Annotated in this window: 71 protein-coding genes (1 of these 71 running past the window's edge); 15 read left to right on the top strand and 56 right to left on the bottom strand. The window is 44.9% G+C overall.

The features are described 5' to 3' along the window. Positions 1-594 precede the first annotated feature (594 nt). From AB4114_RS07265 to AB4114_RS07250, 4 genes are all read right to left on the bottom strand, one after another. Positions 595-852, bottom strand: a complete 258-nt coding sequence (locus AB4114_RS07265; protein ID WP_441987831.1) for a hypothetical protein — start codon at positions 850-852, stop codon at positions 595-597. 301 nt (positions 853-1,153) lie between these two features. Further along, positions 1,154-2,731 carry a phosphoenolpyruvate carboxykinase (ATP) gene (gene pckA, locus AB4114_RS07260; protein ID WP_441987830.1) on the bottom strand — a complete coding sequence of 526 codons (1,578 nt, stop codon included), beginning with the start codon at positions 2,729-2,731 and terminating at the stop codon, positions 1,154-1,156. A gap of 84 nt (positions 2,732-2,815) precedes the next feature. After that, a complete protein-coding gene (gene aspA / locus AB4114_RS07255) occupies positions 2,816-4,240 on the bottom strand; it encodes an aspartate ammonia-lyase (RefSeq protein WP_441987829.1) in 1,425 nt (474 codons plus the stop codon). Positions 4,241-4,264: 24 nt separating this feature from the next. Next, a complete protein-coding gene (locus AB4114_RS07250) occupies positions 4,265-5,530 on the bottom strand; it encodes a cation:dicarboxylate symporter family transporter (RefSeq protein ID WP_441987828.1) in 1,266 nt (421 codons plus the stop codon). Between the two features lie 264 nt (positions 5,531-5,794). Here AB4114_RS07250 and AB4114_RS07245 point away from each other — a divergent pair, with 264 nt between their 5' ends. From AB4114_RS07245 to AB4114_RS07225, 5 genes are all read left to right on the top strand, one after another. Continuing rightward, positions 5,795-7,066 carry an ATP-binding protein gene (locus tag AB4114_RS07245; protein ID WP_441987827.1) on the top strand — a complete coding sequence of 424 codons (1,272 nt, stop codon included), beginning with the start codon at positions 5,795-5,797 and terminating at the stop codon, positions 7,064-7,066. Between the two features lie 4 nt (positions 7,067-7,070). Continuing rightward, positions 7,071-7,994, top strand: a complete 924-nt coding sequence (locus AB4114_RS07240) for a response regulator (protein ID WP_441987826.1) — start codon at positions 7,071-7,073, stop codon at positions 7,992-7,994. A 684-nt stretch (positions 7,995-8,678) separates the two neighbouring features. Continuing rightward, the gene (locus AB4114_RS07235; protein ID WP_441987850.1) at positions 8,679-9,710 is read left to right on the top strand and encodes a methionine ABC transporter ATP-binding protein; all 1,032 of its coding nucleotides are present in this window, start codon (positions 8,679-8,681) and stop codon (positions 9,708-9,710) included. Next, positions 9,701-10,363: a methionine ABC transporter permease gene (locus tag AB4114_RS07230; RefSeq protein ID WP_441987825.1), complete on the top strand. Its 663-nt coding sequence runs from the start codon at positions 9,701-9,703 to the stop codon at positions 10,361-10,363. The genes AB4114_RS07235 and AB4114_RS07230 overlap by 10 nt, the downstream gene beginning before the upstream one ends. A gap of 28 nt (positions 10,364-10,391) precedes the next feature. Next, positions 10,392-11,240, top strand: coding sequence for a MetQ/NlpA family ABC transporter substrate-binding protein (locus AB4114_RS07225; RefSeq protein ID WP_441987824.1), 849 nt, complete (start codon positions 10,392-10,394; stop codon positions 11,238-11,240). A 259-nt stretch (positions 11,241-11,499) separates the two neighbouring features. Here the strand turns inward: AB4114_RS07225 and AB4114_RS07220 are convergent, their stop codons facing one another. The 9 genes from AB4114_RS07220 to AB4114_RS07180 all read right to left on the bottom strand — a co-directional run bounded on the left by AB4114_RS07220 (position 11,500) and on the right by AB4114_RS07180 (position 17,773). Next, on the bottom strand, positions 11,500-12,045 hold the full coding sequence (locus AB4114_RS07220) for a nucleotidyltransferase domain-containing protein (RefSeq protein WP_441987823.1): 546 nt from the start codon (positions 12,043-12,045) through the stop codon (positions 11,500-11,502). An 83-nt stretch (positions 12,046-12,128) separates the two neighbouring features. After that, positions 12,129-12,359 carry a hypothetical protein gene (locus AB4114_RS07215; RefSeq protein WP_441987822.1) on the bottom strand — a complete coding sequence of 77 codons (231 nt, stop codon included), beginning with the start codon at positions 12,357-12,359 and terminating at the stop codon, positions 12,129-12,131. Positions 12,360-12,557: 198 nt separating this feature from the next. After that, positions 12,558-13,361: a hypothetical protein gene (locus AB4114_RS07210; RefSeq protein WP_441987821.1), complete on the bottom strand. Its 804-nt coding sequence runs from the start codon at positions 13,359-13,361 to the stop codon at positions 12,558-12,560. Between the two features lie 164 nt (positions 13,362-13,525). After that, positions 13,526-14,011 (bottom strand): hypothetical protein, encoded by a 486-nt coding sequence (locus AB4114_RS07205; RefSeq protein ID WP_441987820.1) that lies wholly within the window; start codon positions 14,009-14,011, stop codon positions 13,526-13,528. 148 nt (positions 14,012-14,159) lie between these two features. After that, entirely contained in the window at positions 14,160-15,017 is an 858-nt protein-coding gene (locus tag AB4114_RS07200) for an AraC family transcriptional regulator (protein ID WP_441987819.1), read from the bottom strand. Between the two features lie 437 nt (positions 15,018-15,454). Then, positions 15,455-15,553: a YjcZ family sporulation protein gene (locus AB4114_RS07195; RefSeq protein ID WP_441987818.1), complete on the bottom strand. Its 99-nt coding sequence runs from the start codon at positions 15,551-15,553 to the stop codon at positions 15,455-15,457. A gap of 166 nt (positions 15,554-15,719) precedes the next feature. Next, positions 15,720-15,824: a YjcZ family sporulation protein gene (locus AB4114_RS07190; protein WP_441987817.1), complete on the bottom strand. Its 105-nt coding sequence runs from the start codon at positions 15,822-15,824 to the stop codon at positions 15,720-15,722. Positions 15,825-16,042: 218 nt separating this feature from the next. After that, the gene (locus AB4114_RS07185) at positions 16,043-17,143 is read right to left on the bottom strand and encodes a WD40/YVTN/BNR-like repeat-containing protein (protein ID WP_441987816.1); all 1,101 of its coding nucleotides are present in this window, start codon (positions 17,141-17,143) and stop codon (positions 16,043-16,045) included. A 201-nt stretch (positions 17,144-17,344) separates the two neighbouring features. Then, positions 17,345-17,773 carry a MarR family winged helix-turn-helix transcriptional regulator gene (locus AB4114_RS07180; RefSeq protein ID WP_057313981.1) on the bottom strand — a complete coding sequence of 143 codons (429 nt, stop codon included), beginning with the start codon at positions 17,771-17,773 and terminating at the stop codon, positions 17,345-17,347. A gap of 158 nt (positions 17,774-17,931) precedes the next feature. Here AB4114_RS07180 and AB4114_RS07175 point away from each other — a divergent pair, with 158 nt between their 5' ends. Beyond that, positions 17,932-19,242 (top strand): amidohydrolase family protein, encoded by a 1,311-nt coding sequence (locus AB4114_RS07175; RefSeq protein ID WP_441987815.1) that lies wholly within the window; start codon positions 17,932-17,934, stop codon positions 19,240-19,242. Positions 19,243-19,560: 318 nt separating this feature from the next. On the opposite strand, the gene AB4114_RS07170 is transcribed toward AB4114_RS07175, so the two are convergent. The 5 genes from AB4114_RS07170 to AB4114_RS07150 all read right to left on the bottom strand — a co-directional run bounded on the left by AB4114_RS07170 (position 19,561) and on the right by AB4114_RS07150 (position 26,343). Next, positions 19,561-21,081: a peptidoglycan-binding domain-containing protein gene (locus AB4114_RS07170; protein WP_441987814.1), complete on the bottom strand. Its 1,521-nt coding sequence runs from the start codon at positions 21,079-21,081 to the stop codon at positions 19,561-19,563. Between the two features lie 525 nt (positions 21,082-21,606). After that, positions 21,607-22,302 carry a DUF421 domain-containing protein gene (locus AB4114_RS07165; RefSeq protein ID WP_441987813.1) on the bottom strand — a complete coding sequence of 232 codons (696 nt, stop codon included), beginning with the start codon at positions 22,300-22,302 and terminating at the stop codon, positions 21,607-21,609. A 452-nt stretch (positions 22,303-22,754) separates the two neighbouring features. Then, positions 22,755-24,296, bottom strand: a complete 1,542-nt coding sequence (locus tag AB4114_RS07160; RefSeq protein ID WP_441987812.1) for an AMP-binding protein — start codon at positions 24,294-24,296, stop codon at positions 22,755-22,757. After that, on the bottom strand, positions 24,283-25,140 hold the full coding sequence (locus AB4114_RS07155; protein ID WP_441987811.1) for an SDR family NAD(P)-dependent oxidoreductase: 858 nt from the start codon (positions 25,138-25,140) through the stop codon (positions 24,283-24,285). Before AB4114_RS07155 ends, AB4114_RS07160 begins: the two co-directional genes overlap by 14 nt. Before the next feature lie 321 nt (positions 25,141-25,461). After that, the gene (locus AB4114_RS07150) at positions 25,462-26,343 is read right to left on the bottom strand and encodes a metallophosphoesterase (protein ID WP_441987810.1); all 882 of its coding nucleotides are present in this window, start codon (positions 26,341-26,343) and stop codon (positions 25,462-25,464) included. A 155-nt stretch (positions 26,344-26,498) separates the two neighbouring features. Between AB4114_RS07150 and AB4114_RS07145 the strand changes: the two genes are divergently transcribed. Then, positions 26,499-28,847: a beta-propeller domain-containing protein gene (locus AB4114_RS07145; RefSeq protein WP_441987809.1), complete on the top strand. Its 2,349-nt coding sequence runs from the start codon at positions 26,499-26,501 to the stop codon at positions 28,845-28,847. Positions 28,848-28,909: 62 nt separating this feature from the next. On the opposite strand, the gene AB4114_RS07140 is transcribed toward AB4114_RS07145, so the two are convergent. The 9 genes from AB4114_RS07140 to AB4114_RS07100 form a co-directional block, all read right to left on the bottom strand. After that, positions 28,910-29,566, bottom strand: coding sequence for a hypothetical protein (locus AB4114_RS07140; RefSeq protein WP_441987808.1), 657 nt, complete (start codon positions 29,564-29,566; stop codon positions 28,910-28,912). Positions 29,567-29,568: 2 nt separating this feature from the next. Next, positions 29,569-30,843: an FAD-binding protein gene (locus tag AB4114_RS07135; RefSeq protein WP_441987807.1), complete on the bottom strand. Its 1,275-nt coding sequence runs from the start codon at positions 30,841-30,843 to the stop codon at positions 29,569-29,571. A 167-nt stretch (positions 30,844-31,010) separates the two neighbouring features. Continuing rightward, positions 31,011-31,820, bottom strand: a complete 810-nt coding sequence (locus tag AB4114_RS07130) for a transporter substrate-binding domain-containing protein (RefSeq protein ID WP_441987806.1) — start codon at positions 31,818-31,820, stop codon at positions 31,011-31,013. 149 nt (positions 31,821-31,969) lie between these two features. Further along, positions 31,970-33,244, bottom strand: coding sequence for a family 16 glycosylhydrolase (locus AB4114_RS07125; RefSeq protein ID WP_441987805.1), 1,275 nt, complete (start codon positions 33,242-33,244; stop codon positions 31,970-31,972). Between the two features lie 889 nt (positions 33,245-34,133). Beyond that, positions 34,134-35,840 carry a cache domain-containing sensor histidine kinase gene (locus AB4114_RS07120; protein WP_441987804.1) on the bottom strand — a complete coding sequence of 569 codons (1,707 nt, stop codon included), beginning with the start codon at positions 35,838-35,840 and terminating at the stop codon, positions 34,134-34,136. After that, complete coding sequence (locus AB4114_RS07115; protein ID WP_441987803.1) at positions 35,837-36,661, bottom strand: response regulator transcription factor; 825 nt, start codon at positions 36,659-36,661, stop codon at positions 35,837-35,839. The genes AB4114_RS07120 and AB4114_RS07115 overlap by 4 nt, the downstream gene beginning before the upstream one ends. Positions 36,662-36,744: 83 nt before the next feature. Then, positions 36,745-37,590, bottom strand: a complete 846-nt coding sequence (locus tag AB4114_RS07110; protein ID WP_441987802.1) for a carbohydrate ABC transporter permease — start codon at positions 37,588-37,590, stop codon at positions 36,745-36,747. After that, the gene (locus AB4114_RS07105; protein ID WP_441987801.1) at positions 37,587-38,546 is read right to left on the bottom strand and encodes a carbohydrate ABC transporter permease; all 960 of its coding nucleotides are present in this window, start codon (positions 38,544-38,546) and stop codon (positions 37,587-37,589) included. The genes AB4114_RS07110 and AB4114_RS07105 overlap by 4 nt, the downstream gene beginning before the upstream one ends. A gap of 19 nt (positions 38,547-38,565) precedes the next feature. Next, entirely contained in the window at positions 38,566-39,846 is a 1,281-nt protein-coding gene (locus tag AB4114_RS07100) for an ABC transporter substrate-binding protein (RefSeq protein ID WP_441987800.1), read from the bottom strand. A gap of 195 nt (positions 39,847-40,041) precedes the next feature. Here AB4114_RS07100 and AB4114_RS07095 point away from each other — a divergent pair, with 195 nt between their 5' ends. Next, positions 40,042-40,905 (top strand): EcsC family protein, encoded by an 864-nt coding sequence (locus tag AB4114_RS07095; protein WP_441987799.1) that lies wholly within the window; start codon positions 40,042-40,044, stop codon positions 40,903-40,905. Between the two features lie 148 nt (positions 40,906-41,053). Here AB4114_RS07095 and AB4114_RS07090 read toward each other — a convergent pair whose 3' ends face one another. Genes AB4114_RS07090 through AB4114_RS07080 form a run of 3 tightly spaced genes read right to left on the bottom strand, consistent with a single transcriptional unit; the run spans position 41,054 to position 43,562 of the window. After that, positions 41,054-41,953, bottom strand: a complete 900-nt coding sequence (locus AB4114_RS07090) for an MFS transporter (protein WP_441987798.1) — start codon at positions 41,951-41,953, stop codon at positions 41,054-41,056. Then, entirely contained in the window at positions 41,865-42,281 is a 417-nt protein-coding gene (locus tag AB4114_RS07085; protein WP_441987797.1) for a hypothetical protein, read from the bottom strand. The genes AB4114_RS07090 and AB4114_RS07085 overlap by 89 nt, the downstream gene beginning before the upstream one ends. Positions 42,282-42,302: 21 nt before the next feature. Next, the gene (locus AB4114_RS07080; protein ID WP_441987796.1) at positions 42,303-43,562 is read right to left on the bottom strand and encodes an MFS transporter; all 1,260 of its coding nucleotides are present in this window, start codon (positions 43,560-43,562) and stop codon (positions 42,303-42,305) included. Between the two features lie 276 nt (positions 43,563-43,838). On the opposite strand from AB4114_RS07080, the gene AB4114_RS07075 reads away from it, so the two are divergent. Further along, a complete protein-coding gene (locus AB4114_RS07075; protein WP_441987795.1) occupies positions 43,839-44,318 on the top strand; it encodes a hypothetical protein in 480 nt (159 codons plus the stop codon). Between the two features lie 272 nt (positions 44,319-44,590). Here AB4114_RS07075 and AB4114_RS07070 read toward each other — a convergent pair whose 3' ends face one another. From AB4114_RS07070 to AB4114_RS07010, 13 genes are all read right to left on the bottom strand, one after another. Next, complete coding sequence (locus AB4114_RS07070) at positions 44,591-46,045, bottom strand: LamG domain-containing protein (RefSeq protein ID WP_441987794.1); 1,455 nt, start codon at positions 46,043-46,045, stop codon at positions 44,591-44,593. Between the two features lie 170 nt (positions 46,046-46,215). Further along, on the bottom strand, positions 46,216-48,816 hold the full coding sequence (locus tag AB4114_RS07065; protein WP_441987793.1) for a glycosyl hydrolase-related protein: 2,601 nt from the start codon (positions 48,814-48,816) through the stop codon (positions 46,216-46,218). Continuing rightward, entirely contained in the window at positions 48,813-49,565 is a 753-nt protein-coding gene (locus tag AB4114_RS07060; protein WP_441987792.1) for a glycerophosphodiester phosphodiesterase, read from the bottom strand. The genes AB4114_RS07065 and AB4114_RS07060 overlap by 4 nt, the downstream gene beginning before the upstream one ends. Before the next feature lie 36 nt (positions 49,566-49,601). Then, positions 49,602-50,372: an MgtC/SapB family protein gene (locus tag AB4114_RS07055; protein WP_441987791.1), complete on the bottom strand. Its 771-nt coding sequence runs from the start codon at positions 50,370-50,372 to the stop codon at positions 49,602-49,604. A gap of 89 nt (positions 50,373-50,461) precedes the next feature. Then, on the bottom strand, positions 50,462-51,181 hold the full coding sequence (locus AB4114_RS07050) for a ThuA domain-containing protein (protein ID WP_441987790.1): 720 nt from the start codon (positions 51,179-51,181) through the stop codon (positions 50,462-50,464). Then, entirely contained in the window at positions 51,178-52,275 is a 1,098-nt protein-coding gene (locus tag AB4114_RS07045) for a Gfo/Idh/MocA family protein (protein WP_441987789.1), read from the bottom strand. Before AB4114_RS07045 ends, AB4114_RS07050 begins: the two co-directional genes overlap by 4 nt. Positions 52,276-52,285: 10 nt before the next feature. Next, entirely contained in the window at positions 52,286-53,335 is a 1,050-nt protein-coding gene (locus AB4114_RS07040; protein ID WP_441987788.1) for a LacI family DNA-binding transcriptional regulator, read from the bottom strand. Positions 53,336-53,369: 34 nt separating this feature from the next. After that, the gene (locus AB4114_RS07035; RefSeq protein ID WP_441987787.1) at positions 53,370-53,939 is read right to left on the bottom strand and encodes an HAD family hydrolase; all 570 of its coding nucleotides are present in this window, start codon (positions 53,937-53,939) and stop codon (positions 53,370-53,372) included. Then, entirely contained in the window at positions 53,932-54,951 is a 1,020-nt protein-coding gene (locus AB4114_RS07030) for an ABC transporter ATP-binding protein (RefSeq protein ID WP_441987786.1), read from the bottom strand. Before AB4114_RS07030 ends, AB4114_RS07035 begins: the two co-directional genes overlap by 8 nt. Beyond that, entirely contained in the window at positions 54,944-55,999 is a 1,056-nt protein-coding gene (locus tag AB4114_RS07025; protein ID WP_441987785.1) for an ABC transporter ATP-binding protein, read from the bottom strand. Before AB4114_RS07025 ends, AB4114_RS07030 begins: the two co-directional genes overlap by 8 nt. A 23-nt stretch (positions 56,000-56,022) precedes the next feature. Next, on the bottom strand, positions 56,023-57,168 hold the full coding sequence (locus tag AB4114_RS07020; protein ID WP_441987784.1) for an ABC transporter permease: 1,146 nt from the start codon (positions 57,166-57,168) through the stop codon (positions 56,023-56,025). Between the two features lie 3 nt (positions 57,169-57,171). Next, entirely contained in the window at positions 57,172-58,170 is a 999-nt protein-coding gene (locus AB4114_RS07015; RefSeq protein ID WP_441987783.1) for an ABC transporter permease, read from the bottom strand. A 90-nt stretch (positions 58,171-58,260) separates the two neighbouring features. After that, on the bottom strand, positions 58,261-60,222 hold the full coding sequence (locus AB4114_RS07010) for an ABC transporter substrate-binding protein (RefSeq protein WP_441987782.1): 1,962 nt from the start codon (positions 60,220-60,222) through the stop codon (positions 58,261-58,263). A 426-nt stretch (positions 60,223-60,648) separates the two neighbouring features. Here AB4114_RS07010 and AB4114_RS07005 point away from each other — a divergent pair, with 426 nt between their 5' ends. Next, positions 60,649-61,242, top strand: coding sequence for a TetR/AcrR family transcriptional regulator (locus tag AB4114_RS07005; RefSeq protein ID WP_441987781.1), 594 nt, complete (start codon positions 60,649-60,651; stop codon positions 61,240-61,242). 68 nt (positions 61,243-61,310) lie between these two features. On the opposite strand, the gene AB4114_RS07000 is transcribed toward AB4114_RS07005, so the two are convergent. Together AB4114_RS07000 and AB4114_RS06995 are read right to left on the bottom strand one after the other, a co-directional pair. Continuing rightward, on the bottom strand, positions 61,311-61,955 hold the full coding sequence (locus AB4114_RS07000) for a DUF2306 domain-containing protein (protein ID WP_441987780.1): 645 nt from the start codon (positions 61,953-61,955) through the stop codon (positions 61,311-61,313). Between the two features lie 1,185 nt (positions 61,956-63,140). Further along, a complete protein-coding gene (locus tag AB4114_RS06995) occupies positions 63,141-63,983 on the bottom strand; it encodes an RMD1 family protein (protein ID WP_441987779.1) in 843 nt (280 codons plus the stop codon). Between the two features lie 198 nt (positions 63,984-64,181). Here AB4114_RS06995 and AB4114_RS06990 point away from each other — a divergent pair, with 198 nt between their 5' ends. Next, complete coding sequence (locus AB4114_RS06990) at positions 64,182-64,472, top strand: hypothetical protein (RefSeq protein ID WP_441987778.1); 291 nt, start codon at positions 64,182-64,184, stop codon at positions 64,470-64,472. Positions 64,473-64,494: 22 nt separating this feature from the next. Here the strand turns inward: AB4114_RS06990 and AB4114_RS06985 are convergent, their stop codons facing one another. From AB4114_RS06985 to AB4114_RS06970, 4 genes are all read right to left on the bottom strand, one after another. Continuing rightward, entirely contained in the window at positions 64,495-64,674 is a 180-nt protein-coding gene (locus tag AB4114_RS06985) for an aspartyl-phosphate phosphatase Spo0E family protein (protein WP_056622930.1), read from the bottom strand. A 181-nt stretch (positions 64,675-64,855) separates the two neighbouring features. Then, positions 64,856-65,770, bottom strand: a complete 915-nt coding sequence (locus AB4114_RS06980) for an AraC family transcriptional regulator (protein WP_441987777.1) — start codon at positions 65,768-65,770, stop codon at positions 64,856-64,858. A gap of 43 nt (positions 65,771-65,813) precedes the next feature. Beyond that, positions 65,814-68,519, bottom strand: a complete 2,706-nt coding sequence (locus tag AB4114_RS06975) for a family 78 glycoside hydrolase catalytic domain (protein ID WP_441987776.1) — start codon at positions 68,517-68,519, stop codon at positions 65,814-65,816. A 258-nt stretch (positions 68,520-68,777) separates the two neighbouring features. Then, positions 68,778-69,734 (bottom strand): alpha-L-rhamnosidase-related protein, encoded by a 957-nt coding sequence (locus AB4114_RS06970; protein WP_441987775.1) that lies wholly within the window; start codon positions 69,732-69,734, stop codon positions 68,778-68,780. 407 nt (positions 69,735-70,141) lie between these two features. On the opposite strand from AB4114_RS06970, the gene AB4114_RS06965 reads away from it, so the two are divergent. Further along, entirely contained in the window at positions 70,142-72,244 is a 2,103-nt protein-coding gene (locus AB4114_RS06965) for an acyltransferase family protein (RefSeq protein WP_441987774.1), read from the top strand. Positions 72,245-72,279: 35 nt separating this feature from the next. Here the strand turns inward: AB4114_RS06965 and AB4114_RS06960 are convergent, their stop codons facing one another. From AB4114_RS06960 to AB4114_RS06945, 4 genes are all read right to left on the bottom strand, one after another. Further along, a complete protein-coding gene (locus tag AB4114_RS06960) occupies positions 72,280-74,571 on the bottom strand; it encodes a helix-turn-helix domain-containing protein (protein WP_441987773.1) in 2,292 nt (763 codons plus the stop codon). A 30-nt stretch (positions 74,572-74,601) separates the two neighbouring features. Continuing rightward, positions 74,602-75,477: a carbohydrate ABC transporter permease gene (locus AB4114_RS06955; RefSeq protein ID WP_441987849.1), complete on the bottom strand. Its 876-nt coding sequence runs from the start codon at positions 75,475-75,477 to the stop codon at positions 74,602-74,604. Positions 75,478-75,504: 27 nt separating this feature from the next. After that, on the bottom strand, positions 75,505-76,398 hold the full coding sequence (locus tag AB4114_RS06950; protein WP_441987848.1) for an ABC transporter permease: 894 nt from the start codon (positions 76,396-76,398) through the stop codon (positions 75,505-75,507). A gap of 106 nt (positions 76,399-76,504) precedes the next feature. Next, the gene (locus AB4114_RS06945; protein ID WP_441987772.1) at positions 76,505-78,136 is read right to left on the bottom strand and encodes an extracellular solute-binding protein; all 1,632 of its coding nucleotides are present in this window, start codon (positions 78,134-78,136) and stop codon (positions 76,505-76,507) included. Between the two features lie 247 nt (positions 78,137-78,383). Between AB4114_RS06945 and AB4114_RS06940 the strand changes: the two genes are divergently transcribed. Continuing rightward, positions 78,384-79,847: a sulfatase family protein gene (locus tag AB4114_RS06940; protein ID WP_441987771.1), complete on the top strand. Its 1,464-nt coding sequence runs from the start codon at positions 78,384-78,386 to the stop codon at positions 79,845-79,847. A 46-nt stretch (positions 79,848-79,893) separates the two neighbouring features. On the opposite strand, the gene AB4114_RS06935 is transcribed toward AB4114_RS06940, so the two are convergent. Beyond that, a complete protein-coding gene (locus AB4114_RS06935; protein ID WP_441987770.1) occupies positions 79,894-80,730 on the bottom strand; it encodes a helix-turn-helix domain-containing protein in 837 nt (278 codons plus the stop codon). 151 nt (positions 80,731-80,881) lie between these two features. Here AB4114_RS06935 and AB4114_RS06930 point away from each other — a divergent pair, with 151 nt between their 5' ends. Next, entirely contained in the window at positions 80,882-82,012 is a 1,131-nt protein-coding gene (locus AB4114_RS06930; protein ID WP_441987769.1) for a glycoside hydrolase family 88/105 protein, read from the top strand. Between the two features lie 420 nt (positions 82,013-82,432). Continuing rightward, positions 82,433-84,586, top strand: a complete 2,154-nt coding sequence (locus AB4114_RS06925; RefSeq protein ID WP_441987768.1) for a 5'-nucleotidase C-terminal domain-containing protein — start codon at positions 82,433-82,435, stop codon at positions 84,584-84,586. 87 nt (positions 84,587-84,673) lie between these two features. Here AB4114_RS06925 and AB4114_RS06920 read toward each other — a convergent pair whose 3' ends face one another. Together AB4114_RS06920 and AB4114_RS06915 are read right to left on the bottom strand one after the other, a co-directional pair. Next, entirely contained in the window at positions 84,674-85,468 is a 795-nt protein-coding gene (locus tag AB4114_RS06920) for an ABC transporter permease subunit (protein WP_441987767.1), read from the bottom strand. Between the two features lie 26 nt (positions 85,469-85,494). Further along, positions 85,495-86,082, bottom strand: the 3' portion of a protein-coding gene (locus AB4114_RS06915; RefSeq protein WP_441987766.1) for an ABC transporter permease subunit. Its footprint extends 210 nt past the window's final position; the window shows 588 of its 798 coding nt (coding positions 211-798); its start codon lies off the right edge, out of view; it ends in the stop codon at positions 85,495-85,497.

Genomic DNA, 86,082 nt, shown 5'->3' with positions numbered 1-86,082 from the left:
GATTTTGTCCGTTAGATTGTTTAAACTTCATAAGTAAGAGCGCCTCCTTGATGGTATTGGGTTACGAACCCGTCGACAAATCCATCATACCGAGGCGCTCCTTTTTTGACAAAGGCCATTTCTTAGCCTTAACAGGAATGTTTAACATTCCTGTAGGTGTTAGTAGATTGAACTTGCAGAAAAAAGGACGCCTCGCTAGGATGAGTATGTACTGGGTTGCAGGCCTCAGAACTCACCTCTGGAGGCGTTATTATGAAGTCTAATCCAATTAATTCCCATAATCAACGTGTAGAACGAATCTCCACTACCACTCTGGTCATAGGCATCGACATTGCCAAGGAGAAGCATGCTGCATAAGCCATTAATTTTCGAGGTATTGTCCTCACCAAGCGCCCAATTCTATTTTCGAATGAATCAAGTGCGTCATTAAAAATGGGAAATAAGGGTGCAAGCTCATCGCGGCTCTCCTCATCTAATAATAATGCAAGTATTTAGTGGGAGCACATATGCGACTTGAAAAGACATCAATAATATAAGTGAAATTAAAAAACTTGGTACCAAATCGGCAACCAAGCTTGTGCATTTTTTATTTCATTAAATTTTAGAGAGCACAACAGAAGTAATCATTCCAGCAACAGGAATCCATAAGAGATATGATTTTAAAAGTTTTACTAACCGGCTGTGCTGTGCATTTACCATTTTTTTATGGTCGTGATTCATTTGTAAGTCGGTTGCTGCACCTGTCGCATTCCAAGTGTTGAAATAGTTACTCCCAGAGGAAAATAGCAGGACGGTAATTACCAAAAAAATTAATGAACCCATAAATAAATAATCCGAAGTTTGTTGTAGCATATCTTATCACCCTCCTCTTCGATGTTCTAATTTAATTATACAACAATAATAAATTCCATTCTATTATTTTACTTTTTTGGAATGAATTTCGTTAGTTATTTTAGTAACGATTGAATTAAACTGCCCGATAGTTGAGTAATGGCAATCGATTCATTGGCCAACAAAAATCTGTCGGGAATGAGATCAAGTTCTTGTCATTTGCTCGTGACTAGCACTTGATCCCATAAATAAAATAAACGGCTACGCCGTCCTCTAAGGACAGCGTAGCCGTTTATGGAGAAATTTAGCTGTTTTGAGTCAGTTACCTCCATTTAGATAGAAACTTTGGACCAGCTCTACTAATATCTTTTTCGATATCGGAAAATTTCTCGAAATTGCGAGTGAACCGTTCAGCCAAATCCAAAGCGGCCTTCTCATACGCCTCTTGATCCTCCCAAGTATGACGGGGAACAAGAACTTTGCTTGGAACCCCTTCTACGAAATCGGGACAGAGCACACCAAAGATCGGATCAGCAGTAAACATCGCTTGCTCGATACTTCCATTCAAAGCAGCAGTTATCATCGCACGAGTGAAAGTTAAATTCATCCGATTACCTACACCATAGGGACCTCCAGACCATCCCGTGTTAACCAAATATACTTTAACTTGGTGATTCTCGATTTTATCTCCCAATAGCCTTGCGTACACAGTTGGATGGAGCGGAAGAAAAGGCGCCCCAAAGCAAGTGGAAAATGTCGCCTCCGGTTCCGTTACTCCTCTTTCGGTACCTGCTAGCTTCGACGTATACCCTGACAAAAAGTGATACATCGCCTGTTCCTTCGTTAGTTTGGAAATAGGAGGCAGCACCCCGAAAGCATCAGCTGTTAAGAAAATAATGACGTTCGGATGACCCGCCTTCCCTGGGATGACTGCACCAGGAATGACCTCGATTGGATAAGCGGCACGCGTATTTTCGGTTATCTGAGTATCGTTATAATCTGCCCTGCCTGTCCCTGGGTCCAGTACGACATTTTCTAAAACCGTACCATAACGAATAGCCTGCCAAATTTGCGGTTCCTTTTCTTCGGATAGGTTGGCACACTTGGCATAGCATCCGCCTTCGAAGTTATAGACCCCTTGATCGGTCCAGCCATGCTCATCGTCCCCAATCAACCGGCGGTTTGGATCGGCAGAAAGCGTCGTTTTCCCTGTACCGGATAACCCAAAGAATAAAGCCACATCGCCTTTCTCGCCCACATTTGCTGAACAATGCATCGGAAGAACGCCGCGGAAAGGGAGCAAATAATTCAAAACGCTAAAAATCGATTTTTTCATCTCTCCCGCATACTTGGTCCCTCCTATGAGAACCAATTTCTTTTCAAAGGAAAGGCAGATAAATGTTTCAGAATGCGTACCGTCTACCTCTGGATCAGCTTTTAGGCCTGGCAGTGCGATCACGGTGAACTCCGCATGATGGGTAAGCAGTTCTTCCTCTGTCGGACGAACAAAAAGCTGCCGGACAAATAAATTATGCCAAGCATATTCATTCACGATGCGAATGGGTAATTGATTCTCTGAATCCGCCCCGGCATAGCCGTCGAATACGAACAAATCCTTATCTGCCATATAGTCTTGCGCTCTTTGGTAGAGCCGCTCGAACTGAAACTGTGAGATAGGTTGATTCACAGCCCCCCAATCTATGTGATCCATGACAGAAGGCTCCTCCACAATGAACTTGTCTTTGGGAGAACGTCCGGTATATTTCCCTGTGTAAACTTGCAAGGCTCCTGTGGAAGCAAGAACCCCTTCCTTCCGTTCCAATGCTGTTTCGACTAGCTCGGATACGGACAAATTATTAGATGTTATACCTATTTTCAACTGCGGCAGCTTGTCATCCATATTTATCAATTCCCTTCGTTGTGTTATCCAATCATTGCGGCTATAGGCCTAGAGTGGTTAGTTCTTTATCGATTTCATATCCTTTTAGTTCTTGCCCAATAACTCCGTTCCTGCGATACCCGGGTTCGTCATTTCATAAGGATCAAGAATGATTTGGAGCTCTTCTTCCGTTAAGACATTATATAGGAGGCATAGCTCTCGAACCGGACGGCCGGTCAGAATCGCTTCACGCGCGATCCTTGCTACGACTTCATAGCCCAGATGCGGGTTGAGCGCGGTAATGACCCCAACACTTTTCTCCACATACTCTTTGCAGCGCTCTACGTTTGCTTCGATTTCTTCCAAACAATGTACACGGAAAACTTTGAAGGCTTGATTCATCATACTGAGCGATTGAAGCAAATTGAACACGAGAACAGGCTCCATCACATTAAGCTCGAGCTGCCCCGCTTCAGAAGCAAGACAAATCGTATGGTCATTCCCGATGACCTGGAACGCTACCTGATTGACGACCTCAGCCATGACTGGATTGACCTTGCCTGGCATGATGGACGAACCAGGTTGCCTTGCAGGCAGATTCAGCTCCCCGAGCCCAGCACGCGGTCCGGAGGCGAGTAATCGTAAGTCGTTGGCAATCTTAGACATGTTGATCATGCAAACTTTCAATGCGGCTGACACCTCGGTATAGGCATCTGTATTTTGAGTTGCGTCCACTAGGTGATCTGCATTAGTAAGGGGCAGCCCGCTGAGTTCAGCGAGCAATTCCACAACCCGCTTAATGTAGCGGGGATCGGCATTCAGGCCGGTTCCGACGGCTGTTGCACCCATGTTGACTTCATATAGATGGCCGCGAGTTTGTTTTATTCGCTTAATATCTCGTTCGAGGACTCTGCTGTAGGCCTCAAATTCCTGTCCGAGTCGGATCGGCACGCCATCTTGGAGATGTGTCCGCCCCATTTTGATAACCCCGTCGAATTGTACGGCTTTTTTACGAAATGCTGTGAGCATCTCCTCCATCGTCACTAGCAGCTTTTCAATCAAAGAAAGTGTTGCAATATGAATCGCCGTCGGGAAAGCATCGTTGGTCGATTGGGCCATATTCACATGCGAATTGGGACTAACTTTGAAATAATCGCCTTTGATTCCCCCGAGAATCTCGATAGCCCGGTTGGCGATGACCTCATTGGTGTTCATGTTGATAGACGTTCCTGCTCCGCCTTGTATCGGATCGACAATAAATTGATCATGCCATTTACCGTCCATAATTTCCTGTGCCGCTTGCACAACCGCTTGCCCAATCTGTGGATTCAACTGCCTAATTTCCATGTTTGCTGCAGCGGCCGCATGTTTAACGGTTGCCATCGCAACTATCAATTCTTCATGTATGCGGTAGCCTGTAATCGGAAAATTTTCTACTGCACGCAATGTTTGAATGCCGTAATAGGCGCTGAGCGGAACTTCTTTAGATCCAAGAAAGTCTTTTTCTACTCTTTGCTGGGCTGTTGTCATTGTCGTTTCCCCCTTGTTATTTTCTTACGCAGCCTTTTTGACGGACTCTAAATAGTTCTTGCCTTTGTTCTTGTCGTACTGGCCTTCCCATTTAGCCATGACCACCGCGGCCATTGAATTACCAATGACATTGACTACTGTCCGGGCCATATCMAGAATACGATCGATACCTGCGATAAAAGCAAGACCTTCAAGCGGAATCCCAACAGATCCGAGTGTGGCAAGGAGGACGACGAACGAAGCGCCTGGCACACCAGCAATTCCCTTTGAAGTGAGCATCAAGACAAGCATCAACATGATTTGAGAGCTAATCGACATATGGATCCCATACATTTGTGCAATAAATAATGCCGCTATCGCTTGATATAATGTGGACCCGTCCAAATTAAACGAATATCCAATCGGGATAACAAATGATGTAATTGCTTTCGGTACGCCGAAATTCTCCATTTTTTCCATCATCTTAGGAAGTGCCGTTTCGGAGCTTGCTGTAGAGTAAGCCAGAATGAGTTCATCTTTTAATATGCGAATAATTGCAATAAGACTGGTACCGCAAAGCTTAGCAATTAAACCAAGCACGAGAACTACAAACAGGATCATGCCGATATACACGGCAAACACTAATTTCCCCAGTGGAATCAAAGAGCCGACACCGAATTTGGATACGGTTACACCAATCAAACCAAAAACACCGATTGGCGCAAATTTCATAATTTGGTTCGTCACCCAGAACATCGCTTCGGCAACACCCTGGAAAAAAGATAACACCGGTTTTCCTTTATCGCCAATCGCGGCAACGCCCAAACCAAACAATACAGAGAAGAAAATAATGGCCAGCATATCTCCGGCTACTAATGATTCGAAGATGTTTTTCGGAACGACATTGACAAATGTGTCAGCGAAGCTGTGACTAGTCACCTGTTTGGTCGCTTCAACATATTTCGTAATATCTGACTTAGCTAGACCAGCCATATTGATTCCGGCTCCAGGGTGAAAGATATTCGCTATGACCAAGCCGAAAATAATAGCAACCGTCGTCACGATTTCAAAATAAAGAAGCGTTTTCCCACCAATTCTTCCAAGCTTTTTAATATCTCCCACTCCCGCTACTCCGAMAATTAGAGAAGAAACGACGATAGGTACGACAATCATTTTAATCAAACGAATGAAAATATCTCCCGCGGGTTTCAAATAACTTTCAATGCTCGGGTTACCATAGAAAATGGCCCCGACAATAATCCCTAATAGAAGGCCAAGCAAGATTTGAAAAGCCAAACCAAATTTTTTCATAATTACTCCCCTTTTCCGAAAAATGTAAAGCGCTTTCTTTTATTCGTAAATTTATAATGTCTTGAATGAGTTTATTGTACGGGGAACCTACAGCAAACTATATAAATCTACATGTTGAGCAAAAATTCTTTGGTCCATCCTTTATCGAATTATTCATCTTGTTTTTGGAATAATGAAAAGAGGGAGTATCTACACCATGGAGGAATAATACAAATGATGTCGAAAATCTGTTAAGTTGTGAAGAAAGGAGACTGAAAAACCGCTTTGAAAGAAAAATGGCTTCTTGTAACACTGATGGTTATTTCGGTTCCGATCATGGGCGAATTGAATTTTTACCCGTTCCATACTGATTTTCGGGTAAGTTTGGGGACCCCCGCCTTTTTTCTATTCCTACTCTGGCTCCGTTCTCCCTCACCGCTTATCTCCGGATTACTTGTCGGCAGTTCGGTTACAATCTTTCGCATGGGACTTATGTTGGCAATGGAACCACATTGGAACTGGGGAGCTGCTTTTCAGCATCATTATCCGGTATTCTTTTACTATTTGACCTATGCTATTACCTTCGCGGCAGTTCGAATGAATCGTCGTCATAACCGACCACTTCTGGTTGGAGCACTTGGGGTGGCGTGTGAACTCGCCGCGACGTCGGTGGAACTTTTGCTGCGTTATTCGGCAACAGAACAACCGACCACCTTCGCAACCTGGAATCAAATTATTCTCATAGCTTTTTTCCGGAGTTTTTTCGTTCTCGGTTTTTTCAATTTGGTTAAATTGAGACAGTCGAAAGCGGCCGAAGAACAGAAACGTAAAGAAAACGAGAAGATGCTCATGGTTATAACTGAGCTTTACGAGGAAACCATTCAATTGAAGAAAACGATGCACAACGCAGAAAATATCGCCCGTGACAGCTACGAGCTGTATCAATTGTTACAAGATGCGCAGCATGTTTTTCCTGAAGATCTAGCTCAGAAAGCTCTCCGGATCGCCGGTGAAGTTCATGAAATCAAAAAGGACAATCAACGGATATATGCAGGTCTATCCAGTCTGATATCGCACGATAGCGAATATATGCCGATGGAAGAACTGGCCGATATCGTCCTGCGCTCCAATCAGAAATATGCCCAGTCACTTGGCAAAAAGATCGATTTCACAATGCAATCCGAGGGTATCTTTCCTTTGTGCCATGTGTACACCACTTTGTCTTTGTTCAATAACTTGGTTGCCAATGCCGTTGAAGCGTTGGAGGAACAGGGTATTATCCGAATAGGGGTTAAACGTAACAAGGACGTGATCGTTTTCCGTGTCGCAGATAATGGTCCGGGAATAAAGCCAAAGTATCGGGAGAAAATCTTTATGCCCGGCTTTACTACCAAATTCGATAAGGCAGGCAATCCCTCGACGGGTATCGGTTTAGTATATGTGAAGCAGGAAACAGAGCGTTTACTTGGAAACGTCCAAATTCAAGACAACAGCGAGGGCGCAGGCACTGTTTTCACCATCATATTGCCGATTAGCCAAATAGGAAAGGAAGTGTAGCGCAATGCGTTATTTTATTATCGATGACGATCCGGCTATCCGTTCCATGCTTGAACAAATTATCGAAGATGAGGATTTAGGAAGTATTGTAGGCGAAGCTCCTGACGGGGCTGATGTTGATAATACTTTGCTCGAACTCAAGCAAGTAGATATCGTGCTTATTGATTTACTTATGCCCGTTCGCGATGGCATTGAGACCGTTCGTAAGCTATCCGGCGGCTTCGAAGGGAAAATCATTATGATTTCTCAAATAGAGTCGAAAGAAATGATAGTCAAGGCATATGCCTGCGGAATTGAATATTATATCACTAAGCCTTTAAACCGTTTGGAAGTTATCGCCGTTATTCGCAAGGTTTCTGATTTGCTTCGCATGCACCAATCCCTTCGAAATATCCAAAAATCGCTCAGTGCTGTCGGCTTTAGTGGCGCATTAACGGGGAAAGAGCCGTCTTCTAACGATAAGAACATCACAACATGCGGTAACTACATGTTATCTGACCTAGGACTTATTGGAGAAGCAGGCAGCAAAGACTTGCTGGAAATGCTCGATTATTTGTACCGTTATGAGTCTAATCATCCACAGGAGCAGGGCTTTCCTCAGCTTCATGACATCTACCATCAAATCGCCTTGAAAAAACTAGGCCACTCCGCTTCCAACACCGACTTGAAAAAAGAGATCAAAGCGGCCGAACAACGGGTGAGGCGAGCGGTAAACCAAGCACTAACCCACTTAGCATCCCTAGGATTAATTGATTATTCGAATCCTAAGTTCGAGCAGTACTCTACAAAGTTTTTTGACTTGAGTGATATCCGCAAAAAAATGAGAGCACTAGAAAATGAGGAATCTCCAGCGCTCAGTTTGATCCGGCAGAACACAAAAAAGTTTATTCAGGTCCTTTATTTAGAATCAAGAAAATTAATGAGCTGATGAAATTGGACGCCAAAGGGTCAGAATGGAGAACTCAGCAATCGCGGTGCGAGCCCAATTGATAGACAGGATACCCTCCACTTCCCGGCAGGGTACCCTTTTCAAACCAATTATACCTTTTGTTCTTCCTTCGCCGCCTCGTTACCCACATCGTTTTGTTTCGTTGCCATGCATATTCTCCCCGAAGTCCCACGCTCGATATATCCACCTTGATTGAACTCAGTATCTGGTTTGGTAGACAGCGGATCCCCAGCTCATGCAAGGATTGCCTTGAAGTGAAAGAACATCTTATACATGAGCACATCCCCTGAAAAGAATTTGATCCTAGTATGATTGATCTCAATGTTGTCTAGTCTTCCTTTAAATGGGTTGAAGCACATTGTGCAACAGCCGAATAAAAAGATAATAAAAAAACATGCAGCATTTTCTCCATTAGGAGATCGCTGCATGTTTCTGTTGCCTTTTATCCTTGAGTATCCATCTAATTTTTTATCGATGATTTCAATTTTGTCAATTTCCGGATCATGTCCCCTTCATCTCCTTTTCTTGTCTATTTTATAAAGTAGTGAACATTTGTCTTCCATATTTTAGACGTTGTATCCTCTTGCAATTTCTTATAAAATGATCTACCGTTGGTCAAAATATAAAATCACCAATATTTGCATGGAATAGGGGGTATTCATCCTGATTCATATCGAAAATTTACAAAAAGTATATGAGGATATTCCGGGACGTATACCGGCCATCCAGCGGATCCAATTACATATCGATCGCGGAGAAATATTCGGCATTATCGGACATTCCGGTGCAGGGAAGAGTACATTGCTGCGTTGTGTAAATCTACTGGAAAGACCATCCTCTGGCAGCATTCGTATAGATGGTGAAGAAATGACAAAGTTGGATTCTCGCCAGCTGCAAACGAAACGACGCAAAATCGGGATGATATTCCAACATTTCAATCTCCTCTCTTCATCGACCGTTGCTGAAAATATTGCCTTTCCTCTGAAATTGGCTGGGATAGGGCAAGTAGCGATTCAGTCCCGAATTATTGAGCTTCTCGATTTAGTCGGTTTGCAGGAACACTCACATAAGTATCCAAGCCAGCTCTCAGGTGGACAGAAGCAGCGTGTCGGCATTGCAAGAGCCTTGGCCAATCAACCGGATATTCTACTCTGTGATGAAGCGACATCAGCGCTCGATCCTCAGACAACGAATGCCATTCTTGCACTGCTGCTTGATATCAATCGAAAGCTTGGTATCACGATTCTTCTCATCACACATGAGATGCAGGTTATTCGTGCGATCTGCGACCGTGTTGCTGTTATGGAGAAAGGTTTGATCGTAGAAACCGGGAAAGTGCTTGATGTATTCCTGAAGCCTAAGCATGCAGTTACGAAGGAGTTCGTAGGACAAGTTTCGGATTTCGCACAACATTCAGATCAGGATCAGATGGAGAGTCAGGGAGAAAAGCACGGAACGGTAATCCGGATTACCTACATCGGTGCCAAAACATACGAGCCTATCTTATTCGAAACTGTCAAGTCGACGAATGTTTCCTTTGCCATCCTTCAGGGTACTATTTCTTCCATGAAAAGTGTCCCTTATGGTCAATTGGTTGTGGAATTGACAGGCGGACACCAAGAAGAAATCGATTCAGTAATTGCCAAACTTGAGCAAGAAGGAATCGACGTGGAGGTGCTCAACGCATGGATATGACCTGGAACATTAACTGGTCCGAAATTACGAAAGCAACTGGCGATACACTCGTAATGCTCGGATGGTCGCTCTTATTCACAGTTATCATCGGTATGGCACTGGGCATCATATTATTTCTTACCTCCAAAGGGCAGCTACTGGAAAATCTGCCGCTTTATGGAGTGCTCTCGCTGATCGTAAACATTCTTCGTTCTGTTCCTTTCGTGATTCTGATGATTTCGGTTTTTCCGATCACAAAGGCCATCGTGCATACAACCATCGGCGTGCAGGGCGCGATCCCGCCTCTCGTTATCGCAGCCGCGCCGTTTCTCGCGCGGCTGGTTGAAACCGCGCTGCGCGAGATCGACAGCGGCGTCATTGAAGCCGCGCAGTCCATGGGCGCTACGCCGTGGCAAATCGTCTGGCGCGTCCTGATGCCGGAAGCGCGCCCGGGTCTGATTTCAGCCGTTACCGTGACGGCTGTTGCCCTGCTCTCCTACTCGGCCATGTCAGGTGTCGTAGGTGGCGGCGGGCTTGGGGATCTCTCACTTCGCTACGGCTACATGCGGTTCCGTACCGATATCATGATCGTGACCGTCGTCATTCTCGTTCTATTCGTTCAGCTCCTGCAAATGATAGGAGACCGTTTGGTAGCCAAATTTAACCGCAAATAAAACACATTAATATGGAGGTAATTTTATCATGAAGAAACTTTCATTATCTTTAATGGCTCTATTCGTTGTGCTTGCACTTGCAGCATGCGGACAGAAAGCCACTGAAACGCCTGCAAGTTCAGCCCCAGCGGCATCTACTGCTCCAGCGGCTGCAAAAGAAGTTACACTTAAAGTCGGTGCATCTTCAGTCCCTCATGCCGAAATTTTGAATAGTGTGAAAGAGAAATTGAAAGCACAAGGCGTTAATCTTGAAGTTATTGAGTTCAACGATTATGTTCAACCAAACGTACAAGTGTTTGAAAAACAATTGGACGCTAACTTTTTCCAACATCAGCCTTACCTAGATCAATATAACCTTGATAAAAAGCAAAACCTCGTGAAAGTAGTTGGCGTGCACATCGAACCGTTCGGCGCTTACTCCCAAAAGGTGAAGTCAGCAACAGAATTGAAAGATGGCGCTTCAGTCGCTATTCCTAACGATCCTTCTAATGCCGGCCGTGCGCTTTCACTGATGGAGAAAAACGGGTTGATTAAACTGAAGGACGGCGTTGGCATCAAAGGTACGGTTAAAGATATCGTAGAAAACAAAATGAAAATTCAGATCAAAGAATTAGACCCTGCGATGCTGCCACGTACAATCGGTGAGTTTGATTTGGCTCTGATCAATACGAACTACGCACTTCAAGCGAATCTAAATCCGGCGAAAGATGCTTTATTCATCGAGGACAAAAATTCACCTTACGTGAACATCGTCGTTTCCCGTCCTGACAATAAGGATTCCGAAGCGATGCAAAAGCTTACTAAGGAATTGAACTCCGCTGACACGAAAAAATTCATTGAAGATAAATACAAAGGCGCAATCGTGCCTGCGTTCTAAGCAACCTTTCGATCCAAATATAAAGCTGTTCCTTATGGTCTTAAAAGCCTAAGGAACAGCTTTTTTTGTTAGTTTTTTATGCTTAAAGAATGTTTTTTGACCAAGGATTTTATGAAAGAGAAAGTAGTCGCTGCCACGTGGCAGCGACTCTGCTATTAAACTATAGTTTTCCTTAGCGTAATCCTGACCTGTCATCTTTGGTACGGTTCACCGCAAATGTATCTAAACACAAAGTACAAATTGACCATAAGATAAACTGTCAATTTAACTCTGCTATTATTCGATGCAATATCTTTTTGCTATCTTCGTCTTTTGGTCTAGGCTTCCTACCAATTTGTTCGTATACCTCTTTTTCTTCCAAAAGTTGTCTTGGGCTTAAGACAAGAGCCGTTATGCCCTTCAACATAAGACTTTGTAGTAACAAGGAATCAGAACGCCATACCCACTCGGGTAAGCCATTCATAATAAGACTTCCATCATTGGTACTGGTTATATAGCCAAAAGTAATGTCTACGTCATCCTTACGGAAATCGGACTGCCTACCACGAAACTGCTCATTCACAGGTGTCTGTTCAAAGCCAGCTTCGGCAAGAGCCTGTTCTAACTGCTCTCGGTTCTGTATCCATGTTATCAAGTCTATATCGTCATGTGGACGGGTGACCTTACCAAGTAAAAAATCGATTGCCCACCCGCCACGTAACCAGAACTTACATTCGATCGATGCACATATTGCACTGATTTCGTTTAACACCTGTAATTGTGACTCTGTTTGAGTTCCGAAATGTGGATTTATCAGGTCGCTCACAAAAACACCTCGATTTTAATTGGCAGGGATTTCATAATTTACGAACATCACAAAATAACCATTTTTGTAAACAGATGCTTCTGTTATTGCCTTCTTATTTTAAGAAGTGAAAAAACTGATAAGACAAGTCCAATAACTAAAAACCATATCCATCCATCGTAAGAAATCATTAGAGCAAGTTCCCATGTGTTTGATGGTCCTGAATTGGGTCCATCGCTGTATGGAAATGCAAAGACAGACGGTAATGCTCCCATAACAATCAGAGCCGTTCCAATAATAAAAAAGAAAAAGTATGAAAATCTTCTCATAACCATCTCCAATACCCTCCAAACTAATGTTTACCGCAAAAACGCATCCCATCATTTAGTTCTAGAAATAAGACGAAGGGAACGAGTGAAAAGTTTCCATTTTATAACTTTTCTGCTATCCTGCCCGATAGTTGAACAGGCTACCGATAAATTCGGTAGCCTGTTGTCATGGAGCTATAGTGTCCCGTTAGTTGAGTGAATGAGTCACGCATTGTCTCCTTCGTGAATCATCAGAGATTTAAGCCCAATTTTATTTAAGTAGACCAACCGTAATTCAATTTCATCCTTCACCTGGCTAGAAACCTTCAACTCATGCACGTCGAGTGAATGGGGTAAACCTCGAATAAACAGCAACAATTCCTGTATCGGCAATCTTAGAGTATCTACAATCGATTGACCTTGTATCGTTGTAGCTATTAATTCAGGTGCCATCTTGCTTCCGTTACATCCGGCGCATTGGACTTGCTTGGAGAAGAAACGGATCACCCTAAGGTTCCCCTTACTCTTCGTTCCCGCATCTCGCATATATCGCAAATCGGCAACGCATCCGCGGTAGAAACTTGTCGCTTGTTTCTTTTTGTAAACATAGGAAACAGGGTCATTCTTGTAACCGTAAAGTAAAATATCCATAAATCGCCTATCCTGCTCGGCAAGCGGCTTTTCATAGTCAATCCCGATCATCTTGGCCAATGCTTTGATTTTGAACACCGGCGCACAAATCGTACCTGCCCAAAGAAGCACGGCACCATGTTTTAGGGATAGTTCGGATGCGATCATTCGGGCGGGATCAATATCAATCACGGTTTCGGTTCCATTACATGAAGTACAAATCCCGTATGGACTGTTCGCGGAAAAATTCTGAGAAGTCCATGACCCACTGCTGTCTCTACACTTCCCAATCAGTGCATAAAGCAATCTAAGATATTCCGACACAGCTGTTATTGTACCGACTAGGCTGCCTGCTCTTTTTTCGTTAAACTTTTCTTGGGGGAGTAATAGACTTTCCAAATTTATAACCCCTTCCGTTATGCATCTAAGATAAATACAATAGGTAATAATTTCCCAAAAAATTAAAGAAAACCTTTTTTGATATCCTGTCAGTTAGCGGAGAAGGCCGCCGATCATTGCTGTCGGCAGCCTTCTCCTGATGTTTATTGAGCTATCGTCTTCCGTTAGTGTAACTCAATCGTCTTATATTCCTTCCAATCTGAGAGGAAACAAAGAAATTTATTGCTTATATCTAACATGCCATGATGAGTTCTCCAAGATCCTCCACCATTAAAAAGATCAATTAACGGTTTGAATAGATCATTAAATTGAATTGCAATTGGATCTCCTTCATCTGCTAATGAACTCCAAATAACATGATTCACGCATAACGCTTGAGTTACTCCATTTGGTGCTTTAATGAGATTGGGACATAACTCAAAAACCTTATCATAATCAATCTTACTTTCCTTATTGATCAATTTAACTGGATCGATATATGGGTATTTTGATTCCACCGAAAGAAAATCAAGAAAAAGAGACAATCGCTTGAAAAACTCCTTGACAAAAAAAACGTCTATTTTACACTCTTCTTCGGTTCTTTCATGATTATTCATCCAATTAATGGTGTTTATATTTTCAATTGCTTGATTTAAGAAAAGACTCTTCATTTTACTCTTCTCCTCTTTTTTGCAATCGATTTTTAGTAATTGAATAGAAATCTTACTCAATACATTCGCTATCAATAAGTTATTACCTTTTTTTGTAACTATTCTGCCCGTTTGTTGAATGAACAGGGCTATTTAAATTTTTCAGACATTATTTTATTGCAATGTACAGATCTATCTCCGACTCCTCATTGTCACCACCTAAAAAACGCTCACTGTATAATTCAAAACTATCCTTTTCATCAAGCTCGTAGCCTGACTTTGGCAGCCATGTTGTGTAAATATAATCAAACACATTACCCATCGTCTGAAGTTTGCCTTTATGGGTAACTACAACATAGATGGCGGCGGATACAGTCTTAGCGACCATTCCTTCAGGTATTTCCTCAATGCAGTGGACAGGAACACAAGCCCAATAATTAGACCACTCATCAACATAATTGTCACTGTACTCACTAATCCCGTACGTATCGTGCACGTTCGAACGGTGTTTCACCTCATGAATCCGTTCTAGAAATTGTGCCCATAACCCTGGTATTTTGTTTTCTGACATTCTTGTTTCCACTTTCATCCCAACCACTTTAAAAGCTGCCTTTTCAACGATTCTGATCTCCATCGGCATACCTCCATATAGATGTTTAAGCCTTTCTGCAGAGATAATTGGTTCCTCTTTATTCTGAAGCCGTTTGCCTACTTTTCTGTACCCACCCGGATTTACGTCGAACATTTTTCGAAACGCACGTGAAAAAGAAGCCTGAGATTCGAACTGATACTTTACCGCTACATCGAGAATGGAATACTTTGTCCTTAACAAATCATAAGAAGCTTGCGTAAGCCTGCGTCTCCTTACGTATTCTGCTAACGATTGACCGACCCATGTCTGGAAAATCCGATGAAAATGATACTGCGAAAAACCTGCCACTTCTGCTGCCTCTGCTAACGTAATCTCATCAGTCAACTTATTCTCCAAATAGGCGACTACTTGCCGGATCTGAGTAAAATAATCCATTAAATGTTTTCCTTTCTCGTATATCCCTGATATATCTAAGCAGATTATATACAAAAATCAATCGCATTTTTTGATTTTTTTTGCGAAAAATTCAGTTACCAAAAACTATCCCTTCAACTAAAAAAGGGTCCTCTGACTGCGTGGCAGCCGATGATCCCTTTCAACTACAGTTCACCGTTAGCGTAACAAACTTGTGTTCCAGAAATCGCTTGCAGTTAGTGTACACAGCTGATTGTTGGAAGGAGCAATTGAAATGGGTATCGAAGTGGCGGTATAGACCTAGTGCGGAATCATTCACTTGACCATATATTGATATTGCCAACCCACTCAACAACTCATTCATCACCCTCGGTTAAACAACGAGAAAAAAACGGTCTGTATTCGCATCTATTTCGCGATAAGACCGTTTTTGTTTTTTTGTGATGTTGGTTAAGGCATTACCATACAAAAGCTGATGTGATGATAACCAAAAGAATAAAAAGAACCAAGACAAATGCGCTTGTACGATGATGATGAAAACCGTCTACTCCACTCATGTTTACTCATTCCCCTCAAGTGAATTTTCATTACGGTATAATCATACGCTCGGTACATAGTTTTTGATTGGACATACGTCACCCTCATTTAAACAACGAGAAAAAAACGGTCTGTAATCGCATCTATTTCGTGAAAAGACCGTTTGTGTATTTTTGTGATGTTGATTTAAATTGCAAAAGTCATTAAGATAATTACCAAAAGAACATAAAGAACCAAAACAGCTGCTGCGCTGCTACCTCCACCATAACCTGCACAACTTGCACCACTCATATTTACTCATTCCCCTCAAGTAAATTTTCATTACGGTATAATCATACGCTCGGTACATAGTGATTGATTGGACATATGCCAGGGACGGTTTTTTGTTTAGGAAAGCGGAGGTATTCGTGGAACAATTACTATCGTTCGCCGTTAGCGCAACAAAGCGAGCCAGGTTGCCACGGCTTCCTGCTCGCTTTGTTTACGGTATTGATCCTAAAAGTAAGTGTTTATTTTTTAACCCAAGTTTCCCCGCCATCTTTCGTTATAAATTCAAATACATCCTTATTTGTATCGCTGACAAACTCGATTTTCAACGTTCCCGATTGAGCGTTATTTATATCAAATACTGGAGCATAGGTATTTCCATATTTATATCCTTTCGGTATCGGGATATTTTGGAGTAACCATGTCTTTCCCCCATCTTTCGTGCGATATAGAGGGACCATTGCTGTATCTTGGTGATAGGTAGCTGAAATCCATCCATCGGTCGGTGAGCGAAAGGAGATTCCCGTAACATATCCATCGATAACTAGAGAAACTTCATTAATCAAAATCCATGTCTTACCGTTGTCACTCGACTCATATAACGACTTATTCATGAGTCCTAAGGCTGGGTCCGAAGTTAATAAGATCCAGCTTGGTGATGAACTGGATAGAAGCGAAGTATACACATTTCCAGCTTGGATTTGCTTCTCCCAATCTTGCTTGAACGGTAATGCTACAGCGTCGCTCCATGTTTTTCCTTTATCTGAACTGCTTTTCACGACTATGCCGTCTGTGGAATTATAAAGCGATACTTGCTCGGACTGATTTGAGTAGGTGCCAATGTGTTGCATCGAATCCGAGGCAGCAACTTTAGATATTGTAGACAGTGGTGTAGGAGTTGCATTAGCTTTGTTAGAGCCTGGGGATTGAGCTGCTTCCTCTAAGGAATAAAATTGATGAAGCCCCTTTTCAGTGCGTCCTCCCGCCAAGTAAATATCATTAGTTTTACCCGCGCTAAATATAACATAATCATTATCTGCATCGCCCATCGTAAATGTCCCTTTTTCGCACTTGATGTACGCTAGTTTCATTGGTCCTTCATCGGCTTTGGCGTTATTCGATAGAAGATATGTTTTCCCCGCCAGAGTTAGTTGTTTCGGAGCAATATCGCATGATGATGAAGTCCCTACCACGATAGGTTCTGTTGCGGGAGTATTTGTCGTTGGCGACTGTGGTTGGGTTATATTTAGCGATTGCTGTTGGACGTTATCTTTAAAACATGCCGATAGCCCAACAAGAACAACACAAACCAAAGCACCTAAAATAAACTTTTTCAAACTCATTCATCACTCTCCTTTAATACCAACCCTGATACACTTGTTGTATATTTAGACGTTTTAATACCTAAGAAAGGTTTCATTTTCCATGCACGCTAATGACAAAAGGAGCAGCTGCCACGGCAATCTGCTCCTGGGTTCGTTTGTAGTAACGTTACACGTTAGTTCAATTAAGTACCCAATCTATCGGGTAGATTCCAAGCGCGATTATAAGCGTTCATTAATTTTAATCAACAATTCCTTTAAGATTTGTTTCTCCTCTTCAGAAAGGACTTGAACGATTTCGTCCTCCACTTTTTGAAAGGATTCATTAAAGTCCTCGATCAATTCAACGGCCTTTGGCAAAACATAAATATTTTTTTGTCGTTCATTATTGACTGGGATTTTCCGCTCGATGAATCCTCTTTGCTCAAGACCTTGAAGCATACCTGTGATACTAGCCCCGCGTAGATGAAACCGATCAGCAAGATCCCTCTGAATTAATTCAGTTTCTTGGTTCTCGTAGATATAGCCAATTATTTTTCCTTGTTGAGCGTTTAACCCTAGCTCTTTTATGCTCTCGTCCGCTTTTTTCTTTAACTTAAGGCCAATAACCTGAAACAAATCCAGATAAGGCGTATTCTTGTGAGGCTTCATGAACGTTCCTCCTCGTATTATTAGAAAACTAACTGTTAGTAAGTAAACTATACAAACATCGAGCTTTCATGTCAATTAAATATTAGTTTATTGACAGTTAGTTTCCTAACAGTTATACTTCGAATTGTTTCTAGGCTTATCCAAGGAGGAATAACAATATGAAGAATGTAGTCCAAAGCTCATCTGCAGAAAAAATTACTGCTATTACGAATGTGCGTATTTTCGATGGAGAAAAAGTAATAGAATCAAGGAGTATTGTCATCAATGGGGAAACCATTGTTGCAGTAGGTGGAGACATTCCGGCGAATGCAACAATCATCGATGCTAAGGATGCAACATTACTGCCCGGCTTAATTGATGCGCATGTTCATACTTCCATCGGTGGATTACGGGATGCATTAAACTTCGGTGTGACGACAGAACTCGAAATGAACGGTGACTTTACAGAAAGAGGACGTGCGATCCAACTGAAAAATACGGAAGATATCGCTGATGTCCGTTCTGCAGGTACGGCAGTCACCGCTCCTGGTGGTCACCCGGATGAATTGCTGCCAGATGGGGATGAGATTCCAGAATTCGTATTAAAGGAATTGGAGAAGTTATCGAAGGAAGACCGGGAAGCTATGCTAGCCGCTTACGCCCACGATCACGAGGAAGTGCCGCAAGTAACAACGGTGGAAGAAGCGATTAAACATGTACATACCCAGGTGGAGAATGGAGCCGACTATGTAAAAATTATGATTGAAGAAGGAACTGTCATGGGCGCTCCTGGACTGCCTGTTTTAAGCGACGAAATTCTAAAAGCAGCGGTGGAAGAAGCCCATAAGTTCGATAAAGTCGTCATCGCCCACGTCTTGACTGCTCATTCTTCCCAAACCGCCATCGATCTTGGCGTAGACGGATTGGGCCACCTGTTTATCGACAGGCCCGATTACACGCCGGAGCTAGTGCAATCCATCGTCGATTCTGGCGCGTTTGTTACACCCTGCTTGGTTTTGAACTCATCCATTCTTGGGAACCCAGCATCGCAATTGGCGAATGACCCACGTGTTCATTCCAAATTAAGTCCGGAATGGATCGATATTTTGAACTCTAGCTTTAATACTTTCCCGCAAGGCAAAATAGAAAATAGCTTTAAAAATGTGATGGATCTTCACAGGGCCGGTGTGGATATTCTGGTCGGGACGGATGTCGCCCCCGTCCCCGTTCCGAATCTTGGCGGCCTTGCTCATGGAGCCAGCGTACATCATGAATTGCAATTACTGGTTACAGCTGGGTTCACTCCAATAGAAGCACTTCAATCGGCTACCTCGAAACCGGCCCGCAGATTCGGTCTTAATGATCGTGGCCGTATTGCCGAAGGTGCGCGCGCTGACCTAGTGCTGGTCAATGGCGACCCGACTACCAATATCTCGGATACCCTATCTATTAAAGCTATATGGTTCAAAGGTGTACAAAAACAAAGGTAATTATTTCTACTTTTTTGTGCGGGCACTCTACTTCGAAGAGTGCCTTGCTATTCGACTTTGTAATTAAACTGCCCGTTAGTGGAATGACCCACCGTATATTTATTATGTCTCTTTGTCTACAATCGGACGATATTCTTGGCCTGGTTCGGCAAACGGATCATATTCTTGTCACACGCCATTTTTTCAGTCAAGATCTCTAATTTTATTGGACATTATGATGAAAGGGGCAGCCTAAACAGCAGCCCCTTTATTTTAGAGTGGGAAGGTTATGATTTAAATAATTCAATACTTGTCAGCGTGCTTGAGCTTTTCCAGCTATCAAAAGTGCAAGAAGAGCTTTTCTTTTCTTGTCTCCTCTCCATATATACCGTCCGCCTTCTTTTGCATCTTTGTTTGCACTGATTTGATTGCTTCGACCGTTTCTTTTCCATAGAAACTGTCCGCACCGCTGACAGGAAGCTGCTCTCCGACTAGCAAGAGCGCTTCCTGTAATTGTTTCACTTTAGCACCCGATGATCCGGGCTTCAGCACTCCCTCAGGCAATACCGGAACCTGTGGATGTTCTGACGGCTTTGGAGTGACGGCTGGCTTTGCACTCTCTGCAGGTTTGGTTCTCTCAGCTGTTTTTGAGCTCTCGATCGGCTTCTTTTCCTCCGCTGTAACCTGAACGGGAATGGCCTCTTCCCTGGGAAGAACGACCTCCTTACTGGTTAAGACATTAAAGGGCTTTAATTGCAACAATTGAACGACCGGGTCACCTCGTTTATTGCCAATCTCAATGTTAGATCTTAGTCCGCGCTTTTTCATCTCATCTACGTTCATATACAGCCTGCCTTCAACCGTATCGAAATCATGACGGATAGGTAGACTCGTATACATCTTCTTACCAGTACCTAATTCTTCTAACCAAACGATTTGAAATCCAACTTTTTTGCCATTTTTATAAAGATCGAATGTCAAATTAATGTTCGGTAATGTTCCAGTAATTTTCGTTTGATTCGAAACAGTTACCTCTAACTCCTTTTTAGGCGTAAGTTCGATTCTGTCTACTGAGATTTCGACTGGAATGTTCTTGGAGTCCAAGAGTATGCTTTCCTTGGGCTTCCTACCACCGAAGACGTTGTCGGCTCGCCAATAGATGTCACTAGTTTTTTCCATAGGTAGACCGAATGCCGCTTCCGCATCTTTATAAACCAAAGGATCATGCTTATCGATATCGTATTTTCCGTCCTTCTCGATATAATTTTCAAAACTGTTTTTCATAAATAAGTAGATTTCTATTTCTTTAGGAGTGATATACCCTTTCGAAACCTCATCCAAAACAAGCTGTTCGTGCTTAGTTCCAGGTGGTATCAACTCTTTAGCCTTCTCCATATCTTCATCGGTTGCAACAGATGTTGCGATAGCCAGCTTGACCTGTTCGGAAGGTTGATCTGATTGTTCAGACGAAGCTTTTACAATAACCGGATGCTGCTCCATTTCCTCAGGTGAGCTAGAGCATGCGGAAAGATACTCGCTAAGATGTTCGCCCTCGTAATTAGGGAGATTCTTGTAATTGCCCCGGGCTATGCCGTTCATCGTATATACACTTCCGGAAGATTTCAGGTGGACCACACTTGGCCCGAAACCGCTGCTGGGACAGCCCAAATAATCTCCATAGGTTGTCTTGAAAACGTGAAAATCGGGGTGATTTCTCAAAGCCAGACGAATCTGCTCCGATGCCTTATCCTTTTCTGCATCTTGAGGAGGCTTTATTGGCTCGCTCTCACTGCATGCTGTCATAATAAGCGCTGCAGTTGCGAGGATAGCAGCCGCTTTTTGTTTTACCGAGAAGAACAAGATGTGTACCCCTTTGCATTATGACTTGGCCATTAGTTTGGGTATGATTCCAATTACGCTATGCTGCTCGTTGTTTTATATTACATATTGCCAAATCTATTTATTTTTGATCATAAACCGTCAGTCGTACGGAAAATCGTCAACTGTATATAAATAAGTAGAGTAGACTGAGTCTCATAAAATACAAAATAGCAGTCCAAAACTCTAGACTGCCACACTTGATTTTAACTCGTTCTTTAGAATGATGCGTGATCTATTTCACAAGTTTAATACTGAAAGTACCAACTGCTTGTTTATTGACCGAATTTACTGAGCCATTGATATAGTCGCCGGAAATGCTACCTACAAAATTAACAAATTCATAGTTGGATGGTTGGATAATCCATTTGACTCCTGTCAGAGTAATAGCATTCGTAGCTTTATTGTAATCAACGAGAGTAGTGTACTTACCTAATGGAACATTCGGGTTATTGCTCGTAGGACCAAATTCAAACGTTGCAACTTGTGTCCTTCACTCACTTGTTTTTACGCTTTTTTATCTTCCTTTAGCTGATAATACAAACCACTCGAATCCGACCATTCCGCGAAAAGCACGCGCTCATGATCCGTAATTCCACTAAGCTGCAAAAGCTGCTCCACCCAATTCTTGTCTCGCCCGAGGCGCTTCAATGTATCTTCATTGATGCTGCCGTTTTCAATGATGTAGGCGGGAAGGCTGACGGTGCTCTGCTGGTCTTTGGCATTGCCGCTGATCTTTTCTGGATCCTTCTGGAGCAGCACGCTGATGCTGCCGTTCGTCTCGAACAAGGCGTAGGCCACTTCGCGCAGCGAGAAAATATTATTTTCCCGAAGCAGCATGCCCAATTGGGCGAAATCGAGATTGTTGCGCTTCATGGCCTTGAAGTCAATCACACCGTCCCGGATAATCAGATCCGGCGTTCCCGCGGCATACCGGGAAAGTCTGGGGAATCGTGCGATAAACTTTTCCAACCCTAGCGCTAGAAGCGTCCAGATAATCAGAGCAAATAGTAGATGGCTAAGATGAATGTCATCATCATAAATCGTATTGCCGACCAGTTCACTGAGCATTAAAGAGGAAACGAAATCAAAGGCGGTCAATTGGGAGATCTCTTTTTTTCCCAGCAGCCTGGTCATGATCAACAGTCCTATCAAAGCGACCGTAAGCTTGACACCGATACTTACATAAAGAGTGGTATCCACCTTCATCTTTCCCTTCGGAATATAAATTCAATAGATTTGTATAACAAATAATACCACATATTGAGAATTAACCTTATTAAAGTATGCTGAATATCTAAACACACACACTAGTTCTATGGGACGGGCATATACTAGAGTAATACAGCTAGAAAGGGGGTATTCCCTTGACGCGATCCGACTCTTATTTGATTTGTAAAAAGTACCTCAATCGAGAAGTTACGATAAAAACGACACACGGCACTTACCGTGGCACGATTGTGAAAGTTGACGGCCACAAAGTTTATTTGAAACAAACACGCAATGGAAAGAAAGCACACATCTCGTTCCTACCATTTCTTCTCCCATTAGTTCTGTTTGATCTCTTAGCCATTTTCTTGGTGGAATCTAGACCATGTTCTCCGTTCAGACCATTTCTCTAAAAAAAATGACCATCACAAAAACTTCTGTGGTGGTCATTTCTTATTCAACGCTTTTTTATCCAACTTCCCTAAAGGTGTATAGGGCAAATGCTCGACGAAGCTGATCTCTTTGGGCAACTGAAATCGTGCTACTCTAGCGCGCAGCCAATCTAGGAGTTCCTCTTTTGTCGTATCTGCACCAGGTACCAACTGGACCCACGCTTTTAACCTCTGCCCAAAATGCTCATCCGCAACCCCAATAACGGCTGCATCCTCGACGAGAGGGTGAGTGAGCAAGATTTGTTCCACCTCGAACGGAAACACATTTTCCCCCGCTGAAACAATCATACTGTCTACTCTTCCACGCAAAAAGTAATACCCTTTCTCATCCCGATAGCCCAAATCGCCGGTTTCGATCCATCTACTAACTTTGTTTCGCATCGACCATTTGTTTCGAATACATATTTGACCAACGCTGCCGACTGGAGTTTCTACTTTCTGATCATCCATGACTTTTACATGAACACCGCTAATCTTTCTGCCAATCGTGTGGGCGGAGTAGGTCAAATCCTTCGGAACTGCAATGATATTCAAACCCGCTTCCGACGTGCCGTACAGATTGTACAGTACTTCTCCCAATTGACTTAGCGTCTCTTGAACCAATTTCGGATTGAGCTCAGCTCCGCCTGAAGCTATACAAGACAGCGATTTCAAATCGTCTGCGTTGGTTTTCAACATTTTATGAACCATTAAAGGAACTACTGTTACGATATCAACCTGATGCTCCCGAATCAATCGACAGGCTCTCTCTGCATCAAATCCGCGTTGAATGACTAATTTTTTGCCCAAAGCGCAGAAAAGGAGCAACACCGCTACCCCATAACCATGATAAATAGGCGTCGCAATATAGGCAGTATGCTTGTTCAGGATTTGCAATCGGGTCAGGAATGCCGCAAAAGGATCCAAATAATTGAATAGCGATGGTTGATGCGCCGCTTCTTTGGCTTTGCCTGTTGTTCCACCTGTCAGCAGCACTAATTTCCCGGAAGACGCTCGGCGTTGTTTTCTTTTTTCAAAACTAGTTGTAACAGCTAAGTTATTGATCGCAGATGAGATCGGATGATAACTGGGTAATTTGGCATTCGTGTACGTTGTTTTCTCAAGCAAAGCGCTTAGTTCGTCGTCATAGACCACAAGGTGAAAATCTTTCCTCGCCAGAATCCCCTGCAATTGATCCTTACTCATTTCCGCATTCAGTAAATAGATATCCGCCCCTGTAAAAGAGACCGCATAGATGGCTTTCACCAAAGAAGCATGGTTCTTGCACAAGAAACCCACTCTCTTACCACCAGTAAGATGGTATTCCCTCGCCAATTGGGCCGAAAGCTGTTTGGATTGTGCAAACAATTGACTATACGTCAAGGTCTCCTGCTCATCCGCTAACGCGATTCTATCACCGTAGGTTTTAGCTGCAAATTGCAGCAGAGCCATCAGATTCGTACCCGATGCGTAGATCGCGGAGGCTAACCGGAACAATGCGACCAGCGAGAGCATTCTAATTTGAACCAACACATAGATTAGTTTAAACATCCTCATGGCCGTTACCCTTTTTCCTCGATAATCTAGGCATTGTTCTGAAAAATAAGGAAGCTAGCCCTCCGAAAATCAACCACCACGGCTTGAACGTTTGCCTTCTGGTATAGATGGCGCTACCGATCATCTTGGCGACATGTTCTGGGGACATGGCCGGTAATTTGTGATACGCTGCGGTTGGCAGAATCATAGGCGTCCTTACAAGCGGGAGATAGATCGAAGTCGTAGCGATCCCCATCGTGTTCAGCTCAGGTGCGGCGGATCGAAACCACGTGTCAAAAGCTGACTTTGATGCCTGATACGCCGCCCAATGAGGCATAGGAATAAGCATCACATTGACCGTCGAAATGTTAATGATATGTCCTTGATTTTGCTCAAGCAGCGGTATGGTAGAGAGCAACAGTTGAACCGGCGCGAAATAGTTAATCGCCATCGTACGCGTAAAGTCGTGATAACGGTCCAACGACTCCCGAATGGAACGCTTGATTGAATGCCCCGCATTGCTGATGACGATATCGAGCCCATCTGGCAGTTGATGGAGAAAGGTCAGCAATCCCTCCATGTCTTTCGGATCTCGAAGATCCGCAGGGAACACACTTACGTGGGCTGCCGCTTTCACTTCGATTTCACTCTTCATGGCTAGGAGCTTCGCCTCTCGTCTGGCTACCAAGATCAGATGAACCTGCATCTCAGATAGCAGATAAGCGAGTTGTTCTCCGATTCCGGAACTGGCACCGGTGATTAGGACCGTTTTGCCTGCTAGCTGGCGCTCTAGCTTATGTTTGTTTAATTTCGTCGGTGGGAATAGGAGATTTGAGAGAAGACTGTGTAGGCTAGCGCTTGGCATGATTTCACTACCTTCTTTAATTGGGGCTTAAATCGGATGAGGGGATGTACTTGGAGTAAGTTCCCCCGCCGCATCAACTACACACATCAATAACTGGATAACCTCCAGTTATTTTTCTGATTTTAACTTGAATTTCAGATTTAACTGTAAAATATGTAGCTAATTTTCGAGTTTCAGCTGTTTCTGAAGCAATCGTTTGAAATTAAATGTAGGTTTTACAGTTAATCCTATAAAATCGGAAATTCTCACGGAAATAACTGTATGTTATCCCGTTATTTCTTACACATGGCCTCCGAGCCGATCTAGCTGCCCGACCAAGCCTTACCCCAACGTCAACACCGTAATCTCAGGACGACACATGAACCGTATCGGACGAACCGACACGCCAATCCCTCGATTCGTGTAAAGCGTAAGGGATTGATTTTTCCCTACATGATAAAGTCCTGAGGGATATTTGACGCCATACGGCACGGAGGCCAGTGGCCCAATGATCGGGAGTCTTACTTGACCACCGTGGGAATGCCCCGAAAGCTGCAAATGGACGGCTCCCGCAGCCGCAACAACATCGGCATAATCCGGTGCATGGGATAACAGGAGTACCCACTCTTCTTTTTTCGCTGACTGCATCGCCGCTTTAAGATTAGGAACGCCCTCCCACATATCCTCTACGCCAGCGATCCATATGGATTGGCCGTCTTTCTGAATGCGTAGTCCCCGATTACGCAGGCAGTGAAACCCACCACCCTCTAACACATCCGCCACTTCGTCAACATCGCCATAATAATCGTGATTGCCGAGAACGGCATAGCAGCCGTAAGTTGCTGTGATCGTCTTCAAAACATTCCTTATTTCTTGTCCCTGCCCACCAATCTCATAATCGACTAGATCGCCGGTGAAGCATACGATGTCTGGTTTTTCCGCCTGAATGACCTCGACAACCTTGGTTAACTGCTGGATATCCAGATGAAATCCAACATGTAGATCACTGAATTGCACAACCCGCAATCCTTTGAAGGCCTCCGGCAGTGTAGGAAAAGCCAAAGAAATACGCTCCACTTGCAACCAACGGGGCTCAACCCATGTGGCATACCCATAACTTAACGGTGGGACTGATAATAGACTTCCACCCAGCAGCAAACCCTTTTTCAAAAAGGAACGACGACTCATTTTCTCTTTATTTTCCATATACCAATCATATAACAAATGGGGGCTATCTTGCTATTTTAACTCCACCTACCATTGTCAGACGGCCGTAAAAACATTTCCAAAAGTATGCAACAAATCTTCAATGCCATCCGTTTAGTGGATACAGATAAAAATAATGGAAACCTACAAAAAAGAAGCAAAGGATGAGCTAGATGAAGAAAAAGGTTTTGGCCGCAGGCCTCTTAACGACCGCGATCCTCTTAACATCCGCTTTTACACCTGTCTCTACGCAGGCTGGTCAGGAAACGATCGTCAAGCTTGAAGGGCAACCGATTGCTTTCTCGCAGCAGCCACGTATGATGGATGGCATTCTAATGGCGCCTGTTCGCGATCTTGCAACCGCTTTATACATGGAAGTAACGTGGCTTGAAGCTGAACGAGCTGCCGTTGTTACACGCGATGGGTACGAGCTGAAGCTGCCCCTAAATTCCGACTATGCCGATGTTAATGGGCAAGCAACTACCATGAACGGCGTCACACAAATCGTTGATGACTCCCTCTACGTACCTCTGCGTTTCTTCATGGAAAGCGCAAATCAGATTGTCCGCTGGGATTCAGCAAGCAGCTCCGTTAACATCACCAAGCAAGCTGACAGCTTGCCGGTTGTCGGTACTTATGATCACTTAGTTACCCTATTAACGCAGAATGAAAGCAACGGGATGCGCACAAATGTTGTCATGATGAAATCTGCCATCGCTGAATCTTCCACGACATCCTCAGCGCCAGCTCCCCCCGGCAGTGCTGGTGTCGCCGTCCAGGACTCGGCCAAATCCGTGTCACCCGAGTACTCTGGAACGAATGTGCAAGTGCAAGGTGTGGATGAATCGGATGTCGTCAAGTCAGATGGAACGTACATTTATACCGTGAATAAGCAGCGGATCATCGTCACGCAAGCGTATCCGGCAGATCAGATGAAAGTGCTGAGTATCCTTGATTTCCCCCAAGCGGCGAACACTGCAAACACGCAGTTCCAACCGAGTGAAATCTACGTGGACGATACGCATCTGATCGTGTTGGGGCAATCCTATCAAAACCTCATACCCGTGCCATATAATGAGGCCACAAGCAACAGCAGCAAAACTATCGGCATTGTAGACAAGAGAATGATTTCACCGATCCGATCGCAGGCAACGACGAAGGTCATGGTTTACGATCTCACGGATCGGAGTAACCTGAAGTTGGTGAAAGAAGTTGAGCTTGAAGGAAACTATATTTCTTCCCGTAAAATTGGGTCTTCACTCTATTTTATCGCCAATAAATATGTCAATTACTATTACTACCGTGAAAAGGCGAATACGGATGACGCCAAAAAAGAACTAGCCCCAGCCTACCGAGATTCCTCGGCAGGTGATTCTTTCACCTCGATTCCGTTGGATCAAATCTACTATTTGCCCAAAGCCCTCGAGCCTAACTATGTGCTCGTAGGAGGTCTTAATCTGGGCGATCTGACGCAGACGATGAATGTCACCTCGTACCTCGGCTCGGGACAGAACGTGTACGCTTCGGAAGAGAACTTATACGTGGTGGCCACAACCTATGAAGATCAACAGCAGGACACTATTCTTTATCAGTTCGGACTGAACGCAGGGAAAGCTGTGTATAAAAATACCGGCAAAGTACCTGGTCATCTTCTCAATCAATTCTCGATGGATGAGCATAACGGACACCTTCGACTTGCTACAACCACGGGAGAAGTCTGGCGGACAGATGAGGGCACATCGAAAAACCACGTCTATATCCTTGACGCCAACCTGAAAGAGGAAGGCAAGATCTTAAACATCGCGCCAGGCGAGCGCATCTATTCTACCCGTTTCATGGGCAACCGCGCTTATATGGTTACTTTTAAAAACACCGACCCGCTATTCGTCTTAGACTTAAAGCAACCGGATCAGCCGAAATTGTTAGGGGCATTAAAAATCCCAGGTTACAGCAACTATCTGCATCCTTATGATGAAAACCATATTATTGGCTTCGGCAAGGATACGGTTGAGGTTGAAAACAAAAACGCGGCAGGCTCACAACCCATCGCCTATTATCAGGGCATGAAAGTAGCTTTATTCGATGTATCTGATGTGAATAATCCGAAGGAGAAATTTACAGAGCTGATCGGCGATCGGGGAACGGATTCTGAGTTGCTGTACAATCATCGTGCTTTGCTCTTTTCTAAAGAGAAAAATCTACTTTCCTTCCCTGTTTCGGTGATGAAACTCGACCCGGCGACTACCAATTCGAAGAATTCGGCTAACGCATATGGAAGCTTCGCTTTCCAAGGGGCGTACGTTTACAACCTTGATTTGGAAAAAGGGTTCCAGTTCCGCGGCGGCATCACCCATCTCTCGCAGGAAGATCTGAGTAAAGTGGGTCAGCATTTTTATGCTGGTGATAAACAAGTGCAACGCGTTCTTTATATCGGTGACACCCTGTATACCGTGTCGAACGGATTCATTAAGGCGAACGACATTAGCACGCTGAAAGAAAAGAATACGGTCGTCATCCCGTAAATAGGCCAAAAAAGCCTCGAATCCTAGAAGGATCGKGGCTTTTTTGTTTGACTAAGGCCAACTTAGATAGCTAAAACCTCTTTCAGATACGTGGCTAATGAAACGAGTTGATTGCCAACAACGTGCTTCGTTTGCTTCTCCGCAGCCTGAGCCGCTGGAACCATCGAGAGCTGAGCAGCAACCACGCGCTTCGTTGGATTTTCCTCGATCAGAAGGATCAATCCATCTGTGACAGCTTGGATGTATTCACTCTTCTTCCCTTGCATGATGAGGTCAAAGGTATTCGCCAGAAGGGCAGGCGCTGCTTCAAGTGCGATCTCTTTCTTAGCGGCGTAAAGGGTTAACTGGTTCATCGTTCCTTGTACGGTGCTTGGATTCGTGAAAGCAACAATCGCAGGCTGATCCAGCTGACAGATCTCTTCGAACAGCGGATCATCGATTTTGATAATCGGAATTGGAAAAGGATGAACATTTTCATCGTAAATGGCGGTAAAAAAAGTGCATGTTATTAAAATCGCGTCTACGTGGCAATTCGCTATCCAATTCAGCGTGTCGAGCACTTTCTTTTGAGCCATTTCGGTCGTGAAATCCGCATCCAGCTTGATTCGATCCAGACCCGGATCTACATAATGAATGAGCTCCACGTCCAAACTGCGCAGGGCATTGTCAATATGCTCAATATTCGAGTAATGGGCATGGAAGCAGCCGATTCTTTTCATTATTAATCTCCCAAGATGTACGTTTTCAAGAAGTCATTGCGGAACTTGCCATCTGGGTCGCATTGGCGAAGCAGTTGCTGAAAGTCTGGTAGCTTCTCATACATTGACTGCACGCGGGCCGGCGACATCGTAAACAGCTTGCCCCAATGCGGTCGAACTTCGAAAGGCTCGAGATGCTGTTCAATGATAGGCAGCACTTGTTTAACAGCTTCCCAATTCGGTTTCCATGTAAAATGAAAAGCGACCATCTGCTGCTTATAGCAGGGACTCATCCACAAATCATCTGCCGCAATTGTACGTACCTCAGAAACATAAAGCAGAGGCGAGATGAGCTCTTTGATACTGTCGAGCGCACACAGTGCCGCATACGCATGTTGGCGAGGCACGAAATACTCGCTCTGCAATTCTTCCCCTGCGCTTGGGGTGAAATCCATCCGAAAGTGCGGCATTCGTTCATGCCAAGGCCCTGGTATTCCCATCTGCTCACTGCAATTCTCGGAGGTGTGGCCTGGCACCGGATGACGATGTGCATCAGCGAGCTTGGCCCCGTATAACTCAGCTTCTACCTGCTCCGGAGCGGAGGATGGATCCCTCGTTACCTGCTTCTTCCACAGTTGATTAAACGAAGATTCCTGCCAATTTGTGAAAAGGCTGATACTGTAGCCACTGGAGAATATGTCATCGAAGTGCTCTTCTAGCTGCGCTAATGGCACATTGTCGTACACATGTTGATGCATCTGAAAAGATGGGACTACATCCAAGGTGATTGTCGTGACAACACCTAATCCACCTAGTCCTACGGCTGCACCAGCAAGATGATGACCATTTTCATGCTCACGGGAGAACAGCACGATACTCCCATCCGCGATGACCACTTCTATGGCATGTACAGCTGTCGCCAAATTGCCATGGCGATCACCAGAGCCATGTGTAGCGGTGGCGCATGCGCCTGCAACTGTAATATGAGGTAAAGAAGCGAGATTGTGCAGCGCGTACCCATTCGCGTGAAGATACTCGCCTAGCTCGCCATAGCGAATGCCTGCTTCAACCGTTACCCGATGGTTCGTTCGATCAAGCGAGATCACACGATTCAGCTTCTCAAGCGAAATCAAGCTTTCCGTACAGTCAGCGATGCCATTGAACGAATGGCGTGTGCCAAGCACCTTGATTTGTTGACTGCTTGCTACTAATGCTTGTACTTCTTCTATGTTCGCGGGAACATGGTAATTGGCGGCGCTGTACGTGTAATTGCCCGCCCAGTTGCGATTATTGATCATCGATATGTACTCCCTTCGTTCAGATCTAAGATGAGACAATTATATTTTACATGCATTTATCCCCCTCAGCAAAGTCAACGCCCGCTAGGCAACAATGCTGACAATGAAAAAAGCTATCCTGAAGTAGAAAGAATCTACTTATCGGACAGCTCTTATTGAATCATTTATCATGCTTCATGTTGTAAGTCGTGTTCCACTTCTTTTTTGATTTTATTCGGCATCATTTTCGGTTTGCCTGTGAACCACTTCGTATACAGGTTTTCGTAAGTGCCATCTTTGGATATCGATTGGAGTGACTCATTGATTCTTCCGAGGTACTTATTTTTCTTTTTAGCAAGAATAGCTAGACTTTCTTTATTGAACGGATCTCCTACTATTTTCACGGACCCTTGCGCTGTGTTTTTAATATAATCCTGGGCATTGCGTTCCTCCACGATAACCGCGTCTGCTTTATGACTTTTTAACTCCTCATAGGCATCGGAGATTTTTGAAAAGCCGTGGATTTTCGCGCCTTGAATTTCACTCGCATAGTAAAATCCCGGTGATCCATTTTCGGTTGCTATCGCTTTTTGGACCAAATCATCTTTCCCTTTGATCACCCCGTTCTCCGAAGCAGTAAGAATCACTAAGTTTGTTTGAAAATAAGGATCGGAATACTCAAGATCATTACTGCGTGCATCCGTAATTGTCTTCCCCGCAATGGCCAAATCAATAGCACCAGACTTCAACCCTTTATTCAATTCACCCATTTCCATAGGAACCAACTCGTAGGTAAGCTTCGACTTTTTAGCGAGTGCTTGCCATAATTCCACCTCAAAGCCCTTCTTCTCGCCACCATCTGTATACGTATAGGGGCGGAAATTTTCCTCGATGCCGACTTTGACCGTTTTATTCTGCGTACATCCAGAAGCTATCATGGCAATCAACAGGGTGATCGAGAGGATAATTCCTCGTTTACTTCTAAAGCCTTCATTCATTGCATCCATACCCTCCTCATTCGGTAAACATAGGTATTATTTGTAAATGTTTGGAGGGTTATGCAGGCGAGCAAGTTAAAAAAACCAGTCAAGCCCCTACGTTAGGGTTAACTGGTTTCAGGCAGACTTAAAGTACGATTAACTAGATATTAACTAGCAGGTTCAAAGGTCCATTGGCTGGTCCAATACGTTGTAGGAACAGTTCCATACTGCACCAAACCCGTGTTATTCTCCGTGTGCATGTAGGTGCCCTTCCACCGATTTTTCATTCGAGTATAGCCCGAGACAATTTCTTCTGTCCATTGTGAACTCCAATATGTCGCTGGCACAGTGCCATACTGAACATTTCCGTTCATATTCTCCAAATGCATGTATTGGCCAGTCGATCTATTTTTATATCGGGTATAGCCCTCCGTCGTTTCTTTGGACCACTGGGAGCTATAATCTGTAGCTGGTACATTGCCGTATTCTACGTTCCCCGTGAGACTATTCGTATGCATATATAGGCCAGTTTGATGATTTTTGATACGATAATACGGCGTTGGATAGCCGCCATTCTTCTTCCATACACGGACATAATCTACACTCCATGTTTTTGGCCACACATTATTATGCACACCTGAACCCGCATCGGTATAGATTCCCAAAATCATCCCCATCGGCATGTTAGGCGCATCATTGATCGTTTTGTACAGCTGGTTATCGTAGTAGAAGTTAAGCTGTGTAGGAGTCCATTCCATCCCATAGATATGATACTCGGAAGACTGATCGCCGCTTGGAACCGGATCTTCATAGGAGACCCAGTTACCTAGAAAATTAGGATCCCCCCAGCCATATCCAGCGATTCGCCACGTATTCGGTTTCGAGAAGAACGTCTCGACAATATCAATTTCGGGATTGGCCGAAGCGCTGCTAGTATCCTGCGTACCAACCATCCACCAGGCCTGATGCCCCCCGCCGCCGACATTCGCATTCTTGGCTCTCATTTCAAAATAGCCATACATCGTGCTATATCCATTAAAATCAGCTTCATGATGATTATTCGGCATCGATCCGTTGAATTTATGCCAGTTGTCCTTCTCATACGTCTGAATACTGGATATTTTCACGGTAGAATCATAAGTCGGGTTCCATGCTGGTGTATCTGCATCAATGCGTTCTTGCAAGGCCCCGTTTGCAATCGTGTACCGCGCCTTAGCTCCCAATTCCCGGTCAGCCGGCGTTGTCCAGTGGGGAAGATAGTACGGAAGCCATTTATTCGTATCCAATGTTGTGCCATCAAACTCTTCCTGGAAATCAAGCGTATAACCGGTCTTAGTAATCGGATTCGCAGGGAAATCAGCTCCAGATACATGAATGGGCAGCACTGCCGTTAGCAGCAAAACAAACAACATACACAAGCTCATCATTTTAGCTTTCATCATTGTCTCAATTCCTTTCTCGTTTAAATTAGAATATCGCGTCTTCCTTGCCAATTACCCTCCTCATACGTTTTGTGTTTCTAGTAACCGCTTACGTCATCATTATATAGGGATTCTTTTCAGTCAAAATATCTAAGATTCTTTAGAATCCTACGATAATTCGGTCTTTTTTCGTGAAAAATATACGACTGCGCCGATGGCTGGTCGGGATGCTTTCCTTGCGCACATTATTTGTGCGCTACCAACGATGGACGGTCGGGGCGCTTTCCTTGCGCACATTATTTGTGCGCTAGCGGGCGATGGCCGGTCGGGGCGCTTTCCTTGCGCACATTATTTGTGCGCTACCAACGATGGACGGTCGGGGCGCTTTCCTTGCGCACATTATTTGTGCGCTAGCGGGCGATTGGCGTAGAGTCAGCAAAATCGCCACCTAAAGAAAGGGAATTCTGTTCTTTGAATTTTATACTTTCTATTATTTTGAAAAAAACCACCGTTCCGCCGCCCTTGTAAGTCGATTTTTTCGACTTACAAGGGCGGCGGGGCGCTTTTTCAACCGCGTTAGTCGATTTTTTCGACTTACGCGGGCGGCGGAGCGCTTTTTCAACCGCGTTAGTCGATTTTTTCGACTTACGCGGGCGGCGGAGCGCCGATTCACTCGCGTTAGTCGATTTTTTCGACTTACGCGGGCGGCGGAGCGCTTTTTCAACCGCGTTAGTCGATTTTTTCGACTTACGCGGGCGGCGGGGCGCTTTTTCACTCGCGTTAGTCGATTTTTTCTACTTACGCGGGCGGCGGAGCGCTTTTTCACTCGCGTTAGTCGACTATCTCCCCTACGCCAGCCTCCGCGGAAACATAAAAAACAGCAGGAAGGCACACTCACCTCCTGCTGTCACTATCGCTTCATCGGAATCACGACACGCACGGTCGTCCCGACACCCAGCTTACTCTCTATGGTAAGGCCATAATCCCCGCCAAAATATAGCCGAATTCGCTCTTGCACATTGCGCAGCCCATATCCGCCGCCTTCCGCATGCAGCAAACGATCCTGCACCGCAGCTTCCATGCCTTTGCCGTTATCTTGCACAATGAAATGAATCTCATCCCCGACAAATTCAACACCAATGCGAAGAAGCTTGCTTCCCTCTTCCTTCTCATCCAGTCCGTGAATGATCGCATTCTCGACAATCGGCTGCAAAATGAAATTAACCGTCTCACAATCATAGGCCGCTTCGTCGATCTCATAGATGACTTCGAATTCATCGTCATGCATGATGAGCTGTATCGCCAGATACGCTTGGATATTGCCAATTTCATCCCGAATGCGAATGAGGTGATTGCCTTTGTTCAAGCTCGTCCGATAAAATTTAGACAATGCATTGGCAACTACACTGATGTCCATGGCATCTCGTTGAACGGCCTTCCAGTTAATAATGGACAAGGTATTATACAAGAAATGCGGCGAAATCTGTGCCTGGAGCGCTTTCAGCTCAGCCTCTTTTTCCAGCATGCGTGCTTGGACTGCTTCCTGAATCGAATCTTGAACTTTCTTCACCATGTCGGCAAAGCTCTGCGTCAATTGCCCAATTTCATCCGTCGCATTAGCGACTATCGGCACATCGAAGTTACCATTCTCCACGATGCTGATCTTCTTTTTCAAGGCATGAATCGGCCGCACCAAGGTTCGCGAGAACAACCAAATGATACATAACAGAACCAACATACAAATCAGAATAATGGAAGCCGTCGCTTTCAAAATATCCTTCGTATCCACAATCATGCTCGTCGTCGGCATAAAATATGTGAAGGTCCAGCCCGAATTCATGAGCGAGCTGCGCGTCATCAAATATTCTTTGCCCTGCATACGGAATTGCCCTTCAGCTTGAGCTGCAATATCCCCTATCGCTTTTTCGCTTAAGGAGGAAGCTGCCTCCCCCGCATAAATCACCTGCTGCTTACTGTCCGTAATCAGGATACCGTACTCACCATCGTAGACCTGGTCGAGCTTCTCGAACATTTTATCGTAATCGATCTTCACGTACAGAACACCAGCAAACGTGGTATTATCACTCTTCTGAATGTTATGCGTAGCGAAAAGCACCTGTTGCTGCTGATCATAGTACCACTGCGTCTTACTTACTTTCTTCGCCTCTTGATACCACGCGGTATTTCGGACAGCCTCGCTGGGATAGATGAAGTTGCCGATCTGTTTGCCTGTATAATCCGAGTAAAAGAGAACGTCTTTCATCTCCCGATTAATGTTGATGTAATACCAAATCGTCGGCTCGATGTTGTCGTTAAGCTCTTTGGTATAACTGAGAATATCCGGCAGCTCGGAGCCTGTTACCTTTTTCACGATAGGATTAAAAACCATGAAAGAAATGAAATTCCCTGACTTCTCCATCTTCTGATCCAAGTTAAGAGCCGTTTGGCTAACGGTGTGGTTCATGCCAATCATGAGCTGTTTTTTCAGGTAACCTTTGGACGATTGATACGCATAGATCCCCAAAGCGAGAATCGGGATAATAATCACGACGAGGTACGTAATAATGAGCTTCTTCCTGACCGTGCTGTTGCGAAAATAGGCGAGAAGATGTTTCACGGCAGACGCACCTTTTCCCTGTATTGCTTAGGTGTGATGCCGAAGCTCTGTTTGAATGTCAGGCCGAAATAAGACATATCCGAGAACCCGACCATTTTATACACATCGTTAATCTTATAGTTGCTTTGATCAAGTAGATATTTCGCCTTCTCCATCCGGTACTGTGTAATATATTTAACGACACTGACGCCCGTCGCTTTTTTGAACGTATGGCTGAGATAGCTGGCGGATAAATGCACACTTTTGGACAAATAATCCAAGCTCAGATCCTTCTCATATTCCTTCTCAATAATGCGCAGCACATCTTCGATTGCTCGTTTGCGGGAATCCGCATCCGGATCATCCGCATGGTCTTGAATCAGGTTGCGCAGCCGTTTCTCTTGCTGGTAGACGAGTCCTGCTTCGTAAACCTTCTGCCAATCCTCCTGTTGCCGCTTGGCCGACTGTTCCTCTTGCAACTGCTGAACGACAGCGGCTATGACCGTACGAAATTCTTCCGGCTCAATAGGCTTGAGCAAGTAGTTCGACACCTGCAGGGAGATCGCTGTTTTCGCATAGTCGAATTCCCCATGTCCACTCAGAATCAGAATCTTGAGCTGAGGCTTCAGCGCCCTAGCTTCGCGGGCCAATTGCAACCCGTCCATGAAGGGCATTTTGATATCCGTGAGCAGCACGTCCACGTCGTGTGCTTGGAGTAACTCCAAAGCAGCCCTGCCGTGTTTCGCCTCCAGTATGTCGAAAGGGAAAGCGTACTTAGCCATCAGGAACTTGATCCCTTCCCGCTCAATCTTGTCATCATCTGCGATTAGTATGCGGAACATGTGAAATCCCCCCTGCTTCCATTTTATCAAACAGGATCAACAGCGTACATAAGGCAAACGATAAACCATTCTCATCTTCCTTCCTATCCCTTCAGCGCCCCAGCCGCCACGCCTTTAATCATGTACTTCTGCATCAGCAGATAGAACACAAGGAGTGGTGCTACACCTAGTAGCAACATCGGGAACAAGCTAGTCCAATCCACCGAAAACTGTCCGATATTTCGAAACACTTCCAGTAGAATAACGTTGTTTTCTCGCGACTGCAGGAACAGCAGCGGATTCATAAAATCGTTCCACACATTCAACGTCGTGACAATCGCGACAGTCGCAATCACCGGCGTTAGCAGTGGAAAAGCAATTCGCCAAAATGTCGCCTGCACCGAGCACCCATCGATAAAAGCAGCTTCCTCTAGCTCCAGCGGCACAGAAGTGCTGATAAAGCTGTGAAACAAAAATATCGCAATGACACAGCCGTTCCCAATGTTCACCACAATGACGGCCAAGAGGTTATCCATCAGCCCTAGGCTGTTAATTAGCTTATATAGACTAACCAGTCCCATTTGAAACGGAACCATCATACCTGCTAGAAATAAGTAGAAAATAAACTTGTTCAGCGCATGCACTCTCCGAGCTAACGCGTACGCCGCCATAGAAGAAAGCAAAATAATTCCAACGACGGATACCCCCGTCACGATGAGCGTATTGAGAAATACGCGCGGGAATCTCATCGTTTTCCAAGCTAAGATATAATTATCTACGTTAAAATGAGTAGGCAAAGACAATGGACTGAACGTTGCTTCATCCGGTGTTTTGAAGGTCGTAACGATCAGATAATACACGGGGATGAAGAATAAAGCAGCAATGACAATCAATAGCACTTCGAAAGAGCCATTAACGGCTCGCTCACGAGAGGAAAGCTTCATGTTCATTGAATTTGTTTCCCCCATTTCCCAAGTACGCGCATCATGACTGTCGTGATGAACATAACAACAACGAAGAATACAACACCGGATGCAGCTCCCTTACTATAAAAACCTTCATTGAAAGACGTCTTGATATAAGCCGTCATAATCGTCTGCGTCGCATTGCCTGGGCCCCCATCCGTTAGGGCAAGGATGATATCGAATACTTTAAGTCCACCAATCATAGCTGTAACGGCTACGACATTAACAGATGGCTGCATAAGCGGCAGTGTCACCTTCCAGAACTGCTTCCACGATGAGGCACCGTCGATATCGGCAGCTTCATACAAATCCTTCGGGATACTTTGCAGATTAGCCAGAAAAATAACCATGGCCCACCCCGTCCACTGCCACAACTGCGTGACAACAACAGAATAGAGTGCTAGATCGGCATCGCCGAGGAAATTAATTTTTGCTAAACCTAGTGCAGTCAAACCATTGTTGATTAGGCCGAAATCTGACGTCGACATCAAATAATTCCATAGAAATCCAATGATCAGCGGGCTGAAAACCGCAGGAAGAAAAAATACGGATCGCAGCACATTGCGCGTGAGCAGCTTACGATCTAGAAAAACAGCCAGCACAAGGCCGAATGCCGTTTGAAATACCGTCATTAATAGGGCATAAATGAGTGAATTTTTGAAACCTGCGAGCAGCAAATCATTATTGAAAATACTCTCGTAATTTTTGAAACCTACGAAGCTCAAGTCAGTCATTTTGGAAATCGAGTAATCCGTCACACTATAATAGAACATCGATAGAAACGGATACACGGCGAACACGAGATAGAACACTAGCGCAGGCAGGATCAGCATGCCATAGTTCAATTCTCTTCGCAGCAGTTTCAGTCGCACAGCCATCCACCCCTCTAGAAAACTTACGGCAGCCACTTGGTGTTGCCAAAGGACCGCCGTAGGTTTCAATATGAAATTACCTTGTTATTTATTTCTTCATTAACTCAGCAGTCTTCTTGTCTGTCGCTTTAAGTGTTTGGCTGACATCACTTTTCCCACCAAGCAACTCTTGGAAGTGTTTTCCATAATCTTCGATAATGGACTGTGCGTTGTCGCCCCAATTGTTCCACGGCGCATATACGTTACCCGCTTTGAAGGTTGCTTTCACACTCTCGTATTCGCTAGGCATCTCAAATTCGACACCTTTCAAGTAGCTGCTGCCGCCCTTGTTATCATTCCAGAAAGCTTTCTGTCCTTCCGGTGTGGAGATCAAATCCAGTACCTGTTTCACAGCATCCGCGTTCTTCGATTTACTGTTCGCAGCAAAGCCTACACCTGGGCCTCCAATTAACCAGCCTGCTCCTGGCGTGGAGCCATAGAACGGAAACATATCCACTTTGATATTCGGATTCTTTTTCTTGATGGCTTCCATAGCCCAAGGTCCAGACTCCCACATCGCAGCCTTGCCTGTCGCGAATTCATCCAGCGCTTGATCATAGTCGACACCCAGCATATCCTGTGTGATGTAGCCTTGCTTGATTAGCTCCGTCCATTTCTCTAGTGCACTGTTCCAGCTGCCTTCGAGCATTTTTTGACCTAAGCCGTATTGCACATCAAAGGTTTTGTTCTCTGGTTTAGACAAGAAATCGTTCATGACAAGGCCCATCGAAGACTTCATCATCGGCTCCCAGGACTTGGCCCCCATGGCTTGCGGCTTCACGCCATTCTTTTTCAGCGACTCGTGCAATTTCAATTCCTCATCGAATGTTGTTGGCGGTTTCAAGCCATATTTGTCAAATATCTCTTTGTTATAGAAAATCCCCTCAAACCAGCTGATTCCAGGGAGCGCATATAGCTTACCATCTTGCGTATAGACGTTTTTCCCTGCATCATTGTAGCGATCCGCGAGCGAGTTCAAATCTGCCAAATAACCCAATTTCGCATACTTGGCACTGGTCGGTGGACTCACCGAAATGATGTCTGGACCCGATTGTGCAGCTAACTGGGTAGCTACGATGTTATCAAACTGCTTATTATCGATAAATTGGTACTCGAGTTCAATATTCGGAAGCTTTTGCTTAATCAAATCTAACAGCGACTTCACGCTATCTTCTTTGTTCCAGTAAGCCATTCTCACTTTCACTTTCTCTTGCTTGGCGACTGGTGTTGCGGACGCATTGGTATCGCTTGCATTTTGGCTTGCACAACCTGTGAGCGCCATGGAAGCTGCCAAACCTATAGATACAAGCATCGTCGATATTTTTTTCATCGGATGACCCTCCCGTTATATGCTGATTACTGATTGTTCGAACCGGTTCTGATACTCAGTATATCGGAAGGTGGTCGTGCACAATATCTAAGATTTTTTGGAATGCTATGAGAAAATAACTTTTACTTTTTTGAGGGCCGCTGCATCCTAAATCAATAAGTTACGTATACGATGTAGAAAGGAGTTGTGTATAGCATGAATGATCTTGAACGCAATCACCATCCAGAAACTACAATTGAGCTGCACAAAGCCCTTCATGAAATAGAAGCCTGGGAAGCGGAACAGAAAGATCTTTGGTTCTGGGAAAAGCTTGGACGGTTGCCCTTCCAAGTGCTGGACCGCTTAACGCCGAAGTTTTTGAATAAAAAAATAGGTGAAGCCTTGGACGAGCTCGGGAATTATTTGCAAGCAGGTGGACGGTATTTGATTTCTGAAAAGGGGACTCTGCGACATGTTGAAGAAGTGTTTGAGCGGAGTAGAGGTGAGCGAGATGAGCATTCTGAAGGGCTTACGATCGAAAAGGTAGGTACTACTTTACCTCTTCAGATTTTGGATGTGGCCGCTGATGAAATTGTCCAAAGTCGTTCGAAAATCGCTACCTTGCAAGGCGCAACGACGGGTATCGGCGGGATCCTCACACTCGCAATCGATATTCCAGCCATCCTTGGACTGTCCTTGAAAACCATTCAGGAAATTGCCATCTGCTATGGCTACGATCCCAAAGATAAGCAGGAACGGATCTTCACGATCAAGGTACTGCAATTCTCATCCTCCGACATTGTGGGCAAAAAGGCCATTCTCGATGAGCTGGCGAACTATGCCTCTGTGGATAAGGAGAGTGTGCAGATGATCTCTCAGCTTCAGGGCTGGCGCGAGGTATTCGCTACGTACCGCGATAATTGGGGATGGAAGAAGCTATTTCAGCTCATTCCCATTGCTGGAATTCTCTTCGGCGCTTGGATCAACCGCGGGACGCTGAAGGAAGTAGGCGAAGCCGCGAAAATGCTGTATCGCAAGCGGCGTGTTCTCGAACGCTTACAAGCCCAAGTCGATGGTTAGCTGAAACCATCCCCATCCCAAGGAAGCGTTCAATCTGATAGTGGCCACGAATGACCTCGCCTCTTCTTCGCGGATAGTCGATCCATGCTTCATGTACCCGTTTCCAATAGGGAATCACGGTTAGCGGCCCTCCTTTACTCTTTTTTACCTACATGTGACGGGGCAGCGATTCCGTCATTTCATTGTTATCTTTTTGCAGCAAAAAGATAACGATTCCTATGCACCCGCAAATGGCAGCCGCAATTAACAACCCTGAAATCGGCAAGTAATCGGATAGACCGGTACTTATTAACGGCGCGATAGAGCCGCGAATACCAAACAGCATTAAGTGCAGGCCGAACACGACTGCCTCTCTTCCAGGAACAACACGAAAAATATAGGCAAGAATTCCAATATCCCAAATGGCATCGCCTATTCCCTGGATTCCGCTGCCAATAATCACAGCAGGATAATTCCCGAATATCCCATACAGTAAAGGAACAATCGCGAACGCCGCTAATCCATAGACCAACGTTTGCTTCGCAGAGAATCTATCAATCACCCAACCAACAACGAAGTATGCCACCAATAAACACACATAATAGGAAATACGTGCAAGCGCAATTTCAATGTTGTTCAACTGCAGCTCTCTGACTTGGATGATCTGATATAGGGGACTCGCCAATATGTTACCAAAGCCAGTCAATGTCGTTGCTGCAAAAAATACAACCAGCTCCCGGTGATTTCTCACAAGCTTGAGTTGTTCCTTAAAAGAGGATTTACGAGCCGATACTGTCGTTGGTAAAGCAATCTCCTTAACGCGGGCTAGGAAAAGAATCGATATAACACCTGTAATGGCCGCAGTGATCAGCGGTCCACTCGGTCCTGATTTATCCGTCCACGAACCGACTAAGTAGGCAAGTGGAATCATAATAGCTCCCATGGCAACTCGAACGTAGCCCATTAGCCGGCCGCGCAATTCAGGCTGATACATGCGTGTAATTAGCGCAGGATACGCCGGTGCTTGTATGCCCATTAGTAAGTAAAAAACGATGGCCGTCAACCACATAGACGCTGGGAGCACCAAAAAATGCCGGAAGCAACAATAGCGACCTGCCAATTAGATTCGGGATGATGACAAAAGGTTTGGGATTCGATTGTTCGATTCTCCCTGCCCAAATCGGCGAAAACAGTAGTCCAATCGCCGGAGCAGCTGCCAAAATCCCGACTTCCAGATTCGTAGCCCCTTGTCTAATTGCAAGTGCGATGTAAAACTGATTAAAGACCACATTAAAGAGACTAAATAAACAGGCTGCACCAAAATCACTATACAAGTTATGCTTAGTTGCCGGGCTCATCTGTAAGCCTAGTTTTTGAAACACTCTGTTTGCCAGCATGGCTTTACTTCCCCTCATATATCATGTCTGGCCTTGAAGTCTGCGATCCAGCTTCCCCTGGACGAACCAAGCATACATGGCAAACCCGGCAAGTAAAGCTACCGCAGTCAGCAGGAAAGGCAGCGAATAATGATTGCCCGCCAATATGTAGCCCGCCCAGTAGGAAGCGATCGTATTCCCGATGCTGCGGGAGACGGTCCGCATGCCTGCGAACAGGTTGCGATCTTCCTCCGCTACAGCCGACATGCATTCGCTGTCCATCAAGTTGTTCAGCATCGTGAAGCCCGTCCCGCGAATAAGCAGCAGAATAGCGAATACGGCGGTCGGCATGACGAGCGCCATCAGCGCTACGACAACGATGTTGTACAGAAACAGGAACACGAACGTCCTTCGGCTCCCCCATCGCTCTACGACGTAAGGCATGACGATTGAGCCGATAAAGAAGAAAAATCCGGACAACGCCAACACGCCAGAGATATTCCCATCCTCCATCTGGAATCGGAATTTCAAGATGACATTCAAGAACGGACTCAGCATCCCGAACGTAAAGCCAGAGTTGAAAATCAGCAGAGAAAGCAGCAACAGGAAATACAGCGCATGCCTTCTCTTCGGCCGCTCCGAGGGCTTCCCTGCTCCGATGTCATTCTTCCCATCTGCTGCGGTGACATTGACTTCTGTCTTGGTATGACTAGACGGCAGCAGCAGTCCCCGCAATATGCCTGAGAGGCCTAAGCATCCGCCAGCCACGAAGAAGGCATATTGGTACATCGTTGTATGTCCGGGCATCCATTCGGGCAGATAACCACCGAGCCACGTGCCGAGTCCGGTAAATAACGTAAATATCGCGAACAAGAGCGAATAGGCACTTGTTTCCTCTTTTTTCGTGCGGCAATATTGGAAAATCAATTGAATTTCAGAGTTCAAAATCGCTGTAATCCCAAGCGAATACACAAGCTGCGCGACGGTGACCGCGACAATACTGGTCCCGATACCAAAGAGCACGAGTGCAAGGAATGCCAAGAGCATACCGATGACGAGCATCGTTTTGCGCCCGATAAGCTTCACGATGAACCCAGCCGGCAAGCTGGCCAAGCCAATGGTCAATGCCCCAAGTGACGTTATCTTGCCGATGTCGCCTTTGGTGAAACCGAGGTCTAATAAATGTAAGTTAAGGATGAGGCTAGAGATCCCGACTCCGACGCCAAACAAGCTTTCCGTCGCAATGAACCGCTTCACGTTAGGCGATAAATCACGAACTAAATTTACGGTATACGTCCACATAGATGCACCTTTTTTCTTGTTGTTATGGCTCTATCTTACATGGCAAGGGCATCCAAGTTCAAATTTTATTTTACAGCTGGTCGATTCTTAGTTCGAGTGTGGCGAGGCCGAGTTGGAGATGTCGCTTATGCAGTTTAAATGGAAAAACTCCATCTATTTCCTTCGAAAATTGCTGATTTAGAACTTCATTTCATTTATCATTGCAATCCCCCCATAATGATTTCGCTTTCTTTGTGCTTATTGTAGGGGAGAATTCTCCGACATAGCTAGGTACAATTGCAGATCGCACGTACACTTACCGCTGCAGGCAGGGTACATCTCTCATTCGGGCATCCAATCTCCCCTTCAGTAAAACCACTGATACTAAACGTCCTCGATGATATTGGGAAGATCACGGTTTCATCTGATCTCATTGCGAAAGTGGGCGGCGTTATTACGAATGTACCGGACATCTTTGCTGGTGCCAGTTCATGGGCCTTGCCTGAGTTGAAGCAATCGTTCGGGCTCGGATTGACAACCAGTCACCGACTCCAGCTCCATCTCGAGTTGGGCGCAGGATGCCATGAACTTCGTTGTGAACTACGGCATCATAAATGGGGTCGCTGGCAACAAGCTCGATCCGCAAGGGAATACCACGCGGGAGCGGGCGATCCTTCTTTCGCTGCGCACGTATTTGGCAACAGCGGTGCTGCAGTAGAAGTAGGCTGCATGCTGCAGCGGCATGAGTTTAAAGAGGCTGTCTCTAAAGTCAATTAGACTTTTAGAGACAGCCTCGATTTTCGTTAATGAGCGATGAGTAAGGAACCTGCTTCCCGCAATTTAACTGGATTTTCTCCATGTATTTGAAGCGGATTTCTCGAATTCGAAAGATTAACTGTATTTCCTGTAGGTAAATTCCTTCGATGTGCTCATTTCTTCAAGTTTCATACAAATTAAATGTACCTTTTCCATCAATTCACGAAAATACGTCAGATTCAAGCAAATTAGCTGTAGTTTATGCATCTAAAGATGAATCGGCAGTCGTCTATTTAATTCGTTGCAGGATTACCATGAATGGATCCATGTCGACCATTGCCGGATTCATCATTGGCTCCATCTTTGAACGTCCAATATCCTGCAAGATTCGGATCATTTTGTGTTTCAGCATGGTTGTTCATGTCTGCTCGGATTTGAGCTTCTGATCTGGCCACTGTCCAGAATCTGACCTCACCGATTTGGCCGTTGAAATATCGAGCAGCTTGGTTTGAATTCAACTTATCTAAGAAATCTACGCCGATGGTCATTGGGGAGGAGTTTGTACTGTAACCAACATTCCCTATCTGGGAATCCAGTACGCCATTTATATACAACTTCATGGTGCGAGAAGTTCCATCGTATAAAGCTGCCAAATGGTACCATCTATTCAATTCAAGGTTGACTACTGAATCAAGATCCCCTCCATCGCTGAAGTTGATTTTATTATAATCAGCATGAATAGGTGGACCATCGCTTAATCGAAGCGTAAAGGAAGCCTGATTGTGTTCCTGATACTTAGAAACAATCCCTGTCTTCCATACAAAAGCCTTCGGTTTCACCCAAGCTTCAATCGTAAACGACGAAGAATTATAAATTTCGTCATGCGTGATTTGCACATAATCATCGACACCATCAAAATCTAAAGCCTGATAAGGCCTAGCCTCTGGTTGAACAGGTGGAATCTCTGTTACTGTCACAACAGACACAACATTCGATTCTCCCGCATGTATGCCACCTATTACATCCAATTTAAATTGATATGTCGTGTCCGGCATAAGTCCGTTTACGATATAAGTCGCTTCGTTAACATTTAGCGACGCTACTGTAATAAAATCTTCGTCACTCGCACGCTTCCTAAGCAAACTCACACTTGTCGCCCCGACTGGCTTGCTATACGTAAAGGTCGTATATGTGGCTGTTGTGGCTGATTGGACAACACTCAGATCATCAATAGGATTTACATTTGCGATGGGGTCCATCCTAGAAAGTAAATAGGCAATCTCATCTTGGGGAACAAACTCGTTATCGCCATTCATATCCCATTCTTGATGATCAGGTAACTCTAAAGCAATCGTTGAGATATCTTCGATCGTGAACGCTCCGCTTTGATGAACAACGAAAGGAGGCAATGTGAAATGATGCCGATCCATGCCTACTAGCACTTGTGCCGTAAGCATATGTACACCATTGCTAAGTGCTGGCAAGTCCATCTTTACAACCGAATATCCCTCAACGTCTTTCGCAATCAGCTTCTCTTCGCCCTCAAAAATCTCAATCTTGGCGCCTATTGGGGCTTGCATGACGACTTCCGTTGTCGTGTTCGTTATGACTGTTTGCTGAGGTGAGATTACAACAACAGGTGTAGAAGCGGTAGCCTGATCTTCATACCCCAACAAAGCGTAGCCGCTGGAAACTAGCAAAACTGCCCCCAGAATGAATCTAGCAAATTTGGTCCATGTCTGTTTCATTGTCAAGCTTTTCCTCCCGGTCGGATAGATTGCTTTAAATTATAACAAGAATTGTGTTTTCGATAATATCGACACTGACATTTTACCAAACGAAGTTGGATACGAATAGCGTTTTTTTAATAAAAGAAAAACAGACAGCTGCACGCCAGCTGTCTGTTTCTTCATCCGCTTCAAACAAACCAAAGCTTCATCGTTTTAATTTCAAAAGGATTCATGGTCACGGCGAGATGATCTCCACCAAATTCAACTTTCGTTTCCTTGGTACGCTCGACAAGATCACATTCCTGCACATCGGCAAGAGACTTGGTAAATGGAAGCTTCACCGCTACGTGCATATCGAGCAGGTTTTGGAACCTTACGACGTAGGCGTCGCCTTGCTCCGCTTTTTTGAAGGATAACACATGGATCCCCTCTACGCCCTCTTTCAGGAGACGATACCCTGCTGGTCCTTCCGGCTTCCAACTTAAGGTCACCTGAGGCGGCATGCATGCTTCGGCGGCTAGCTGCTGTACGCGTCCTGCCCTCCAATCCCCCGCATGAGGTACAATCCGGAAGGCATATTGGAAACTGCCGCAGATCCATTGCGGGAAATTCGTCCCCCATTGATTGTTAAATAAGTTGAAATGTAGGTTTGGCTGTTCAGGAACGTACACTTCTTTGGCATATTGGTAAATCCCCTTTTCACCAATGGAAAATAGCGGCGTATCGAAAGGAATGATCGTTAATCCCACTTGTTCATCCTGTACATCAACCCATTGACTAGCGCAGTGAAGCCGTGTATTCGCACCTTTCTCAATATCTTCGAGCGGATTGACGACGCTGCCCAATTTCTGAAACCGATAATTCGGCTGATCCGCATTTAGTGCGAACGTGAAATGCCCACTCTCGGCATACGCAGTAGCTGCTTTACGATCAACTACCACTTTTATATCTGCAAAAGGTTGGCTTGCTTCCAAGCGGATCGAGATGCCGATTCCTTCGCCATTTCCAAACTCCTCGTAACTTTCATTTGGCGTCGTGAAGTCGATTTCAATACTGCCCCAGCTTTCACCATTGGAGATCCTAACATCTGCAAGCTCCAGCCCATAACGCTTATGCTCGATTCGAGGATATCCCGGTTTACCGAAATCGTTTACATACCAATCCATGAGATCATAGCTGTATGCTTTTACAAAATTCAGGATCTCCTCCTTCCCGTAAACATCGTATTCGTATTGCGCGAACTTTCCGTTTAGGGCCCATTCCTTCTGATTCTGCTTGTCATAGAAGCTGGTTATACAGCCTGTTTGCATGCTGACCACAATGCGTATCGCATCGTTTTCTAGTATCGCGTTCTCAGCGTCTTTCACCGCGATTGCACCTGCAAGAACGACGTCCAAGCTTTCCGCATACTCAAAAGTTCGATACCCCATTGGTGCCAATTCACCAATATAGGCCTCGCCCGTTTCATTAACGAAATAGGCTTCCCTCGTTTCTCTATCTGTGAGCGTCCCCCGCTTATGATTATGCAGCGTGATCTTCGCATTCTGCCGCTCCCATGCAAGCGGGTTATACACACCAATGACATTCGAATCTATGGCTGTAAAAGGCTGAACTTCGTGGAGCGCTTTCTCAGCTTGATCTATGTAGTTTTTCTGTTCGGCCCAAGAAGCCTCCGTCTTAAGATAGGACTCCGGAAACATGGCACGGTCTTTCTGAATCGCAGCTTTCCCAAAAGCGCGCTGGCTGTTGCGGCCAGGCAATAAATTCGATTTAATATCGATTCCCCACGTATGCTCGCCGAATAGCAGCGTGTGTTCATAAGCCTCCGCTATGGCATTCTTATGATCATCACCACCACGGATGCTTTGCAGCTGCTCGAGCGTTGCTAAGCTTTCCCGTGTTGCAATATCTGAGCGCATCCTCCGTACACGGGACACTTCCTCGGGATACGTTCCAATCCCATGAATCCATGTATCGGCTAAATCCTTGCGAATCACTGGGATATCTGGATAATCTCTGGCCACAAAATCGCGTGTAAAATCGTCCATAGTCCCGATTTTCACCTCGGTATCCGGATACTTACTCGCAATCTCATCCAACAAGTCTTGCACCACAGAGCCATCCTGTGGACCATAGTTGTCTTGCGTTTGCAGCAGCGCTATCCAAATGGGATAGGGCCAGTCCTCAGGCGGCGTCAGGTCTGTGCCATATTCCCCTTTGGAATAATAAGTTAAGACCCTGCTGCCATCCGGACCTTCCCAATGAAACAGCCGAGGCAAATCAACCGGTGATGAACAAGCATTTACGCCTAGATGCAGAAATTCAATGCCTGCATTTTTCAATAAGGTAGGCAGCATCCACGTATGACCGKGGACATCCGTCATTTTGGCGGAAATAGCCGTGTGTCCATAGTGATCACGTAACTTTTCCGAGATGTATAATCCCCTGATATATTCTTCGGTGCCGCAAAACTCCGTATGTGTCGTAAAGGGAAGCCCATGCCAACGCAGTTGTCCGTTCGTAATCAGGGCCTCCATTCTTTCCTTTTTATCCATATCCGGCGTATCCAAACATTCCTTCAGCATCCATGCAGGCAGTGTCCATACATAATGGTGGTCCGGTCCATCCTTCCTTGTGTCCTCACATACTGCTAGAACGTCGTTCATCATCTCTTCTCTATATTGGGAGACGACGTTACTGGCCAAATCCGTAAAACCCAAGTCTACGTGAGTTTTAAAAACAACATATATTTTCTCTAGTTGCCTCACTGTTCGCTTCGTATTCATCATCTATCCCCCTTCTTTACTTGCACCAAAGCCGAAATATTTCGAGAAGTGATAGATTGAACGCCCATTTCAATAAAATGCTTCATCTCCGCTTCTGTATTGACCGTCCAGATGTACACATCAAGACCGTGATCTTTTGCAGCCTGAAGGACCTCGGGCCCTACAACACGATAGTTCACGTTGAGACCAAAGCAATTCGCGCTCAAAGCGTCCTCGCAACTAATTTGAACGGCTTCCATCTCATTTTTGGCTTGAAATAAGGAAGCATTTACGTTCAGCAATTTGCGTAAGCGATGATCCGTTCTGTTAACTTGTTTGGCACGATCGGTTTCACATCCGCTTAGAATAATCCTCTCCACTAATCTGTTCTTTTCAACGAATCGGGCAACAGGTTCAATGCAGGCATCCGATTTCACATCCAGATTCATTTTCTTATCGGAAGCCTGCAATAGGGGAATAACTGACTCCAAAGATAAGATGCGCATCGTTTCGCCAGGTGACCCGTTATGGGCTTTGATATCCAACTGACTAAGTTCAGCAAAACGCATTTGAGAAATCTTAAACAAGGTTCCATCTAGCGAATAAACAAGATCATCATGAGAAAGCACAAGGACCCCGTCGGAGGTGATTAAGATATCTTCTTCCACAATATCTGCCCCGCTAAGTAGCGCTGTTTCTATGGAAAGCAAACTATTATCAGGTGTGCCCATACACCCCGTATGTGCCGTTAGTAAGGGATATGTCTTCAACATCTTTCACCTCAACCTAGGATAGTTGGCATCCMCTTTCTAGGAATGCGCCTGACTGACTACTCGACCGATGTTATCCAATGATCTTACATCGGACTCTGTCCCAATTACAAAATCTAAGGCGCGTATCCGTTCCATTGCCAAAATGAGTTTGACAGGGTTCTGAACGTTCAGAACGAACTGGATATGCAAGATCGAAGCTTCTCCCAAGTCATCCGTAGCCGTCGCTGCTTCATGTCGAATCATTTTCACATTGACGATTTGAAGTCCCTCTTCTATGAGCGTATTGACGATTTGACCAAGGGCGATCGGGTTATTCCGGGTTTTAATCGACAACTCTTGATTTCGCCGGTTGCGCATGAGATATTTCTCCCATTTATTCAGGACCAGCAGACTGATCAATAGAAGAGCAGTGCAGCAAAAGGCTGCATATTGAAAGCCGGCACCAATGCACAAACCAATGGCGGCTACGACCCAAATCGAAGCTGCTGTCGTTAAGCCGCTGATGACCGAGCCATTCCGCAAAATAGCACCAGCGCCGATAAATCCAATACCGCTGATCACTTGAGCCGCGAGTCGCGCCGGATCTAGCCGAACATTCGGTTCATTCACAAATTGAGAAAATCCGTATATCGAGAGAAGCATGATCGTAGTAGATCCCAAACAGACCAGAATATGTGTCCGGAATCCTGCCGCATGGTTATGCAATTCCCGCTCGATCCCTACGGCTCCCCCCATGAGAACGGCCATCACCAGTCGCAAAAGCAGTTCTCCGTGACTAATGGTCCAAATACTTGCTGTTGCCGTCATGCCGGGCCACTTCCTTCTTGTATGTGACTGAATTCGCAAGACAAACAGCTTCTTTCACCATGAAAGAAGCTTTATCTGCAACGAACTCACTACTTCTTGATTTCCTCAAGGGGCGCGTGATGCCCATAAAACGTCTTTTCCCTTAGAATCGGGGCTGTCCATTTCACAGCATTGGCAATGACGCGTTGCACATCTTTGTTGTGGTAGGTAGGATACGTCTCATGGCCTGGACGGAAATAAAAGATTTTCCCTTGGCCGCGACGATACGTGCATCCGCTGCGGAACACTTCTCCCCCCTGAAACCAACTGACAAGGATTAATTCCTCCGGTGTAGGAATATCGAAATGCTCTCCGTACATTTCCTCTTCTTCCAAATCGATATACGGTCCAATCCCCTCTACGATTAGATGGGAGGGATCCATGACCCATAATCGCTCTTTCTCGTCCGCTTCTCTCCATAGAAGATCGCAGGAAGTGCCCATCAGTTTGCGGAACAATTTGGAATGATGACCAGAGTGAAGTACGACCAGCCCCATACCCTCATGTACACGTTTGCATATACGATCAACGACGTTATCTTGAAAGCCCTTATGCTCAACGTGTCCCCAATAAATAAGGACATCCGTCTGATCCATCTTTTCTTGGGTTAACCCATGCTCAGGCTCATTGAAGGTTGCACAGCTTATTTCAAATCCATCCTGACGAATGCCATCAGCAATAGCTCCATGCATGCCTTTGGGATAGATCCGAGCTACCTCTTCTTTCCTTTGCTCCTGAAGGAATTCATTCCATATCGTGACTCGGATCATACGAGCTCCTCCCTTTTCACATATGAATGGTGTGATAAGCTTCTCGTTACGCCGTCTTGCGCTGAATCTATGATAGCTTGCAGCACTTGTTGGTTACGGTATCCATCGATAAGAGTCGGGAGCGAAGAAGAGTTCTTTTGCTCCAAATAATCTACAAAGTCCTGCAGCATCGGCTTCACCGATTTCTCATCCAGGTGAATGACAGATTCGGTCAGTTGTAGATTTTCGCCCGATCTGAGCGTCAAATGAACTTCATTCGGCTTCTCGACAGACATTCGGACCGTCCCCAAGTCCCCAAACAGGGTAACGTTGAATTGATTACCCGTACCAATCGCATTCTTATGCGTATAAAATGACCCCATCACGCCGCCTTCTAGTACACACTGGAAGCCAGTAAAATCATCCACATCGACTTCGGCGTAGTCCCCCGTTCGCTTATCCAACCGGCGATCCGTGAATGTGGTCATCATACCTGACACCTGCGTAAATTCGCCTACAAAAAAGCGCGCCGCATCCACCATATGCGAGCCGATATCCGCTAAAATGCCGGATCCCGCCATGGCTTTATTAAATCGCCATGTGTACGCTTTGTTAAACATTGGCGCGTTCTCTTCTTGTAAATAATGCGCAGCGATATGTCGGATCCGGCCTAAAGCACCGTCCGTAACGAGCTGCTTCACGTATTGGAAGCAAGGTCTATACCGATATGAAAATCCAATCATGCAGGGGATCGGATTTTGCTCATACAAGGCTATTAATTCATCCGCTTCCTCCATGGTTCGGGTAAAAGGCTTCTCCGAAAATATCGGTTTACCGCATGCAATCGCCACTTTCAAGATGTCACAATGAAATTTATTGGATACCCCTGAAATGATGAAATCGATGTCAGGATCGGCTATGAGGGCTCGATAATCCGTGTATCGCTTCTCAGCTGGCAAATTCAGCCGCTCACCGACCTGTTCCACCGCTTTCGCATTCACATCACAGATGGCGGCAACGTTGGTATTGGCAATTTTCGCAAGATTGTTCATATGGTAATCACCGATACCGCCAAGGCCAATAATGCCTACACGCCATTGTTTAGTACTCATCATGTTCGCTCCCTTATTTGCGATCTTCCTCGTGACCAATCGTCGAGACTGAATTTCGCTCTATAATTTTGCCTTCAACAATGATATTTTCATCATAATCCCCTTGCAGCACACCTAATTGATGCATTAACAATCGGACAGATTGGGCACCTAATTCGGATGGCTGCAAATCCATACTCGTCAAAGACGGGTTCGATTGCACCATCATCGAGTTATCTCCGCATATCACAAAGATAGAGACATCTCCAGGAACACTAAGATTAAGATCCTTAATGGCATTAAGAACACTGAATGCGGTACGGTCATCATCGGCAATAATCGCGGTTACTTTTTTCTTCTGCTTACCGAGAATATCAATCGTCTCTTCATAGCCATAATCCATGTATTCACTCGAGTTCAGCTCAGGAGGCTTATGATGAATCATGTGCTCCTCTACATCTAGCCCATGAACCTTCATGGCTTCAATGAAGCTAGCTTTGCGATCAATCGATACGGTCATATGCTCATTCGCATTCAAAAACATAATATCTTTATGGCCTTTGCCAACTAAATACTCGCAAATATTGGACATCATCTGTACATTATCGTTATCTACGCTCGTAGAATGCTCTATGTTTTCATTCATCACATGACCTACCGTCACAAAAGGGATCTGTCCCATATGCATGAGGTTGATCCGTTCATCATTGGCTGTAGGCCTCATCACAACAGCACCATCGATCGGATAACTCGTCAAAAATGGCGTTTTCACCTCATGAACAGGAATGATATCCAACAGGACCCTATACCCATAATAAGCTGCTTCCAGAATGACCCCGTTGATAAATTGCGTATGAAATGCGCTAAAGAAGAAGCTGCCGTGCGGTATGGTTAAGCCAATGGCCATCGTTTTCTTGGTAACCAAGCTTCGCGCAGTATGATTAGGGACATAATTTAATTGTCTAGAAACACTCATCACACGCTCTCTGACTTCGTTGCTTGTCGGTCTTTTTTGGCTAAAGACATTAGAAACTGTCCCTTTTGAGACTTTCGCTAACCTTGCAACATCATCAATTTTTGCCATGTTCGGGTAAACATCCCTTCGTTACAATGTCCGTTTATTCCAATTGTGCATTAAGCTTCTCGACCAAGTCAATTAAATCTACCGGATTGCTAATGGTATAGGCAGGTCTTTGACTTTCGTCTTCATGCACCTTCGGATATCTTGACGTCCAGCTCAAGAAGATGCTCGTGATCCCCATTTGATTGGCGCCTTTCACATCACGGCTTAGGTTATTACCAACCATGACGATTCTTGAGCAGTCCTGCTCCGTGAGTTCCAGCGCACCCATCGCGGCTTTAAACATACGAGGACTTGGTTTCGAGTCCTTAATCGTTTCGGAATAAATCATCGTGGTAAAATAATCATACAAGCCATGATCCGTTAGCATGTTTTTGAACGATTGCGCCCTGCCGTCAGCTACAAGAGCCAGTATATAGCCACGTTCAGCAAGTGTCCTCACCATCACATCAGCCCCAGGAATCAGATCTGCTTTAATCACAATATCGTGGTCATCTCTAATTTCGGTTCCTTCATCAATAATGGTATCTCCGCAGTCTAGGAAAACAATTAGCTTCTTCGCATGGGGATCAATCGGCATATGGTCCTTCGTTGTTGGTTTATACATGAGCAACGACACCTCTTAAGTTTAATTGGTCAGCATAATGACAAGCCGTGTAATGATTGTTGCCTACATCCTGCAGCTTCGGTTCTTCTTTCACGCATTTGTCCGTCTTGTACATACATCTAGGATGGAAATGGCACCCACTTGGAGGATTGGCCGGATTCGGCACTTCACCTTCGAGAATAATTCGGTCCTTCTTATAATCTGGGTCAGGCTCAGGTACGGCCGACAGAAGTGCCTCTGTGTAGGGATGCTTAGGTGTTTGAAAGAGCTCATCGACAGGTGCTAACTCGACAATCCGGCCCAAGTGCATCACCGCTACACGGTCAGAAATATTTTGAACGATAGATAAATCATGCGAGATGAAAATATACGTAATCTGAAGCTGCTTCTGCAGATCCTTCAACAGATTAATAATTTGTGCTTTGATCGAAACATCCAAGGCCGATACCGCTTCATCGCAAACGATGAGTCGAGGCTGGGAAATAAGTGCCCTCGCAATCGCGATACGCTGTCTCTGTCCTCCGGAGAAGGCATGCGGATAACGCTTCAGGTAGCTGACATTCAGCCCCGTCTTTTCAGCAATTAAGGTAACTTTCTCATCCAGCTCCGCTTTCGTTAGCTTAAAGTTGGCAAGCAGCGGCTCCGAAATAATGTCATACACACTCATTCTCGGGCTTAGTGAGGAATACGGATCTTGAAAGATCATCTGAATATCTTTTCTGAATTTCTTGAATTCTTTCCCGCGAAGGCCTAGAAAATCGACTTGCTCATCACCTTCCGTATGATAAATGACTTCCCCAGAGGAAGCATTCATTCCCCTTACGATACAACGGCCTAGCGTTGTTTTCCCACAGCCTGATTCACCGACGATACTTAGCGTTTCTCCCTCCATAAGTTCGAAAGAAACGTCGTTCAACACAYGGACGGATGAAGGTCTAGCAAACAATTTGTTTTTATCTTTGACCTCAAAGTTTTTGATTAGATGGTTTACTTTCAAAATAGGTTTAGACATAGGTACGCTCCTCACCTTCCTTCGTGTAAAGGAAACATCTAACCATATGGTTATCAGAAATTCGTGTTTTGGGAACCGCTTGTTTGTTGCATACCCCTTCAATCCGATCCTTGCACCGGTCATAGAAACCACACATCGGAGGCATATTGATCGGCATCGGAACGGTAYCTTCAATCGATTCTAACCGTTTATTTCGATTGCCAGCTAATTTAGGCATTGAATTGAGCAAGCCTTTGGTATAGGGGTGTTTGGGATTTTTGAAAATTTCACCGACAGTCGATTGCTCGACAATCTTCCCTAAATACATGACAGCTACTTCATCGCACATCTCTGCAATAATGCCTAGATCATGCGTTACAAGCAGAATTGCCATGCCAAACTCTTTTTGAAGCCCCTTCATCAGCTCCATCACTTGGGCTTGAATGGTGACATCGAGCGCAGTCGTCGGCTCATCGGCAATTAACAATTCCGGATTACAGGATAAGGCCATGGAGATCATGGCTCGCTGACGCATACCACCCGAAAATTCATGCGGATACTGGTCAAATCTTTTCGCTTCATCTGAAATGCCCACTTTACTTAACATCTCAAGCGCGATTTTTTTCGCTTCTTTTTTATCCTTGGTGCGGTGGATGAGAATAGATTCCATGATCTGATTGCCAATCGTATACATTGGTGAAAATGCCGTCATCGGCTCTTGAAAGATCATCGCAATTTTCCTGCCGCGAATGGATCGAATTTGCTTGCCCTTTGTATCAAGCGATAACAAATTTAATTCATTTAACGCCTTCTCCGACGTAGAGTGATACACAATTTTACCGGAAGTTTCGCACTCTTTTGGATTAATGGAGATAATCGCTCTGCTGGTTAAACTTTTCCCACAGCCAGACTCGCCAACAAGTCCAAGCGTTTTCCCTTTTTTTATATCAAAATCAACGCCATCTACGGCCCTCATTTCCCCATTATCCATCTGGATATGTATCTTGAGGTCTTGAACAGACAGTAGGGGTAGTTCGGATTGTGAATCAATAACAGCTTTTGATGTCATGACATTCCCCGCCTTACCTTAGTTTATTTCTTGTATGGATCAGCTGCATCACGCAAACCGTCGCCTAGAAAGTTAAACGTTAATACGGTAACAATGACAAATCCGAGAGGGATTAGCTTCCATGGATACAAAGCAATATTCTCAATTTGCTGTGCTTCCTGAAGCAATACACCCCAGCTGGTCGCAGGAGATCGTATGCCAAGTCCTAGAAAACTCATGGCTGTCTCCCCCAGAATCATACCCGGGATGGCAAGTGTCGTCGCCACAACCAAATAGGAGATAAATCCAGGCAAAAGGTGCTTTATAATAATTTTAGCGTCGCCAACACCTGCGATTTTAGCTGCTAATACATATTCTTCATTCTTTAACGAAATGAACTTCCCTCTCGCAACCCTCGCTAAATCCGTCCAACCAATAAATGCAAAGATGATGACGATATACAGATACATGGTCACTACGGGAACGCGGGCTGGTATGGCAGCGGATAAGGCCATCCATAAAGGAAGCGTTGGAAAGGAACGAATGATTTCAATGAACCGCTGAATAACGGAGTCAATCCATCCACCGAAATACCCGGAGATGCCTCCGATAAACAAGCCTAAGACGAAGCTTATAAACACGCCAATGAGCGGGATACTTAATGAAATTTGACTGCCCAGAACAACACGCGACAATAAATCTCTCCCCATACCATCTGTGCCAAAAAGAAAGATACGACCAGGCTCATCTACACCGAATAGATGGGTTTCCGTCCGGATCAAGCCTAGAAATTTGTAGCTTTCCCCTTTCACAAAGAAACGCAGCGGATGACGAACCTTCTCGTCCTGCACAAACATTTTCCGCAGTGTAACAGGATCTCTGCCTGATTTGAGCTCATTAACAAATGGTCTCATATGAAAATGGCCTTCCGCATCCTTGAAGCTCAACTTCGTAGGGGGCGCATTGACATATTTACTGTCATAGCTTTGTAATCCATAAGGTGCAATGAACTGAGCAAAGATAGCAGCTAGGTAGAATAAGCCTAAAATAATTAAACTGACACGAGCTAATTTATGTTTTTTCAACCTGCGATAGATAAGACGCCACTGTGAGCTGTAGTAGACATCGTTGTTTTTGGGACGCTTGAATCTGGTCGATATTTGATTTCCTATTGATGTTATTGGTTTCATAGGTCACACACCTCGGAATGCCGTGCGAATTTTGGGATCAAGCCATGCCAACAAAATATCCGAAATTAATGTTCCCACAACCGTTAACACGGCCATAAATAATAACCACGTGCCTGCCAGATACATATCCTGAGCTAGTAATGCGTTGTACATGACTGGACCTTGAATAGGCAAATTCAGAACAATCGCCGTAATCGTTGAACCTGTAAAAATGGACGTTAATGACCATCCAAGCGTACTTACGATCGGGTTGAGCGCAGCGCGCGTCGGGTATTTCAGTAATATTTTCGTTTCTGATAAGCCTTTGGATCGAGCAGTCACCACATTCGGTTTATTCAATTCGTCCAGCATTTGCCCTCTCATGACTCGAATGAGTTCTGCTGTATTCGCTAAACCAATAACAATAACAGGGATAATCATATGTTTCAGCAAGTCAAGAATTTTGCCCATCGACCATGCCGCACTCGCGTATTCATTTGAAAATAAGCCTAACAAAGGATCACCAAAATACACATAGGACAAATACATGAGAATGATGGCCATTAAAAAGTGAGGCGTAGCCATACCAAGAAAACCGAATGCCGAGAAAATATAATCACCAATGGAATATTGCTTAACTGCACAATAGATCCCAATTGGTATCGCTACCGCGTACGTAAATACCATCGTCGCTAGAGAAACGATCAGAGTTAACGCCATGTATTGCGATATCACATCCATAACAGGCCTGTTAAAGCTAAACGAATATCCGAAGTTGAAATCGGTGAAAATGTTTTTCATCCATTCCAAATACTGTATAAACCAATGTTGATCTAATTTTAAGGCTGATCTCATTTCAGCAATATCCTGTTGCGTCATGATCTCACCAGCCGCGGACATCTTCGCCGCATATGATGAAACATAGTCACCAGGCGGCAACTGAATGATATAGAAGACAATAACCGATATTACAAAAACAACGGGTATGACCAAAATTATTCTTTTTAAAATATATTGGAGCATCTCGATCCTGTCCTCTCCGGTTAATTCGATGATCCTCTTGAAACGAATACTGGGGAAATTGACTTTCCCCAGTATGTCGTAAACAACGACCTATTGTTTGATAAAGAATTGAGACGGATGTCCATGACCTAAGCTGCGGAATTCATCAGCAAAGATTAAATTCTTAGGCACGTTGCCCATCTTGTTTGAAACAACAATCAGATTTGGTGTTGGGCCCGTGTAACCAATTAGCCATTGATTTTTTTGATTGAGTTTAATGATTTCATTGCTCCACTTCGTAATATCTTCTTTGGTTGACGATGCTTTAACTTTATTCCAGTAATCCAAAATTAACGCGATGTCACCTTCCGGTTTAACTCCCTCTTTACCATTGGAAGACGTATACAAGCCATAATTGCCAAGCCATGGTGTTAATACGCGCAGTGGTACAAGTGTATCCGGTCTAAACGCCACATTGACAAGCGAAATATTTTCTGTCGTTGCTGCAATCTTATTGGCATATTTGAGATCATTATGCGTACCGGCATCTACCACTTTGATATCTACCTTGAGACCCACTTGTTCATAATATTTCTTGACTAATTCCAAGAAGGTTGCCGTATTCGTCGTGTTTTCTGTAACCGTAATGGTTAGATCAGAACCGTCAGCGTTTAAACGGAAATTGTTTTTATCACGTTTTGTCAGACCAAGTTCATCCAGAAGCTGATTCGCACGCGCTTGATCAAATTTACTCCATTGATCGGCCCAGCCTTTTTGGTAGCCAACCAAGCCTTCTGGAACGGAAGCTTGTTGAGGTACCCCTAAGCCGTTCGTAACAATTTCTGAAATCTCTTTGCGGTCAACCGCAACAGAAACAGCTTCTCTAAATTTAATGTCTTGAAAAAGCTTGCGCAGATTAGGATCAGCAATGGTTTGATTAAACTGAAGCCCCGTACTTGACCATGCTGCTGTCGTCCAAGCCAATACATTGAAGCCTGCTTTTTTCTCATTTTCTTTTAATACGGTGAAATCTTTAAAGTCAAACCCAAGCAGATTATAATCGCCAGCTAATGCGCCAAGAACTCTTTGTGCTGGATCCTGTACTTTGGTAGCCACGATACGGTCCATATAAGGCAGTTGATTTCCTTCACTATCTACTTTCCAATAGTAGGGATTACGCTCCATAATAAATTGATCACTATTCGGATCGTTTTTAGCTACCCAAGCTCTTAAGGTTGGGATTTGCGGGTTAACCCAATAGTAATAACCCGTTGCTACCAAGAAAGATTTCACATCGGCATAACCCCATTGCTTCGCAATTTCAAGCGCCTTCGCGTCACCTACAAATTCAGGCAATATCGTTTTTTGGAAATGTGCCGGCGCAAAGAACCATTTGTTATCGATGGCCACACGCTCCAAAAATTGTACGCTAGGATACTTATGGGTAACTTTAAAAGTGTAATCATCCACTTTGGTCACTGTGGCTAAAGCCTTTTCTCCCGACACAGGGTCGACAGAGTAATAGGCATCATAAATTTTCTTACCGAAAGTCTCTTTCGTGAGCATATGCTCCCAATAGAAAAGGACATCGTCAGCTGTAAAAGGCATACCATCTGACCATTTCATGCCTTGTCTCAAATGGATCGTGAATTCTGTTGAGTCTTTGTTGACTTCATAGCTTTTGGCAACGTTAGGCTCAACCGCACTTCCGTCCTTATTGAAACGAAATAACGCTTCCTCCGTAGGTTGACCAACAGCCCAGCGATCATTCGGTCCACCCCAAGGCATTTTCCAGTCGCCGCCGTATTTCCCGATTTCATCCGTTACCTTCTCGACCATAATATCTTCCTTAACAGGCATCCGATCCGTTACTTGCTTAAGCGACCCTGCAGTAACAAGCTTCGCTAACATCGGGGCTTCTTTGAATCCGCTTATCTTTGTAGCCGCTGATGCAACTGGACCTGTTGTTTCTTTCACTGCTGAGCTTGCTTTTGGTTCACTTTCACTCTCACATGCTGCAAAAACAACTGCAAATATCAACATCATCCCAATAAACAAACCACTTCTTTTCAAGCCAATCCCCTCCATAATGTTAAACTTGTTCTTCCTTATGCCTCATCGCTTAATTAGAAATCGGTACCTTTCACCCCCAAGGTAGAATATCCTTAAACCGGTTTAATAAGATATTAAAAAAAATGAGATGTATGTAGTTAAACCGTTTTAATAAGAAATGTAAGCGCTTAACACATGGAACGCGAGTGCTCTTCCTAAGATGTAAAATTCCCTGTTTTGGTTTGTTAAACCGGTTTAATACTATTAATTGTAAGCGTTTGCTTTTTTGCTTATTTGTATCTTACATCGGATTTGAATCGTTTGCAACGTTTTTTTTGGAAGAATGTGGGGGGCTTACTGAGGGAACCGCGAAAGGGTAATCAGGTGCATTGCGATGTGTTATAATTGGGCTAACATTGTCAGTTTGGTTAGAAAGGAATTATCCCCATGCGCAAAGGTGAACAAACGAAACTCCGCATCATTGAGAAATCGGCTGTTCTTTTTAATGATAAAGGGTACACGGGCACGACGATGCAAGATATTATGGACGCGACTGGCTTAACCAAAGGAGCGATCTATCGCACTTTCACCAGCAAAGACGATATTGCGATTGAAGCTTTTCAATACGCTGGACAAGTCTTATGGCAGCAGTTCGCTGCGGCCATCGAACTTCAGGACACGGCTATTGGCAAAATTCTAGCGATGTGCGATGTGTACCGCGACACCGTCCATAACCCACCCATCCAAGGTGGATGTCCGTTCTTAAATACAGCGGTCGAAAGCGACCACTCCTTCCCTGTTCTCCGAGATCATGCTGCCCAGGCTTACACCCAAATGTCTGGATTCCTTCAATCTTTGCTTGCTCAAGGAGTGAGCAACGGGGAATTTCAACCTGAGATGGAATTAGAATCGGTAGCTTCATTTATTTTTTCAAGCATTGAAGGCGGCATAATGGCTAGCAGACTTACTCGGGACAACCGACATGTGGCTTATTCTCGTCAACATATTGAACGGCTGCTCATGACCTACAAGGCTCATTAGCAGCCGTTTTTCTCTGCGCTTGTTCAGTGCAATCGTCTGCCTGTAACCTTCGATGGCAGCATCCTCCTTCAGATCATTGTCGTGCTAGGTTTTCTATAAACCGTTCGAATAACGATCTCCGCAGCTACCATGAGACAGAGGATCGATCCGTAGACGGCCACGGTGTAGCTGTTTGTATACGTAAGGCCAATCCCATTATGGAGCAGCGCAGTTATGGCATGAATCGTGAGATTCGTAAACACGAAAGCATAACTTCTCGTCATCCACTTGCGATGTTGATTGACCTGTTTTTTCTTGATCTTTACGATTGCGACGATGGTCATAGCCAGCCACACAATATTCATCAAGTTAAACCCCATGCTGCTAGCTTTCCCGCCTGTCGCATATGGCGCCATATATCCGGAAGTGACGTCAACGATGACCACGGAAATCAAGTAGAAATACCCGTTCATACGATGGAATTTACGATACTTTTTCAAGATAACTGTAGAGAAATTAGCAGCCCCCGACAGCATAGCCATACATGCGAAAATGACGTGTACATTCATCACTTTCAGCCAAACTTCCGTATGTAAAGCTCGTTTAAGCGTTTCTTTATGGCCTAGAAAGGCAGTTGCTTGCGGATCATGAACAAAGTTGGCGTACAAGACGTACACGATAAATACAGCTGTAATTAATAACATGAATAGGTAAGCTTTCTTACTAGTGGACATACCTTCATCCTTTCTAAAGAGGAGTTTCATTAAGAATAGGCAGCATGCGGCGCCATTTTGATATTTGTGCGCTAGCGTGCGATCGCAGGCCGAGATACTTCCCTTGCGCACAATATTTGTGCGCTAGCGTTCGATAGCAGGCCGAGATACTTCCCTTGCGCACAATATTTGTGCGCTAGCGTTCGATTGGCAAGCCGAGATACTTCCCTTGCGCACAATATTTGTGCGCTAGCGTTCGATAGCAGGCCGAGATACTTCCCTTGCGCACAATATTTGTGCGCTAGCGTTCGATCGCAGGCCAGATACTTCCCTAGCGCACAATATTTGTGCGCTAGCGTGCGATCGCAGGCCGAGATACTTCCCTTGCGCACAATATTTGTGCGCTAGCGTTCGATGGCAGGCCGAGATACTTCCCTTGCGCACAATATTTGTGCGGTAGCGTGCGATCGCAGGCCGAGATACTTCCCTTGCGCACAATATTTGTGCGCTAGCGTGCGATCGCAGGCCGAGATACTTCCCTTGCGCACAATATTTGTGCGCTAACGTTCGATTGGCAGGCCGAGATACCTCCCTTGCGCACAATATTTGTGCGCTAGCGTGCGATCGCAGGCCGAGATACTTCCCTTGCGCACTATATTTGTGCGCTAGCGTTCGATCGCAGGCCGAGATACTTCCCTTGCGCACAATATTTGTGCGCTAGCGTTCGATTGGCAGGCCGAGATACTTCCCTTGCGCACAATATTTGTGCGCTAGCGTTCGATGGCAGGCCGAGATACTTCCCTTGCGCACAATATTTGTGCGCTAGCGTTCGATGGCAGGCCGAGATACTTCCCTTGCACACAATATTTGTGCGCTAGCGTTCGATCGCAGGCCGAGATACTTCCCTTGCGCACTATATTTGTGCGCTAGCGTTCGATAGCAGGCCGAGATACTTCCCTTGCGCACAATATTTGTGCGCTAGCGTTCGATTGGCGCAAATTCTGCAGCATCGCCACGCTTAGAAGGAAATTCTGTACTTTGAATTTTATATTTTCTGTTTTTTAAAAAACCGAACCGTACGGTCTTTTTTATTATATAACAAAGCCTACCCTTTTTCCTATTGAATTGTTACAAAAATAGGAAGACGTCGAGCATACAAAAGCTCAGCGCAAAAAGCGACATCCTCCTAGAAGGGGCCGCTTTGGGTTAATGTGAGGGAATCCAACCTAAAATTTGCAAGATCGTTAGTACCACTTCAATAACAATGAGAATCACAACGATCCATTCAACGAAGAGGCCTCGGATGGAGTGACTAATATTTGAGAAACCTTCCAAAATGTGATACAAAATGTCCGTTTTGCTTTTAAGAATGGTGAACCGATCATTCAATTCAAAAAATTCGATCAACTCATCGTAAAAATGGCCCGCTGAGCTATTTGACCAAGTCAAATCAGGTTTATCCAATATCATGATATACGCAAGGGTGTTATATTCATGACGAACGATTTGTGCTGTCGTTCTTGCTAATTCTTTGTTGCCTACACGAAGCTTCCCTTTTTCAAGTCTATCGATCATAATCTCAAGACTATCGTGAATTTTTCCAAGCTGTTCCTCGATCTTTTCAAGTGCAACTGATTTGGCAAGGACGGTCGAGATTAACTCCGGATAATAGGGCTCATATTCAGCGACTACGACATACTTGTCAGTCAATTCCATGTTATTGATTTGCTCGGTGTGCAGTCTGTAATTTTCCGTGTATTTCTCGGAATGTTGAAGATCGATCTCTGGTTCAAATGTCTGAATAAACTTCAAGAAGTTCGTTATTTCTCCATTGTCTACGTGATTAACGAAGACGACGCTTCCGAAAGAAAACACAAACACTTGTTGGAATCCACCTATATCTTTATGGAGGATCTTAGAAAGGATTTCACCTCTTAAACTTAAAGGCTGTTCCCACGTAAATTTTTTGGGAATCCCGCAATAGGCGGCAATTTTGTTCAAATCGATTTCATTCGTTATGGCCAAAGCTTTAAATGTTAAATCCTTCATAGTCACCACTCATCTGTCTGAAAGAGTTTTACTCCTATTTTTGACAGAAAAAGTGTTCTTCAATCCTCACACGTTGGTACGATKGGCAGCCACGCTAATTTCTCTTGTAGTACAAGATAGAAAAGTATACACTTTTCTATGGATAGTTTTCCTTGGTGTTAGATAAAATGAACGAGACTATGGGGAGGCAACATAACGATGGCACATACAGCCGAAATTAAAAGAGTACAATCCTTGCTCCGTCATGCGCAGCAACTACCTGACGCTGGCAACCAAGCGGATGAAAGAATTAAGAGCTTGAGCAGCAGATTAGAAGCACTTCAACAACTTGCGGGTGAGCATGCAGCTCCAAGCGAAACAGCAAGCGACAGCGCTGAAGTAGAAGTAAGTAACGAAGTCAGTGAAGAGACGAATGAAGTGAATGAAGAAGCAATTGATGAAGTCGCTGCAGCCAAAGAACAACCTGCCCCAGATCCACAAAATGAGTAGCTAATCGTTATGAATGCCAAAGTTAACTAATTAATTTTAATTTTGCTTTTTTGAGGATAAGCTTCTGGTATAGCACAATGTATCGATCTAACAACTGACTAACGGATACGACTTTCTCATGTGTTAGGCTACCATTGATCGCCGCTTGATTGATCATTTCGAATCGCAAGCTGTCAATTTTCTGCTGAAGTTTTGATTCCATCGTATCCATCTCCGTTCTAGTTATATAAATTAGTTGTTTATCCTAATATCTGTATAGTAAATGAAGACTATTAGATTACTATTAGAAATTATTGGTGAGAGTGTTAGTTTCAAAAAAGAAGAGATCAACCCTAAGTAGAATTCACTACTTGAGGTTGGTCTCTTTCTTGCAACTGCGACTCTTACGTTCGTTTATGCAGCGAACGAAACTCCACGGGCGCGACACCTTCCAACTTGTGGAACAATCGACTGAAATACTTGGCATCTTCATAGCCGCAAGCATAAGCAATGTCCTGTACAGATGTTGAGCTTTCTTGGAGCAGCTTACGTGCCTTATTCATGCATAGCAGCGTAAGGTACATGTGCGGTGTGTAACCGAATTGTCTTTTGAATAGGCGTCTTATCTGCGCTTCACCTAGTGGAATCGACTGGATCAATTCTTGCAAGAGGCATGGATCCACATGGGCTATCTCTACCCGTGTCATCAATTGATCCGCTAACCCCGTGATCTCTGCCTTCTCCTCCAATGAAATCGCCATGTGAGGAGGGTCCTGTGCTACAAGCTGATCATACGATATCCGTCTTTCGTCTACATCTACTACAAGATGAAGGAGCAGTCGGCTGAAGGCAGCTTGAAGCTGGAGCGACTTGAACTTAGCATCAGATTGGTAGGCGTCAACAACTTCATCGATGGCAGCTACGATGTCTAGGCCTACCGCTTGGAAGACAACGGCGTGAGGCAGCCAAAGAGAGCCGCGTTTATGGCGAACTCTTCCTGCTTCCTGATCATCCATCTGCTGATCGAGTGCCTCCTGCGCCTCAGGTCGATGCTCCCAATCAAAGTGGATCGCTTTATGCGCTTCAAAGGGGCCAGACAACGTATGGACAGTCCCAGGAGGGATCAGTAATACATCCCCTTTTTGATATGGAAGGGATGACTCGCCAATTGTAAGGCTGCCACGTCCCTTTTCAATCCACACCAATTCATGATCGAAAATGATTCGCGGTACCATATGCAAAGCTTGAAGCATATGATGCGCATAGCGGACATAAGGCCGTATGGGTTGTTTTTGCAATAGTTGCATGAATGGCAGCATAAGTGCTCTCCCACGGCCATAGGCCAAATGATGTTAACCAACTTTAAATCTCTATTTCTGTCGTAAATACATACGTCCCTGATCCTACTTGATCTATGACATAGTATGAACCGCTACCATCCAAAGCAGCTGTGATTTCCTGCCCATCCATGCGAAGAATATCTCCGCACTTAGGGACATACACGGTTGCTTCAGGACCAACGGGAATGGTTACTTTTAAAGTTATTCCATGATTAGCTGTGTCGTTGATCCAATGCGCGGCAATCATCCCATAATTGCACTTCAAGGATGCTTCGGTTTCAGCCAAATCCGTTGGCAAGTACGGCTTGATCTCGAAGGAGTCATACCCCGGCGATGTCGGTGAAATCCCCGCAAGTGAACGGGTCAGCCATTCCTTGGCGTGTCCCATCATGCAATGATTTTGCGAACGAACCATGTCCCAATATTCGGGCAACGTTGTGGCACCTTGGCTTACAAAGTACAAGTAGCTTGGCTGCGTTTTATTCGTGACCATTTTATAGACAATATCATTACGGCCTTGGTCCGCCAGTACGGTTAACATCTGCTTGAGCGCAACTTCACCTGTACTCAAATGAAAGTCTGTCGCTTCGATTGCTTGGACAAGCAAATCTACAGACCGCGGAACATATCGCTCTTCGACCAATTCACTAAATAACGCGCAAGCATAGCTCGCTTGACTGCCTGAACCGTAGATACCCGTCGCCACATCATAATAAGCATGATTAAAAGCTGCCTGAATATCCGCTGCCAGATCCATATAGTAAGCTGCATCTTCAGCTTGCCCTAGGACGCCTGCTATTTGAGCCACAGTATTCACAATTCGGAAATAAGCACACGTAGCCACAAAGTCGGTAGGTGTCGAGGTATCATAGGCTCCCCATTCACCAATCTGAGCATAACCGATAAGAAGATGGTCTGTCGTTTGGCTTTTCAGATAAGCAACATAGGCCTTCATGTTCGGATAAGCTTGCTGCAGAATCGTCCAATCCCCATACACCTGGTAGATCTGCCATGGCGTCAGGATCAGTGCACCGCCCCAGTTTGGATCTTTGTACAGAAACGTAATGCGCTGGTATTCAGGAGCAATCGCTATCGCTTCTCCGCTATCCTCTTGCGAATCCATCATATCCTTGGTAAATTTCTTCATCCATGCCTGAATATCAAAGGTGGACGAAATGGAATTGAACATAAACTGACTAACTTCGGCCCATCCTAATTTCTCCATATGTGGGCAATCTGTTAGAACACTGTACATGTTACTCTCAATTGCACGTGTAATTATGGTATCGATCGTGTTAATATCCTCGCTTGACGTTCGGAATGTGCCAACCATCTCATTCTCTGTTCGCAGCAGATGGTTCATGAAATGAGACACATCCGGAACCCAGTCAGCCAGCTCCCTACTTAGTTCGACTTCTAAATAGCGATATCCTTGGTATGAAAAAGTTGGCTGCCACCGCTCTTCTCCTTTGCCGCTTAGCACATAGCTATTGTAAACAATTCCCCACTCGATGTATTGTATGCCACTATGAGGATCGGCTCCGCCTTCGCTCGTTAGAACTTCCGCCGGATACAAGGTAATCTTGCTGCCAGCCATCTCAGGTGTGGTATTGGTTAAAATGATTTCGGGGATCCCGGCGCCATTCCTGCCCATATCCACAAGATAATTGCCACTCGCCAGCTTCGTAACCGATGCAGCTTGATAGCTTTCAGCTATTGTAATAGGGGGACATTCTCTAGCTGATAGCCTGCCCATCGGCGGCTCCATCATTTGCACGGGTTGCCAGTTGTCCCTGGCTATGCCTGCACAATTCCAGCCTATCACTTCTTTCGTCGCATCATAGTCTTCACCGCCGAACCAGCCTGAGAATGTTGTCGGACTCTCCGTGAATACCCAACTCTCATCTGTAACCGTTGTGTCGACCGAGCCATCTTCGTACTTCACTTCCATTTGCGCGATCGTTTTCAATCTTCCGTACAAACCTTGCCACGAGGTGCTTAACTCAATGCCATCTGACTTCGTATAGCGGAGACGATCTCCCGTTTGTGTGCTGACTTCGGAATAATTACCGTACATGCCGTTGCCAAGCAAAATACCAATCGCATTATTCCCTGACTTCAAATGATCTGTTACATCGTAGGTCACGTAAAACACGGTATCTCTGCAATCACTTTCACCAGGTTCATAAAAGTGGTTACTCACTTTAGTACCATTCAAGTGAGCCTCGAACAGCCCCAATCCACTGATATAGAGTCTGGCTTCAGCAATTCTTTTACCCGACGCTGCCTCAAACTCTTTCACGAACATAGGAACCACAGAACGATTACCTTCCCACGTCTCTCCCTGTCCGATCCATTTACCAGCCCAATCGATTTGATGAAGAAGCCCCGCTTCCCATTGGGAAGCTTCACTCCAGTCTGACACTTCGCCGGCTTCATTCCATGCCCGAACTTTCCAATATACCCTTTGCCTCGAAGCTAATTCGATTCCGCTATAGAGAATGTTACTAGTCGCGCTTCCCGCTACTTTACCTGAATCCCACATGTCGCCAATATCATCTTGGAGTTTGGCCTTGGTAGACGCCACTAGAATTTGATAACAGCCTTGACGCTGGTTTCGAGCAGAAGCTTCGATAATATAGCTTAATAGGGGAGCTGCTGTTTCCACCCCCAGTGGATTTACCATTGCATTCGTTCTTAGGTTCGTTAGCTGCCAAGCTAGATTCATGCTTTTTCCTCCTTCGTCGTCTCCCATTGTTCGTACCTCTATCTTATGAGAAAACGCTCAAAGAGAGGGAGAACGAAATCGACGGTAAAGGTGGACTTTTTGGACTTTTAATTTGCTCCGCCGGCCGCGTGTAAGTCGATTTTATCGACTTACGTGTGCGCATTTGCCATCAATGGCCCTTCTAATGCAAAAAGACGGTTTCTGATTCAGCATCGAATTAATAACCGTCTTTATGGTTTGTTATTGCCAATCTCCAAGTTACACGGCTGGAAGTTCTCTCACCCGACTAACTGCAACACTGCACGCCGCTGGTACTCGAATATCGAGTTCTACACTTGCGGGCGCTGTAATAACCAGCGAAGCAATCTCCCCCTTCTCTGCTTTCCAAGCGACATCGATACACCCGCCTTGCGGCAGCGGAACCGTTCCACTCGCCCAACTTAAATCGCCGATCATGGGTTCGACGATCACTTTCGCCCACCCTGGTGCAGCAGGACGCACGCCTAGCACATAAGCGCCGAGGAAATATCCCGGAGCAGCCGACCAAGCGTGGCAATGACTGCGCGTCAGAACATTCTCATTCGCACGATTCATCGTCGTGTGACCATACATTTCCCAGCATGTCGTCGCTTCATTATCGAGCATAAAGCCGAAGTTCTCACGCATGTCATCGAGCATCCATTGTACGTTGCCCGATTTCATCAGCGTCTCGTAATAGAAGAACGACATGAAGGGGCTTCCGATCGGTACGAATCCATCTGGCGTGGCGGTCAAGTATTCACTTAATCTTGCAGCTCGCTCTCCTCCCGCAACGCCGACTAGCAGCACCATGACTTGCGTCTGCATACTGAAGATCGTCGAGCGGCGACCTCCTGGATGAATACAATCGAGATAGGCGCCGCGTTCCTCACTCCAGAGATGCCGATTAATCGCTGTTTTCACTCTGACAGCGAACTCCGCACATACTGTCCCCTGTTCAGGCAAACCAGCGAACGCTGCCATGGCTGCCGTTTCTTCCAGTGCCTTCACCAGCATCACATTTTGATGTGTGACAATACCATCATTAGGTTGATCCATCGGTGCCCAGTCAAGTAGGTTCCAGCCCTTCATGTCCAATAAATCATCGGCGTTGACACGCTCCAGATACGCCTCCAACGTCAGCAGCATTTTCGGCAGCATATCGGCAGACATACTGACGATTAAATTCTTTTTCATATCTAATACCCCCGCTCATAAATTTGTTTTACAAGCTAATTGTAAACGTTTTCTTGTCATTCTGTCTTTGCTCGATTCTCTTCAGTTTTTGTTCTTTTTTCAGATCTATTTCATCCATTCGCTCCCTTCACGATAAACTCTGAAGAATCCTTCTACCCCTTAACAGCTCCTCCCACAATCCCTTTAATAAAATAGTACTTTCAGTAACTTCATTGCAGCGTTGACATATACATCTTTCTCAATATGACCTATTGCTTTGGAAATTTCAATGAACCCGCATGCAGCTACAGCACATCAGACCAAATCCAACTAAAAGAAAAAATTTTACTCTTTTTGAACTCCAAGAAGTAGAACACAGTCTAAGAAGTATTGTTTTCAGGAATTGACACATTGGAGGATTTATCAACATGAAGGAAATCAAACAAAATCATCGGCTTTATATGCCTGGATTGGATGGGATCAGGGCGCTCGCAGTTCTTGCTGTAATTAGCTATCATCTCAACTGGGGATGGGCCTCAGGGGGATTCTTAGGGGTAAGTGTATTTTTTGTACTCTCCGGTTACCTGATTACGGATATGCTGCTTGAAGAGCGCAAGAATAAACAACGTATCGATCTAAAAAGGTTTTGGATTCGTCGCATCCGCAGATTGCTTCCGGCAATGGTGGCTATGATAGTTGCTGTTGCCGTCTATTTAGCAATTACGGATATCCCGAGGTTAATTGYCATACAGGGGGATATTTGGTCGGCGTTAACATATACAAGCAACTGGTACAACATTTTTCACCACATCTCTTACTTCGAGAGCTTCGGACCTCCTTCGCCTATAGGGCATCTTTGGTCGCTCGCCATTGAAGAGCAATTTTATTTATTATGGCCGCTGCTTGTCATTGGCCTAAGTCGTTTCTTTAGCCCAACACGCGGTAAGTTTGTTTTACTTACACTCGCCGGAGCCATTCTTTCTTTCGTCGCAATGGTGCTTTTATATGAACCTGGCACGGACCCAAGCCGAGTCTATTACGGAACGGACACAAGGGCATTCGGGCTTTTGATCGGTGCATCCCTTGCATTTCTATGGCCAAGTAGTAAACTTGCCCAACCTAACTTACGCAAACATCGTTTGTGGATAGATATGACGGGTGTAATTGGACTATTAATTGTTATCTACATGTTAATTCGAACCGGAGAATACGATCAATCGCTGTACACCGGTGGTATGCTCATCCTTTCCTTCGTATCATCATTCGTTATAGCAGCGGCAGCAAGCCCATCTACCTTGGTTAGCAAAATTCTCGGCTGGAAGGCTCTACGCTGGATCGGTAAACGTTCTTACTCCATTTACCTTTGGCATTATCCTGTGATCATCATAACGAATCCAATTAGTTCGAATACGGATACAAACTACTTTCTCCTCATGATTCAGCTCACGCTGAGTATCGGATTAGCTGCATGGTCCTACTCCTTCATTGAATCCCCATTTAGAACTGGTAATTGGGGCATTTGGTCCAAAATGATCAAATTTCGGTCGAATGGGATGATAACCCAGCATCCACTTAAGTTCTTAGTTAGAACCGTACCGCTAGTCCTACTTATGCTGATCTGCGTTTCCAAAATCATAAATCTGAGCAGCACTGAGGTTGTAGTCTCTTCCCAAAGTTTGACGAAATTAACTGCGATTGCCTCGCCTGCGACTCAATCACCTGAATTATCGAGCGAAGTCCTGACTTCTTCTCCTGTCGTTAACCAACCGCCAGAAACGACAAGCCCTGTCCCGACATCTACACCTAGAGGAAAGACTTCGGTTGCTTTGACAAGTCCTCCTACACCAACAGCATCACCAAAAGCTGACAATTCACCTGCACGGACAAGTCCCGTCCCGACGGTACCTAAAGTTGAGAATCCAGCTGGGCTCACCAGCCCTAGTCCTGCCCCAACGGCATCGCCTAAAGCTGAGAATTCAAATGTATTGACAGACCCTACCCTAGTGAACGCTTCTGGCACTTATAATCCTGTTCTGTTAACCCCAAGTGTCACAGCTATCCGGGATTCCGTCATGCTGGGCGCTGCTCCAGTTTTGGAGAAAATGATTTCAGGGATTACCGTAGACGGGAAAGTCAGTCGGCAACTATCGCAAGCTCCTGACATCATCCAGCAATTCAAAGCCGAGAACAAATTAAATCCAATTGTCGTTATTCACCTCGGTACGAATGGACCTTTTACCTCGGAACAGCTTGATATTCTGCTCGAGACGATTGGAGAAAACCGCAAGATTATTCTCATCAATACACGAGTGCCCAAAAAATGGGAATATGTGGTAAATGGCACTTTAGCCAGTGTTAGTAGAGGGCATGCGAATGTCAAACTCGTCGACTGGTATTCCTATAGTGCAAATAAGGCGGATTGGTTTGTCAGTGATGGTGTCCACTTAACAGGTAAGGGTGCTGAAGCTTACGCTAAGCTTATTCTAGATGCTGTTACAGCTTTGAGTAATTTAGAGCTACAAAAAAAATAAGAGGCGGGCTTAGCCCTACCTCTTATCACAAATTATCATGTCTTCATAAGTCCTTTCAGCATATCCCTGTACATACCCGGTGTGATACTCTCCATTTTCTTAAACGTTCGGATAAAGGTATTGCTGCTGAAGAAACCAACCTGCTCTGCGATATCTTTAATGGGAAGCTCACTATCTGCGAGCAGATTTTTCGCTGCATGTATTCTTGCCTTATTCAAAGCATCCAATAAAGTGTCTTTGGTGTGCTCTTTATATACACGGGTCAAATAGACCGGATTCATACCAAAATGCTCAGCGATAGCGGCCACGCCAAGATTAGCTTCCTGGTAGTGTGACTGGATGTAGGCTGTCAGATCGTCCACAAGACCGGAAGGTCGGTTCTTTTTCTGACTAAGATCGTTGGTAATCTGCCTCAAAATATCGGACAAACCTTTTTGAATATCGTTCACATTCTCACATTCCAATAATCGCCATAAGGACTTTTGATGATCTGTCATGGAAACACGGCTATAGTCTGCTTCGTACAAAGCTTTCATCACGGTCCCAGCCATATCGAAGAGAAAGCATCGGACCATCTCGATGGGCAGAAGCTTATGAGCATGCATAGCGTCAAATACCTCGTCGAGAATGCCAAGCGCTAACACGGATTCCCCTGCTTTAATCGCGGTGATCAGCCGTTGTTCCTTTTCCCACGTAAACCAATAGTCAGGTTCATGACTTTGCAGCTGCTCGTATTGAATAATTTCCGTACTTCCCATCAGCATCTTGTACTCCATGGCTTTCCAAGCTTCTTGATAAGCCATCGGAATACCGCTGGTCGACAGATGAATACGGCTTATTGCCGTTGTAAAATGAATATTGAACTTCGTCTCGATGACTTGTCGCGCCTCACCAATCAGTCGGTAAAGTTCCTCTTGTACCTCTTCATCCGATCCATCTTGCACATTAATCAGTAACGCCAACATATCGTCCAAATCCGTCGTATAGGCGAGGTGTTGCTGCCTGCACATCTCTTCGACGATATTGCCGACGATCATTTGAACAAATTTCCGCTGGCTCTCATTATCGGCATGCTGGCTTTTGAACATTTCCGAATAATCTTCAATATTGATAAGCAGAACGGCATAACGTTCGCCAACAAAGGTGATGCCGTGCGTTTCTAAGGCTTCACTCAGCGGGAAATTCATTTCCAGCCGCCCCTTCATCAAACGCTCAAATAAATAATTGCGCAGCACTTTATTTTGCTGATCAAGTGCATGAAAGATAAGCGAATACTCATTCTTAACTTCAGCTATTGAAAACTGAGCTTGGCTTGAAAGCGATCGAACAAGTTTGTTAACGGGGTGGTAGCTGCGTCTCGCCAGCATATAAGCCGTCGCCGCACCGATCATCAGCGTAGCCAGAAGCCCAACAATCGTCAGATTACGAATATAGGAAGATTTCTCTTGAAATACTTTTACAGGCAGCACGGATATATATTTCAGCCTGGCGCTATCAGAGGATATGTAGGATACGGCCATCTCTTCCCCATCCCAAGTTTCATAGACCGTACCACTCTTCCCAGACAGTTGGCCATAGGAAATAGAAGAAGGCAGACGAATATCCTCTTTGGTAGACGCCAGGACACCGTTTTCTTCATTAAGAATAAAAACAGATCCTTGATTAATCCAATTTACTTTCTGAATCGGTTCTTGGAATCGTTCCAACTCCAATACGGACACACTCGTTGCAAGCGACTCTCCCCGGTCTTCTGCCGGCAGTGATCGCATGTAAAGAATAGCCTGTTTGGTTACGCCAATATCATTCGTGTACGGATAAACAACCAGATCTCCCATATACTTGTGGTTCAGGAGGGAATACCATTCATTCTTCGCGTTATTGCTCGTCGCATGATGCGTTTGAAAGTAATCGTCAGGATCGTAGACAGCGCTTTGCGAGAGAAGAAAGTTACCTTTTCTAAAATAAATATAAGAATCCGCGACCATCTCGTGCGCCACTGTTAAGTTTTTAAACTCATTTAATGCCAACGTAATCGAGTACCTCGTTTGTTCAGTCAACGGCTGTTCAGCATAAAGCAGCCCCCTGACCTGAGGCAGGAAGGCAACTTGTACACTCATTCGATTAATGCTATCCATTTGCCCATCCAGAACTTGTTTGACTTGCTCAAGAAGTGCCGCATTCGCACGATTGATCTCTGTCTCCACCAGTTGCCGGACTTGCACGTACACAAAAAAACCAATCAAAATAGGAATCAGCAGGATGAGGGAATAGGAGAGAAACCATGACCACAAGATGCTCCAACGATTAAATCTGATTATTCTCTTCAATTCGATCACCCCCGTTCCTCTAGCATTCTATTACTCTTTGATAGCCCCGACCATGACTCCCTTTGCAAAGTACTTTTGCAAAAATGGATATACCAACAGAATCGGCACGGTAGCAACCACGATCGTAGCATATTTAATACTCTCGCCAACCGAGAATTTATCATCTGCTCCCATCATGGAATCCACACTATTCTGCAGAAGAATCTCTCGCATAATGAGTTGGAGTGGATACCATTCACGATCCCGCAAATAAATCATTGCTGGGAACCATGAATTCCAGTGTCCCACACCGTAAAACAAAATCATAACGGCAATTGCCGGCATCGATAAAGGGACGACGATGCGAAATAAAGTCGTAAATTCTCCGGCGCCATCCATTTTAGCTGATTCAAGCAAGCTTTCAGGGATAGCCGCAAACGACGTTCGCAGCACAATTAAATTCCATGTGGATATAGCTGTTGGCAAAACAAGGGCAAGCAAGTTGTTCCCTAGATGGAGTGTATTATACACGAGCAAATAAGTGGGAATCAAACCGCCAGAGAAAAACATCGTAAACACGATACCGATCATGATCGGACGACCAAACATCAGCGCTTTGCGTGATAACGCATAGGCAGCAAGTGATGTTAAGAATACATTGAGAATCGTTCCACCAACGACAATCATCAGCGTATTCCGGTATCCAGAAACAATATTCGGATTCGACAGCACCATTTTATAAGCCTCGAATTGAAAGCCAAGTGGTTTAAATAATAAACCATTATGACTCATAAGCAAATCTGAGTTGCTAAACGAAGCCGCAATCACATATAGGAACGGATACGCTGTGACAATGATGAATAAACACATTAAAGCGACATTACAAGCATCGAATACGATAGATCCGTATGATTTTTTATGCATGATCATTCTAACCTCCCTTCTATCTACGGTTTACCATAAACTCGTTTCGTTCAGTTTACGGCTAATATAATTGGCACTTATGAGCAAAGTGAAGTTGATGAGTGATTGGAACAAGCCAACTGCGGTTGTAAAGCTGTATTCAAAGCTGCCTCCCAATCCCTGCCGATACACGAAGGAATTGATGACATCAGCTGTTTCATACGTATTTGGGTTATACAGCAAGACGATCTTCTCAAAGCCAACATCCATCATATGACCGATTTGTAAAATAAACAGGATAACAATAACGGGAAGAATTCCAGGGATCGTAATCGTCCATAGCTTGCGGAACCGCCCCGCCCCGTCTACCGTCGCAGCTTCATACTGCTCAGGGTTAATGCCAGACAATGCGGCTAGATAAATGATAGAGCCCCAACCTACCTGCTGCCAGATGCCCGATGTAACGAAGATCGTTCGGAAGTTGTCCGCATGTGCAAGCAGGGACGTTCTTTCTCCTCCCAGCCAGACAACGATATCGGTTATGATGCCATCTCTCGATGTGAATTGAGCAATCATGCCGCAGACAACAACTAGGGAGATGAAATGAGGCATATACGTGATGGTCTGAACGAGCTGTTTAAACCACTTTCGCGAAAGTTCATTTAATAATAGTGCGAGCAAGATTGGTGCGGGAAATGCGAACACCAACTGTAATAAGCTGATAGCAAGGGTATTGCGGATGACCCTCCAGAAGTAGTAACCCTGGAAAAAGTCTCGGAAATGATCAAATCCTACCCACGGACTGGCCCATACGCCTTTAGCCAAATCAAATTGCTTGAAAGCAATCACAGCGCCATACATGGGACCGTATTGAAAGATAACATAATAAAGGAGAACGGGAATGAGCATGATATAAATCGCTTTGTTCCGTACAATGTCTTTCATAGCAAGTCGGCAGAAGCCCGCAGCCGGGGGAGCCCCCAGTTTACGAACATCTGCCGCACTTGCTTGGTTCGTTTGCAAATGCGGCATATCCTACACCCTTTCCATGCTATCTCTTGTTGTAACGTTCTACCGATGCCTGCTGTAATTGAATGGCTTTCTCGATATTCATCTTCTTCAACTGATTAACGTATTGATCAAAGTTGTCGATGGGCTCTGAACCCATAATAAATTTCGTATACATCTCATCGCTGAATGTTCTTACTTCCGCCATGATTTTAGCCAACTGTTCCGATTCTTCTTGCGTAGCGCTTACAAGAGGCATTTTAACTTTATCTACGTTTTTCTCGAATTTCCCCCATACTTGGACGGCATCCTTCTGTTGTTGCAGTTCGTAGAACTGTTCCAGATAACGATCATCGTTAATTAAGCCGGGAGACGGGTAGTTGGCACGTGTATACTTGGTCATGGCTAGAGACACAGCCAGCTTATCCGGATTTTTCATAATCAAGTCCGTATATTTGGGATAGCCGTTTTCCATCTTATAGGTCGAACCTTCAATACCGAAAGTTTCCAGCATATGCCCCTCTTCACTGAACAAGAAGTCGAGCCATTTCACAGCCTCTTCCGGATGCTTATTTGCTGCCGTAATGGCTACACTTCCTTTGGAGCGATAATTAAAGTCTCTATTGACGAACTGCGGTTCGTCACCTTTCTTAAGTACCGGGTATTGTACGCCAACCAGATTATATTTAGGATCTTTCTCTACGCCAGCCTTCATGTAGACGCCAATGCTGCTGCCTGCAAACCCGAAAACCGTGCCGGATTTACCCGAAGTCATTTTAGCATCAAGTGTCTTCTTGTCATTGGCTCCGAAATCAGGATCGATCAAACCTTCCTTATACCATCCACGCAAAAAGTTCAGATAATCCTTATAGGCAGGCTCCATCGGACCGTATTTCACTTTGCCGTTATTTAGGTAGAAATCTCTCCCAATACCGAATGCGCCCGAGATGAAGTCATTGAGCTTATTGGGATCCGCTTTATCAATATAGGTCGTGTACGGCGCCGCCACGCCCTTTTTGCTTTTAAATACCCGCAACACGTTGGTCCATTCATCCAGCGTTTCGGGAACTGCCAGACCCAGTTCGTCCAGCCAATCTTTACGAATAAGGGGGCCGCTAAATGTATTCTTTTGGCCAATTCCAAGTGACGGAATGACATACATCGTCCCGTTGTCCGTCTTGACTTGCTTCGTAACCTCTGGGTGTTCGTTCAAATACTTCTTCAGATTAGGCGCGCTCTTATCTATCAGATCATTCAACTTAATAATAACCTTATCGTTAATGGCTTTCTCCGGGCCGCCTGGGTACGTTAACCAGTCATATTCAACCAAGTCAGGCAAATCTCTGGATGCAATTAATAGGTTGAACTGCTCTTTCTCGCTCCCCTGTGGCGGATGAGAGAAATCCGCATGAATACCCGTACGCTTCTCCAGTTCCTTATACATCTCTACCTCGCCTAACGTTTTGACGACGGATGCCGCATTCGGATTAAGCGGTGACCAATATTTATAACTGATCTTTTCCGTACTTTTTGCTGTTGCAGCGCTTTCACTTGTACTAGTAGATGTAGTACCTTGATTGGAACACCCAGCAGCTAGACTGCCAACCAAGAGACATGATAGCAGCAGGCTTGCCTTTTGGTTTCGTTTTGAACCTGATGACTTTTGATTTTGCATATTAATTTCATCCTCCCTATTTGCCCCCATGTAGCAGCGGTTACACATCTATCTTAGCTAGCCGGCTAGCGTTTAGAAATCAGCCATATCATGGATGCATCACCCAAAACCAACTTCTGCAATCATCCAATTCCCATCTACATCTTCTATTCGTGATTTCAACGTTCACATTATTGACAGTCTTCATTATGCACACGTAGAGTGAACTCTAGTATAGGATTTGAACGATATAGGAGTTGAACTGTGCATGAACAAACCAACGAAGCCGCACGTCGTGATCATTATGGCTGACCAATTACGTGCCGACCTAATCTCCCCCCAGTTCGCGCCTAATATCCACAAGCTATCGCAGGAGAGTTTCCGATTTAATCGTGCCTACTGCGCCTCTCCACTATGTGTTCCTGCTCGTGGATCCTTCTTTACGGGGCGGTATCCGAACCAAACCGGTTGTTTAATCAATCCTTGGGAGGAGCAAGATGCTGCTCATGGACATGTACGCAGCAACACACCCAATCTCTATCAGCTCCTTGAAAAAGACTGGGACAGCTGGCATACTGGCAAACAGCATCTGTTGACAGAGGATCGTTTCGATCAATCTGCACACTCTCAGACCCATTGGTTGCCGCTCGAAGGTCGATACGCCAAATATCTCAAAGAGCAAGGAAAACGAGCACCTGGCGGAGCTTCTTTCCAAGGACTTGTTCCAGAAATGGCAGGCGGAACGACTACCCGTGTGGCTGCCTACTCCATTCCCACGACAGGCCGATATGAAGAAGGATTTGACGCATTCTTCGATGGCTTCATCTTGAACGATACGCTGGATGCCTTGCAACAGCGGGATCAGACGAAGCCGCTGTTCCTGAGCGCTATGTTCCTGGCTCCCCATCCACCGTTGGATATTCCTGATCCGTGGTATTCTATGTATACCCAAGAAGATATTACGCTTCCGGACAATGTGGGCGAATGGGCGAAGAATCAGTCTCCCCTTCAGCTTTATAACCTGACCGGTGCAATCGGGGTACGTTACTCTCGAGAAGAGTGGTATCGGATATGGACCGTGTATGCCGGACTTGTCCGGCTGCTCGACGACTGCGTAGGACGAATCATCGAAGAACTGAAGACACAAGGGATCTATGACGATACACTTCTGATCTTCACTAGCGACCATGGCGAAATGCTTGGCTCCCACTGCTTATGGCAGAAAATGTGCATGTATGAAGAATCTGTACGTACGCCGTTATTCCTGAAATTCCCTGATGGATTCAAGTCTGAGACTTCGGATTCGGATGCACTTGTCAGTGCCATCGATATCGTACCGACGCTATGCGACTATCTAGACATTCCGATTCCTGAGGGCGTTGCAGGTACATCGTTATTACCGCTTGTGCATGGACAACAATTAAACCGTGAGCGTCTCTTCATCCAATTTGACGGTAACGGAGCCCGAGGCAATTTCCAGCGATGTGTAATCGAAGGAGATCATAAACTCATCGTGGATTGGTTTAAGGATGAAATATTTCTTGAATTGTATGATACGGCAAAGGATCCCCAAGAACGGGACAATCTCGCATTTCAAGATGTTCATCGAAATGGGATTCTTGCACTACTTGAACATATCAAAGAACACATGCGATCCACAGGTGATATATTGCAATTACCCGATGACGCGTATGCTATTTTTATCGCTAGATATGGGCCATTCTGTAAGTGAAATATAAGGCAGCAGAAACCGAACCAGCGGTCCTGCTGCCTTTCTCCTATTTGTCCTTCCTATAATACAACGGGGCATGTCCCGTCACCAATTTGAAAACTCTGCCAAAATGCGTTACACTGCCGAAGCCGACCTTTCTGGCAATCATACTTACTTTCAGCGAAGTTTGCTCCAAGAGCTTTTTCGCTTCCTTAATCCTAACGCTGTTCAAATATTCCACGAACGTAAACCCCGTTGCTTCTTTGAAAAATCGGCTTAAATAATAGGGACTTACATAAAATTTCTCCGCCAACAGATGCAGCGGCAGATCCTGCATGTAATGGGTGTTCATATAACGAACAACCTCTAAGATTCTCTCGTGCATAGGGCTTGGCGTATCCAATGGCTCTATCGCGTTCTGCTTAACATGCCGACAGCAAATAATGAGCAGCTGCAGCACCAACGTCTGCGCAAACATCTCGAAGCCAGGCTTCTTTTCCTGCATTTCCTGCATAATGCTTTGAGCAACCGACTCGATCGCAATCTTGTCTTGCAGTGGACATTTTATGATGAAGTAGGCATGCTCAAAAAGGGGCTGAAAGATATCCCGATAGGCACCATTCACCGAGGTCATCTGGCTCTCATGAATATTCACAATGAGCCGCTCATGCTTCGGCATTTCCGTATTGGTGGTTCGATGAAGGATATTCGGAGAAATGATGACAACATCCCCTTCTTCGATGATCATCGTCCTGTCCTTTATAAAAAACGTCCGTTTGCCGGACATCAAATAGAAGATTTCGTAGGTACTGTGAAAATGGTTAACCGGCATATTGTGACTTAAGGCTTTGCGATAAGATACGGAGAAGGAACCTTCGCCGTTATCGAATTGAAAATCTTCCATGTTCTACTCGCCTTTCACTCCGTTTGCCATTTATTATACGCCTCTCCTCATATCCTGCAAGATATAAGAAGAAATTGCGTATTTCCGCAAAAAATGTACATTTTCCTCTGCTAAGATAAGCTTAAGTAGATTGAAGGAGGAATAAACGAAGATGCAAACTTCAGAAAACAACATCCAAATAAATAACACGACCCAAGAAGCATTAACTCCCCTCCAATGGGCGGAGAAGGCATGCGAAGCGTTAATGGCCAAATTTGAGCCCGAACAGCTTCCGCCAGATCGGTTTCATTATCATCAAGGTGTTTTCCTATCAGGTATGGAGAAATGTTGGCGGGAAACGAACGACGATAAATACTATACGTATATCAAACGTTGGGTGGATAGCCAGATCCTTGCTGACGGCAGCATCAAGAAGTACAATCCGGAAGAGCTGGATGATATCCAGCCTGGCGTGCTGCTCTTTAATCTGTATGAGAAAACTGGCGATGAACGGTATAAGAAAGCCTTGCACACATTGGTTCCCCTATTAAAAGCATGGAAAACCAATCCATCCGGCGGTTTCTGGCATAAGGAACGTTATCCGAATCAAATGTGGCTGGACGGCCTATACATGGCGGGGCCGATTGCTACGCAGTTCGGTAAAACCTTCGACGAAACTGCGTATTTTGACATGATGACCTATCAAGCTATTCTCATGGAGAAGCATACCAAGGACCCTAACACCGGTCTGCTTTACCACGGATGGGATGAAACTAAAGCTGCAGCTTGGGCTGATCCTGTAACAGGCTTGGCACCAGAATTCTGGGGACGCGCGATCGGCTGGTATCCTGTTGCTTTGTTGGAAATGTTCGAGTACCTTCCTGCGGACCACAAAGATAAAGCTGAGTTAACGAGCATTCTTCAAGACCTGCTCATCGCTTTGATCCCATTCCAAGATGCCGCGACAGGCTTATGGTATCAGGTTGTGGATAAAGGTGACATGGCGGATAATTGGCTGGAAAACTCCTGCACCGCTTTATATGTGCATGCCATTGCCAAAGCTGTACGATTCGGCTATTTGGATGCGAAGTATTTGACCTATGCATGGAAAGGCTATCAAGGCGTCATCGATACGCTGAAGTTTGATGAGAACGGTCATGTGATCATTGGCCAGATCTGTATCGGTACGGGAATCGGGGACTACGCTCACTACATCGCCCGTCCTACAAGCGAGAACGATTTGCACGGCGCTGGTGCATTTATCCTGATGTGTGTGGAAATGAGCTTAGCGGCGCAGGAGTAATCTCTTTGTAGAAAGCTGAAGCTTGTAAAGAGCGCAGGAAGCGCATTCTAACCTGGCAAAGATGCGAAAGTACACTTATTCTCGGCGAGAATAGCTAAACATAGAGAAATTAGTGCAAAAAAGCATCCTTTAAGCCCGAATAGGTGCCAAAATCAGGAATCCGACAAAAATAGTTGCACATTTGCAAGCATTTCAGTTAGTGCGGGTAATTGGGTAAAAAAGGTTGCACTTTTGCATCTTTCACAGCAGTATGCGATATGCAAAGAGGGTGCCCCGCCACATTCCTGGCTTGGGGCACCCTCTTTTACTTACTAAATAGTTAATAATTTCTTTACTTCTCATAATCTAGCATTTCCTTTATACTAAAAGACGAACTTATTAACCATTGTTCTATTCATATAGAGGAGGAATATTTAACACATGAAAAAAACATTTACTACCCGCCTTACGGCTATGGCGCTTGTAACCGTTCTCACTGGCTCCTTCGCTAGCAGTCTAGCATTTGCCGAAACAACCGTACCAACAACTTCACCTATTTCAATGAAATCCGATATGCGTCTTGCCATTGATAACGGTGTTGTGGAGGGTTACGGAGATACAGACTACCGTGGTGCAAATGCAGCTACTCGCGCTGAAGTGGTAACGATGATTAACCGTGCTGCCAAGCTGCAAAGTGCTGATTCGAGTACAGTAACATTCACGGACATTGCGACTTGGCAAAAACAAGCGGTTGCGAATGCCGTTGCTGCTAAACTGATTAGCGGCTTTGCTGATGGTACCTTTCATCCGAATGCTTCTGTGACTCGTCAAGAGCTAGCTGAGTTAATTGTGAAAGTCGTAACTGGCGGCAAACTGCCACAAGTAAATGAGAATGTGTTGAACTACTTCAAAGACTCCGCATCGATAGCCAAAGACTCCCGCCCATATGTCGCTTATGCCGTCATTAGCGGAATTTTCACACCTACACTCGACGGTAACTTCAATCCTACTGCTGAAGTAACGCGCGATGAAGTCGCTAAGGCGCTTAAACCTATTTTATTTAAAGTGGTTGATATTTTAACAACGAACGATATTCACGGTAAAATCGAAGTCGGCTTCGATAAAAAGCGCAACCAAGGTCAAGGCGGTATCGAAACATTAGGCGGTATCGTGTCGGATTTCCGTGCTGTGAATCCMAAAGGAACCGTCGTAGTTGACGGCGGAGATGCGTGGCAAGGTACGCTGATTTCCAATACAACGAATGGCCAATCCGTGATGGATACGATGGCGCAAGTACAATATGATGCTGCAGCTATCGGTAATCACGAGTTCGACTTCGGCCGTGACGTTCTGATCGATAATATTAAGAGGGCTAAATTCCCTATCCTTGGCGCTAATATTATCGATGATCAAACAGGTAAACGCGTGGACTGGACACAGCCCTATGTCATAGTTGAAAAAGATGGCCTGAAAATCGGCATCATCGGCTTCGCAACGCCACAAACGACGACAACTACAAAATCAACGAACATCGAAGGCCTTTCTTTTGTAAATCCAGTTCCTTTGGCCAAAGAATTATCAGCCGAGCTTCGCGCTAAAGGTGTGGATATCATCATGGTTACCTCCCACCTCCCAGGTGAGCAAAACCAGAAATCCGCTGAAATCATCAGCGAGCTTGCTGATCTTGCAAAAGGCACTGGAAATGGCACCTTAGATGCGATTGTTGGTGGTCACTCCCACATGCGTGTAGCCGGAATCGTAAATGGCATTCCCGTTGTTGAGGCTCAAAGCTGGCTTTATGCAGTTGGACACATTCAACTCTTTGTAGACAAATCCACCAAGCAAGTTGTATCCTCCAATGCAAGCTTGCTAGAAACATACACAAACCTAACGACAGCTGACGCGAATATTCACCAAACGGTCGAAGACTATAAAGCCAAAATTTCGGGCAAATCCGGCGAAGTAGAAGTCGTAGTTGCAGAGCCGCTAAATCGTAAATCTTTCCGCTTCGAAGCGAATGGCGGGGCTGATCGCGATGGCGCAACACAGTTAGGCAACAGCATCACAGATGCTATGCGTGCTTCTGAGAAATCCGATATTGCTTTCACGAATATTGGCGGTATTCGCACGGATATTGACAAAGGCGAGCTAACTTATAGCGAAATGTTCGAAGTACTCCCTTTTGGCAATTACAACGTAACGGGTACTATGACTGCTGCACAAATCAAAAAAGCTCTCGAAGTTACGGACAAGTATACAAGTCTGCCGGCTATTCAATTCTCAGGTTTGAAGGTTGAATGGGATAATACGAAGCCGCTTGGTGAGAAGTACTCCAAAATCACTTTGGCAGATGGCACTCCAATCTATGTCGATGGCAAGTTCAATACCGACCGTACGTTCAAAGTAACAACCAATGATTTCATGGCTACTGGCACAGGCGATGGCTTTACGGTATTTGATGAAGTGAAGGATTGGAAAGATGGTGCCATCATGCTGGACGCTTGGGTGAATCATGTCAATTCCCTGAAGGCTGCGGGTAAAGAGCTATCTGTCCAAGATGATGGTCGCGATGTGCGTTTGGATCTAAAGAAATAAGCTATCATTCAATCATTAATCTCATAAAATAAAAAAGGCCTTTTGCCCGCATCCAGCGATGGATAGGGTGAAAGGTCTTTCTACTTTTTAAACGTGCAAATCTCGTTTCTTAAAGGAAACATACGTAACAACCGTTAACAGGACAATGAGGACTGTGGAGATAACGACATACACGGCATCAAATCCACCGCCATACATGATAGTTTTCGCCTCATAGAATTTAAACGGGGTTACATATTTCAAGAATGCCAGCTTATCGTTGAAATCAATGGCAATGGATAAGATAAACGTGATGAGCATGATGCCTGTTGCCAGCGAAGCTGCTTTTTTGGAATTCCGATTAACGGCTGCAATGGATGTTCCGATGACTAGAAAGAGTAGCTGTAGAATAAACATACCTAGCATGACGATCGAGATATCCCCGTTGACGGCCTCACCTTTACTATAAGCCCCAACAATCAACATGCTCGAAATCCATGACACGAGGTTAAAAATAAGTATGTTCACTAAAGCGCTTAGCAGCTTCCAAGTGATGATTTGATGCCTGGACAAAGGCTTCACGAATAGGAACTCTGCCGTCTTGTCCCGCTCTTCCTTCGCGATGATATTCGCGCCCAGCATTGCCGCATGGATCGTTGCCATTAACAAGAAATACAGCACCAAGATCCCAAAATAACCGCTAGCCTTCGATAAATCTAACGCGCCGCCGCCCATAATCACTTGGAGTGACTTCGGCATTTCCGCCATAAGATCATTAATCTGTCCGTTCGCTGCCGTTGCTTGATACTTGTTCATGCCGCTTGCGATTAGAAAAATGAGTCCTAGACTCCAAAAAATCATCGATTTCCGATACGTTTTCAGTTCTCGCCAAAAAATATTCACGTGCTGTTCCCTCCTCTCACCCGCATTTATACGGTATGAACATCCTTTTTCGTGTAGATGAAGTAGCTGGCCGCAATCGAAATGACGATAATCGCGATGGCTGCGATGACATAGGAGGCTTCATAGGTGGCATGCTCAAGCATGTATGTCCCGTTAAAGTATTTGAATGGCGAGAAATAACGTTTGGCCCCCTCCMCATCTACGGCAACGATCATTCCGATAACGAAAAAGGCAAACACCGTACCTAGACTGACAGATAACACGGCTTTAATTTTAGAAAATACGACGGAAATGATGAATCCTATAGCAAGGAACATCAACTGGATAAACAGCAAAGTGAGGGAAATCAATAGAAATGTGCTCACATCAAAATCGACCGTTTTGACTTGAAGCGCCATTAGATAGGCTGCAGCGATATAAATCACGCACGTAATGACTAAAGAAGTAACAGCCGCTAATAGCTTGGAAGTAACAATTTTCGTACGTGTTACGGGCTTCGTAAGCAGAAAGTCTGCTGTTTTCTCGCGCATTTCTTTCGAGAGTATAGACGTTCCCAGAACCATGGCTTGAATGGCTCCGCAAAGCGTAATGTACATAAAGATGTACACATAGAA

This window comes from Paenibacillus sp. 2RAB27 (assembly GCF_052115445.1).
Classification (GTDB): domain Bacteria; phylum Bacillota; class Bacilli; order Paenibacillales; family NBRC-103111; genus Paenibacillus_E.
The sequence above is the reverse complement of the archived record's forward strand: the minus strand, read 5'-3'. Positions and strand labels throughout refer to the sequence as shown.

What these genes read in the sequence shown, in the direction of transcription:
- AB4114_RS07265 (WP_441987831.1), bottom strand. Translation starts at nt 852, where the DNA reads ATGCTACAACAAACTTCGGATTATTTATTTATGGGTTCATTAATTTTT.
- pckA (WP_441987830.1), bottom strand. Translation starts at nt 2,731, where the DNA reads ATGGATGACAAGCTGCCGCAGTTGAAAATAGGTATAACATCTAATAAT.
- aspA (WP_441987829.1), bottom strand. Translation starts at nt 4,240, where the DNA reads ATGACAACAGCCCAGCAAAGAGTAGAAAAAGACTTTCTTGGATCTAAA.
- AB4114_RS07240 (WP_441987826.1), top strand. Translation starts at nt 7,071, where the DNA reads ATGCGTTATTTTATTATCGATGACGATCCGGCTATCCGTTCCATGCTT.
- AB4114_RS07230 (WP_441987825.1), top strand. Translation starts at nt 9,701, where the DNA reads ATGGATATGACCTGGAACATTAACTGGTCCGAAATTACGAAAGCAACT.
- AB4114_RS07225 (WP_441987824.1), top strand. Translation starts at nt 10,392, where the DNA reads ATGAAGAAACTTTCATTATCTTTAATGGCTCTATTCGTTGTGCTTGCA.
- AB4114_RS07215 (WP_441987822.1), bottom strand. Translation starts at nt 12,359, where the DNA reads ATGGTTATGAGAAGATTTTCATACTTTTTCTTTTTTATTATTGGAACG.
- AB4114_RS07205 (WP_441987820.1), bottom strand. Translation starts at nt 14,011, where the DNA reads ATGAAGAGTCTTTTCTTAAATCAAGCAATTGAAAATATAAACACCATT.
- AB4114_RS07200 (WP_441987819.1), bottom strand. Translation starts at nt 15,017, where the DNA reads ATGGATTATTTTACTCAGATCCGGCAAGTAGTCGCCTATTTGGAGAAT.
- AB4114_RS07195 (WP_441987818.1), bottom strand. Translation starts at nt 15,553, where the DNA reads ATGAGTGGAGTAGACGGTTTTCATCATCATCGTACAAGCGCATTTGTC.
- AB4114_RS07190 (WP_441987817.1), bottom strand. Translation starts at nt 15,824, where the DNA reads ATGAGTGGTGCAAGTTGTGCAGGTTATGGTGGAGGTAGCAGCGCAGCA.
- AB4114_RS07185 (WP_441987816.1), bottom strand. Translation starts at nt 17,143, where the DNA reads ATGAGTTTGAAAAAGTTTATTTTAGGTGCTTTGGTTTGTGTTGTTCTT.
- AB4114_RS07180 (WP_057313981.1), bottom strand. Translation starts at nt 17,773, where the DNA reads ATGAAGCCTCACAAGAATACGCCTTATCTGGATTTGTTTCAGGTTATT.
- AB4114_RS07175 (WP_441987815.1), top strand. Translation starts at nt 17,932, where the DNA reads ATGAAGAATGTAGTCCAAAGCTCATCTGCAGAAAAAATTACTGCTATT.
- AB4114_RS07160 (WP_441987812.1), bottom strand. Translation starts at nt 24,296, where the DNA reads ATGAGGATGTTTAAACTAATCTATGTGTTGGTTCAAATTAGAATGCTC.
- AB4114_RS07155 (WP_441987811.1), bottom strand. Translation starts at nt 25,140, where the DNA reads ATGCCAAGCGCTAGCCTACACAGTCTTCTCTCAAATCTCCTATTCCCA.
- AB4114_RS07145 (WP_441987809.1), top strand. Translation starts at nt 26,499, where the DNA reads ATGAAGAAAAAGGTTTTGGCCGCAGGCCTCTTAACGACCGCGATCCTC.
- AB4114_RS07140 (WP_441987808.1), bottom strand. Translation starts at nt 29,566, where the DNA reads ATGAAAAGAATCGGCTGCTTCCATGCCCATTACTCGAATATTGAGCAT.
- AB4114_RS07135 (WP_441987807.1), bottom strand. Translation starts at nt 30,843, where the DNA reads ATGATCAATAATCGCAACTGGGCGGGCAATTACACGTACAGCGCCGCC.
- AB4114_RS07130 (WP_441987806.1), bottom strand. Translation starts at nt 31,820, where the DNA reads ATGAATGAAGGCTTTAGAAGTAAACGAGGAATTATCCTCTCGATCACC.
- AB4114_RS07125 (WP_441987805.1), bottom strand. Translation starts at nt 33,244, where the DNA reads ATGATGAAAGCTAAAATGATGAGCTTGTGTATGTTGTTTGTTTTGCTG.
- AB4114_RS07115 (WP_441987803.1), bottom strand. Translation starts at nt 36,661, where the DNA reads ATGTTCCGCATACTAATCGCAGATGATGACAAGATTGAGCGGGAAGGG.
- AB4114_RS07110 (WP_441987802.1), bottom strand. Translation starts at nt 37,590, where the DNA reads ATGAACATGAAGCTTTCCTCTCGTGAGCGAGCCGTTAATGGCTCTTTC.
- AB4114_RS07100 (WP_441987800.1), bottom strand. Translation starts at nt 39,846, where the DNA reads ATGAAAAAAATATCGACGATGCTTGTATCTATAGGTTTGGCAGCTTCC.
- AB4114_RS07095 (WP_441987799.1), top strand. Translation starts at nt 40,042, where the DNA reads ATGAATGATCTTGAACGCAATCACCATCCAGAAACTACAATTGAGCTG.
- AB4114_RS07090 (WP_441987798.1), bottom strand. Translation starts at nt 41,953, where the DNA reads ATGTGGTTGACGGCCATCGTTTTTTACTTACTAATGGGCATACAAGCA.
- AB4114_RS07085 (WP_441987797.1), bottom strand. Translation starts at nt 42,281, where the DNA reads ATGCTGGCAAACAGAGTGTTTCAAAAACTAGGCTTACAGATGAGCCCG.
- AB4114_RS07080 (WP_441987796.1), bottom strand. Translation starts at nt 43,562, where the DNA reads ATGTGGACGTATACCGTAAATTTAGTTCGTGATTTATCGCCTAACGTG.
- AB4114_RS07070 (WP_441987794.1), bottom strand. Translation starts at nt 46,045, where the DNA reads ATGAAACAGACATGGACCAAATTTGCTAGATTCATTCTGGGGGCAGTT.
- AB4114_RS07060 (WP_441987792.1), bottom strand. Translation starts at nt 49,565, where the DNA reads ATGTTGAAGACATATCCCTTACTAACGGCACATACGGGGTGTATGGGC.
- AB4114_RS07055 (WP_441987791.1), bottom strand. Translation starts at nt 50,372, where the DNA reads ATGACGGCAACAGCAAGTATTTGGACCATTAGTCACGGAGAACTGCTT.
- AB4114_RS07050 (WP_441987790.1), bottom strand. Translation starts at nt 51,181, where the DNA reads ATGATCCGAGTCACGATATGGAATGAATTCCTTCAGGAGCAAAGGAAA.
- AB4114_RS07045 (WP_441987789.1), bottom strand. Translation starts at nt 52,275, where the DNA reads ATGATGAGTACTAAACAATGGCGTGTAGGCATTATTGGCCTTGGCGGT.
- AB4114_RS07040 (WP_441987788.1), bottom strand. Translation starts at nt 53,335, where the DNA reads ATGGCAAAAATTGATGATGTTGCAAGGTTAGCGAAAGTCTCAAAAGGG.
- AB4114_RS07035 (WP_441987787.1), bottom strand. Translation starts at nt 53,939, where the DNA reads ATGTATAAACCAACAACGAAGGACCATATGCCGATTGATCCCCATGCG.
- AB4114_RS07020 (WP_441987784.1), bottom strand. Translation starts at nt 57,168, where the DNA reads ATGAAACCAATAACATCAATAGGAAATCAAATATCGACCAGATTCAAG.
- AB4114_RS07015 (WP_441987783.1), bottom strand. Translation starts at nt 58,170, where the DNA reads ATGCTCCAATATATTTTAAAAAGAATAATTTTGGTCATACCCGTTGTT.
- AB4114_RS07005 (WP_441987781.1), top strand. Translation starts at nt 60,649, where the DNA reads ATGCGCAAAGGTGAACAAACGAAACTCCGCATCATTGAGAAATCGGCT.
- AB4114_RS07000 (WP_441987780.1), bottom strand. Translation starts at nt 61,955, where the DNA reads ATGTCCACTAGTAAGAAAGCTTACCTATTCATGTTATTAATTACAGCT.
- AB4114_RS06995 (WP_441987779.1), bottom strand. Translation starts at nt 63,983, where the DNA reads ATGAAGGATTTAACATTTAAAGCTTTGGCCATAACGAATGAAATCGAT.
- AB4114_RS06990 (WP_441987778.1), top strand. Translation starts at nt 64,182, where the DNA reads ATGGCACATACAGCCGAAATTAAAAGAGTACAATCCTTGCTCCGTCAT.
- AB4114_RS06985 (WP_056622930.1), bottom strand. Translation starts at nt 64,674, where the DNA reads ATGGAATCAAAACTTCAGCAGAAAATTGACAGCTTGCGATTCGAAATG.
- AB4114_RS06980 (WP_441987777.1), bottom strand. Translation starts at nt 65,770, where the DNA reads ATGCTGCCATTCATGCAACTATTGCAAAAACAACCCATACGGCCTTAT.
- AB4114_RS06975 (WP_441987776.1), bottom strand. Translation starts at nt 68,519, where the DNA reads ATGAATCTAGCTTGGCAGCTAACGAACCTAAGAACGAATGCAATGGTA.
- AB4114_RS06970 (WP_441987775.1), bottom strand. Translation starts at nt 69,734, where the DNA reads ATGAAAAAGAATTTAATCGTCAGTATGTCTGCCGATATGCTGCCGAAA.
- AB4114_RS06950 (WP_441987848.1), bottom strand. Translation starts at nt 76,398, where the DNA reads ATGAAAGACATTGTACGGAACAAAGCGATTTATATCATGCTCATTCCC.
- AB4114_RS06945 (WP_441987772.1), bottom strand. Translation starts at nt 78,136, where the DNA reads ATGCAAAATCAAAAGTCATCAGGTTCAAAACGAAACCAAAAGGCAAGC.
- AB4114_RS06940 (WP_441987771.1), top strand. Translation starts at nt 78,384, where the DNA reads ATGAACAAACCAACGAAGCCGCACGTCGTGATCATTATGGCTGACCAA.
- AB4114_RS06935 (WP_441987770.1), bottom strand. Translation starts at nt 80,730, where the DNA reads ATGGAAGATTTTCAATTCGATAACGGCGAAGGTTCCTTCTCCGTATCT.
- AB4114_RS06930 (WP_441987769.1), top strand. Translation starts at nt 80,882, where the DNA reads ATGCAAACTTCAGAAAACAACATCCAAATAAATAACACGACCCAAGAA.